The sequence below is a fragment of the Streptosporangium album genome (assembly GCF_014203795.1).
Classification (GTDB): Bacteria; Actinomycetota; Actinomycetes; order Streptosporangiales; family Streptosporangiaceae; genus Streptosporangium; species Streptosporangium album.
Window position 1 is genome coordinate 4602359 of record NZ_JACHJU010000001.1, and the last position, 114351, is coordinate 4716709.

At 70.3% G+C, this 114351-nt stretch carries 108 protein-coding genes and 1 pseudogene (2 of these 109 only partly in view); 74 read left to right on the plus strand and 35 right to left on the minus strand.

Annotation, left to right across the window (positions count from 1 at the left end):
- On the plus strand, window positions 1-119 hold the 3' end of the coding sequence (locus tag FHR32_RS21965) for a hypothetical protein (RefSeq protein WP_184756009.1). It extends 823 nt beyond the left edge of the window; 119 of the gene's 942 nt are visible here — the last part of the coding sequence; the start codon falls outside the window, past its left edge; the stop codon is at window positions 117-119.
- A gap of 89 nt (window positions 120-208) precedes the next feature.
- Window positions 209-610 carry a VOC family protein gene (locus FHR32_RS21970; protein WP_184756010.1) on the plus strand — a complete coding sequence of 134 codons (402 nt, stop codon included), beginning with the start codon at window positions 209-211 and terminating at the stop codon, window positions 608-610.
- Between the two features lie 2 nt (window positions 611-612).
- Here the strand turns inward: FHR32_RS21970 and FHR32_RS21975 are convergent, their stop codons facing one another.
- The 6 genes from FHR32_RS21975 to FHR32_RS22000 form a co-directional block, all read right to left on the minus strand.
- Window positions 613-966, minus strand: a complete 354-nt coding sequence (locus tag FHR32_RS21975; RefSeq protein ID WP_184756011.1) for a hypothetical protein — start codon at window positions 964-966, stop codon at window positions 613-615.
- Window positions 967-1003: 37 nt separating this feature from the next.
- Complete coding sequence (locus FHR32_RS21980; protein WP_184756012.1) at window positions 1004-1681, minus strand: uracil-DNA glycosylase; 678 nt, start codon at window positions 1679-1681, stop codon at window positions 1004-1006.
- A 78-nt stretch (window positions 1682-1759) separates the two neighbouring features.
- On the minus strand, window positions 1760-2635 hold the full coding sequence (locus tag FHR32_RS21985; protein WP_184756013.1) for a carbohydrate ABC transporter permease: 876 nt from the start codon (window positions 2633-2635) through the stop codon (window positions 1760-1762).
- Window positions 2632-3993, minus strand: a complete 1362-nt coding sequence (locus FHR32_RS21990; protein ID WP_376773378.1) for an ABC transporter permease subunit — start codon at window positions 3991-3993, stop codon at window positions 2632-2634. Before FHR32_RS21990 ends, FHR32_RS21985 begins: the two co-directional genes overlap by 4 nt.
- Window positions 3994-4152: 159 nt before the next feature.
- Window positions 4153-5484: an ABC transporter substrate-binding protein gene (locus tag FHR32_RS21995; protein WP_184756014.1), complete on the minus strand. Its 1332-nt coding sequence runs from the start codon at window positions 5482-5484 to the stop codon at window positions 4153-4155.
- 176 nt (window positions 5485-5660) lie between these two features.
- The gene (locus FHR32_RS22000) at window positions 5661-6917 is read right to left on the minus strand and encodes an ABC transporter substrate-binding protein (protein WP_184756015.1); all 1257 of its coding nucleotides are present in this window, start codon (window positions 6915-6917) and stop codon (window positions 5661-5663) included.
- 132 nt (window positions 6918-7049) lie between these two features.
- On the opposite strand from FHR32_RS22000, the gene FHR32_RS22005 reads away from it, so the two are divergent.
- The 3 genes from FHR32_RS22005 to FHR32_RS22015 are packed head-to-tail and all read left to right on the plus strand — an operon-like array spanning window position 7050 to window position 10582.
- A complete protein-coding gene (locus FHR32_RS22005) occupies window positions 7050-7556 on the plus strand; it encodes a PadR family transcriptional regulator (protein ID WP_184756016.1) in 507 nt (168 codons plus the stop codon).
- A complete protein-coding gene (locus FHR32_RS22010) occupies window positions 7553-8299 on the plus strand; it encodes an ABC transporter ATP-binding protein (RefSeq protein ID WP_184756017.1) in 747 nt (248 codons plus the stop codon). Before FHR32_RS22005 ends, FHR32_RS22010 begins: the two co-directional genes overlap by 4 nt.
- A gap of 3 nt (window positions 8300-8302) precedes the next feature.
- The gene (locus FHR32_RS22015; RefSeq protein ID WP_184756018.1) at window positions 8303-10582 is read left to right on the plus strand and encodes an ABC transporter permease; all 2280 of its coding nucleotides are present in this window, start codon (window positions 8303-8305) and stop codon (window positions 10580-10582) included.
- A 160-nt stretch (window positions 10583-10742) separates the two neighbouring features.
- On the opposite strand, the gene treS is transcribed toward FHR32_RS22015, so the two are convergent.
- The gene (gene treS / locus FHR32_RS22020) at window positions 10743-12431 is read right to left on the minus strand and encodes a maltose alpha-D-glucosyltransferase (protein WP_184756644.1); all 1689 of its coding nucleotides are present in this window, start codon (window positions 12429-12431) and stop codon (window positions 10743-10745) included.
- 524 nt (window positions 12432-12955) lie between these two features.
- Window positions 12956-14614: an asparagine synthetase B family protein gene (locus FHR32_RS22025; protein WP_184756019.1), complete on the minus strand. Its 1659-nt coding sequence runs from the start codon at window positions 14612-14614 to the stop codon at window positions 12956-12958.
- Window positions 14615-14685: 71 nt separating this feature from the next.
- Between FHR32_RS22025 and FHR32_RS22030 the strand changes: the two genes are divergently transcribed.
- The 5 genes from FHR32_RS22030 (at window position 14686) to FHR32_RS22050 (ending at window position 21293) form a co-directional block, all read left to right on the plus strand.
- Window positions 14686-16644 (plus strand): glycosyltransferase, encoded by a 1959-nt coding sequence (locus FHR32_RS22030; RefSeq protein ID WP_184756020.1) that lies wholly within the window; start codon window positions 14686-14688, stop codon window positions 16642-16644.
- A gap of 92 nt (window positions 16645-16736) precedes the next feature.
- Window positions 16737-17393, plus strand: coding sequence for a DALR anticodon-binding domain-containing protein (locus tag FHR32_RS22035; RefSeq protein ID WP_184756021.1), 657 nt, complete (start codon window positions 16737-16739; stop codon window positions 17391-17393).
- Between the two features lie 188 nt (window positions 17394-17581).
- The gene (gene lysA, locus FHR32_RS22040; RefSeq protein WP_184756022.1) at window positions 17582-18964 is read left to right on the plus strand and encodes a diaminopimelate decarboxylase; all 1383 of its coding nucleotides are present in this window, start codon (window positions 17582-17584) and stop codon (window positions 18962-18964) included.
- 61 nt (window positions 18965-19025) lie between these two features.
- The gene (locus FHR32_RS22045) at window positions 19026-20318 is read left to right on the plus strand and encodes a homoserine dehydrogenase (RefSeq protein ID WP_184756023.1); all 1293 of its coding nucleotides are present in this window, start codon (window positions 19026-19028) and stop codon (window positions 20316-20318) included.
- A 171-nt stretch (window positions 20319-20489) separates the two neighbouring features.
- Window positions 20490-21293, plus strand: a complete 804-nt coding sequence (locus tag FHR32_RS22050; protein ID WP_184756024.1) for a polysaccharide deacetylase family protein — start codon at window positions 20490-20492, stop codon at window positions 21291-21293.
- Window positions 21294-21330: 37 nt separating this feature from the next.
- Here FHR32_RS22050 and FHR32_RS22055 read toward each other — a convergent pair whose 3' ends face one another.
- Genes FHR32_RS22055 through FHR32_RS22070 form a run of 4 tightly spaced genes read right to left on the minus strand, consistent with a single transcriptional unit; the run spans window position 21331 to window position 27117 of the window.
- Entirely contained in the window at window positions 21331-23022 is a 1692-nt protein-coding gene (locus tag FHR32_RS22055) for a glycosyltransferase (protein WP_184756025.1), read from the minus strand.
- Window positions 23019-24941, minus strand: a complete 1923-nt coding sequence (locus FHR32_RS22060; RefSeq protein WP_184756026.1) for a glycosyltransferase family 2 protein — start codon at window positions 24939-24941, stop codon at window positions 23019-23021. The genes FHR32_RS22055 and FHR32_RS22060 overlap by 4 nt, the downstream gene beginning before the upstream one ends.
- Window positions 24941-26638, minus strand: a complete 1698-nt coding sequence (locus tag FHR32_RS22065) for a glycosyltransferase (protein WP_184756027.1) — start codon at window positions 26636-26638, stop codon at window positions 24941-24943. Before FHR32_RS22065 ends, FHR32_RS22060 begins: the two co-directional genes overlap by 1 nt.
- Window positions 26635-27117 carry a hypothetical protein gene (locus FHR32_RS22070; RefSeq protein WP_184756028.1) on the minus strand — a complete coding sequence of 161 codons (483 nt, stop codon included), beginning with the start codon at window positions 27115-27117 and terminating at the stop codon, window positions 26635-26637. The genes FHR32_RS22065 and FHR32_RS22070 overlap by 4 nt, the downstream gene beginning before the upstream one ends.
- Window positions 27118-27420: 303 nt before the next feature.
- Between FHR32_RS22070 and FHR32_RS22075 the strand changes: the two genes are divergently transcribed.
- Together FHR32_RS22075 and FHR32_RS22080 are read left to right on the plus strand one after the other, a co-directional pair.
- Entirely contained in the window at window positions 27421-28542 is a 1122-nt protein-coding gene (locus FHR32_RS22075; protein WP_184756029.1) for a glycosyltransferase family 2 protein, read from the plus strand.
- The gene (locus FHR32_RS22080; protein WP_184756030.1) at window positions 28539-30278 is read left to right on the plus strand and encodes a glycosyltransferase family 2 protein; all 1740 of its coding nucleotides are present in this window, start codon (window positions 28539-28541) and stop codon (window positions 30276-30278) included. Before FHR32_RS22075 ends, FHR32_RS22080 begins: the two co-directional genes overlap by 4 nt.
- 101 nt (window positions 30279-30379) lie before the next feature.
- On the opposite strand, the gene FHR32_RS22085 is transcribed toward FHR32_RS22080, so the two are convergent.
- Window positions 30380-31936, minus strand: coding sequence for a glycosyltransferase family 2 protein (locus FHR32_RS22085; protein ID WP_184756031.1), 1557 nt, complete (start codon window positions 31934-31936; stop codon window positions 30380-30382).
- Window positions 31937-32155: 219 nt separating this feature from the next.
- Here FHR32_RS22085 and thrC point away from each other — a divergent pair, with 219 nt between their 5' ends.
- The 5 genes from thrC to FHR32_RS22110 all read left to right on the plus strand — a co-directional run bounded on the left by thrC (window position 32156) and on the right by FHR32_RS22110 (window position 39036).
- Window positions 32156-33214, plus strand: coding sequence for a threonine synthase (thrC, locus tag FHR32_RS22090; RefSeq protein WP_184756032.1), 1059 nt, complete (start codon window positions 32156-32158; stop codon window positions 33212-33214).
- Between the two features lie 133 nt (window positions 33215-33347).
- Window positions 33348-34358, plus strand: a complete 1011-nt coding sequence (locus FHR32_RS22095; RefSeq protein WP_184756033.1) for a homoserine kinase — start codon at window positions 33348-33350, stop codon at window positions 34356-34358.
- Window positions 34359-34822: 464 nt separating this feature from the next.
- Window positions 34823-36847: a transcription termination factor Rho gene (rho, locus tag FHR32_RS22100; protein WP_184756034.1), complete on the plus strand. Its 2025-nt coding sequence runs from the start codon at window positions 34823-34825 to the stop codon at window positions 36845-36847.
- A gap of 212 nt (window positions 36848-37059) precedes the next feature.
- Complete coding sequence (locus tag FHR32_RS22105; protein ID WP_184756035.1) at window positions 37060-38379, plus strand: sensor histidine kinase; 1320 nt, start codon at window positions 37060-37062, stop codon at window positions 38377-38379.
- Between the two features lie 12 nt (window positions 38380-38391).
- A complete protein-coding gene (locus FHR32_RS22110) occupies window positions 38392-39036 on the plus strand; it encodes a response regulator transcription factor (RefSeq protein ID WP_184756036.1) in 645 nt (214 codons plus the stop codon).
- A gap of 97 nt (window positions 39037-39133) precedes the next feature.
- Here FHR32_RS22110 and FHR32_RS22115 read toward each other — a convergent pair whose 3' ends face one another.
- Entirely contained in the window at window positions 39134-40228 is a 1095-nt protein-coding gene (locus FHR32_RS22115) for a hypothetical protein (RefSeq protein WP_184756037.1), read from the minus strand.
- A 271-nt stretch (window positions 40229-40499) separates the two neighbouring features.
- Between FHR32_RS22115 and rpmE the strand changes: the two genes are divergently transcribed.
- From rpmE to FHR32_RS22215, 20 genes are all read left to right on the plus strand, one after another.
- Window positions 40500-40718, plus strand: coding sequence for a 50S ribosomal protein L31 (gene rpmE / locus FHR32_RS22120; protein WP_184756038.1), 219 nt, complete (start codon window positions 40500-40502; stop codon window positions 40716-40718).
- Between the two features lie 109 nt (window positions 40719-40827).
- Window positions 40828-41880 carry a peptide chain release factor 1 gene (prfA, locus tag FHR32_RS22125; protein ID WP_184756039.1) on the plus strand — a complete coding sequence of 351 codons (1053 nt, stop codon included), beginning with the start codon at window positions 40828-40830 and terminating at the stop codon, window positions 41878-41880.
- A gap of 9 nt (window positions 41881-41889) precedes the next feature.
- On the plus strand, window positions 41890-42744 hold the full coding sequence (gene prmC / locus FHR32_RS22130) for a peptide chain release factor N(5)-glutamine methyltransferase (protein ID WP_184756040.1): 855 nt from the start codon (window positions 41890-41892) through the stop codon (window positions 42742-42744).
- 1 nt (window position 42745) lies between these two features.
- Window positions 42746-43420 (plus strand): L-threonylcarbamoyladenylate synthase, encoded by a 675-nt coding sequence (locus FHR32_RS22135; protein WP_221465507.1) that lies wholly within the window; start codon window positions 42746-42748, stop codon window positions 43418-43420.
- Window positions 43421-43527: 107 nt separating this feature from the next.
- Window positions 43528-44898 (plus strand): MSCRAMM family adhesin, encoded by a 1371-nt coding sequence (locus tag FHR32_RS22140; protein ID WP_184756042.1) that lies wholly within the window; start codon window positions 43528-43530, stop codon window positions 44896-44898.
- Between the two features lie 15 nt (window positions 44899-44913).
- The gene (locus FHR32_RS22145; protein WP_184756043.1) at window positions 44914-45300 is read left to right on the plus strand and encodes a hypothetical protein; all 387 of its coding nucleotides are present in this window, start codon (window positions 44914-44916) and stop codon (window positions 45298-45300) included.
- A gap of 77 nt (window positions 45301-45377) precedes the next feature.
- The gene (gene glyA / locus FHR32_RS22150) at window positions 45378-46637 is read left to right on the plus strand and encodes a serine hydroxymethyltransferase (RefSeq protein ID WP_184756044.1); all 1260 of its coding nucleotides are present in this window, start codon (window positions 45378-45380) and stop codon (window positions 46635-46637) included.
- A 63-nt stretch (window positions 46638-46700) separates the two neighbouring features.
- A complete protein-coding gene (locus tag FHR32_RS22155) occupies window positions 46701-48029 on the plus strand; it encodes a glycosyltransferase family 4 protein (RefSeq protein WP_184756045.1) in 1329 nt (442 codons plus the stop codon).
- A gap of 151 nt (window positions 48030-48180) precedes the next feature.
- Complete coding sequence (locus tag FHR32_RS22160; protein WP_184756046.1) at window positions 48181-48597, plus strand: Cg1360 family ATP-synthase-associated protein; 417 nt, start codon at window positions 48181-48183, stop codon at window positions 48595-48597.
- An 85-nt stretch (window positions 48598-48682) separates the two neighbouring features.
- Window positions 48683-48898, plus strand: coding sequence for an AtpZ/AtpI family protein (locus FHR32_RS22165; protein ID WP_184756047.1), 216 nt, complete (start codon window positions 48683-48685; stop codon window positions 48896-48898).
- A 67-nt stretch (window positions 48899-48965) separates the two neighbouring features.
- On the plus strand, window positions 48966-49757 hold the full coding sequence (gene atpB, locus FHR32_RS22170; protein WP_184756048.1) for a F0F1 ATP synthase subunit A: 792 nt from the start codon (window positions 48966-48968) through the stop codon (window positions 49755-49757).
- Between the two features lie 62 nt (window positions 49758-49819).
- Window positions 49820-50056 (plus strand): ATP synthase F0 subunit C, encoded by a 237-nt coding sequence (gene atpE / locus FHR32_RS22175; RefSeq protein WP_184756049.1) that lies wholly within the window; start codon window positions 49820-49822, stop codon window positions 50054-50056.
- 32 nt (window positions 50057-50088) lie between these two features.
- Window positions 50089-50637, plus strand: coding sequence for a F0F1 ATP synthase subunit B (locus FHR32_RS22180; protein ID WP_184756050.1), 549 nt, complete (start codon window positions 50089-50091; stop codon window positions 50635-50637).
- On the plus strand, window positions 50637-51449 hold the full coding sequence (locus FHR32_RS22185) for a F0F1 ATP synthase subunit delta (protein WP_221465508.1): 813 nt from the start codon (window positions 50637-50639) through the stop codon (window positions 51447-51449). Before FHR32_RS22180 ends, FHR32_RS22185 begins: the two co-directional genes overlap by 1 nt.
- 23 nt (window positions 51450-51472) lie before the next feature.
- Complete coding sequence (gene atpA, locus FHR32_RS22190) at window positions 51473-53122, plus strand: F0F1 ATP synthase subunit alpha (protein WP_184756051.1); 1650 nt, start codon at window positions 51473-51475, stop codon at window positions 53120-53122.
- A 3-nt stretch (window positions 53123-53125) separates the two neighbouring features.
- Entirely contained in the window at window positions 53126-54025 is a 900-nt protein-coding gene (locus FHR32_RS22195) for a F0F1 ATP synthase subunit gamma (protein ID WP_184756052.1), read from the plus strand.
- Between the two features lies 1 nt (window position 54026).
- On the plus strand, window positions 54027-55454 hold the full coding sequence (atpD, locus tag FHR32_RS22200; protein ID WP_184756053.1) for a F0F1 ATP synthase subunit beta: 1428 nt from the start codon (window positions 54027-54029) through the stop codon (window positions 55452-55454).
- Window positions 55455-55519: 65 nt separating this feature from the next.
- Complete coding sequence (locus tag FHR32_RS22205) at window positions 55520-55927, plus strand: F0F1 ATP synthase subunit epsilon (RefSeq protein ID WP_184756054.1); 408 nt, start codon at window positions 55520-55522, stop codon at window positions 55925-55927.
- A gap of 41 nt (window positions 55928-55968) precedes the next feature.
- On the plus strand, window positions 55969-56379 hold the full coding sequence (locus FHR32_RS22210) for a DUF2550 domain-containing protein (RefSeq protein ID WP_184756055.1): 411 nt from the start codon (window positions 55969-55971) through the stop codon (window positions 56377-56379).
- 237 nt (window positions 56380-56616) lie between these two features.
- On the plus strand, window positions 56617-57285 hold the full coding sequence (locus FHR32_RS22215; RefSeq protein WP_184756056.1) for a choice-of-anchor C family protein: 669 nt from the start codon (window positions 56617-56619) through the stop codon (window positions 57283-57285).
- A gap of 323 nt (window positions 57286-57608) precedes the next feature.
- Here FHR32_RS22215 and FHR32_RS22220 read toward each other — a convergent pair whose 3' ends face one another.
- The gene (locus FHR32_RS22220) at window positions 57609-58199 is read right to left on the minus strand and encodes a cob(I)yrinic acid a,c-diamide adenosyltransferase (protein ID WP_184756057.1); all 591 of its coding nucleotides are present in this window, start codon (window positions 58197-58199) and stop codon (window positions 57609-57611) included.
- A gap of 65 nt (window positions 58200-58264) precedes the next feature.
- On the opposite strand from FHR32_RS22220, the gene FHR32_RS22225 reads away from it, so the two are divergent.
- The 4 genes and pseudogenes from FHR32_RS22225 to FHR32_RS22240 all read left to right on the plus strand — a co-directional run bounded on the left by FHR32_RS22225 (window position 58265) and on the right by FHR32_RS22240 (window position 62661).
- Window positions 58265-61417: a S41 family peptidase gene (locus FHR32_RS22225; protein ID WP_184756058.1), complete on the plus strand. Its 3153-nt coding sequence runs from the start codon at window positions 58265-58267 to the stop codon at window positions 61415-61417.
- Between the two features lie 95 nt (window positions 61418-61512).
- A complete protein-coding gene (locus FHR32_RS22230) occupies window positions 61513-61833 on the plus strand; it encodes a histidine kinase (protein ID WP_246466270.1) in 321 nt (106 codons plus the stop codon).
- Window positions 61803-62183 (plus strand): annotated as a pseudogene (locus FHR32_RS22235) (helix-turn-helix domain-containing protein); the annotation flags it as partial. The gene FHR32_RS22230 and the pseudogene FHR32_RS22235, both read left to right, overlap by 31 nt.
- Window positions 62184-62343: 160 nt before the next feature.
- Window positions 62344-62661, plus strand: a complete 318-nt coding sequence (locus tag FHR32_RS22240) for an STAS domain-containing protein (RefSeq protein WP_184756059.1) — start codon at window positions 62344-62346, stop codon at window positions 62659-62661.
- 100 nt (window positions 62662-62761) lie between these two features.
- Here FHR32_RS22240 and FHR32_RS22245 read toward each other — a convergent pair whose 3' ends face one another.
- The 7 genes from FHR32_RS22245 to nucS all read right to left on the minus strand — a co-directional run bounded on the left by FHR32_RS22245 (window position 62762) and on the right by nucS (window position 68763).
- Window positions 62762-63367, minus strand: a complete 606-nt coding sequence (locus FHR32_RS22245) for a TetR/AcrR family transcriptional regulator (RefSeq protein WP_184756060.1) — start codon at window positions 63365-63367, stop codon at window positions 62762-62764.
- A 219-nt stretch (window positions 63368-63586) separates the two neighbouring features.
- Window positions 63587-64210 (minus strand): response regulator, encoded by a 624-nt coding sequence (locus FHR32_RS22250; RefSeq protein WP_184756061.1) that lies wholly within the window; start codon window positions 64208-64210, stop codon window positions 63587-63589.
- A gap of 2 nt (window positions 64211-64212) precedes the next feature.
- Window positions 64213-65346, minus strand: coding sequence for a sensor histidine kinase (locus FHR32_RS22255; protein WP_184756062.1), 1134 nt, complete (start codon window positions 65344-65346; stop codon window positions 64213-64215).
- Between the two features lie 50 nt (window positions 65347-65396).
- Window positions 65397-66080, minus strand: a complete 684-nt coding sequence (locus FHR32_RS22260) for a sensor histidine kinase (RefSeq protein WP_184756063.1) — start codon at window positions 66078-66080, stop codon at window positions 65397-65399.
- Window positions 66081-66251: 171 nt separating this feature from the next.
- Window positions 66252-67091, minus strand: coding sequence for an ABC transporter permease (locus tag FHR32_RS22265; protein ID WP_184756064.1), 840 nt, complete (start codon window positions 67089-67091; stop codon window positions 66252-66254).
- A 47-nt stretch (window positions 67092-67138) separates the two neighbouring features.
- Complete coding sequence (locus tag FHR32_RS22270) at window positions 67139-67981, minus strand: ABC transporter ATP-binding protein (protein ID WP_184756065.1); 843 nt, start codon at window positions 67979-67981, stop codon at window positions 67139-67141.
- A gap of 122 nt (window positions 67982-68103) precedes the next feature.
- Window positions 68104-68763: an endonuclease NucS gene (nucS, locus tag FHR32_RS22275; RefSeq protein WP_184756066.1), complete on the minus strand. Its 660-nt coding sequence runs from the start codon at window positions 68761-68763 to the stop codon at window positions 68104-68106.
- A gap of 255 nt (window positions 68764-69018) precedes the next feature.
- Between nucS and FHR32_RS22280 the strand changes: the two genes are divergently transcribed.
- From FHR32_RS22280 to FHR32_RS22295, 4 genes are all read left to right on the plus strand, one after another.
- Window positions 69019-70488, plus strand: a complete 1470-nt coding sequence (locus tag FHR32_RS22280) for a 3-hydroxyacyl-CoA dehydrogenase family protein (protein WP_184756067.1) — start codon at window positions 69019-69021, stop codon at window positions 70486-70488.
- Window positions 70485-70823 carry an Rv1322 family protein gene (locus FHR32_RS22285; protein WP_184756068.1) on the plus strand — a complete coding sequence of 113 codons (339 nt, stop codon included), beginning with the start codon at window positions 70485-70487 and terminating at the stop codon, window positions 70821-70823. Before FHR32_RS22280 ends, FHR32_RS22285 begins: the two co-directional genes overlap by 4 nt.
- Before the next feature lie 128 nt (window positions 70824-70951).
- Entirely contained in the window at window positions 70952-71665 is a 714-nt protein-coding gene (locus FHR32_RS22290) for an alpha/beta hydrolase (RefSeq protein ID WP_184756069.1), read from the plus strand.
- Between the two features lie 74 nt (window positions 71666-71739).
- Window positions 71740-72531: an alpha/beta fold hydrolase gene (locus FHR32_RS22295; protein ID WP_184756070.1), complete on the plus strand. Its 792-nt coding sequence runs from the start codon at window positions 71740-71742 to the stop codon at window positions 72529-72531.
- Here the strand turns inward: FHR32_RS22295 and FHR32_RS22300 are convergent.
- The 3 genes from FHR32_RS22300 to mce form a co-directional block, all read right to left on the minus strand.
- On the minus strand, window positions 72491-73642 hold the full coding sequence (locus FHR32_RS22300) for an AI-2E family transporter (RefSeq protein ID WP_312882589.1): 1152 nt from the start codon (window positions 73640-73642) through the stop codon (window positions 72491-72493). The genes FHR32_RS22295 and FHR32_RS22300 overlap by 41 nt on opposite strands.
- A gap of 141 nt (window positions 73643-73783) precedes the next feature.
- Complete coding sequence (locus FHR32_RS22305; RefSeq protein ID WP_184756071.1) at window positions 73784-75079, minus strand: DivIVA domain-containing protein; 1296 nt, start codon at window positions 75077-75079, stop codon at window positions 73784-73786.
- Between the two features lie 197 nt (window positions 75080-75276).
- Window positions 75277-75699: a methylmalonyl-CoA epimerase gene (gene mce, locus FHR32_RS22310; protein WP_184756072.1), complete on the minus strand. Its 423-nt coding sequence runs from the start codon at window positions 75697-75699 to the stop codon at window positions 75277-75279.
- Window positions 75700-75783: 84 nt separating this feature from the next.
- Between mce and FHR32_RS22315 the strand changes: the two genes are divergently transcribed.
- Together FHR32_RS22315 and meaB are read left to right on the plus strand one after the other, a co-directional pair.
- Window positions 75784-76971 (plus strand): acetyl-CoA C-acetyltransferase, encoded by a 1188-nt coding sequence (locus FHR32_RS22315; protein WP_184756073.1) that lies wholly within the window; start codon window positions 75784-75786, stop codon window positions 76969-76971.
- An 80-nt stretch (window positions 76972-77051) separates the two neighbouring features.
- Complete coding sequence (gene meaB, locus FHR32_RS22320) at window positions 77052-77990, plus strand: methylmalonyl Co-A mutase-associated GTPase MeaB (RefSeq protein WP_184756646.1); 939 nt, start codon at window positions 77052-77054, stop codon at window positions 77988-77990.
- Here meaB and FHR32_RS22325 read toward each other — a convergent pair whose 3' ends face one another.
- Window positions 77991-78665, minus strand: coding sequence for a DUF4230 domain-containing protein (locus FHR32_RS22325; protein ID WP_184756074.1), 675 nt, complete (start codon window positions 78663-78665; stop codon window positions 77991-77993).
- A 55-nt stretch (window positions 78666-78720) separates the two neighbouring features.
- Window positions 78721-80142, minus strand: a complete 1422-nt coding sequence (locus FHR32_RS22330) for a hypothetical protein (RefSeq protein WP_312882590.1) — start codon at window positions 80140-80142, stop codon at window positions 78721-78723.
- 284 nt (window positions 80143-80426) lie between these two features.
- Here FHR32_RS22330 and FHR32_RS22335 point away from each other — a divergent pair, with 284 nt between their 5' ends.
- The 5 genes from FHR32_RS22335 to FHR32_RS22355 all read left to right on the plus strand — a co-directional run bounded on the left by FHR32_RS22335 (window position 80427) and on the right by FHR32_RS22355 (window position 85980).
- Complete coding sequence (locus tag FHR32_RS22335; protein ID WP_184756075.1) at window positions 80427-80960, plus strand: MarR family winged helix-turn-helix transcriptional regulator; 534 nt, start codon at window positions 80427-80429, stop codon at window positions 80958-80960.
- Window positions 80961-81089: 129 nt separating this feature from the next.
- Window positions 81090-82757: a coenzyme B12-dependent isobutyryl-CoA mutase large subunit gene (gene icmA, locus FHR32_RS22340; protein WP_184756076.1), complete on the plus strand. Its 1668-nt coding sequence runs from the start codon at window positions 81090-81092 to the stop codon at window positions 82755-82757.
- A gap of 127 nt (window positions 82758-82884) precedes the next feature.
- Entirely contained in the window at window positions 82885-83826 is a 942-nt protein-coding gene (locus FHR32_RS22345) for a tetratricopeptide repeat protein (RefSeq protein WP_184756077.1), read from the plus strand.
- Window positions 83827-83855: 29 nt separating this feature from the next.
- On the plus strand, window positions 83856-84485 hold the full coding sequence (locus tag FHR32_RS22350; protein ID WP_184756078.1) for a cytidylate kinase-like family protein: 630 nt from the start codon (window positions 83856-83858) through the stop codon (window positions 84483-84485).
- 82 nt (window positions 84486-84567) lie between these two features.
- Window positions 84568-85980, plus strand: coding sequence for an NAD-dependent malic enzyme (locus tag FHR32_RS22355; RefSeq protein WP_184756648.1), 1413 nt, complete (start codon window positions 84568-84570; stop codon window positions 85978-85980).
- 84 nt (window positions 85981-86064) lie between these two features.
- On the opposite strand, the gene FHR32_RS22360 is transcribed toward FHR32_RS22355, so the two are convergent.
- A complete protein-coding gene (locus FHR32_RS22360) occupies window positions 86065-86961 on the minus strand; it encodes a hypothetical protein (protein WP_184756079.1) in 897 nt (298 codons plus the stop codon).
- A gap of 241 nt (window positions 86962-87202) precedes the next feature.
- On the opposite strand from FHR32_RS22360, the gene FHR32_RS22365 reads away from it, so the two are divergent.
- On the plus strand, window positions 87203-87781 hold the full coding sequence (locus tag FHR32_RS22365) for a YqgE/AlgH family protein (protein ID WP_184756080.1): 579 nt from the start codon (window positions 87203-87205) through the stop codon (window positions 87779-87781).
- Here FHR32_RS22365 and FHR32_RS22370 read toward each other — a convergent pair.
- Window positions 87778-88401 (minus strand): TetR family transcriptional regulator, encoded by a 624-nt coding sequence (locus tag FHR32_RS22370; protein ID WP_184756081.1) that lies wholly within the window; start codon window positions 88399-88401, stop codon window positions 87778-87780. The genes FHR32_RS22365 and FHR32_RS22370 overlap by 4 nt on opposite strands.
- A 154-nt stretch (window positions 88402-88555) precedes the next feature.
- On the opposite strand from FHR32_RS22370, the gene FHR32_RS22375 reads away from it, so the two are divergent.
- From FHR32_RS22375 to FHR32_RS22400, 6 genes are all read left to right on the plus strand, one after another.
- Window positions 88556-90151 carry a DHA2 family efflux MFS transporter permease subunit gene (locus FHR32_RS22375; RefSeq protein ID WP_184756082.1) on the plus strand — a complete coding sequence of 532 codons (1596 nt, stop codon included), beginning with the start codon at window positions 88556-88558 and terminating at the stop codon, window positions 90149-90151.
- 149 nt (window positions 90152-90300) lie between these two features.
- Window positions 90301-90552, plus strand: a complete 252-nt coding sequence (locus tag FHR32_RS22380) for a DUF3039 domain-containing protein (RefSeq protein WP_184756083.1) — start codon at window positions 90301-90303, stop codon at window positions 90550-90552.
- 96 nt (window positions 90553-90648) lie between these two features.
- Complete coding sequence (locus tag FHR32_RS22385) at window positions 90649-91584, plus strand: zinc metalloprotease (RefSeq protein WP_184756084.1); 936 nt, start codon at window positions 90649-90651, stop codon at window positions 91582-91584.
- Window positions 91581-92969 carry an MFS transporter gene (locus tag FHR32_RS22390; RefSeq protein ID WP_184756085.1) on the plus strand — a complete coding sequence of 463 codons (1389 nt, stop codon included), beginning with the start codon at window positions 91581-91583 and terminating at the stop codon, window positions 92967-92969. Before FHR32_RS22385 ends, FHR32_RS22390 begins: the two co-directional genes overlap by 4 nt.
- A gap of 100 nt (window positions 92970-93069) precedes the next feature.
- Entirely contained in the window at window positions 93070-93861 is a 792-nt protein-coding gene (locus FHR32_RS22395) for a hypothetical protein (RefSeq protein ID WP_184756086.1), read from the plus strand.
- 184 nt (window positions 93862-94045) lie between these two features.
- A complete protein-coding gene (locus FHR32_RS22400) occupies window positions 94046-95794 on the plus strand; it encodes a DEAD/DEAH box helicase (RefSeq protein ID WP_184756087.1) in 1749 nt (582 codons plus the stop codon).
- Here FHR32_RS22400 and FHR32_RS22405 read toward each other — a convergent pair.
- A complete protein-coding gene (locus FHR32_RS22405; RefSeq protein ID WP_184756088.1) occupies window positions 95791-96372 on the minus strand; it encodes an isochorismatase family protein in 582 nt (193 codons plus the stop codon). The genes FHR32_RS22400 and FHR32_RS22405 overlap by 4 nt on opposite strands.
- A 5-nt stretch (window positions 96373-96377) precedes the next feature.
- Window positions 96378-97664 carry a nicotinate phosphoribosyltransferase gene (locus FHR32_RS22410; RefSeq protein ID WP_184756649.1) on the minus strand — a complete coding sequence of 429 codons (1287 nt, stop codon included), beginning with the start codon at window positions 97662-97664 and terminating at the stop codon, window positions 96378-96380.
- Between the two features lie 61 nt (window positions 97665-97725).
- Here FHR32_RS22410 and clpS point away from each other — a divergent pair, with 61 nt between their 5' ends.
- From clpS to FHR32_RS22440, 6 genes are all read left to right on the plus strand, one after another.
- Window positions 97726-97995: an ATP-dependent Clp protease adapter ClpS gene (gene clpS / locus FHR32_RS22415; RefSeq protein ID WP_221465510.1), complete on the plus strand. Its 270-nt coding sequence runs from the start codon at window positions 97726-97728 to the stop codon at window positions 97993-97995.
- 81 nt (window positions 97996-98076) lie between these two features.
- A complete protein-coding gene (locus FHR32_RS22420) occupies window positions 98077-98601 on the plus strand; it encodes a DUF2017 domain-containing protein (protein WP_184756090.1) in 525 nt (174 codons plus the stop codon).
- 9 nt (window positions 98602-98610) lie between these two features.
- The gene (locus FHR32_RS22425; protein WP_184756091.1) at window positions 98611-99024 is read left to right on the plus strand and encodes a M67 family metallopeptidase; all 414 of its coding nucleotides are present in this window, start codon (window positions 98611-98613) and stop codon (window positions 99022-99024) included.
- Between the two features lie 66 nt (window positions 99025-99090).
- Window positions 99091-99228 (plus strand): hypothetical protein, encoded by a 138-nt coding sequence (locus FHR32_RS22430; RefSeq protein WP_184756092.1) that lies wholly within the window; start codon window positions 99091-99093, stop codon window positions 99226-99228.
- Window positions 99229-99316: 88 nt separating this feature from the next.
- A complete protein-coding gene (locus FHR32_RS22435) occupies window positions 99317-99595 on the plus strand; it encodes a MoaD/ThiS family protein (RefSeq protein WP_184756093.1) in 279 nt (92 codons plus the stop codon).
- A 52-nt stretch (window positions 99596-99647) separates the two neighbouring features.
- Complete coding sequence (locus FHR32_RS22440) at window positions 99648-100595, plus strand: PLP-dependent cysteine synthase family protein (RefSeq protein WP_184756094.1); 948 nt, start codon at window positions 99648-99650, stop codon at window positions 100593-100595.
- A gap of 104 nt (window positions 100596-100699) precedes the next feature.
- Here FHR32_RS22440 and FHR32_RS22445 read toward each other — a convergent pair whose 3' ends face one another.
- Window positions 100700-102481, minus strand: coding sequence for a DUF3352 domain-containing protein (locus FHR32_RS22445; RefSeq protein WP_184756095.1), 1782 nt, complete (start codon window positions 102479-102481; stop codon window positions 100700-100702).
- A 271-nt stretch (window positions 102482-102752) separates the two neighbouring features.
- Between FHR32_RS22445 and FHR32_RS22450 the strand changes: the two genes are divergently transcribed.
- From FHR32_RS22450 to FHR32_RS22490, 9 genes are all read left to right on the plus strand, one after another.
- Window positions 102753-103544 (plus strand): thioesterase family protein, encoded by a 792-nt coding sequence (locus FHR32_RS22450; RefSeq protein WP_184756096.1) that lies wholly within the window; start codon window positions 102753-102755, stop codon window positions 103542-103544.
- 68 nt (window positions 103545-103612) lie between these two features.
- Window positions 103613-104434, plus strand: a complete 822-nt coding sequence (gene murI / locus FHR32_RS22455) for a glutamate racemase (RefSeq protein WP_184756097.1) — start codon at window positions 103613-103615, stop codon at window positions 104432-104434.
- Between the two features lie 61 nt (window positions 104435-104495).
- Window positions 104496-105248, plus strand: a complete 753-nt coding sequence (locus FHR32_RS22460) for an MBL fold metallo-hydrolase (protein WP_184756098.1) — start codon at window positions 104496-104498, stop codon at window positions 105246-105248.
- Window positions 105249-105253: 5 nt separating this feature from the next.
- Window positions 105254-105970, plus strand: coding sequence for a ribonuclease PH (rph, locus tag FHR32_RS22465; protein ID WP_184756099.1), 717 nt, complete (start codon window positions 105254-105256; stop codon window positions 105968-105970).
- Window positions 105967-106599: an XTP/dITP diphosphatase gene (locus FHR32_RS22470; protein ID WP_184756100.1), complete on the plus strand. Its 633-nt coding sequence runs from the start codon at window positions 105967-105969 to the stop codon at window positions 106597-106599. Before rph ends, FHR32_RS22470 begins: the two co-directional genes overlap by 4 nt.
- A 121-nt stretch (window positions 106600-106720) precedes the next feature.
- The gene (locus FHR32_RS22475; protein ID WP_184756101.1) at window positions 106721-107227 is read left to right on the plus strand and encodes a hypothetical protein; all 507 of its coding nucleotides are present in this window, start codon (window positions 106721-106723) and stop codon (window positions 107225-107227) included.
- 35 nt (window positions 107228-107262) lie between these two features.
- Window positions 107263-108930 carry a molybdopterin-dependent oxidoreductase gene (locus FHR32_RS22480; RefSeq protein WP_184756102.1) on the plus strand — a complete coding sequence of 556 codons (1668 nt, stop codon included), beginning with the start codon at window positions 107263-107265 and terminating at the stop codon, window positions 108928-108930.
- Window positions 108931-109232: 302 nt separating this feature from the next.
- Entirely contained in the window at window positions 109233-109979 is a 747-nt protein-coding gene (locus FHR32_RS22485; protein ID WP_184756103.1) for a toxin glutamine deamidase domain-containing protein, read from the plus strand.
- Window positions 109976-110245 (plus strand): SUKH-4 family immunity protein, encoded by a 270-nt coding sequence (locus FHR32_RS22490; protein ID WP_184756104.1) that lies wholly within the window; start codon window positions 109976-109978, stop codon window positions 110243-110245. Before FHR32_RS22485 ends, FHR32_RS22490 begins: the two co-directional genes overlap by 4 nt.
- A gap of 198 nt (window positions 110246-110443) precedes the next feature.
- Here FHR32_RS22490 and FHR32_RS22495 read toward each other — a convergent pair whose 3' ends face one another.
- The 3 genes from FHR32_RS22495 to FHR32_RS22505 all read right to left on the minus strand — a co-directional run.
- Window positions 110444-112957, minus strand: coding sequence for an ABC transporter permease (locus tag FHR32_RS22495; protein ID WP_184756105.1), 2514 nt, complete (start codon window positions 112955-112957; stop codon window positions 110444-110446).
- Window position 112958: 1 nt separating this feature from the next.
- Window positions 112959-113729: an ABC transporter ATP-binding protein gene (locus tag FHR32_RS22500; RefSeq protein WP_184756106.1), complete on the minus strand. Its 771-nt coding sequence runs from the start codon at window positions 113727-113729 to the stop codon at window positions 112959-112961.
- Window positions 113730-114120: 391 nt separating this feature from the next.
- Window positions 114121-114351 carry the 3' end of a response regulator gene (locus FHR32_RS22505; RefSeq protein WP_184756107.1) on the minus strand. It continues 435 nt past the right edge of the window, so 231 of the gene's 666 nt are visible here — the last part of the coding sequence; its start codon lies off the right edge, out of view; it ends in the stop codon at window positions 114121-114123.

Genomic DNA, 114351 nt, shown 5'->3' on the forward strand with positions numbered 1-114351 from the left:
TCGCGGAGGTGGCCCAGTGGGTGAACGCCACGGTGAACGGACTGGCCGCCCACTGCGGCGAGCTGGTACGCCGTCGTGACTCCCTCGTCGTCCGTCGTGAGGAAGTCCTCACCGGTTGAGAAGAAGGTCCGTCCGGTGGGCTGACGGGACCGGCCAACGGTGGCAAGCTCGGGGCTGAAGGCATCGCACCGTCTCGATGGAGGGCAGCATGTCGACGCCCCTTGTGGTCCCGTTCCTTCGTTATCAGGATGCTCCGGCCGCCATCGAGTGGCTGGGCAAGGTCTTCGGCTTCCAGGTGGCGCTCACGGTCCCCGGGCCGAGAGGCGGCATCGGATATGCCCGGCTCGCGCTGGGAGACGCTGTGATCATGCTCGCCTCGGTCCGTGACGGCGAGCCGTACCTGCGCAGTGCCCTGGATCTACCGGCGGTCAGCCAGGGAGTGTTCGTCGTGGTGGAGGACCTGGACGCCCACTACGAGCACGCCGGCGCCATGGGCGCGGAGATCGTGGTGGAGCCCGAGGCCACCCCCGAGGGCGCCAGGGCCTATCTGGCTTTCGACCTGGAGGGTCAACTCTGGGCCTTCGGGGACGGCTTCGCGGTCAACGCCTGATCTCAGTGACCATGGCCATGACCGTGGTCATGGCCATGGTCCTCGTCCTCATCCTCGTCCGAGGGCCCGTCGGAGGGCTCCACGCCCAGCACGGCCTCGCGGGGCTCGATCTGCTCGACGTGCTCGATCAGACCCAGGACGTGGTCCGGCTCGATGAGCCACTGCAGCGCCGTGGCGCCGGTGTCGTCGGCGGAGACCATCTCCGCCTGCTCCCGGCGCTCGTCGTCGTCCAGGTCGGCGTCCGGGTGGTTGATCTCCTTCAGTGCGGCAGCCTGGAGTCCGCCGATGTCCTGCACCTCGACGGTCAGCTCAACCGTCAGACGCAGATAGCGTTCAGTGCCCGATTCATCACTCATGGTGGAAATTCTAGTGCCCTCGAGAAGGGGGATCGCCCTACGGAAGCTTCCACTCCACCGGCGCCGTGCCCTGCTGCGTGAGGAGCTCGTTGGCACGGCTGAACGGGCGGGAGCCGAAGAAGCCGTTGCGGGCCGACAGGGGGCTCGGGTGGGCCGACTCGATGGCGGGGACGTCGCCGAGCATCGGACGCAGGTTGCGGGCGTCACGGCCCCACAGGATCGCCACCAGCGGCTGGTCGCGCGCGGCGAGTGCCTTGATGGCCTGCTCGGTGATCTCCTCCCACCCCTTGCCCCGGTGCGAGGCGGGCTTGCCCGGCATGACGGTGAGCACCCTGTTGAGCAGCAGCACACCGTGCTCGGCCCACGGGGTCAGGTCGCCGTTACTCGGCATCGGCAGCCCGAGGTCCTCGGTGAGCTCCTTGTATATGTTGCGCAGGCTCCCCGGGATGGGCCGCACGTCGGCGGCCACCGAGAAGCTCAGACCAATCGGATGACCCGGCGTGGGATAGGGGTCCTGGCCGACGATCAGCACCTTGACCTGGTCGAAGGGCTGTTGGAAGGCGCGGAGCACATTGGGGCCCGAAGGGAGGTACTGCCTGCCTTCGGCGACCTCCTTGCGGAGGAAGTCGCCCATCGCGGCGATCTGACCGGCGACGGGCTCCAGGGCCGTGGCCCACCCGGCTTCCACGACTTCGTTCAAAGGGCGTGCGGACATGCCGGAAACCCTATCGAGGTTTGAGGTTCGGTACGGCTTGCCCTTGAAATCAGGGCAAGCCGTACCGGGCCTGCCCCTTTACTTCACCGAGCCGGCCATCATGCCCTGCACGAAGTACCGCTGGAAGGCGAAGAACAACACCAGCGGGATGATCAGTGACAGGAAGGCGCCCGGCGCCAGGATGTCGATGTTGGTGCCGAACTGCCGCATCTGGGACTGCAGTGCCTTGGTCATCGGCTGGTTGTCGGTGTCGGCGAAGACCAGGGCGACGAGCAGGTCGTTCCAGACCCAGAGGAACTGGAAGATGCCGAGCGAGGCGACCGCGGGCTTGGCCAGCGGGAACACCACGGTCGAGAAGATCTTCCACTCACCCGCGCCGTCCATCCGCGCCGCTTCGAGCAGCGAGCTCGGGATGCCCGCGAAGAAGTTGCGGAGCAGGAAGATGGCGAAGGGGAGTCCGAACGCGACGTGGAAGAGCACCACGCTGGCGATGGAGCCGAAGATCCCGATGGAGCCGTAGAGCTTGGCGATCGGGATCAGCCCGATCTGGATCGGCACCACCAGCAGGCCGACCACCACCAGGAACAGCCCGTCCCTGCCGGGGAACTCCATCCAGGCGAACGCGTAGGCCGCCATGGCCGCGATGCCGATCACCAGGAGGGTCGTGGGCACCGTGATGGACACCGTGTTCCAGAACGACGCGGTGAACCCGGTGGCCAGCAGGTCGGAGTAGCTCTTGAGGGTCAGTTCGGCCGGCTTGGTGAGCGCCGTCCACCAGCCGGTGGAGTTGTTGGCCGCCTCCTCGCGGATCGAGACCACGAACAGCCCGAGGGTGGGGACCAGCCAGAACACGCCGATCAGCACCAGCGCCGCCTGGAGCACGCCACCGCCGATCCGGTCGACGACCCGGCCGAGGGCGCTGCGGGGCGGAGCGCCGAGAGTGGAGGTGGTCACTGGTTGTCCCTCCTGAACCGGCGGATGTTGAGAAACATGAAGGGCAGTACGAGGATCAGCAGGAAGATGGCCAGTGCGCTGCCCATCCCCTGGTTGCCGCCGCCGCCGAAGGAGACCCGCCACATCTCCAGCGCGATCACGTTGGCCTGCGGCTGCACCGATCCCGGTGCGATGACGTAGACCAGGTCGAAGACCTTCAGAGTGTTGATGATCATCGTGACGAACACCACGAGCAGCACCGGGGAGAGCAGCGGAATGGTGATCTTGCGGAACACCTGCCACTCGGTGGCGCCGTCGATGCGGGCCGCCTCCAGCGCGTCCCGCGGGATGGCCGCGAGGCCGGCCGCGATCAGCACCATGGAGAACCCGGCCCACACCCAGATGAACGCGCCGATGATCGCCGGTGTGATCAGCGTCGGGCCCAGCCAGGAGACCCCGCTGAAGGCGGCCTCGAAGTTCGACTGCGGCAGCCGTACCGTGTAGTCGCCCGGAGCGAGTCCGGCGAAGCGGAACGTCCCGTCGGCCTCGGTGGTGGCGGTGGCCTTGACGGCGCCGTTCTGCACCGCCTCGACCGTCACCCCGGTCAGGCCCTTCTCCGTGCCGTCCACCTGGTTGAGCGCGCCGCCGCCGCCCTGGGTGAAGTCCACCCACACGGTCCCGGCGAGCTCGCCCGGACCGGGCTGGGCCGCCTTCGCCGTCGAGGCCGAGGCGAGGGACTCGGGCTTCACGCCCACCAGCGGGATGAGCACGGCCTTCCCCGGCTGGGAGGGCTGCTTGGTCACCACCGCGCCCTGCTGGGCGGCGACCGGAGCCTGGTCGTTCTCCCGGGGGCGGGCGTCCGGGTAGCCCGTGTGGGAGCCGAAGAGGCCGTCCACCGAACTGATCACGGCGTTGGCCACGCCCCGGTCCGGGGCCTGCTCGTACACCAGGCGGAAGATGACGCCGGAGGCCATCAGCGAGACGGCCATCGGCATGAACACGATCAGCTTGAACGCGGTCGCCCAGCGGATCCGCTCGGTCAGCACCGCGAAGATCAGACCGACCGCGGTGACCAGGGCGGGAGCCACCACGACCCAGATCAGGTTGTTCCTGATCGTGGTCAGGGTGGAGGCGTCACTGAAGATCGCCGCGTAGTTGTCCACACCGACGAAGTTCTGGCCGTTGCCGTCGTAGAGGCTACGGAAGATCGAATAGATGATCGGGTAGATCACCATCGAGCCGAGCAGGACCGCGCCCGGGAGCAGGAACCAGATCGCCATGATCGGCGGCGGTCCCAGCTCGGAGACGCGCTTCCGCTTCCCCGCCGGCGCGGCTGCCGCGACGGTGTCGTCCTCCCTCCCGGAGGAGGTGCTCTCCACGGCGGGGGCGGGGTCCGCCTCGGCCGCGGTCAGGGGTCCCTCGCCCAGGCCCACGGAGGACCTGGGGGCATCGTTCGGTCCGGAGGAGGAGCCGCGGGCGGCGTCGCCGCCACGCGGATCCTGCGGGCCGTCTAACCGGTCGGTCACGGCCTCTCCCCTTTACTTCCAGGCCTTCTTGGCCTCGGCCTCGAGCTTCTCCTGGATGTCCTTGATCTTGGAGGGGTCGCGCACGAAGTCCTGCAGGAGCTTCCACTCGCCCTTGCCGTCGGTGCCACCGAAGGCGCTGGGCGCGAGGTCGGACATGTCGTAGCGGACGGCGTCACCGGCGGAGATGATCGTCTGGGCGAGCTTCTTGGTCAGCTCGCTCGGGTAGTTGTCAGGCGAGACGTTGCGGTTGGAGGAGAGGTAGCCGGGGAGCTTGGCCCAGATCTCGCCGCCCTCCTTGGAGGCGAGGAACTCCATCAGCGCCATCGCGCCCTTGGAGTCCTTCATCACCACCGCGACGTCACCGCCCAGCACGACCGGCTCGGTGTCACCGGCCTTCGGGAACGGGAAGTACTTGGCCTCCTCGCCGAGCTTCGCACCGGACTCCTCGGCCGTGGTGCCCACGAAGTCCGCCTCGATGACCATCGCCGACTTGTCCTGGCCGTAGACCTGGGTCACGCAGGTCGGGAAGTCGGTCTGCAGGGCGCCGGAGGAGCCGCCGAGCAGGAACTCCTTCTTGCCGACGAGCTGTCCGATCTTCTCCAGCGCGGTGGTCACGCTGGGGTCGGTCCACGGGATCTCGTGCTTGGAGAGCTTGGTGTAGTTGTCCGGGCCCGCGCTGGACAGGTAGACGTTCTCGAACAGGTCGGTCAGGGTCCAGCCGGAGGCGCCGCACAGGGAGAACGGCGGGGTGCCGGAGTCGGCGACCGCCTGGGCGGTCTTGACGAGCTCGTCCCAGGTGGTGGGCGGCTGTGTCCCGGCGTCCTGGAAGGCCTTGTCGCGATACCAGATGAGCGACTTGTGGGCCGCCTTCACCAGCACGCCGTAGGCCTGGCCGTCGGCGGAGCCGAGCTCCTTCCAGTACGGGGTGTAGTTGTCGTCGATCTGCTTCAGCACCTCGGCGGTGAGGGGCTTGAGCGCCTTCTGGTCGGAGTACTGCTTGACCAGGCCCGGCTGGGGCAGGATCGCGATGTCCGGCGGGTTCTTGCCCTCGAGGCGCGGGCCGAGGTAGGCGCCGGTGTCCTCGCCGGTGGAGGCGTAGGTGACCTTGGCGCCGGTCTTGTCCTCGAACGCCTTGAGCACCGTCTGGAAGTTGGTCTGCTCGGAGCCGGTCCACTTGGCGGCGACCTCGAGGGACACGCCCTCAAGGGTCTTGGCCGCGGGGGCGGCCGCGGAGGAGCTGCCGCCGGGAGCGGGGGAGGCGGCGGTGTCGGAAGCCTGGCCGCTACACGCGGCGAGTGCGAGCGCGAGACCGGCTGTGGTCACTGTCGCGACGGTTTTACGCATACTGAGCAAACCTCCTGTGCTGTCAGAGCTCTCGGGTTTCAGCTGGGGGATGGAGATGACAGCTCACTGTGGACGGGATGAGGGGATGACGCCTGGTCGGACCGAGGGTGGGGATGACCCTCGGTCCGGGCCGGGAGTGGGGATGACGGTCTCACCCCGGGGGGATCGCCCCCGGGTCACTGAGCCCGGATGATCTCGTTGAGCTGGCCTTTCATGGAGACGGCGACGTCGTCGTCGTCTTCCTTGAAAGGGGGGGTGAGCGCGTTGGAGACCGCACTGGCGATCACCAGGCTCACCTGGTTGTAGTTGGCACTCGCCGGTCTCGGCTGCGCGGAGAGGATGCTCTGCTTGAGAACCGGCAGGTAGGGGAAGCGTTTGATCAGGCCGGGGTCGTCGTACAGCTCGGCCCACACGGGAGGGAACGAGCCGTCGGCGAGCACCCGCCGCTGGTTCTCCAGGCCGGTGAAGTAGCGGATGAACTCCACCGCCGACTTCTGCCGCTTGGAGTACGCGCTGAGCGCGAGGTTGACCCCGCCCAGCGAGCTGGAACCCGGGCCGTTGAGCCCGGGAAGCCGGGTGACACCGAACTTGCCGGCGACCGCCGAGGCGGTGGCCGGGCCGTACGCGTGCGGCCAGTTGCGGGCGAAGGCGAGCCGGCCCTCCTGGAAGGCCAGCCGCGACTCCTCCTCCTTGAAGGAGAGTGACTCCGCGGGGATCCATCCCTCGCGGAACCCGCCGGTCAGGAAGTCCAGACCGGTCTTCGCCTTGGCCACGTCCATGGTCACCCGTGTGCCGTCCCGGCTGAGGATCTGCCCGCCCGCCGACTGCACGGCCTCGGCGAAGTTGACGGTCAGCCCCTCGTAGGCGAGGAACTGGCCGGCGTAACCGCCGATGCCGTACTTGTCGTGCAGGGTGCGCGCCTGCTCGCGCAGCTCCGCCCAGGTCTTGGGCGGCTTGAAGCCCTGCTTGGCGAGCAGGTCCTTGCGGTAGTAGAGCAGTCCGGCGTTGCTGGTGTAGGGCACCGCCCAGAGCTTGTCCTTGTAGATCGCGGTGTCCACCACCGGCTGCAGGAACCGGTCCAGTGGGAACATGCCACGGTCGAGCGGCAGGATCCAGCCGGCGTCGGCGAACTCCGCCGTCCAGACCACGTCGAGGCCGAGCACGTCGTAGCGGTCGCTTTTGGCCTGCAGGTTGGCGACCATCTGCGCGCGCTGCTCGTCGGCCGCCTCGGGGAGTTCGAGCAGGGTCGCCCGCTCCCCGGGGTGGGCCTGGTTCCACCGGTCGAGCAGCGGTTGCAGGTAACCGGTCGTGTCGCGTCCCGTCACGAGAGTGAACGGGCCGGTCCCGCCGGACCGCTCCGTCTTCTGGGCGACCGCGGCCGAGCATCCCGCCGTCACCAGTACGGCGAGCGCGACGGGGAACAGGCGGCGCATCGGTTGCCTCCAAGTTTCGGAGCGGTTACATACGTGTTAGGTAGATGCATGCATGTTATGCACAGCGCTAATGTGGGCGTCAACGGATAGCCACATAACGCTCACGTAACGAGCACTCCGAGGAGGTGGGGCGTGAGGCAGTCGCTGCTGGCGCTCCTCGCGAAGGAACCTGCCCACGGATACGAGCTAAAACAGGCGCTTGAGCAGATTTTCGGCAGTGCCTACCCGTCACCGAACATCGGGCAGATCTACGTCACGCTCGGCCGCCTGGAGAAAGACGGGCAGGTGCGGGCCGTGGACGTCGAACAGACCAACCGGCCGAACAAGAAGGTGTACTATCTGACCGCCAAGGGCCGGGAAGTCCTCGACGTGTGGGTGGACGAGCCCACCGAGGGGCCGCGGGTCCGGGACGAGTTCTTCATGAAGCTCGTGCTGGCTCCCATGACCGGCATCGCGGACCGGATGACGCTGATCAATCGCCAGCGTCGCCACTACCTCGCGCTCATGCGCGACCTCAACGAACTCGCTGAGCGGACCGACCAGGGGGATCGCGTCGCGCTCCTGCTGATAGAGGGGGCCATGCTCCACCTGCAGGCCGACCTCGACTGGCTCGAACGCTGTCAGGAGGACCTGTCATGAGCCCGCCCCCCACCGTCACCACGGTCAACCTCGTGAAGATCTACCAGAACGGCGGCGTCCCGGTGCCCGCCGTTCGGGGGGTGGACCTGACGGTGGAGGCCGGGCAGTTCGTCGCGGTCATGGGGCCCTCGGGTTCGGGCAAGTCCACCCTGGTGCACATGATCGGTGGCCTGGACGCCCGCACCAGCGGCGAGATCTGGCTGAACGGCAAGCGGGCCGACACCCTGAGCGAGAGCGCCTGGGCGCTGCTGCGCCGCAGGGAGATCGGTTTCGTCTTCCAGTTCTTCAACCTGGTCGCCAACATGACCGTGGCCGACAACGTCGAGCTCCCCGCGCTGCTGGCCGGAGCGCCCCCACGCGAGGCACGCGAGCGCCGGGAGTATCTCCTCGGAGAACTCGGCCTGACCGACCGTGCCGACGCCGCCCCCGCCCAGCTCGCCGGCGGTGAGCAGCAGCGGGTCGCGCTGGCCCGCGCGCTGGCCAACAAGCCGAGCCTGTTGCTCGCCGACGAACCCACCGGCAACCTCGACAGCCGCAACGCCCGCGACGTGCTCCGCCTCCTCGGCGAGGTCCACCGCGACGGCCAGACCATCGTCATGGTCACCCACGACGCCCGGGTCGCCAGCCTCGCCGACCGGGTGGTCTCCCTGCTCGACGGTGAGATCGTCGACGACGGCGCGGTCGGCACGGCCCGCCGTCGCCCCCGGGCCACCGCGGGCGACGTCGTCGAACTCAGGGGATGACCGGTGAGCACCGCCAGGGCCTCGGCCAGATGGATCCGGGCCGATCTGAGGGCCCGGCGAGGACAGGCGCTGCTGACGGTGCTCGCCGTGGCGGGGATCGTCACGGCGCTCATCACCTCGGCGACGCTGCTGGAGGACGGGACGAACCCGTGGCGGGGGCTGTTCGCGGAGTCCCGGGGCGCGCATGTGTGGATCCACACCAAGGACGCCCCGGACGTGGCCGCGCTCTCCCGCCTCGCGGGCGTGGAGGAGGTGGCCGGCCCGTACCGCACGGCACCCGTGATGCTCACGATGGACGGAAAGAAGTCGCCCGTGGCGCTGCGGGGGATGCAGGCGACGCTCCCGTCCGTGGCCGCGCCGCTGGTCCGTGAGGGGCGATGGCTACGCCCCGGCGACGTCGAGGGCGTGGTCGTCGAGCGCTCCTTCGCCGAGGCGCTCGACCTGCGGGTGGGCGGTCCCTTCACCGTCACCGCGCTCAACGGGGCCTCCCACCCGCTGATCGTGGTCGGCCTGGCGGACACCGCGGACCAGGGCTTCTACCCCGAGTCGACCCCGGGTCTGGCCTGGACCCTGACCACCACCCTCGCCAGGATCGAACCCGCGCTGGGGCGCAGCGAGTCGGTCACCGGGCTGCGGCTCACCGACGGTGAGGACACCCTGCCGGTCGTGCACGGCGCGGTCACCCTGCTGGCCGAGCAGATCCAGCGCATGTCCACCTGGCGCGAGGTCCGCGCCTCCATGGAGCTGGACAACAGGCTGCTCGGCCTGCTGCTGGCGCTGTTCGGCACCGCAGGACTGGTCGCCGCCGCACTGGCCATCGTCAACGTGGTGGGGGGCCGCGTGCTGACCCAGACACGCGACATCGCCACGCTCAAGTCCCTCGGCTACACCCGGAGCCAGATCTTCGGCCTGCTCATGGTGGAGCACGGCGCGCTCGGCCTGATCGGCATCGTCGCCGGGCTGGTCTGCGGCCAGATCGCCTCCTCGTTCGCGCTGGACGGCATGCCGATCCTGCCGCTCTCACCGATCCCGCTGCTGTCGATCGCCGGCGGCACCGCCGCGGTGGTCGGAGTCGCGGTGGCCCTGCCCGCCTGGCGCGGCAGCCGCACCCCGCCGATCCCCACGGCGTCCGCCGCGCCGCCGAGGGGCCACCTGTCACGGATGGCCAGGCTCGCCTTTCTCGTACGGCTGCCGCCCGCCCTCGTCCTGGGCACCCGCGACGCCTTCACCAGGCGCGTCCCCGCCCTCCTGAGCATCTTCGGCCTCGCCGTCCCGATGATGATGATCACGATCGGCCTCGGCTGCTGGGCCACCCTGGACGACTTCCTGCGCCACCCCGAACAGATCGGTCAGGCGGCGGCTCTCACCCTCCGCCCGGACAAGCTCTCCGCCGGAGAGGCCGTACGGATCGCCGGAGCCGACCCCGAGGTGCTGACCGCCTACCCGGGCACCGAGGTCTCCGCGCTGGAGCCGGAACAGACCAGGAGCGTGCTGGCCCGTGCCGTGGGCACCTCCGCCCACCCGTACCCCTTCTCGGTGGTCGAGGGGCGGATGTTCGCCGCCCGCGGTGAGGCCGTGGCCGGGCAGGGACTGCTCGACCTGCTGGAAGTGAAGATCGGAGACCGGGTGCGGATGACGGTCGGCGGCACGCCGCTGATCGTCCACATCGTCGGCAGGGTGGTGGAGCCCGACCAGGACGGTGAGGTGCTCTCCCTCGGACTGGACAGCCTCGCCGCCAAGGACGCGATGCCGCCGCAGTTCTACAGCCTCATCCTCCGGCCGGGCGCCGACCCCGCCGCGGTCCGGGCCCGGCTGCTGGCCGCCTCGGGCGAGGGGCTGGAGGTCCACCTGGTGGTCAACCCGGCCGAACGGCTCTCGGTCATCCGAGTGGTGATCGTGGCGCTGATCGGCGTGCTCTCCCTGCTCGGCCTGGCCAACCTGCTGACCGCCAGCGCCCTCGGCCTGCGCGACCACGCGCTGGACCTGGCGGTGCTCAAAGCCATGGGTCTCACCCCGCGGCAGGTGGCCGCGACCCTGGTCACCGGTACGGGGCTGCTCGTCGTGCTGGGCGTGGTCGCGGGCACCGCCGCCGGGGCCTCCCTGGTCGGCGGACTGATCGACCTGCAGGGCCACACCAGCGGTGTCGGCGCGGGCATCGGCCGTACGCCCTCGGCCCTGACGCTGGTCTCCGCGGTGCTGATCGCGGTGGGGGCATCCCTGCTGGTGACGCTGATACCGGCCCGCAGGGCCGTACGCGCCCAGGTGCCGGTGACCGCCAGGTAGACGGGCCGCGCCCCGGAACGGACGCCGGCGGCATGGAACGGCGCGGTACGGAGAACGCCGCGGGCCGACGCGGAACGGCCGCCGGGCGCCGCGGAGAACGGTCACCATACGGAACGGTGCGGTACGGCCAGGCCGCACCGCACCGTTCCGTATGGAGGGATCAGCGGGTGTTGATGGAGAACCAGAAGAAGCCGTGACCCGGCAGGGTCAGCAGGTAGGGCAGGGTCCCCACCTGTGGGAACGGCACCCCGCCACGGGCCTCGACCGGCGTCATGCCCTCGAAGCGGCGCAGGTCCAGCTCCACCGGCTGCGGATACTTCGACAGGTTGTTGACGCACAGCATCACGTCGTCGCCGTCCTCACGGATGAAGGACAGCACGGCAGGGTTGCCCGACCACAGCTCGCTGTAGACGCCGGTGCCGAAGACCGGGTGGTTACGGCGGATCTCCAGCATCTTCTTCGTGAAGTGCAGCAGTGACGCCGGGTTCTTCTGCTGGGCCTCCACGTTGACCGCCTGGAAGCCGTAGATCGGGTCCATGACGGCCGGGAGGTAGAGACGGCCCGGGTCGGCCTGGGAGAAGCCGGCGTTGCGGTCCGGGCTCCACTGCATCGGGGTGCGGACCGCGTCGCGGTCCTCCAGCCAGATATTGTCGCCCATGCCGATCTCGTCGCCGTAGTACATGACCGGCGAGCCGGGCAGCGACAGCAGCAGCGCGGTGAACAGCTCGATCTGGTCCCGGTCGTTCTCCAGCAGCGGGGCCAGGCGGCGCCGGATGCCCAGGTAGGCCCGCATGCGCGGGTCCTTGGCGTACTCGGCGTGCATGTAGTCGCGCTCTTCCTCGGTGACCGTCTCCAGGGTCAGCTCGTCGTGGTTGCGGAGGAAGATGCCCCACTGAGCGCTGTCGGGAAGCTTCGGCGTCCGCGACATGATCTCGGAGATCGGCTCGCGGCTGCCTCGCCGCACGGCCATGAAGATGCGCGGCATGAGCGGGAAGTGGAAGGCCATGTGGCACTCGTCGCCACCCACCGCCGGGTCGCCGAAGTACTCCACCACGTCCTCGGGCCAGCCGTTGGCCTCGGCCAGCAGCACCCGGTCGGGGTAGAGGCGGTCCACCTCGGCGCGGACCTTCTTCAGGTACGCGTGAGTCTCGGGCAGGCCGGAGCAGCCGGTGCCCTCGCGCTCGAAGAGGTAGGGCACGGCGTCCAGGCGGAAGCCGTCGATGCCCAGGTCCAGCCAGAAGCGCAGGACCTCCAGCATGGCCTCCTGGACCGCCGGGTTGTCGTAGTTCAGGTCGGGCTGGTGGTGGAAGAAACGGTGCCAGTAGTACTGCTTGCGGACCGGGTCGTAGGTCCAGTTGGACTCCTCGGCACCGATGAAGATGATCGGGGCGTCGGGGTATCCGGTGGGCTCGTCGGACCAGACGTAGAAGTCGCCGTAGGGGCCTTCGGGGTCGTGCCGCGAGGCCTGGAACCAGGGGTGCTTGTCACTGGTGTGGTTCATCACCAGGTCGGTGATGATGCGCAGGCCCCGCTCATGAGCCGACTCGATGAGCTCCACGAAGTCGCCGAGATCGCCGAAGTCGGGAAGGATCTTCATGTAGTCGGAGATGTCGTAGCCGCCGTCGCGCAGCGGCGACTCGTACAGGGGGAGCAGCCACAGGCAGTCGACGCCGAGCCACTTGGTGTAGTCGAGCTTCTCGATCAGGCCGCGCAGGTCTCCCGTGCCGTCTCCATTGGAGTCCTTGAATCCCCGGACCAGCACTTCATAGAAGACAGCCCGCTTGTACCACTGGGGGTCCGCCGAGACGAAGTCCTCGGAAACGGGCTCCACGTAGGGGGATGGGTTCATCGTGTTCTCGCTCACGGTGAGAAAGGGCAGGACGAAGTCACCGGATAGTCCGGCTGATGATGTTTGGTGACCGCGCTGGCGGGAGCCGTCATCCCCACGTGCTCCATGCCCTCGGTCAGACCGAATTTGTGATTTGGTCTGTCCGTTGTGGCGCTTTCTGGGCCGAACACTACCAGCCGTTCGCGCCTGCCGTAGCCCCTGAACATCTCGTCACGTCCCCACGCCACGGAAACTTCGCAGGCATCGCGCCGCCCGCCCGTAATCGCGCTGTCGCTTACTGTTCTCTTTCCCGAAACATGCCACACGCGGTGATGATGACCTCGGCTTATGGCTGGGGGCCGGCAGACACGCACACCCGGACCAGGTCGTCGCCGGAGCCCGGGTCCCCACCCGCCCGCCTGTGACGGGAGTCTCCCCCTCGGTTCAGCGGACCCCGCCAGTCGAGCCTACCCAGCCATGGGGTATGGGCCCCAACCGCGCTCCGCCGTACTCCCGGTCGCAGGAGGAGACGGCGCGGGGAGAGATCAGCTCCAGGGCGGGGCAGGGGTGGGCAGGCGGTCCTCGTAGTCGCCCAGCCAGGCTCCGAACAGGACCAGGCTCCGCACCCAGAACCGGTCGTTCCAGCCGTTGAACCGCGCCAGGGCGTCAGGGCCCTCGGCGACCACGCCGTGAAGCTGCTCCGACAGCAGGGAGGGAACCGCGCCCGCGACCCGGCTCAGCATCCGGTGTCCGTACTCGCGCGCGGGGGCGGCGGCCGAGCGGAGCGGGACCCGCTGGAGCGGCTGCTTGACCACGTTCGTGGAGGGGAGCGCGGCGACACGGGGGTTGGCGGTGTGCAGGAGCTCCCGGTAGAAGTGCCCCTTGTCCTTACGGGCCACGCCCACCGAGAGGGCGGCGTCGAAGAAGTCCGGGTGCATGAAGGGCGCCGCGAACGACACCTCGGGGCCGACCAGGTTGACCGGGGAGCGGGCGATGCCCCGGGCGGTCCGGGTGTGCAGGACCGACAGCGGGAGTTCGGCCCGGTGCCCGTTGAGCATCGAGGTCGACTGGGTGAAGGCCGCCTCGACCGAGGAGGTGATCCAGGCCGACGCCTCCTCCGACAGGAACGGCACCGACGGGGCGCCCAGCGCGAGGGAGCCGAGCAGCGCCGCCTTCCGTTCCGCCTCCGAGGAGGCCTCCAGCGCGGCCCCGCTGACCATGAAGTTCTTCAGCAGCGGCCCTCCGGCCAGGCCGTCCACCAGGGTCCGGCCGGCCCGGTGCACCTCACGGGCGAACGGGGTGTACCAGGCGTGGTGCGGGGTCAGGAATTCCAGCCGCCGGGCGACGGCGAGCGCGTCGTCGGGGTAGGCGGCGGCGTCCTGAGTGATCACGCGGTGCCGTACGCCCAGCTCGCGGGTTATCGCGCGGGCGAAGGCGATGTCGGTGTCGGTGCCGTCGTCGGGGCTCGTCGTCCACGATTCGACGTCGGCGCCCCGGGTCACCGCGACCGAGCAGAGCAGCCGCGAGTCGTAGCCGCCGCTGACCGGGACGAGCAGCGGACGGCCGTCGAACTCCTTGTAGACCTCGTGCAGGATCTCCAGGATCTCCCCGGCCGTCCGTCCCGCCTCGAACGGCTCCTCGCGCAGCCACCGGGGCAGCCTGCGCTCGGTCGAGATCCGGCCCGAGGCCCGGTCGAAGGCCAGTGCGCTGGACCCGGCCAGCCGCTTGACCTGGGCGTAAGGGGTGTCGTCGCGGAGCGGGAAGGTCAGTTGGATGATCGACGCCCAGGCGTCCCAGTTGATCTCGTACGGCGTGCGGGCCAGAGCCAGCAGCGGCTCCAGGAGCGAGGAGAAGTAGACGGCCCCGTCCCGGGACAGGTAGTAGACGTCCACCAGGCCGAGCCCGCCGGTGTGCAGCGTGACCCGGTCTCCGTCGTCGATCAGGCCGGGGGTCTCGAACTCCTCCGCCACGCTGATCCACGGCGCCGCCTCCGTCGGCCTGCGCTCCCCCCAGGCGAACGCCCAGGTCTGTGCGTCCCGCTGGTAGGGCGGCAGCGGTGAGGAGCTGAACAGTGCCGCCTGGGGGGTTCGCAGCGCGGGCCTCACCCGTGGTCCGGCCCCCCGCAGTGTCTCCAGGACGGCATCGTCGAGGTGGCCGATGCCGCCGCAGACGTAGGGCCTCACATTGAACGTCGGCCACTGCACCGTGCTGACTCCTCTGTGTCGCGATTGACCAAAGGGTATCCTTTCGCCCGGCTCAGAAATCGGAGGACGGCGTGGCGAGCGAGCAACTCGAGAGCACACGGTTGGCGTTGCGGGAGGCTGTGGCCGAGGCGGAACGGGCCGCCGAACTGGCCAGACTGCTCGACGCGGCACAGGCGAAGATCACCGAAGCGGAGCGCGCCACGGCCGAACTGCGTGGAGTCCAGGAACGGCTGAGCGAGACCGAGGAACGGCTCGAAGCGGCACAGGCGGCCGAAGAGCGACTCCGCAGGGACCTGGCCGAGCAGCGCTACCAGGCCGAGGTGGCGAAGTGGAAGCTGTCGTCGGTGCAGGTGGCGCGGTGGTCCCGGCTGGGCGACGCGATCAAGACGGGTAAGAGCAATCCCGTGCGGCTGGCGCGTGGCCTCCGCGGAGCCGCCAGGCCCGCCAAGCGACCGGCCGCCCCCAAGCGCCAGCCCGTCCCGGTCAAGAGCACCTCCAGGGCGGTCCCGGGTGCGTCCTTCCAGGCCACCACGTCCACCAGGACCGTTGGCGGGACGTCGGTCAAGCTCAAGCCGTTCCGCGTCCCGACCGGCCCGAACACCCGCCCGCACCTGACGGTGGCCGTCGTCGCGGAGCCGCACGCCGAGGCGCTGCTGCGCTACGAGTGGCGGCAGACCACCGGCTTCACGCCCAGGGACTTCGCCCGGGTGCTGTCCGCCGAGGTCCCGCACCTGCTGCTGGTCGAGTCGGTGACCCACGGGCCCTGGGCCGAGGAGTTGCGCGAGCCGGGCGAGGGCCTGACCGCGCTGCTGTCGTGGTGCGCGGAGCGGGGCATCCGCACGGTCTTCTGGCACACCCGGGGTGAGGTCGGCGACTTCGCCGCCGCCGCCGGGTTGTTCGAGCACATCGTCACCGCACTGCCCAGGTCCGTGGCGGCGTGGGGCGCCGCGCTGGCGTCCCGGGAGCCGGATTCCGGCCGCCGCTCGCCCTCGCTGGGGCTCCTGCCCTTCGCCGTCCAGCCCCGCGTGCACAATCCGCTGCCGCTGGCCGGGGACCGGTTCGACCGGGTGCTCACCCTGGAGGAGCTGCTCCCGGGCCACCTGTCGTATCCGGACGTGCTCACCTCCTACCGCTGGCCCAGGGCCGTCTACTGCCCGCCGGGCACGGAGGTCTGGCGGATGGCCGAGCTGGCCGCCTGCGGCACGCCGATCGCGGCGTCTCCGGCGGGCCCCGCACCGGACGCCGGGACCGTCCCGCCCGGTGTCCAGGACGGCGCCGACGCCCGCCGGGCCCATGCGGCGCTCCGCCGGGCCTATGCCTCCGGCACGATGACGGAGAAGGTGGACGACCTGCTCGACGCGGTCGGGCTGCCCAGCGCCCGTGCCACCCTGACCGTCTCGGTGATCATGATCGATCGAGGCGATCTCGACCACACCCTCGCCCAGGTCGCGCCGCAGAAGGGCGTCGTCCAGCTGGTGCTGCTGTCGGACGCGCACGACGCCGCGGGGCGGGCCCGCGCCGCGATGCCGGACAGGGTGGACGTCGTGGTCCGTCCCACCGACCCGGGGCTCACCACCGGCGGCATGCTCAACCGTGCCCTCGACCTGTGCCAGGGCGATCTGGTGGCGGTCATGGACGCCAGGGACATGTACGGCGAGCACTATCTGACCGATCTCGCCCGCGCCTTCCTGTTCACCACCGCCGACATCGTCGGTAAGGCGGCCTTCTACGCCCACCTGCGCGACGTCGCCGCCACGGTGCTGCGCCAGCCGGACGCCGAATACTCCTATCTCCCCGAGATCACCGGCGCCACCTTGCTGGCCCGCCGTGCCGTCCTGCGCGGCATCGGCTTCGCCGACGTCTCGGAGGGGTGGGACGAGGTGCTGATGCGCCAGTGCCGCACGGACGGGATCAAGGTCTTCTCCGCCGACCGCTTCGGCTACGTCTGCCTGCGCGATCGCGACCGCTGGCTCCTCGGCTCGGCCCAGCTCGTCGACTACGGCCCGGCCGCTCCGCACGCCCTGGCCTGAGGGCCGACCGGCGAGGTGGCGGACGCGCCGGGACGGGCACGTGCGGCCTCGATCATCTGGCTCCGCGCGTGGTCCGGGCTAGGCTGCCAGGCGTGACGCCCGGTCAGCTCGGCGAGGTCCTCGGCCTGCCGCCGATCCCGCAGGGGACGTGGGCCGAGGAGGCCGTCTACGTCTCGCCTGCCGCGTTGCGCCGGCGCCGGGCACCCGGGGAGCTGGCGGCGCGGCTGCGTGAGCTGCCGGGGATCGCGGGCGTCCGGGTGCGGGACGACGGTTTCCTGGAGATCGTGGTGGCCGTGCCGGGGGAGCTCGTCGCGGAGATCGGCCCGGTCGCCTCGCCGTCCCGCGGGGTGTCGCCGTGGGCCGACTCTCCCAGGACCTGGAGCAATCCCGGATTCGTCGTGCGATACGCGCATGTGCGGGCGGTCGCCGTACAGCGCTGGGCGGCGGAGCTGGGGGTCGGCGGGGAGTTCCGGCCCGAGCTGCTCACCGGCCACCTGGACCGGGCGGTCCTGAGGTCGCTGGCCGAGGTGCACGGCAGGCGGGTGAGCCGGGATCCGGGGTGGGCGGCCTATGCCGGGCAGCTCGCCCTGGCCTATCACGACGCGTTCGAGCGGGCCCCCGCGCTGCCCGTGGGGGATGAGGAGCCGTCCGCCCTCCACCTGGCGCGGGTACGGCTGGCCGGGGCGGTGCGGGACGTTCTGGCCGAGGGGCTGGCGGCGCTGGGCGAGGCGGCGCCCGACGTCCTGTGACCGATCCCCCGGCGGGGGCCGGGGGCGGCCGCGCGTCAGGTGTCTTGTCGGGCGGATCGCCACAAAACGTAAAAATATGGCGCTGAAGTTATTAATGACATGAAAAGTTTCTGTATTTCCGGTTGATCGTGTCTCGCCAATTGGGCACTCGTCCCACGGGGATCACCGCTTCCGATAGCCTCGATCGGGTGAGTCGATTCGCCCACCCCGCCGGTGACCGGCACGCCGAAGTGCGGCCAGAGGAGCGCCCTCCGCACGCACCTGCCGACCTGAACACACTCGACCCGACGATCTGGCCTCGGACGTCGGGCCGTGCCGGAGGCTCGATCACGGTCGGCGGCGCCGACGTCAGGGATCTGGTCGAAGAGCACGGCACGCCGCTCTACGTGGTGGACGAGGAAGACTTCCGCTCCCGGTGCCGCGACTACCGGGACGCGTTCGCCGGCGGTGAGGTCCACTACGCCGGTAAGGCGTTCCTCTGCCGTGAGGTGGCCCGCTGGATCATGCAGGAGGGTCTCGGCCTCGACGTGTGCAGCGCGGGCGAGCTCGCCGTCGCGCTGAGCGTCGGGTTCCCGCCCGAGCGGATCACGATGCACGGCAACAACAAGTCGCTCGCCGAGCTGGAGAGGGCGATCGAGGTCGGGGTCGGGCACATCGTGGCCGACTCGTTCGAGGAGATCGCCCGGCTGGGGTTCCTGGCGGCCAAGCACGGAAAGCGGCCCCGGATCATGATCCGGGTGACCGTGGGCGTGGAGGCGCACACCCACGAGTTCATCGCCACCGCCCACGACGACCAGAAGTTCGGCTTCTCGCTGAGCGCCGGCGCCGCGGCCGAGGCGGCCCGGCGCATCCTCGCACTGCCCCAGCTCGAACTCGTCGGCCTGCACTCCCACATCGGCTCCCAGATCACCGACACCGCCGGTTTCGAGGTGGCCGCCCGCCGCCTGGCCACGCTGCTGGTGCAGATCAAGGAGGAGCACGGCGTCGTCCTGCCGGAGCTCGACCTCGGCGGCGGCTACGGCATCCCCTACGTCGAGGGCGACACCGCGCCCGACGTGAAGGAGATCGCGGACGGGCTGCGGGAGATCGTCGCCAAGGTGGCCGAGGCCGCGGGCCTGCCGGTGCCCAAGCTCACCGTCGAGCCGGGCCGGGCCATCGCCGGGCTCGCGGGTGTGACGCTCTACGAGATCGGCACGATCAAGGACGTCGAGGGGCTGCGGACCTACGTCGGCGTCGACGGCGGCATGAGCGACAACATCCGCACCGCGCTCTACGGCGCCGAGTACACCGCGCGCCTGGCCTCGCGGGAGAGTTCCGCCGAGCCCATGCTCTCGCGCCTGGTGGGCAAGCACTGCGAGAGCGGCGACATGGTGGTCCGCGACCTGTGGCTGCCGCGGGACCTGGCCACCGGTGACCTGATCGCCGTCGCGGGGACCGGCGCCTACTGCCGCTCGCTCGCCAACAACTACAACTACCTTCCCAAGCCCGCCGTGGTCGCGGTCAAGGACGGGGTGTCCCGCGTGATCGTCCGCAGGGAGACCGAGGACGATCTGCTGAGAGGACAACTGTGAAACGACCCGAAATCGCAGGCCGCCGGGCGGGCGGAGCGGACGAGAAGGAGAGTGCGACCGGATGGCACTGAAAGTCGCTCTCCTCGGGTGCGGTGTCGTCGGTTCCCAGGTGATCCGGCTGATGCGCGAGCAGGCCGACGACCTCGCCGCGAGGGTCGGGGCCCCGCTGGAGCTCGCCGGCGTCGCCGTGCGGAGGCTGGGCCGTAAACGGGACACCGACGTGGACCCGGCCCTGCTCACCACCGACGCCGAGGCCCTGGTCACCCGTGACGACGTGGACATCGTCGTCGAGGTGATCGGCGGCATCGAGCCCGCCAGGTCGCTCATCCTGGCCGCGATGAACAGCGGCAAGTCGGTCGTCACGGCAAACAAGGCGCTGCTCGCCGAGGACGGCGCGACCGTCCACGGCGCGGCCAGGTCCAACAACGCGGACCTGTACTTCGAGGCGGCCGTCGCGGGCGCGATCCCGCTGATCCGGCCGCTGCGCGAGTCCCTGGCCGGCGACGACGTGCATCGCGTGCTCGGCATCGTCAACGGCACCACCAACTACATCCTCGACAAGATGGACGGAAGCGGCGCGTCCTTCTCCGACGCGCTGGAGGAGGCCCAGGCCCTGGGATACGCCGAGGCCGACCCCACGGCCGACGTGGAGGGCTTCGACGCCGCGGCCAAGGCCGCGATCCTCGCCGGGATCGCCTTCCACAGCCGCGTGACGGCCGCCGACGTGCACCGTGAGGGCATCACCGAGATCACCGCGACCGACGTGGCCAGCGCCAAGGCGATGGGATACGTCATCAAGCTGCTGGCGATCTGTGCCCGCTCCGACGACGGACGCTCCTTCGGCGTCCGGGTGCACCCGGCCATGATCCCCAGGACGCACCCGCTGGCGGGGGTCCGCGAGGCGTACAACGCGGTCTTCGTCGAGGCCCGGTCCGCCGGGCAGCTGATGTTCTACGGCGCGGGCGCGGGCGGCGCCCCGACGGCGAGCGCGGTGCTGGGCGACATCGTGGCGGTGGCCCGCAACCTGCTGGCCGGCACGCGGGGCCCCGAGGAGTCGACCTACGCCGACCTGGCCGTGCACCCGATGGGTGAGACCGTCACGCGCTACCACGTCTCCCTGGACGTCGCCGACAAGCCGGGCGTGCTCGCCCGGGTCGCCGACATGTTCGCCAAGCAGGACGTGTCCATCCAGACCGTCCGCCAGGAGGGGCACGGCGACGACGCCCAGCTCGTCCTGGTCACCCACCGGGCCAGTGACGCGGCGCTGTCGGCCACCATCGAGGGCCTGCGCGAGATGGACATCGTCCGTGACGTGGTGAGCGTCATGCGGGTCGAGGGCGAGGAGGCCTCGTAGGCCCGCTCGCCGGTTGCGGGCACCCTCGGCGGACGGAGGGTGCCCCGCTCCCGTGCCGACGCCGTACGGCGTCGCCTTCCTGACCCTTTGGTAACGACTGCATCGACAAGCCTTATGGGCTTATATGGTGCTTTTCTGCTCTTCTGATCCGCTGCCCGAAGGGACGTCCCCGTGAAGATCGCTCGTTGGGCCGCGGTGCTGCCGGCGGCGCTGGTCGTGCCGGCGTTCCTGCAACCGGTCTCCCTCGCCGAGAGCGCCAGGCCCCCGAAGGCCAGGACGGTCGTCTCGCTCACCTTCGACGACGGGGACGTGACCCACCTGGCCACGGCCCGCATGCTGGAGAAGCGGGGCGTGCGCGGGACCTTCTACGTCAACACCGACACCATCGGGCGCGACCTCAAGCTGAACCGCGAGCAGCTCGCCGCGATCGCCAAGGGCGGGCACGAGATCGGCGGCCACACGCTGACCCATGTCCGTCTCACCGAGCTGACCCGCAGCCAGCAGCGCGAGCAGATCTGCGACGACCGCAGGACACTGGTGGCGTGGGGGTACCGGCCCGCCACTCTCGCCTACCCGTTCGGGTCGGTCGACGCCGACGCCGAGGCGGTGGCCCGGCAGTGTGGCTACGACGCGGCTCGCGGGGTCGGCGGGCTCAAGGAGTGGGGATGCCCCACCTGTCCGGGTGCCGAGAAGCCGCGCCCGGCGGATCGCTACGACATCCGCACGCCGGGCTCGGTCCGCGAGGACACGCTGCTGCGGCAGATGAGGCAGCAGGTCCTCAACGCGGAGAAGACCGGCGGGCTCGTCACCATGGTGTTCCACCGGGTCTGCGACGGCTGCGGCGTCTACTCGGTGTCTCCCCGGACCCTGGACGGCTTCCTCGGCTGGCTGGTGAGCCGCAAGGCCCACGGCACGGTCGTCAAGACCCTCCAGGACGCGGTCGGCGCCCGCTACCGGCCCGTGCCCGGGCAGTAGGCGCCCGGCCGTCGCCCCCAAGGGCAGGCGGGGAGCCTCAGACGAGCCTGCGGAGACGGCCGACGGTGCGGTTGAGGAGCGAGCGTTTCCGCGCCTGGCGCAGGGCGACGGCCTCCAGGCGGCGCTGCTCGGCCTTCTCCTTCCACCGGACGGTGTCGCGACGGCCCTTGGCCGCCGAGGCGCGCATCTCCTTGAGCTCGGCCTTCAACGCCGCGACCTGCCGCTTGGCCCGCTCGGCCTCCCGCTTGGCCCGTTCGGCCTCCGCGCGCCAGCGCACGGCCTCACGGTTACGGTCGGAGGCCCAGTACGGGTAGGCCTGCGCCGCCGGCCGGAACCGCCACGACTCGGCGTCCAGCCAGGTCGCGCCGTGCAGATCGGCGATCACGTCGTCCAGGGACTCGCCGTCGCGGGCGACGCGCAGCGCCCGGGCGGCGGAGGCGGTCCGCTCCAGGCGGGCGGCCACGACACCCGACTCGTTCTCCTCCAGCGCCACGAGCAGCAGGCCCTCGTCGTCCTTCTCCGCCTGCTGGACCAGCAGGGCCAGCGACTCGGCGCCGGGCACCCATCCGGCGGGGCAGGTGAGACGGAACGGCGCGGGGATCGAGGTCGCCGGGGCCCGCTCCACGTAGGAGACGCGGCCGTCGTGGGCGTACTGCCCGCGGACCAGCCGCAGGTCGAGGAGCGGATCGTCCAGCGGTGCCCGGCGCTCGGCGGTCAGCGACGCCCACGGGCCGGTCAGGGTGACGTGCACGTCGGGCAGGGTGCTCGCCAGCGCCCCGTCCACGCTCGCCCGGACGTCCTCGAAGGAGGCGTCGCGGGCGTCCACCACGACGTCGACATAGGGGACCAGCCACTGGCGGCCCCCGTCGGTGCGCAGCCGGCGCCGGTAGGGCACGCGGTCGGCGATGAACGGCCCGTTGTACCGCCGGACCTCTTCCGGCCTCCGCATCGCCGTCGTCGTGCCCAGATGCCAGCTGAGCGCCTCGGCGTCCGGGACGAACACCGCGCCCGTCTGGGTGAGCCGGTAGCCCAGCTCGGTGTCCTCGCCGAGCACCAGGGAGGTGTCCATCCCTCCCGCGGCCTTCAGCAGGGCCGCGGGCAGCGAGACCGTCGCGCCCACGTGGACGCGGTGCAGCAGTGAGCTGGGCGCGTCCCGGAAGCCGCGGTGGGTGGTGACGAGCTCGTCGATCCAGTGGTGCCCGTGGTCGGGGTCGAGCTCGAAGAGGGAGTCGGCCCTGTCCTTGGCGACGGCGATCTGGACCTCGGCCGGGGTGGGCGGTGTGCCCGCCATGGCGGTGAAGCGCAGCGTTCCCAGCACCACCAGGTAGTCGGCCAGGTGATGCCAGCGCATGTGCGCCTCCACGTGGTCCGCGTAGCAGACGATGTCGGCGTCCAACCGGTGGATCACCTCGCCGTCGGCGGCCGCCGTACCGGCCTCCAGGGCGTGGGCGATGCCCCAGCGGCCGGGGTCGCGGCCGACGATCCGGGTCCGTTCCGGGGCGATCTCGGGGAGCCGCAGCGGGGGAGTGCTGCCATCGTCCACAACGATCACTTCGAGGAGGTGCGCGGGGTAGGTCTGGGCGGCGAGGGCGGCCAGCGTGAGGTCGAGTCTCTCCTGCCGCCCCCTGGCGGGGATCACCACGCTCACCGACAGGTGGGGCTCCCACGCCCCCAGGGCGGGCGGGCCGAGGACCCCGTAGTCGTTGCCCGGGATCCGCGGCGCGCTCACACCTCCTCCGCGGGGAGTTCCATGAGCGCGCTGGGCCGGAAGCCCCGCCACTGGCGCTTGTTGCGCCGCAGGAACGTGCCGATCGGCTCGCGCCAGGTGTGGTTGGCGGCGTTGCCGCGCCGCAGGATGTAGCCCAGACCCTGGGTGCGGTAGATCTGCCCGCCCGCGGCCTGTACGGCGTGCTGGAACTGGGCGTCGATCGTGCCCGGCAGCGGGCGGAAGCCGCCCACGGCCTCGAAGGCGGAGCGTGCGGCGAAGATGGTCCCTCCGGCGATGAAGTTGGTGATCTGCTCGGTGACCTGCTCGCGGTGGACGGTCACCCCGATCGACGCGAGGTAGACGAACTCGGGCACCATGCCCACGACCTCGGCCCCCGAGTAGGAGTGGGCCAGGAGCAGGTCGGAGATGAAGTCGGGCCCGTACCAGTCGTCGTCGTCCATTTTCAGCAGGAACGATCCCGACGCCCTGGTCGCGGCCTCGTTCAGCACGGCTCCGAACACGGTCTCCCGGGCCGCCTCGAACACGGTGATCGGCCCCTGGTAGGAGGCCACCGCCTCCGTCACGTCGGGATGCCCGACGGGGAGTCCGTGCAGGGCGAGGATCACCTCGAACTCGGCTCCGCGCTGCCTGGCCAGCTGTTCCAGCGCGAAGCGCACCATCTCCGGGCGGCGGGTGGCCAGCAGCACCGAGGTCGTCGGCACCGGCGTGGCGGGGGCGCCCAGCTGCTCCCAGCGGGCACGGACACCATGGGTGCGCAGCGCCTCGCGGCGGAGCCGGATGCTGTGCTCCTCCCGTTCCAGGTCGTCCTTGAGCTCGGGCCCGTCGACCGAGGTGATCAGCCTGGTCAGCTCGGGGCCGAGGGCCCCCGCCCAGCGGGGCACGGCGGCGGAGAACAGCGGTACCCCCGCCGCGGCCAGCCCGGTGACGACCCGCAGCGCGGCCACGGGGCCGCTGTGGCTGCGCCGCCAGTCCACGTTCACCCCTCTGACCTGCCTGATCCGGTTCACGTCCACATCGGTGACGCAGCCGGAGGAGCCGAAGACGGTGAGCGTCCGGCCCTCACAGACGACCGCCCAGCGGCCGGACTCCACGGACAGTTCGGCCATGCCGAGCGAGGGCACCGTGAGGAAGTTCATCGGGTTGACCGAACGGTCGTCCACCGGAGGGATGGTCCGGGGCTCCGACAGGTCCCCCAGGTCGTCTCTCAGGATCTCGGCCCCGCCGGGACGGCCGATCCGCTCCCAGCTCATCAGCTCGGCGACCGGACGATCCATCGGGATCTCGCCGCCGGACCAGGCAGGCGGGTCCTGGCCGACGGTACGCACGACCAGGTCGCCGCCGCGGGCGCCGAACCGGTCGGGGACGGGGCCCGTCACCCCGGCCGGTGCCGCGTTGGGGTCGCCGGGACGCCAGTGCGCCGCTCCGGGGCCCGCCAGGCCGGCCACCGGTGCCGCGACGGCGTCCATCCGGTGCCCGGCGAACGCCCTGACCGTCGCGGCGAGCGTACGGCCGGCCGGCGTGGGCTTGGAGAATCCCGCCTCCACCACCCACGCGGGCCGCTCCGGCTGGTGCACGCGCAGTTCGGTCAGCGACCGCCAGCGGTGGGCGGGCGTGGGCGACAGCACCGGCGCGGTGTACCAGTGAGGCGTCTCCTCCACGGCCACGACGACCCGCGTGGCCATGGGCAGGGTGGACTGCAGGGTCGCGGCCCGGCGGAGATCGGTCGGCGTCCGGGCGAGCACCAGCACCTCGGCGGCACCCTCCTCGGCCCGCGGGGCACCCCCGAGGTCGCCGTCGAGGTCGATCGCCCCGTACGGTTCCAGCCCGTCAAAGGTCTCGAAGCCCGCGTAGTAGACGAGGACGCGCCGCTTGCCGTTCCGTTCCCCCGCGGCACGGACGAGGTTGAGCAGCAGGGACATCAGGCGGTCTTCCCGTGCCGCATCGCCGTCGCGATGATCCCTCTCAGCGGGCCGCGCCGCTGAGCGTCCTCCACCTGTCCGGCCTCCGCCCGCAGACGTTCGTTCTCGGCGCGCAGGCTCTCCACCTCGCCTTTCAGCCGTTCCGCCTCGCGTTTCCACCGCGCCGAGCTGGCCCGCCACCTGGCGGGATCCCCGGCGACGGGCTCCGCCTCCCCGGCGGCCGTGACGCCGAGCTCGTCCGCGCTCACCCAGAACGAGCCGAACAGCTCGTGCACCACGCCGTCGAGGTCATCGGTGCCGTCGTCCACCAGCGCCGCCCTGGCGAAGGCGGCGGTGCGTTCGAGCCTGGCCGCCCGGATGCCGGTGCCCCCCTCCTCAAGCGCCGCACTCAGCAGGCCGTACTCCTCGTCCTCGGCGAGTTTCACCAGGCCGGCGAGGCTTTCGGCGCCGAACGCCCACCCCGCGGGGCAGGTGAGGCGGAACGGCGCGGGCGCGGAGCTGTGCGGCGTCTCCTCGGTGAAGGAGACGCGCGGCTCGTGGCCGTACAGGTTGCGCACGAGCCGCGCCTCGAGCAGCGGCTCGTCCAGGGAGGAGCGGCGTCCGCCGGTGAGGGCCGGCCACGGTCCGACCACGGTGACGGCGACGTCGACGAGGGTGCCCGCGAGCGCGCTGTCCACGGTCGCCCGGACGTCCTCGTAGGAGGCGCCGTGGGCGTCGACGACGACGTGCACGTACGGCACCAGCCAGTGCCTGCGCGGGTGGCTGCGCAGCCAGCGCAGGTCGGGAATGAGATCGGGGAGCACCGACCAGTTGTGCCGGTGCACCTCCTTCTCGCGGAGCATGACCGTGGACGGGCCGAGATGCCAGGCGCGGGCCTGCGGGTCGGGGATGAAGACCGCGCCCGCCTGGGCGAGCCGGAAGCCGAGGTCGGTGTCCTCGCCCATGTTCAGCGCGGTGTTGACCCCGCCGACGCCGCGCAGGAGCGCCAAGGGGACCGACGTGGTGGCCCCCGAGTGGAGCCGGTAGGCCCCGGCGCCGGCGTCCCGCAGCCACCGGGTCTCCTCCAGCACGTCCGCCCGCCAGGTGTGCGGGGCCGACCCGTCGAACAGCTTCTCCGTGTCCCCGGCCTGTACGGCCGCGGAGACCTCCTGGGCGCTGGGCCCGTCCTCGCCGGTGGTGAACCGGACGTCGCCGAGCACGACGGCGTAGGAGGTGAGATGGTGCCAGCGCATGTGCGCCTCGAGGTGTTCCCGGTCGAGGATCATGTCGGAGTCGACCCAGTGAAGGACGTCGCCGGCCGCCGACGCCGCGCCGGTCTGGCGGGCCCAGCCCCGCCCCCACCGGCCGTCGGGCACCCGGACGAGCCGGGTGTTCGCCGGGGCGAGCTCGGGGATCCGCAGAGGTGGGTCGCTGCCGTCGTCGGCGACGATCACCTCTGTCAGGTGTGCGGGGTAGCTCTGCGCGGCCAGCCCGGCGAGCGTGCGGTCCAGCGCCTGCTGGCAGTCGTGCGCCGGGATCACCACGCTCACCCTGAGGCGCGGTTCCCAGCCGCCCAGGTCGGGCGGGAGCAGCGATCCGTAGTCGTTGTGCCTGATCCGCACGCGGGGGACGGCGGTCCGGTCGTCCTCGGAGAGCGGGGTGCGGGCGTCGCGGGGGAGAGGGGAGCCGTTACGGGCGGCGAGGTCGGCCGCGGTCATGCCTCTCCCTCTCGTCCTTCTCGCTCGGCCCGTTCGGTTCTGGCCTCCACCGCGGCCAGGCGGGGCAGCACCTCGTGGACCATCTCCTCGATCTCCAGGCGCTGGGGCATGGCGGCCATCCGGTCTTCGCCGAGAGAGATCAGGATCGCCTGCAGATCCTCGTCGCGCCTGCGCCCGTCCTCCCTGAGCAGCTCGACGATCTCGTCCAGCCGGCGGTCCAGCCGCTCCGTGGCGGCCCTGACCTTGGCGAGCTCCGCCTCATAGCGCTTGGCCCTGTTGTCGATGCGCAGGGCTTTGCCGTCGACCCTGCGGACGGTCACGACGGCGAGAACCTGGGCGGCGAGCACCATCATGATCGCGCCGAGTATGACGGCCGCCGTCACGGAGATGGCGTCGGCACCCGCGAGCAGGACCAGCGCGATCAGGACCAGCGAGCCGACGATTACCGCCAGGAGCGTCAGTTTCCGGAGCGTGGGCATCCGCGCGTACCTTTCCTACCGCTCTGTCGTGAGCTGCCATTGGGGAAGGTAATTGAGGCTATCTGCTGTTTAAGAGTAAATATGGCGATAAACAGGAAATTTGGAGCTTCCTGTTACCTGTGTGACTGCTATCAGTGATCAGCGGTGGGCATCCATGTCAAGCCCGGAGAACGGTGGCCGCCGGGCCCGACGCCGCCCGTGGCCGCGGATCCCGCGGCGGCTCCAGCCCTGGATCCATACCGGATGCCCCCATATGTCGGCTCTTCCGGCCGGGGAGCGCCCGGCCCTCGCTATCCTTCGCTGGTGCCCGCGCAGTCGCCCCCCCTCTCTGCCGTCCTGCCCGCGACCCCCGCCGGCTTCCAGCGATCGGCGACCGGAGGGACGGCGGAGCTGTCCTGGGCCGGCCAGGGGTGGCTGGCGGACGGCGAGCCGCTCGGCGACCGGCCGGACGCCACCGAGGTCGCCCGCCTTCGACCGCTGCGCGGCCTGACCGTCCGATGGCCCTCCGCCGCCGTCCCCACCGGTGCGGTCACCGCCCTGGCCGCGGCAGGGGTGCCGCTGCACGCCGCCGCCTCGCCGGCCTGGGTGGAGCCCCGCCTGGCCCGCCTGCTCGCGGACTGGACGCCCGAGGAGGGCGTCGGCGGGCCCCGCTCGGTGACCGACCTGCGCAGGGAGGAGCAGAGCGTACGGCTGCGCCGCCACGGCCTCCGCGGTGCTGATGACACGGCCGCGCCCAAGGTCAGCGTCGTGATGGCCAGCATGCGCCCGCACCTGCTGGGCTCCGCGCTCACCCAGATCGCCCGGCAGCGGCGGGTCGAGGCCGAGGTCCTGCTGGCCCTGCACGGCGTCCCCGCCGGCCACGAGGCGGTACGGCGGGCGATACGGGGATGCGACCTGCCGATCACCGTGATCGAGGCGGACGCGGCCACCCCGTTCGGGGAGGCGCTCAACACGGCCGCCTCCCGGGCGGGCGGTGAGTACGTCGCGAAGTGGGACGACGACGACTGGTACGGCCCCGAGCATCTGGCCGACCTCCTTCTCGCGAGGTCGTACGCCGGCGCGGACATCGTGGGCGCGGCGGCCGAGTTCTTCTACCTGGAGCCCCTGAACGCCACGATCCGCCGCACCGACTACACCGGCGAGATCTGGTCGGACCACGTGGCCGGCGGCACGATCCTGCTCGGCAGAGCCGCCTTCGCCGAACTCGGCGGGTTCCCCGCGCTGCCCCGCGGGGTGGACGCCGGATTCCTCAAGGCGGCCCACGCGGCCGGGGCGCGCATCTACCGCACCCACGGTCTCGGCTACGTGCTGCGGCGCTCGGTGAGCGCCGAGCACACCTGGCGGCTCTCGCTCGCCCATTTCCTGCGCGTCGCGACGAATCAGTGGCGAGGCTTCCGTCCGAGCCTGATTCTGGAAACGCCATGACAGCACGGATCACCGGTAACGACTACCGGAGCCTCACCCCGCCCGAACTCGGCGCCTGGACCCCCTCACTGCGGGTCAGCGTGGTCGTGCCCGCCTACGGCGGCCAGGACAAGCTCGACCTGGTGCTCGCCGGACTGGCGGGGCAGTCCTACCCCGCCGGCCTGACCGAGGTCATCGTGGTGGACAACGGCAGCGAACCACCGCTGCGCCTGCCGGAGATCCGGCCCGAGGGCACCCGGCTCATTACCTGCCCCACCCCCGGCAGGGCCCACGCCCGCAACGCCGGCCTCCGGGCCGCCACCGGCGACGTGATCCACTGGCTCGACTCCGACGTGGTCCTGGACCGCCGGTCGGTCGAGGCGCACATGCGCTGGCACCACGCGGCGCCCTACCTCGTGGTCACCGGCTATCTGCGTTTCACCCCGGCCGGCCTGCCCACCCCCGAGACAGTGGCGGCCACCGACGACCTGGCCGGGCTCTTCGAGCCGGCCGAGCCGCACGCCTGGCTGGTGGACCTGATCGAGCGGACCGGCGGTCTCACCGACAACCCGCACCGCGCGTTCAGCCTGCACGTGGGCGGGGCCACCTCGGTCAACGCCGCGTTGTTCACCCAGGCGGGCCCGATGGACACCGAGCTCATCCTCGGCCAGGACACCGAGATGGGCTACCGGCTCGCCCAGGCGGGCGCGGTCTTCGTGCCCGAGCCGCTGGCCCGCGCCTTCCACCTGGGCCCCACCATGCGGATGCGTGACAAGGCGCCGATCGACCGGGTCAGCCACGCGTTCGTCGCCGACCGGATCCCGAGCTACCGCTGGCTCCGCTCCCACCCCGCCCGGCAGTGGAAGGTGCCCTACCTGGAGGTGGTGGTCGAGCCCGCCGGACGGCAGGGGCCGGCGGAGGCGGACGGGCGGAAGTACGGCTACGACGAGGTCCGCGCGACCGTGGACGCCGTCCTCGCGGGCACCCTGCCCGACGTCGTGGTCACCGTCCCCGGTCCCTGGGACCGCGTCCGGGCCGAGGGACGCGCGCCGCTGACGGACCCGGACCTGGACCTCGTGCTGATCCAGGGGCACTACGCCCACGAGGGCCGGGTACGTTTCGTCTCCGGCCCCTCCGGTGAGGCGCCGGCCCTCCCGCCCCACCCGCCGGAGGCCGGGGCGGCTCCGCGGGGCGGCGATCCGCCGGAAACCGGGGTGGCCGCGCCGTACCGGCTGAGACTGCCCGCAGGGTGGGTGCCCGGGGAGGACAGCCTCGCGCGCCTGCTCGACCTGGCCAGGGACGGCGGGTACGGCCTGGTGGCGGTGCTGCTGGCCGAGGACTCCAGTGAGGCGGTCGTCGCGGCCAGGCTGGAGCGGACCGCCGCCTTCGCCCGGGCCGCGATCGTCGTGCGGGAGGGCGAGGACCTCGACGACGCCGTCGAGGACACCTTCGGGATGCTCTGGGTGGACGGCCAGACCTACGGGTTCCTGCCCGAGGCTCGGCAGCTCACCGGACGTCGCGGCGCCTACCGCGCCAGGACGGAGGCGCAGGCCGAGATCGCCCGCCTCACCAAGGAGACCGAGCGGCTCCGTGCGCAGGTGACCAGATGGCGCGACGAGGCGGGTCGCTGGCGCAAGAGCGCGGTCGAGATGCGGCGTGAGATCGGCGGGCTGCGCAAGGAGCTGGCCGCGGCCAGGAAGATCGTCCAGTACGGCCTGCTCTCGTCCGTCAAGCGGGCGATCATCCGCCGCCGATGACGCTTCCGGGCCCGGCGAGGGGGTCGTCGTGCCCGCCGCCGCGCACCGGCCCCGGCCGTGCCGGAACCGGCGGCGCCACGGAACGGGGCGGTTGACCCGCCTCAGTTCCTCCGGATCGCGGAGCGGAGCCGGGCGAGCTTGGACCTCCGCTTCTTCCTCGCGGGCGGTTTCTTCGCGGGAGCCGGTTCCTGCGCGGCCTTGTCCGCCTTGTCTGCCCGGTCCTGTGCAGGCTTGTCCGCCTTGCCCGCGGACCCGCCGGCCGGGGACGGAGGCCGAGCCGGCCAGAACTCCGTCCGGTGGCCGTGCCGTACGCCATGGGTCGCCGTGATCGAGCCGAGGGCGTCGTCGGCACCCAGCAGCCGTGCCCGGCCCAGGGCCTCGGTCCGTTCCAGCGTCGCCGAACCGTCGTCACCGAGGTCGACGACGAGCATGCCGGAGCGGTCGTTCTGGACCGCCGCGATCATCCGTTCCAGGGAGTCGTGTCCCAGCGGGACCGCGACCGGGCCCGTGAACCGGAACGGGGTCGGCGCGGGCGTGGGGGAGACCTCGTCGGCCAGCCGTACGCGCTCGTCGTGGGCGAAGTGCTCACGCAGCAGCCGCAGTTCGAAGGAGGGATCGCCGAGCACGGGGCGGCGGCCCGAGGACAGCCGTGACCAGGGGGCGACCAGGGTGACACGTACGTCGGTCACCGATCCCTCGAGCGCCGCGCTCACCGCCTCGCGCACCTGCCCGCCGGCGCCGTCGACATGGAGCACCACCTCCACGTACGGCACCAGCCACCGCCGGCCCTTGTCCTTGCGCAGGTCGCGGCGGAGCGGTACGCGGTGGGCCAGATAGGGGCCGACCGCGCGGACCGCGCGGTCGCGGTCGCGACGCTGCGCCGGAAGCCCCAGATGCACGGCCTCGGCCGCCATCTCCGGGATGAAGACCACACCGTGCGTGGCCAGCCGGTAGGCGAACTCGGTGTCCTCACCCCTGAGTACGGCGGGGTCGAGGCCGCCGACGGCGTGGAAGATCTCCCGCCGCATCGACACCGTCGGCCCGGTGCACACGTGGTAGGGGTTACGGCTGGTCCGCAGGCCGTCGGTGCGGGAGATCGTCTGCTCGGTGGAGCTGGGCAGCGCGTCCGACAGGTCGAAGACGGCCTTCAGCGAGCCCGCGCGCACGCCGTCGTACAGCCGGTCAGGGGCCAGCTCCGGCTCCTCGACGAACTTCTTCGCGCCGATGACGACCAGGTAGTCGGCCAGGTGGTGCCAGCGGGCCATCGCCTCGATGTGCTCGCGGCAGACGACCATGTCGGCGTCCAGACGATGGATGATCCGCCCCTGCGCGTCGGCGGCCCCGGTGTTGACCGCGTGGGCGATGCCCCAGTCTCCGGGGTCGGCGGTGACGAGCCTGGTGCCCGTCGGGACGATCTCCGGCAGCCGCAGGGGCGGGTCGCTGCCGTCGTCCACCACGATCACTTCCATGAGATGGCCGGGGTAGGTCTGCGCGGCCAGGGCGGCGAGGGTCAGGTCGAGTCTGCGCTGGCCACCGTGCGCGGGGATGATCACGCTCACCGGGAGCGCCGGATCCCATTCGCCGAGTGCGGGCGGAACCAGCGGGGAGTAGTCGTTGTGCCGGATCGAGGGCAGGTCGAGCCCCGCTCCATCCGTCATGTCTTCATGCCCCTTGTCTGCGTTCCCGCTTGTCAAGTCCTGTCAACCTTATCTTCGGTTGCTTAGGGTTTCCTGTGTAAAGGTGGGAAAGCCCTATGCGTTGTCCAATGGATGGACAACGCATCCCGTCATGGAGCCCATTGCCCGTAGACTCGTTGCTCAACACCGCAGGTAGCAGGTAGGACGCGCATGGTGTAGCCCTGCGCGGGAGGAGCAATCATGACCAGGGCGTGGCGTGGCCTCATCGAGGAGTACCGTGATCGACTTCCGGTGACCACGGCGACGCCCGTCGTCACGCTCCTGGAGGGAGGCACGCCTCTCGTTCCCGCGCACCGGGTCTCGGCCCTGACCGGCTGCGACGTCTATCTCAAGGTCGAGGGCGCGAACCCGACCGGCAGTTTCAAAGACCGTGGCATGACCATGGCCATCAGCAAGGCGGTCGAGGAGGGCGCGAAGGCGGTCATCTGCGCCTCCACCGGTAACACCAGTGCCTCCGCGGCCGCCTACGCGGTCCGCGCGGGCCTGACCTGCGCCGTGCTGGTGCCCCGCGGCAAGATCGCGATGGGCAAGCTGGCCCAGGCGCTGGTTCACGGCGCCACGCTGCTCCAGGTCGAGGGCTCCTTCGACGACTGCCTGGAGATGACCAGGAAGCTGTCGGCGGACTACCCCATCGCCCTGGTCAACTCGGTGAACCCGTTCCGGCTCCAGGGCCAGAAGACCGCGGCCTTCGAGATCGTGGACGCGCTCGGCGACGCGCCCGACATCCACTGCATCCCGGTGGGCAACGCGGGCAACATCTCCGCCTACTGGATGGGCTACACCGAGTACGCCCGAGACGGCCTCGCCACCCGGACGCCCCGCATGTTCGGCTTCCAGGCCAGCGGCGCCGCACCGATCGTCAACGGCGCGCCGGTTCCCCGCCCCCAGACGATCGCCACCGCGATCCGCATCGGCAACCCTGCCTCCTGGCAGCTCGCCGAGGCCGCCCGCGACGAGTCCGGCGGCGTCATCCAGGCCGTCACCGACCGCCAGATCGCCGCCGCCTACAAGCTGCTGGCCCAGGAGGAGGGCGTGTTCGTCGAGCTCGCCTCCGCCGCCGGCGTGGCCGGCCTCCTCCAGGCCCACGGACAGGGCCTCGTCGAGCCCGGCCGGCGCATCGTCTGCACAGTGACCGGCAACGGCCTCAAGGACCCCGACTGGGCCATCTCCGGCGCCCCCACCCCGGTGACGATCCCCGTCGACGCCCGCGCCGCCGCCACGGCCCTCGGGCTCGCCTAGCCTCCGCGCACACCATGACGACATCGGCCGGGCGGCGGGACGTCCCGCCGCCCGGCCGCGCACCGAACACGGCAGATAGGAGGAGGGGCTCCCTCCCTATGGCTAAGCCAGGGGCCTTTGCCCCGCAATCTCGATGACCCACACCAGCACGGTCGTCGTCCGGGTCCCGGCGACGTCGGCCAACCTCGGCCCCGGGTTCGACACGCTGGGACTGGCCCTCGCCCTCTACGACGAGGTCGAGGTCAGCCTTGTCGATCCCGGTGGCGGTCCCCGTTCCCGTAGCGTCGAAATCGAGGTCACGGGGGAGGGCGCGGGCGAGCTCGACCTCGACGAGGGCCACCTCATCGTGAGGACGATGCGGCTGACCTTCGGGCGGATGGGAGTCCCGCAGCCGCGAGGCATCCGGCTGAGCTGCCTCAACCGCATCCCGCACGCGCGGGGTCTCGGTTCCTCCTCCGCGGCGATCTGCGCCGGGATCCTCGCCGCACGGGCGCTGGCCGGCACCCCGTATCCGGCAGCGGACGGCGCGGGTGGCCGGAACGGCCCGGACGCCGCCGTCTCCGGCCATCCGCGGCCCCGGCCCGCCTTCACCGACGACGACGCCTTCGCGCTGGCCACCGAGATCGAGGGACACCCTGACAACGTGGCCCCCTGTCTCGCGGGCGGGCTGACCATCGCATGGACGGACCAGTCAAACGCGCCACATATGGTGAAACTGATCCCACATGCCGATATTCGGCCCGTGGCCATCATCCCCAGACAACGGCTCGCCACCGAGGTCGCACGGGGACTGCTCCCCAAGGACGTGCCGCACGCCGACGCGTCCGCGAACGCCGGCCGGGCCGCGCTGCTCGTCGCAGCACTGACCGGACGGCCGGAGCGGGAGCTGCTGCTGGCCGCCACCGAAGATCGGTTGCATCAGAGCTACCGCGCGCCTGCGATGCCGCAGAGCGCGGATCTGGTACAACGTCTGCGCGGGATCGGCGTCCCTACGGTTGTCTCGGGAGCGGGCCCCACAATTCTTGCGTTTTCGACAGTGGATACGCAGGATTTGATCGCACCGGAAGTGGGTACTGATTGGCACATCCAGCCACTGGATGTCGAAACCCGCGGTGCGTGCGTTGTCTCTTCCGAGACACGCTGATGCCTCTTCGACCTTCAGGGAATAGCTGTGTGCGCTGGTGATGTTAGGCTGATAGCCGCACCAGGTGCCCCCTTGTTGGGTGCGTGCTTGTCAGCCACACATCGCTGCATCGTGTCTCACTCCGTGAGGCATGAGCGTCGCAGTGGCCTCCCCGAATCCGACCCCTCTGAATGCTCCACATTCGGTTGGGGCAACGAGAGGCGGCGTTTGAGGGGACATGCGCGTTCGAATTACCTCGACACCTGGTTGCCGGTAGCAATCCGGGGGGTGTCTTCCCGGCCCCACCATCGACGAACCTCGATGGTGACGGCAGGGATGTGCCCTTCTCCGACAGTGGCGGCAGTCCGTGAGGACCGCCGAGGATCGCAACGTGCAACCCGGCCCGGTCTGTCCCACCGGGCCGACGCACCACCGGGACGATTGGCTGATCGTGGCCACGCCCGACCCCTGGGAAGGACCCATTAGTGAGCGACACCACCGAACTCCTCTCCGACGCCGCCGGCGCGCCGCCGACGGCCGGCGACACCCCCACCCGAGCCGCGGCCAAGCCGCGCCGTCGCTCCGGCACCGGCCTGTCCGCCATGGTGCTGCCCGAGCTGCAGGCCATCGCCTCCGGGCTTGGCATCAGCGGGACCGGGCGGATGCGCAAGAGCCAGCTCATCGCGGCCATCCAGGAGAAGCAGGGCGTATCAAGCGAGAACACCCCTGCTCCCGCCGCCGTCAAGGAGGCACCGCCGGCGGCTCAGACGGCTCCGGCCCCCGTGGCCGAGCCGGTCGCCGAGCGCCCGGCCCGCAGCCGCAGGGAACGTTCCCGTCCCGCGGCCGTCGAGCCCGTGGCCGAGCAGACGCCCTCCGCGCCCGAGCCCGTGGCCGCTCCCGTCGTGGAGCAGCAGCCCGAGACCGGTCAGTCCGAGGGCCGCGCCGAGCGCGGCGAGAGCCGCCGTGAGCGCGGCGACCGCCGTAGCCGCAACAGCGACCGCGGCGAGCGGACGGGCGACCGTCGCGAGCGTGCCGAGCGCGGCGACAGCCGTACCGACCAGCGCGCCGCCGACGCGGGCCAGAGCCGCGGCGAGCGTGCAGGCGACCGCAACGACCGTGGCGACCGCACAGGTGACCGCAACGACCGCGGTGACCGTGGCGACCGCGGCGACCGCGGTGAGCGTGGCGACCGCGGCCCGCAGAACCGCGGCTCGCAGGACCGGGGCCCGCAGGACCGGGGCCCGCAGGACCGGGGCGACCAGCACGGCATGGGCGAGGACGATGACCGCCGTGGCCGCCGTGGCCGGTTCCGGGAGCGCAACCGCCGCGGCCGTGACCGCTTCGACAGCAACGAGCCCGTGGTCGCCGACGACGACGTCCTGATCCCGATCGCCGGCATCCTGGACATCCTCGACAACTACGCCTTCGTGCGGACCAGCGGCTACCTTCCGGGTTCCAACGACGTCTACGTCTCGCTGGCCCAGATCCGCCGCAACGGCCTGCGCAAGGGCGACGTCGTCACCGGTGCCGTCCGGCAGCCCCGCGACGGCGAGCGCCGCGAGAAGTTCAACGCGCTCGTCCGCCTCGACACGGTCAACGGCATGGACCCCGAGCAGGCCCGGCAGCGGCCGGACTTCAACAAGCTCGTCCCGCTCTACCCACAGGAGCGGCTCCGCCTGGAGACCGAGCCGAACGTCCTGACCACCCGGATCATCGATCTGGTGGCGCCCATCGGCAAGGGCCAGCGTGGCCTCATCGTCTCTCCGCCCAAGGCCGGCAAGACGATGGTGCTCCAGTCGATCGCCAACGCGATCACCCGCAACAACCCCGAGTGCCACCTGATGGTCGTCCTGGTCGACGAGCGTCCGGAAGAGGTCACCGACATGCAGCGGTCGGTGAAGGGCGAGGTCATTCACTCGACCTTCGACCGTCCGGCCGAGGACCACACCACGGTGGCCGAGCTCGCCATCGAGCGGGCCAAGCGGCTGGTGGAGCTGGGCCACGACGTCGTCGTGCTGCTCGACTCGATCACCCGTCTGGGCCGGGCCTACAACCTGGCGGCTCCGGCCTCCGGCCGGATCCTGTCCGGCGGTGTCGACTCGACCGCGCTCTACCCGCCGAAGCGCTTCTTCGGCGCCGCCCGCAACATCGAGAACGGCGGCTCGCTGACGATCCTCGCCACGGCGCTGGTGGAGACCGGCTCCAAGATGGACGAGGTCATCTTCGAGGAGTTCAAGGGCACGGGAAACCTGGAGCTCAAGCTCAACCGTTCGCTCGCCGACAAGCGAATCTTCCCCGCGGTGGACGTCGACGCGTCCGGCACCCGTAAGGAAGAGATCCTCATGTCGAAGGACGAGCTGCAGATCACCTGGAAGCTGCGGCGCGTGCTGCACGCCCTGGACATGCAGCAGGCCCTGGAGCTTCTCCTGGAGAAGATGAGGGAGACCAAGTCCAACGCGGAGTTCCTCCTCCAGGTCCAGAAGACGACGGTCAGCTCCGACCGCGACTGACACCACCTGGTTGCACGGCTCGCGCCCCGGCCTCCCGGCCGGGGCGCTCGTCGTCTCCGGGCTCTTGTGCGGACGCCCTCCTCGGGATATTCATACGTCAGGACGCCTGGCTGTCTCGTTCACCGCGTCCTGGGTTCCGGCACGCCCGAACGGCCCGGGACGAGTCCCGGGCGCGCGCCGTGATCACAGCGTGTGGAGCCAGAGGGGGGCGCATGACGGCCGAGACGGCAGTTGGCCGGCCGGTGGCGCGCACGCCACTGCGCCGGCGTGTGCCGCTGGGGCCCAACGGGCCGCTGGGCATGCTCGTCGACCCGATGACCTGGCGTGCCGTGCCGTACATGCTGGCGAGCATGTTCTACGGCATCGCGTGCTTCGCCTTTCTGGCGTCCGCGATCCCGGTCGCGCTCGCCCTGGTGATCGTCTGGGTGGGAGTGCCCCTGCTCGCGCTGACCATGTTCGTCTGGCGCGGTGCGGCGATGCTGGAGCGCAGGCTGCTCCGGCTGGCCTTCGGCGTCAGGATCCGTGATCCCTACCGGCCATCCCAGCGCAAGAACCTGTTCTTGCGCTGGAAGGACGTGCTCGTCGATCCGGCGACCTGGAAAGACCTCCTTTACGTGCTGCTGTTGCTGCCGATCGGGATCGTGGAGTTCGTCGTCTCCATGGTCCTGTGGTGTCTGGCGTTCGGCCTGATCGTCGCGCCCCTGGCCCTGCTGCTCGGCGGCGATCCACTGACGATCACCGATGGTCTGCTGATCGACTCCGTTCCGAAGGCGCTGCTCTGCCTGCCCGTCGGGGTGGGGGTCTTCTTCGTCGCGCTCTACGCGACGCGGGGGATGGCCTGGCTGCACATGCTGCTCGGCGTCGCGCTGCTGAGCACGGGGGAGAAGAGCCTGCTGGCGGCGCGGGCGGCGCACCTGCGGGCCAGTCGCGCGCGCGGGGTCGACGCGGCCGAGGCGGAACGGCGCAGGATCGAGCGCGACCTGCACGACGGCGCCCAGCAGCGGCTGCTCGCCGTCGCCATGGACCTGGGGCGGGCCCAGGCCAAGATGGACTCCGATCCCCAGGCCGCCCGGGAACTCCTCGCCCAGGCCCATGCCGGCACCAAGGCGGCCATCGCCGAACTACGCGATCTCGCGAGAGGCATCCACCCGGCGATCCTCACCGACCGGGGACTGGACGCGGCGCTCTCCTCGCTCGCGGCCAGGGCGCCGATGCGGGTGGATCTGTCGGTGAAGATCACCCACCGTCCTCCGGCCGCCGTGGAGAGCATCGCCTACTTCATCGTGGCCGAGTCCCTGACGAACATGGTCAAGCACTCCGAGGCGAGCGAGGCGTTCATCCGGGTCAGCCGTCAGGGCCAGCGGGTCGTCGTCGAGGTGTACGACAACGGGGTCGGCGCCGCGGTGCCGAGCGCCGGAGGCGGCCTGGCGGGACTGGCGGACCGGGCCGCGACCATCGACGGCACCCTGAGCGTGGACAGCCCGCCCGGCGGTCCCACGCTGATCCGCGCCGAACTCCCCTGCGAGTGGTGAACACTTGGGCCCATGCGGGTGGTGATCGCCGAAGACTCGGTGCTGTTGCGTGAGGGGCTGGCCCGGCTGCTGGCCGACGGCGGGATCGAGACGGTCGGGGTGGCGGGAGACGGCCCCGGGCTGGTGACCGCGGTGGCCGAGCACGACCCCGACCTGGCCATCGTGGACGTGCGGATGCCGCCGAGCCACACCGACGAGGGGTTGCGTGCCGCGCTGGATGTCAGGTCACGGCGGCCGGGTCTGCCGATCCTGGTGCTGTCGCAGTACGTCGAGCAGCAGTACGCCACCGAGCTGATCGGCGGGGGAGTGTCGGCGGTCGGTTACCTGCTCAAGGAGCGGATCGCCGACGTGGCGGAGTTTCTCGACGCGGTACGCCGGGTGGCGTCCGGAAGGACGGTCATCGATCCCGAGGTGATCGCGCAGCTACTGAGCCGCCACCGCCGGGACGACCCCCTGGACTCCCTGACCGCCAGGGAACGGGAGGTCCTGGCGCTGATGGCCGAAGGCCGTTCCAACACGGCGGTCGCCGCGCGCATGGTCGTCACCGACGGCGCCGTGGAGAAGCACATCTCCAGCATCTTCGCCAAGCTCGGCCTCGAACCGGCCTCCGACGACCACCGCCGGGTCCTGGCCGTGCTCGCCTATCTGGGGAGATGACAGAGCGCCCGGAGCCGGCCGCCTCCGGGCGCTCCCGGCCGTCCCCGTACGGCCGCGCCCGGAGGGGACCGGGAACGGCCCGGCCTCCGTGTGCCTCCTAGCGGACGTCGACGAACTCGTAACCGGACCTGGCCTTGGAGGTCTTGCCGGTCCCGGCGGTCTGAGCGCGCCAGTAGGCGTCGGACTTCGGCGTGACGGTCTTACTGAACCGGCCGCTGCCGTCCGCCTTCACGGAGTAGGCGAGCTTCCAACCGGAAGATCCCGTCTTCTTGCAGTAGAGCCCGACCTTCTTGCCGGAGTAGGCCGAGCCGTTCCGGTAGGCCTTGCCGTACAGGCGGACCTTCCCGCCCTTCTTGATCTTGTGCGCGCTCACGTCGAAGGTGACCTTCGCCCTGGCTCTGGTGCCGGCCCGGACCCAGAAGCTGCCGGCGTTGCCGAACTTGACGCTCTCCTTTCCTCGCGTGACGGTCAGCTCCAGGCTCCAGGGCCCCTTGGCGTAGTCGTCGTCGAACCAGGTCTTCCGCTCCCACCGGCCTGCGGTGGCGCCTTCGGAGAGCTTGACGTCGACGGAATCGTCGGTGTCGTCGCTGAGGAGACGGGCGGTGACCGAGGAGGCGCCGATGACGTTCGCACGGATGTCCACCCCGGTCTCCTCGCCGGGGACGAGGACGACCGGATCCGTCACGGAGGCGCTGATGTACTTGAGCCGCGGGGCGACCGTGACCTCCGCGCAGCTCTCACGGGTCTGGTGACCCCGGGTGATCAGCAGGCGGACCCGCCACCTGCCGTCCCTGTCGGCCTTCGTGACTTTGAAGCGGCCCTTGACCTTGATGTCGGCCGGAGCGGCAGCGGCCCCGTCCGGCGGCTCGGGGATCTGCTCGACGAGGGCTCGGTCCCAGGTGGTCTCGCCGGCCCTCTGGAACTGGGCGCTCAGCCCGGTCACATTCCTGCCGAGCTTCCCGTCGTAGCCCTTCACGTACGGGTTCTCGACGGTGGCCTCGAAGTCGAACGTGGCGTCGTCCTTGAGGGGGACGTAGGCGTCGTCGGCAGTGATGCCGGTGACGTCCGTGGTGGTGAGCGCGCAGGCCGTCGCGGTGTCCCCGGTCGGTGCGGCGAGAGCGGTCGCCGTACCGGCGGTGAAGACGGCAGCCCCCGTCGCGGTCGCCAGAAGCAACCGCGTCCTTTTCCTCATCTGGTCCCCTTACTGAGGCGAAAGGTAGCTAAAGTTGCGTTTTGGACACCGGAGCCTAGTGGGACCACCGTGACCCGTCTATCGACTCAGGTCAGACGGGTGGGGAATGACTTGTGGCCTGGGATGGTTGGAGGATCTGGCACACTGGTAGCGAACCGCAGCGGTTCCGGTTCCCGCCCGCGCGCACCACAGTGTGCACACCGCGCGCAAGCCTGACAGGCGAGAGACAGTGGCGACCCGGCGACCGCGCTCTGGAGAGGAACGCAGAATCATGAAGCCCGACATTCACCCGGAGTACGTCACCACCGAGGTGACCTGCACCTGTGGTAACACGTTCACCACGCGCAGCACCGCCACGAGCGGCGCGATCCACGCCGACGTGTGCTCCGCCTGCCACCCGTTCTACACGGGCAAGCAGAAGATCCTGGACACCGGTGGCCGGGTGGCGCGCTTCGAGAAGCGCTTCGGCAAGAAGACCACGGGCCAGTAGCCCGCACTCGACGCCGACCCGGAACCACCCCCTGTTTCCGCCGGGGGTGCGCCCGGGTCGGCGTTCGTGGTGATGAGGCAGGCTCCGTAGGTTTCAGGAAGGACGCACGGTGAATCTCGACGAGCTGCTCAGTGAGTATGCCGAGCTGGAACTCAAGCTCGCCGACCCCGCCGTGCACGCCAACCAGACGCAGGCGCGTAACTTCGGCAGGCGTTACGCCGAGCTGACCCCGATCATCACCACCTACCGGGAGCTCGAAGGCGTCCAGAACGACCTGGGCACCGCCAGAGAGCTGGCCGCCGAGGACGAGGCCTTCGCCGAGGAGGCCAGAGAGCTCGAGGGCCGCATCCCCGAACTGGAGGACCGGCTCAGGCACCTGCTCATCCCGCGTGATCCCAATGATGACAAGGACATCATCATGGAGATCAAGGCGGGCGAGGGCGGTGAGGAGTCGGCGCTGTTCGCCGGAGACCTCCTGCGGATGTATCTGCGGTATGCCGAGCGGGTCGGCTGGAAGACCGAGCTCATCGACGCCACCCACTCCGATCTGGGCGGCTACAAGGACGTCACGGTCGCGCTGAAGGCCAGGGGCGACGACGGCGTCTGGTCGAGGCTGAAGTTCGAGGGCGGCGTGCACCGCGTCCAGCGGGTGCCGGTCACCGAGTCGCAGGGCCGCATCCACACCAGCGCGGCGGGTGTCCTGGTCTATCCGGAGGCCGAGGACGTCGACGTCCAGATCGACCCGAACGACCTCCGCGTCGACGTCTACCGTTCCAGCGGTCCCGGAGGCCAGAGTGTCAACACCACCGACTCGGCCGTGCGGATCACGCACATCCCGACCGGGGTGGTCGCCTCCTGCCAGAACGAGAAGAGCCAGCTCCAGAACAAGGAGTCGGCCATGCGCATCCTGCGGGCCCGCCTGCAGGCCATAGCCGAGGAAGAGGCCAACGCCGCCGCGATGGCCGAGCGTAAGTCTCAGATCCGGACGGTCGACCGCTCCGAGCGCATCCGCACCTACAACTTCCCCGAGAACCGCATCTCCGACCACCGTGTCGGCTTCAAGGCCTACAACCTTGACCAGGTGCTGGACGGTGACCTGACGGCCGTCATCCAGTCCCTGCTCGACGCCGAGATGGCGGAGAAGCTCGCCGCCCACTCATAGAACGCGCTCATGACCTTTCTGCTGGACGAGATCGCCCTCGCCACCGCCCGGCTCGCCGAGGCAGGTGTGCCGTCGCCGCGCACCGACGCCGAGGAGATCGCCGCATTTGTCCACGGTGTACGGCGCAGCGAGCTGCACAATGTGACGGACTCCGACTTCGACGCGCTGTTCTGGGAGGGCGTCGCCCGGCGTGAGGCCCGCGAACCACTCCAGCACATCACCGGGCGCGCGTACTTCCGCTATCTGTCCCTGGAGGTCGGGCCGGGGGTGTTCGTGCCGCGCCCGGAGACCGAGGTCGTGGCCGGATGGGCCATCGAGCGGCTGCGGGAGATGGACGTCGCCTCCCCGGTGGTCGTGGACCTCGGCACCGGCTCGGGCGCCATCGCGCTGTCCATCGCCCAGGAGATCGCGCTGGCCACGGTCCACGCGGTCGAGGTCGACCCGGACGCCTACCACTGGGCCAAGCGCAACATCCTTGAGCACGGCCAGGGCCGGGTCCACCTGCACCCGGAGGACCTGTCCGACGCCCTGTCCGAGCTGGACGGCCAGGTGGACCTGGTCATCTCCAATCCGCCCTACATCCCGCCCGGCGCGATCCCCCGCGACCCCGAGGTGCGCGACTACGACCCGCACCGGGCGCTGTACGGCTCCGGCAGCGACGGCCTCGACGAGGTCAGGGCGGTGGAACGGACCGCCAGGCGGCTGCTGCGCGCCGGAGGGTTCGTCGCGGTGGAACACGCCGACGAGCAGGGCACCCCGGTCTATCTCATCTTCTCCGAGGACAACGGCTGGCGCGATGTCCGCAGCCGCCAGGACCTCACCCGCAGGGACCGCTTCGTCACCGCCCGATTCGGCCAGGAATAGGATGGCACGCGTGAGTCGACGTTATGACTGCACGGACGCTGAGCAGCGAGCCGCCGGGTTGACCGACGCCGCGTCAACCGTACGGCGGGGCGAGCTCGTGGTGCTCCCGACCGACACCGTCTACGGCATAGGCGCCGACGCCTTCACGCCGGCCGCCGTCACCTCTCTGATCGAGGCCAAGGGGCGGGGCCGGGACATGCCGGTGCCCGTGCTGGTCGGCACCGTGCGCGCCGCCACCGCCCTCGTGGAGAACCTCGGCCCCTACGGCCAGGACCTCGTCGACTCCTTCTGGCCCGGCCCGCTCACGCTGATCTGCCGGGCGAACCGGTCGTTGTCGTGGGATCTCGGAGACACCAAGGGCACCGTCGCCATCCGGATGCCGCTGCACGCGGTCACTCTTGAGCTGCTCAAGGAGACCGGCCCGATGGCCGTGTCCAGCGCCAACCGCTCCGGAGCCCCCGCCGCCACCACGGCGGCCGACGCCGAGAAGCAGCTCGGCGAGTCGGTCGCGGTCTACCTCGACGGCGGCCCGTGCGTCGACAACGTCCCATCCACGATCCTCGATCTGACCACGGCGGTGCCCAGGCTGCTGCGCCGTGGCGCCATCTCGGTGGAGAAGCTGCGCGGTGTGATCGGTTACGTGGCGACGGACGCGGGCCCGGAGTCCGACGACTGAACGGCGGATCACGGTCCAGACCGTGATCCATGCCGTCTGATTATCCTCGTGACGCGGGGCTGTCTCCCCGGTACCGTGAAGTCCGCCGACACTTCCGGGAGACCTCCATGGGCAAGTTCGACGGAATGGACCCCAAGCTGGTCCGTGATCTGCTGCATGAGGTCCGGCGGGCGGCCACGGAGATGCGGGAGACCGAGGCCCAGATCCTCCAGCTGATGAACAGGGCGGATCTCTCTTCGACCTCCTCCCACCGTCCGGCGCGGATCGCCGACGCCGGTGACGCGATGGTCCGCGACGTCACCGCCCGCGTGACGCTGCTGGAGAAGAAGATCAAGCACGATGTGTCGCCGCCGACCGAACCGAAGGCGGGAGAGCCGAAGGCCGAGAACCCGGAGCCGGACGCCGGCTCGCAGACCAGAGCGGATGCGAAGCCGGACACGCCGAAGGTCGAGGATCTGAAACCCGCTGTCCCCAAGGGTGACGAGGGTCCGCCGCGGGATCAGCCGCAGTCTCAGGGTCAGCCGGCGGACGATCAGCCCAGGGACGGCGCGAAGCCTGATCCGAAGCCGGACACCGGTTCGGAGAGCACGCCCGACAGCGGTGCGGACTCCAAGCCGGACACCGGTTCCAAGGGGGATGAGACATCTCCCCGTGACGGGGGCTCCCTCCCCGACACGTCCCGGAACGCGCCCGAGTCTCAGAACGAGAGCGTCTCCGACGGTGGTGCGGATTCCAAGCCGGATGCCGGTTCCAAGGGTGATGAGCGCTCTCCCCGGGACGGTGGCGCCACCACCGGTATCGAGGTTCTGGACACCGCCCGGCAGGACCACCCCGACGACGTCGACCAGCGCGGAGACATGAAGCCAAGGGTGGTGGCGGTGGACGGGGTGCAGGTGTTGCAGATCCCGCTCGACTCGCCCACAGCGGCGGAGGTCACCGAGCTGCTGAAGAACATCGAGGACATCCCGCCGCTGGACATGCCCGCGGCCGACGGCGTCCCCGACGCGACCGGAGTGCCGTCCGACCGGATCGACTTCGATCAGACGCAGACATGGGATGACTCCGCGGCCTCCATCCCCGACACGGTCGAGCCCGTCCCCGACCAGACGATCCAGCCGCCGGGCACCGGCGGGGAGACGGACGCTCCCTCCACCGGCACTCTTCCCGAGAGCGGGAGGACACCGTCCTCCGAGACCACGGTCGGGGAGTCGGCCGCGTGGTGGGCGGACGACGGCAGCGACGTGGTCTCCGTCCAGACGGCCCCGCCGGACGTCGACGCGGTCAAGACACTCGCCGACAACGCGCGCGGCATCGAGCCGATGGACATGCCGAGCGTGCGGGTGCCCGATGGGGAGACCTGGGGCGAGGGCGGGTGGACGCCCATGGACATCGGGCCCGACGGCCGGTCGGGCGACGTGGACCCGGGAGACCCGCCCCGGCCGATTCCGCCACCCGGCGGCCGGTCGGGCGGGCAGTAGCGTGAGGAGCCTGTGATGTCCGTGGACCCGCCCGCCCCGCAGCCGCTACGGCCGGGGGAGACCCCGCCTGCCCCGGCGAGCACCGGCCTGCCGTCTTCGGACAGGGCCACGGCATGGGAGTTCAACCCCAAGTACCAACGGCTGGTCACCACCTGGCAGCAGGTGCTCCCTCTGCTCGACGCCCTGGCCCTCCGCCTGGACGAGGTTCACCGGCAGGCCATGCGCACGGAGGTGTGGGACGCTCCTGTGTCGAAGCGCTATGTGGAGGAGATGGCCCAGTGGCGCGCGGGTCTCCGCCTCTACCGGCAGGCGATCCTGACCTCGATCAGTGATGAGGCCCAAGAGGACCGCACCCCGAGATGGGTGCCGGTGAACGCCGGCGCTCCGCACGCATTCTCGTGACGACGCGCCCCTGACGTCGGAAAACCGGGGTGGGCGGGCTTACAGTGGGGTGAGTCGTCGTCCCCGGGATGTGAGCCATGGGCGCAGAACCGTACTACGGGCCCGACTTCGGGCTGCTGCAGAGACAGGACCCAGAGGTCGCGCGGATGCTTCTCGACGAGCTCGATCGGCTCCGTGGCGGTCTCCAACTCATCGCGAGCGAGAACTTCGCCTCACCGGCCGTGCTCGCCGCGCTCGGATCGACGCTCACCAACAAATACGCCGAGGGCTATCCGGGCAGGCGCTACTACGCCGGGTGCGAGGTCGTCGACCGGGCCGAACAGCTCGCGATCGACCGCGCCAGACGGCTGTTCGGCGCCGACCACGTCAACGTTCAGCCCCACTCGGGTGCCTCGGCCAACCTGGCGGCCTACGCCGCGCTGCTTCAGCCGGGTGACACGGTTCTGGCCATGGCGCTGTCCCACGGCGGCCACCTCACACACGGCTCCAAGGTCAACTTCTCCGGCCGGTGGTTCGACGTCGTCGCGTACGGCGTGCGCAGGGACACCGAGCTGATCGACTACGACGAGGTCAGGGAGCTGGCGCTCCGGCACCAGCCCAAAATGATCATCTGCGGTGCCACGGCCTACCCCCGTGAGATCGACTTCGCCGCGTTCCGGGGGATCGCCGACGAGGTCGGTGCCTGGCTGCTGGCCGACGTCGCCCACACCGTCGGCCTGATGGCGGGGAAGGCCCTGCCGTCGGCCGTGCCGTACGCCGACGTGGTCACCTTCACCACGCACAAGGCGCTGCGCGGACCGAGAGGCGGCGCCATCATGTGCACGCAGGAGCTGGCGGCCAGGATCGACCGGGCGGTCTTCCCGTTCACCCAGGGAGGCCCCCTCATGCACGCGGTGGCGGCCAAGGCGGTGGCGTTCGGCGAGGCGCTCCAGCCCGAGTTCGCCGACTACGCGCGACAGGTGGTGGCCAACGCCCAGGTGCTGGCCGACGCGCTGGCCGCGGAGGGCATGCGCCCCGTGTCGGGCGGGACCGACAGCCATCTGGCCCTGATCGACCTGCGGGACATCGGGGTCTCCGGGGCGGTGGCCGAGCAGCGGTGCACCGCCGCCGGGATCACACTGAACCGCAACGCGATCCCCTACGACCCCGAGCCGCCCACGGTGACGTCGGGCATCCGGGTGGGCACCCCCTGCGTCACGACGCAGGGGATGGGGCCCGAGCAGATGAAGGAGATCGCCTCGATGGTGGCGCAGGTCATCCGCAACCCTGACGCGATGGGAGAAATCAGGGAGCGGGTGTCGGCGCTGACAGAGCTCCATCAGATTTATCCCAGCTAACTATGAGCTGTTCTGTGTCGTTTTCCGGTCACAGTCGGCCGGACTATCAGCGAAACTAGGTCCGTGCGCGAATATCTACTGATGGCGCTGGTGGCGGCGACGGTGACCTATCTCCTGGTGCCGCTCGTCCGTGTGTTCGCCATCCGCATCGGTGCGATGCCAGAGGTCCGTGACCGCGATGTGCACACCATCCCGACGCCCAGACTGGGCGGCCTGGCCATGTACGGCGGGCTCGTAGCGGGTCTGCTGATCGCCGGCCAGCTGCCCTACGCCGGGAGCAAGTTGGCCGAGGACGGGGGCAGGACCGTGATCGCGCTGATAGTGGCGGGCGGCCTGATCACCCTGACCGGTTTCCTGGACGACTGGTGGGGGATGGACGCCCTCATCAAGCTCGCCGGGCAGATCGGTGCCGCGGGTGTGCTCGTGGCGTTCGGCATCAGCCTGCCGTGGCTTCCGCTGCCCACCTCCCTGGGCGGCCAGGTCATCCTCGATGACACGCTGAGCCCACTGATCACGATCCTGATCGTGGTCGTCATGATCAACGCGGTGAATTTCGTCGACGGGCTGGACGGCCTGGCGGGCGGGATCGTCGGCATCGCCGCCATGGCCACCTGGACCTACTCCATCATCTTGTCCAAGGACTACTCCGACACCAGCATCAACGCCACGGCGGCGATTGCCGCGGTGCTCATCGGCATGTGCCTGGGATTCCTGCCGCACAACTTCCACCCCGCCAAGATCTTCATGGGTGACACCGGGGCGATGTTGCTGGGCCTGGTCCTCGCATCCACGATGATCACCATCACTCCGCTCGACTCGACCAGCATCAACCGCTTCCCGGTGATCCTCCCGTTGCTGGTGCCGATCGCCATCCTGGTCCTGCCGCTGCTCGACCTGATCATGGCGGTGGTCCGGCGCACCTCCAACGGCCTGTCGCCGTTCGCACCCGATCGCGGGCACCTGCACCACCGGCTGCTGGACATCGGTCACTCGCACCGGAGCAGCGTGCTGATCATGTACATCTGGACCTTCCTGTTCGCCTTCGCGGTCGTGGCGATGTCCATGGAGGGCGTCCCGCTCATCCTGTTCGCGCTCACCGTGCTGCTGGCCGTCGGGGTGCTGGTGATGATGGCACTGCCGCGCTGGCGGGCACGGAAGGGCGGTGGCGGGGGTGGGGCCCATGTCGGCGGGCGCCACATCCGTCCTGATGACGGTCCGACCCAGGACCAGGCCCGCCGGCTCCCCCCGGAGCCTGTCCACCTGCTTTCCCCTGAGCCGGCAGGCCCTCGCTCGGCCCCCGCGGGCGACGACACCGCGGCGCTGTCCGTGCTCCCCGACCTGTCACTCACCGCTCCTCGTCCGGGGTTTCCGACCTCCGAGACACCGCGCTGACGCATCCTGGAAACCTATTGATCCTTTACTTGAAACGGCAGGTAAAGGTGCTCTTCCATGAGCTTGTGATAGCTTTCACTAGCAGCCGCTCACCAGGATGAGCCCTGCGAGGTAGCAATCGCTCGCTTGATAACAGTTACTTGGAGTGCCGATGCAGGCCAACGACATACGCCTCCTGAAAGGGGCCGCGATCCCCACGGTCCTGGTGGGCCTGGTCGTGGTCGTCGTCGCCGCTCTGCTGGCCGGTGCCAAGGGGGCGCTCGGCGCGACGATCGGGGCCCTGGTCGTCTGCGTCTTCTTCACCCTCGGCATAGTCGCGATCTCCTACGCCAGCCGGGTCTCGCCCATGGCGATGATGACCGCCGCCGTCGTGGGTTACGCGGTGAAAATCCTCATGGTCATGGCTCTGCTCAAGGCTTTCGAGGACGTCACCGCGTTCGAGCCCAGGGCGTTCGGATGGGGGGCCGTCGCATGCACCGTCGCCTGGACCGTCGGCGAGATGCGCGGCTTCATGAAACTCAAGATGCTCTACGTCGACCCCGACGGCAGAACCCCCGGACCCAGGTGATCCTGGATGAGGTATAGGATCTCGCCCGGCATGACGGGGCTCGATATGACTAGTCCTCACTATGCCTGCTATCCTCGGGGCCGCGATGAGCGAGAAGAAAATACGGCCCGAGGACGATGGCCGCGACTTCGCCAACGCCGCCTGGTCGATCCCCAGCTATCTCCTCTCCGGGATGATTCTGTACGGCGGTGCAGGCTGGTTGCTGTCCCAATGGACAGGCGTGGTCGCTTTCATGCCGATCGGGTTGATCCTCGGGGTCGCTCTCGCCGTCTACCTGGTCTACCGGAAGTACGGTCGCTAGCCTTCGGCGGCGGTCGCTTCGCTGACGAAGCCATTTCGATCCACTACCACGCTGAAGGGAACGCTGCGTGAGCACGCTGACGCTCCTCGCTTCCGGGGACGAGTTCACGCCTCCGGGCCTCGAACTCTTCAACTCCCAGCCGATCATTCCAGGCGTCGACTGGTTCACGAAGCCCGTGCTGCTGGCGCTTCTGAGCTCGCTCATCGTCGTGGCCTTCTGCTGGTCCGCGTTCGCCAACCCGAAGATCGTGCCCCGGGGCGTCCAGAACGTCGCCGAGATGGGCTACATGTTCGTCCGCGACCAGGTCGCCCGGCCGTTCCTCGGCAAGGACGCAGACCGGTGGATGGGCCTGCTGCTCAGCATCTTCTTCATGGTCTGGATCTGGAACCTGATGGGCGTCGTCCCCATCCTGCAGTTCCCGGTCGCCTCGCACATCGCCTTCCCCGTCGTGCTGGCGCTCAGCATCTACGTCCTCAAGATCTACCTGGGCGTCAAGCACCAGGGCGCGATCGGCTTCTTCAAGAACATGATGTTCCCGCCGGGTCTGCCCAAGCCGATCTATCTGCTGCTGGCCCCGATCGAGTTCCTCTCGAACATGATCATCGCGCCCTTCACGCACGCGGTGCGACTGTTCGCCAACATGTTCGCCGGCCACATCATCCTCGCGTTCTTCAGCCTGGTCGGCTTCTGGTTCCTCTTCGAGAAGCTCACGCCGCTGGGCGCCCCGCTCGGCGTGGTCGGTGTCGTCATGACGATCGCCATGACCGGCTTCGAGATGTTCATCCAGTTCCTGCAGGCGTTCCTCTTTGCGATGCTCGCCGCGATGTACATCGGCAACTCGCTCCACGCCGAGCACTAAGACCAACCTCGAATAGTCCAGACCGGTGGACGACCCACCGGCCGACCGTAAAGGAACACACAATGAGCGTCCTCGCTGAGGTCACCGGCTCCCTCTCCAACCTCGGCTCGATCGGTTACGGCCTCGCCGCGATCGGCCCCGGCATCGGCGTCGGCATCATCTTCGGTCAGGGTGTGCAGGCCATCGCCCGCCAGCCTGAGGCCTACGGCCTGATCCGCCAGAACATGCTGCTCGGCTTCGTTCTGACCGAGGCGCTGGCCCTGATCGGCCTTGTCGCGCCGTTCATGTTCCGCGGCTAGACGCACAATAATCCTGACGGAAGGCTGCACACATGATTCAGGCAGCTTCGCTCCTGGCAGCGGAGGAGGGGGGCAACCCCCTCATCCCACACACCTACGAGCTGGTCGTCGGCATCTTCGCGTTCCTCGTCGTCCTCGTCGTCGTCGGTAAGATCCTCACCCCGCGCATCCAGAAGACGCTGGTCGAGCGGACCGAGGCCATCGAAGGCGGAATCCAGAAGGCGCAGGACGCTCAGGCCGAGGCCCAGGCACTGCTCAAGCAGTACAAGGACCAGCTTGCCGAGGCTCGTCACGAGGCTTCCCGCCTGCGTGAAGAGGCTCGTGAGCAGGGTGCGCAGATCAAGGCCGAGCTCCGTGAGGAGGCGCAGGCCGAGGCCCGTCGTCTCGTCGAGGCCGCGCACACCCAGATCGAGGCCGACCGCCAGCAGGCGTTCGCCCAGCTGCGTTCCGAGATCGGCCGGCTCTCGACCGAGCTCGCCGGCCGCATCGTCGGTGAGTCCCTCGAGGACGAGGCGCGCCAGCGCCGCACCGTCGACCGGTTCCTTGAGGAGCTCGAGTCGAGCAGCGCGGCGGTCCGCTGATGCTGAGAGGTCTGAGCAGGGCTTCGCTGGCCGAGGTCGAAGAGCGCTTCAACGCCGTGGCGGGAAGCGCGGACCTCGGCTCGCTGGCCGACGAGCTCTTCGCGGTCGCCGACCTGTTCGACCGTGAGCACGGGCTCCGCCGCAACCTGTCCGACCCCGCCCGTCCGGCGGCCCAGAAGGCGCAAGCCGTACGGGTCCTGCTGGAGGGCAAGGTCAGCAACGCCGCGCTGGAGACGGTCGTCGCGGCCGTGTCCGCGAAGTGGGCGCGCCCGGGTGACCTGGCCGACGTGATCGAGCGTCTCGGCGTCATCGCCGCCGCGGCCGAGGCCGAGGCGCAGGGCAAGCTCGACGACGTCGAGGACGAGCTGTTCAGGTTCGGGCGGATCGTCGCCTCGAACCTGGAGCTGCACCGGACTCTGACCAATGTCGGCGTCCCCGCGCAGGCCAAGCGGGAGCTGCTCGGCTCTCTGCTCGACGGCAAGGTCGCCCCCACCACCCTCCGCCTGGTCACGCAGCTCGTGGTGCATCCGCGAGGACGTAGCCTGGAAAGAGGGCTGGAGGAGTTCGGCAGCCTGGTCGCCGCCCAGAGGCAGCGCCTCGTCGCCGTGGTGCGTAGTGCCGTCGAGCTCTCCGAGGAGCAGAAACGGCGTCTCGCCACGTGGCTGCGCACCTCGTATGGCCGAGACGTTCATCTGAACGTCGAGGTGGATCCGCGAGTGCTCGGAGGGTTCTCGGTCCAGATCGGGGACGACCTCATCGACACCACCATCGCGGGACGAATCGAAGAAGTCCGCCGCCGGTTGGCCGGCTAGGCGAATAGGGAGACTGAAGAGAGATGGCGGAGCTTACGATCCGGCCGGACGAGATCCGGGACGCGCTTGAGCGCTTCGTCCAGGCGTACGAGCCGGAAGGCGCCGCGCGCGAGGAGATCGGGACCGTCGTCGACTGCGGCGACGGTATCGCCCATGTCTCCGGCCTTCCCTCGGCGATGGCGAACGAGCTGCTTGAGTTCGAGGACGGCACGCGTGGCCTGGCACTGAACCTGGACGTCCGGGAGATCGGCGTCGTTGTTCTGGGTGACTTCAGCAAGATCGAGGAGGGCCAGTCGGTCCGCCGGACGGGCGAGGTTCTGTCCGTGCCGGTCGGCGACGCCTTCCTCGGCCGCGTGGTCGACCCCCTGGGTGTTCCGATGGACGGCAAGGGCGCAATCGAGTCCGAAAGCCTGCGCGCCCTCGAGCTCCAGGCCCCCTCGGTGGTCCAGCGCCAGCCGGTGAAGGAGCCCCTCGCCACCGGCATCAAGGCGATCGACGCCATGACCGCGATCGGCCGTGGCCAGCGTCAGCTGATCATCGGTGACCGTGGCACCGGCAAGACCGCGATCGCCGTGGACACGATCCTCAACCAGCGGGAGAACTGGCTCTCGGGCGACCCGGCCAAGCAGGTCCGCTGCGTCTACGTCGCGGTCGGCCAGAAGGGGTCCACGATCGCCCAGGTCAAGGGCCGCCTCGAGGAGGCGGGCGCGATGGAGTACACCACCATCGTCGCCGCTCCGGCGTCCGACCCTGCCGGTTACAAATACCTCGCCCCCTACACCGGTTCGGCCATCGGCCAGCACTGGATGTACCAGGGCAAGCACGTTCTCATCGTCTTCGACGACCTGACCAAGCAGGCCGACGCCTACCGCGCCGTCTCGCTGCTGCTCCGCCGCCCGCCGGGCCGTGAGGCCTACCCCGGCGACGTCTTCTACCTCCACTCCCGTCTGCTGGAGCGCTGCGCCAAGCTCTCCAACGAGATGGGCGGGGGCTCGATGACGGCCCTGCCGGTCATCGAGACCAAGGGCAACGACGTCTCGGCGTTCATTCCCACCAACGTCATCTCCATCACCGACGGCCAGGTCTTCCTTGAGACCGACCTGTTCAACGCCGGTGTCCGTCCCGCCATCAACGTCGGTGTGTCGGTCTCCCGAGTCGGTGGCTCGGCGCAGACCAAGGCGATGAGGAAGGTCGCCGGCACGCTGCGTCTGTCGCTGTCGCAGTACCGCGACCTGGAGGCCTTCGCCTCCTTCGCCTCCGACCTGGACGCGGCGTCCAAGGCACAGCTTGAGCGCGGCCAGCGCCTGGTCGAGCTGCTCAAGCAGCCGCAGTACAGCCCCTTCCCGGTGGAGAAGGAGGTCGTCTCGATCTGGGCCGGCACGACCGGCGAGCTCGACGACGTCCCGGTCGAGGACATCCGCCGCTTCGAGACGGACTTCCTGGACTACCTCTCCCGGGAGAACAAGGGCATCTTCGACAGCATCCGTGAGACCAAGGATCTGTCGGACGACACGGTGACCGCCCTCAAGGACGCCATCACCGAGTTCAAGAAGACCTTCGAGACCGCCTCGGGCGAGCTGCTGGTCAACGAGGAGCCGGTCGCGGCGCTCGACGCAGGCGAGGTCGGCCAAGAGAAGATCACCAAGCACGTCCGCACGGCTGAGAAGAAGTAGCCGATGGGTGCCCAGCTAAGACTGCTGCGGCGGCGGATCAAGTCGGTCAAGTCCACGGCGAAGATCACGCGTGCCCAGGAGCTCATCGCTTCGTCGCGCATCGTGAAGGCCCAGCTGCGGATGCAGGCGGCCGTGCCGTACGAGCGCGAGATCACTCGTGCCGTCACGGGCGTCGTCAGCAACACCAGCAGTGTCGACCACCCGCTGACCGTGGCGAAGGAGCGGCCGACCAAGGCGGCCGTCCTCATCGTCACCAGCGACAGCGGCTTCTGCGGCGGCTTCAACGCGAACATCCTGCGTGAGGCCGAGGCGCTCGGCTCCCTGCTGAAGGGCAAGGGCGTCGAGCCCGTGCCCTTCGTGACGGGACGCAAGGGTGTCGCCTGGCACAGCTTCCGCAACCGTGAGATGGGGGGGCAGTGGACGGGATTCTCCCGTAAGCCCGCCTACTCCGACGCGAAGGGCATCGCCGACGCGCTGATCGAGTCGTTCTCCGCGGAGGACGGGGTGGATGAGATCCACATCGTCTCCACCCAGTTCGTCTCGATGCTCACGCAGGAGGTCGTGGTCCGGCGGATCCTTCCGCTGGAGATCGAGGAGAGCACCGAGAAGCCCGACACGCCACTGCCGTACTTCGAGTTCGAGCCCAGCGCGAGCGCCGTGCTCGACTCGTTGCTGCCGCGCTACGTGGAATCGCGCATCTTCACCGCGCTGCTCCAGTCGGCGGCCTCCGAGGAAGCCTCGCGTCGCCGGGCCATGAAGTCGGCGACCGACAACGCCAACGAGCTCATCCGAGTGTTCACCCAGCAGATGAACCAGGCTCGCCAGGCCGAGATCACCCAGGAAATCAGCGAGATCGTCGGTGGCGCGAACGCGCTGGCTGACGCCGCAGCGGGGAAAGAGTGAAATGACTGCACAGACTGTTGAGACCGGCGTGGGCCGCGTCGCGCGGGTCACCGGTCCCGTCGTCGACGTGGAGTTCCCCGTCGAGGCGATGCCCGAAATCTACAACGCGTTGAAGGTCGAGGTCACCCTCGGTGAGGAGACCAGGACCCTGACCCTGGAGGTCGCCCTGCACCTGGGCGACAACCTGGTCCGCGCCATCTCCATGCAGCCCACCGACGGCGTGGTCCGTGGTGCGCCGGTGTCCGACACCGGCGCGGCCATCTCCGTGCCGGTCGGCGACGTCGTCAAGGGTCACGTGTGGAACACGCTCGGCGAGTCCCTGGACGTGCCGACCGCGTCGCTCAAGGTCGAGGAGCGCTGGGGCATCCACCGCCCGTCGCCCGCCTTCGACACCCTTGAGTCGCGCACCGAGATGCTGACCACCGGCATCAAGGTCATCGACCTGCTCACCCCGTACGTGCAGGGCGGCAAGATCGGCCTGTTCGGCGGCGCGGGCGTCGGCAAGACCGTTCTGATCCAGGAGATGATCCGCCGGGTCGCCCGTAACTTCGGTGGCACCTCGGTGTTCGCCGGCGTCGGCGAGCGCACCCGTGAGGGCAACGACCTCTGGCTGGAGATGGAAGAGGCCGACGTCCTCAAGGACACCGCGCTCGTCTTCGGCCAGATGGACGAGCCGCCGGGCACGCGTCTGCGCGTCGCGCTCTCCGCCCTCACCATGGCGGAATACTTCCGTGACGTGCAGAAGCAGGACGTGCTTCTGTTCATCGACAACATCTTCCGTTTCACCCAGGCCGGTTCCGAGGTCTCCACCCTGCTCGGCCGCATGCCGTCCGCGGTGGGTTACCAGCCGACCCTGGCCGACGAGATGGGTGTTCTGCAGGAGCGCATCACCTCGACCCGCGGCCACTCGATCACCTCGATGCAGGCGATCTACGTCCCCGCGGACGACATCACCGACCCGGCCCCGCACAACGCGTTCGCGCACCTCGACGCGCAGACCGTGCTGTCCCGGCCGATCTCGGAGAAGGGCATCTACCCTGCGGTGGACCCGCTCGACTCCACCTCGCGGATCCTCGACCCGCTGATCGTCGGCGAGGAGCACTACCGCGTGGCCCAGGAGACCAAGCGGATCCTGCAGAAGTACAAGGAACTGCAGGACATCATCGCGATCCTCGGTATCGACGAGCTCTCCGAAGAGGACAGGGTCACCGTCAACCGGGCCCGCCGCATCGAGCGTTTCCTCTCCCACCCGATGTACGCCGCCGAGGCGTTCACGGGTCAGCCCGGAGAGAACGTCCCGCTGGACGAGACCATCGCCTCGTTCAAGGGCCTGTGCGCCGGCGAGTACGACCACCTGCCCGAGCAGGCGTTCTTCATGGTCGGTGGCATCGAGCAGGCCGTCGCCAAGGCCAAGGAACTCGCCCGCTAGTCGCCTTCGGCACCGGTACGGCGTGAGCCGTACCGGTGCCTGGTTCGAAAGGAACTGGAGAGAACGTGGCGAAGCTGCGAGTAGGCGTCGTCTCGCCGGAGCGTGAGATCTGGTCCGGCGAGGCCGACATGGTGATTGCCAAGACCATCGACGGCGAGATCGGTATCATGCCTAAGCATGCGCCCGTGCTCGGTGTTCTCGTCGAGGGCGGCGTGCTGACGGTCAAGCGTGGAGGTGGCGAGACCGATCTCGTCGCCGCGGTTCACGGCGGGTTCCTCTCGGTGGCCGATGACGAGGTGTCGATCCTGGCCGAGCTGGCCGAGCTCGGCTCCGAGGTGGACGTCGCCGCGGCCAAGGACGCGCTCGCGCGTGCGCAGGCCTCGATCGAGGCCAACCAGGAGGACGCGGACGCCGCAGTCGAGGCCAAGCGTGCCAGGGCCCGGTTGCGCGCGGCCGGCGAAGAAGTCGGATAAATTCGGCTTCTGAGCGGTACGGCTTTTTGGGGGCGGCAGACATGGTGCTGGACGTACTCATCGTGGTGGCGCTGCTTGTCGCCCTCCTGGCCTCCCGCGTGCTGATCCTGACCCGATCTCGTGGCTCGGTGCTGTGTTGCCTGCGCCTGATGTCGGGGGAGCGAGGCTGGCGTGTGGGGGTAGCCCGTTACGCCGACGGCCAGCTCAACTGGATTCCACTTGTAGGTCTGCTTCCAAGGCCGCGCCACGTGATCGTGAGGCGCGGCCTTGTGGTTTCCGGGCGCCGCACGGTCGGGTCCGGTGAGTTCTACGGTTTCATCGAGGGCGTGACGGCGCTGGAGTGCAAGAACGGGCAACACGCGTTCGAGCTCGCCATGGGATACCGCGCCCTCACCGGCTTCGTCGCCTGGCTGGAGTCCGCTCCGCCCGGTGCCTACCTCGACGTCGCCTGACCGTCCCCCACGCCACGCCTCTGCCGTGGCTCTCTCTTTTTCTGCAGGCTTCCGCCCCTGCGGGCGTGCCAGAGTGGCAGATCGACTACTCCCCGTTACCGTAAGCCCTTTGGTCGCAACCCAGCGTGACGGCTTGCCTGCGGTGACGTGTGCGGTACGTCTTCCCTCGCCGTGCGAGCCGGCCATCCTGCCGCGGCCGTAGATCATGCACAACAGGGGGAAAATATGATCGTTTCGATGGCGCGAGGCCGGTGCGCCGTCCGGCTGGCCGTCGCGCTCCCGGTGGCCTGTGTCCTTGGCCTTCCCGTTTCCGCCGCCGCCCACGTCTCGGTCGAGGCGCCTTCGGTGGTCGCCAACGGTGGCTTCGAGGGCCCGGTCTCGTTGGGTTCCGGGAGCGTCCAGATCAAAGCGGGAAGCACCGTCGGGGCATGGCATGTCGCAATGGGATCGATCGACCTGGTCAGCCGCGCAGGCCCCTGGCAGGCCTTCAGCGGGCGGCAGTCCGTTGATCTGTCGGGCCGTAGTCCCGGATCGATCGAGCAGTCCTTCCCGACGGTGCCGGATCGCTGCTACACGGTCGGCTACGCCCTGGCGGGCAACCCCTACGGCGGCCCGAAGGTGAAGACGGGATACGCGCGGGTGACCCAGGGCTCTCTGACCGTCCAGCAGAGGTTCTCCTTCGACACCGCAGGAAAGACCTCGCGGAACATGGGATACGTGCGAGAGGGGTTCTCCTTCTGCGCTCAGGGTTCGAGGGCGACCCTGAGCTTCGTCTCCGCCACCGCGGGGGCGTACGGACCCGTGCTCGACGACGTGACCGTCACTCCGCGACGCCTCTATCCCCTCCCCGCTACGGGAGACGCCGGTGTCGGGGGCGTGAACGAGCCCTCGGGGAACGACGGCTGACCCTCGGCCACCCGGGCTCCGGCGGATCGCCGGAGCCCGGACGTCCCGGAGTCGCCTCCGGTCTCTCGTCGTCCCCGTACCCGGCGTCGTCGGGTGAGTCCGTACGGGAGGGAGCGCCGGGCCGCCGGGTAGCCGTTCGGGACGGGAGGTCGGGCCGTCGAGTGGCTCTCGACCTCGGTTAAGGCGATGCCTTTCACGCCTTCCGCCGGCCGCCGTCCGGTGGTGATCAGCGGGACGCCCGGCTTCTCTGCGAGAGCGACATGAGACGCGTCGCAGGCGGAGGCGTCGTTATGCCACTCCCAGCCACGATGGAACAAGCACGCCTAGCGGGTGCCGCCGGGCTTCCAGAGGATCTCGTCGCCATGGGCGGCGACCCGGCAGAGGATGAACATCAGGTCGCTCAGCCGGTTGAGATACTTCGCGGTCAGCGGGTTGACGTCGTCGTGGGCCTCCAGAGCCGACCAGGTGGTCCGCTCGGCCCGCCGGGTCACCGTCCTGGCCACGTGGAGCTGGGCGACGGCCGGGGTGCCACCGGGGAGAATGAAGCTGCGCAGGGGCTTGAGCCGTTCGTTGAACTCGTCGCACCGCGCCTCCAGCCACTCGATGTAGGAGGGCTCGACCCGCAGGGGCGGGAACTCGGGATTCTCCGCGATCGGGGTGCACAGGTCGGCGCCGACGTCGAACAGTTCGTTCTGGATCCGGACGAGGACGGCGGCGATGTCCTCGTCGAGGGCGCCCGTGGCCAGGGCCACGCCTATCGCCGCGTTGGCCTCCTCCACGTCCGCGTAGGCGGCCAGGCGGGGGTCGGTCTTGCGGGTGCGGCTCATGTCGCCGAGCGCGGTCGTGCCGTCGTCGCCGGCGCGGGTGTAGATCTTGGAGAGCACCACCGGCTTGTTCCTGTCGGATCGCGTCATGAGGTTCAGCGTATCGGTCGGAAAATCCTTAAGTTTGTCGTGGTAACGGACAATATGATCTGTCGATGGTTTCTGGTTCTTACCTGCGTTTTCCCCACATCTCCCGCGAGACGCTCATCTTCGTCGCCGACGACGACGTCTGGGTGGCCCCCTCCGCGGGAGGCCGGGCCTGGCGTCTCTCCTCGGACCGGGCGCCCGCCGGCTATCCCCATCTCTCTCCCGATGCCACGAAGGTCGCCTGGACCAGCGTCCGCGACGGCGCGCCCGAGGTGTTCCTGGCCGACCTGGAGTCCGGTTCCGCCGAGAGGCTGACCTACTGGGGCGACCGGCGGACCCGCACGCGTGGCTGGACGCCGGACGGCAAGGTCCTCGCGATCAGCGCGACCGGCCAGCCGTTCGCCACGCGCACCTGGGCCTACGCGCTCGCCGACGGCCAGGTCGAGAGGCTGCCCTACGGCCCGGCCACCGATCTGTCGGTCACCGGAGAGGCCGTGGCGTTGCTCACCGCCTCCCTCGCCCGTGACCCGGCGACCTGGAAGCGTTATCGGGGCGGTACGGCGGGGCGGCTCTGGGTCCAGCGGGCCGGCGGCGACTTCACCCGGCTCCTGGCGGAGGTGAAGGGCCACTTCGCCAACCCGATGCTCGTCGGCGGACGCCTGGTCTTCCTCTCCGACCATGAGGGTGTCGGCAACCTCTATTCCTGCGCCCTGGACGGCACCGGCCTGCGCCGGCACACCGACCACGACGTCTTCTACGCCCGGCACGCCACCACCGACGGGACCCGGATCGTCTACCAGAACGCCGGTGACCTCTACCTGCTGGACGGGCTCGACACCGAGACGCGCAAGCTCGACGTCACGCTCGGCGCTCCGCTGCGGGGGCGGCAGCCGTACCAGGTCAACGCGGGGCGCAGGCTGCACGACCTGGCCGTGGACGCGACCGGACGGGCCAGCGTGGTGGAGGTTCAGGGCTCGGTGCACTGGATCACCCACCGGGACGGCCCGGCGCGGCAGCTCAGCACCGGCCTGTCGGCGGGGAAGCCGCGCATCCTGGGTACGGACCGGGTGGTGTGGGTCTTCGACGACGGGGAGCGGCAGGGGCTGGAGATCGGGCCGGCCGGTGGCGGGGAGAGCCGCAGGATCGCCGTGGGCAAGCTCGGCGAGGTCGGTGATCTGGCCGCCGCGCCCGACGGGAGCACGGTCGCGGTGGCCGCCAGGGACGGGCGGCTGCTCCTGGTGGACGTGGCCTCCGGTGAGGTCGCCGAACTGGCCACCGCCAACGGGGAGATCGACGGGCTGGCCTGGTCGCCCGACTCCGCCTGGCTGGCGTGGTCGCACCCGGAGGCCGCGCCGCTGCGCCGGATCCGGCTGGCCCGGGCGGCGGACCGGGTCGTCACCGACGTCACCGACGGCCGGTTCGTGGACGTCTCGCCCGCGTTCGCCGGGGACTACCTGGCGTTCCTGTCCCGGCGCGGCTTCGACCCGGTCTACGACGCGCACTCCTTCGACATGTCCTTCCCGTTCGGCTACCGCCCCTACCTGGTGCCGCTGGGCGCGGCGACCCCGTCGCCGTTCGCGCCCAGCTCCGAGGGGCGGCCCGTCGGCGAGCCCGACGATGACAAGAAGAGGCGCAAGGACGATGACGCGATCACCGTCGACCTGGACGGCATCGCCGCCAGGGTCGTGCAGGTGCCGGTGCCCGAAGGGCGCTACTCGGCGCTCCGCGCGGTCAAGGGCGGATTCGTCTGGCTGCGCGAGCCGCTGGCCGGGGAACTCGGTGAGGACCGCGACAAGGCGGGGGCGGAACGGCCCCGCCCGGCGCTGGACCGTTACGACCTGGTCAAGCGCACCTGCGAGGAGGTGGTCGACAAGCTCGACTCCTACTGGGTGAGCGGCGACGGCACCCAGCTCGTCGTCCGTGACAAGGGCGCGCTCACCGTCCGCCCGGTAGCCGGCAAGAGCGGCGGCGAGGACGCGGCAGTCGACCTGTCGCGGATCCGGGTCACCGCCGACCCGCAGGCCTACCGGCGGCACGCCTACGCCCAGATGGGCCGCCGGATACGGGCCGACTTCTGGGTCGAGGACATGGCGGACGTCGAATGGGACGCCGTGCTGGAGGAGTACCGGCCGCTGGTGGAGCGCGTCGCCACCGCCGACGACTTCGCCGACCTGCTCTGGGAGGTCGTCGGAGAGCTCGGCAGCTCCCACGCCTACGTCGACGCCGCCCCGTGGGGGCATCCCGTGTCCGACGCGGTCGGCCTGCTCGGCGCCGATCTGTCCCGGGACGGCGATGGTCGCTGGCGGGTGGACCGGGTGCTGCCCGGCGAGTCCTCCGACGTGCATGCCCGCTCGCCGTTGGCCGCGCCCGGCGCGGTCATCCAGCCGGGAGAGACACTGCTGGCGATCGACGGCCGTCCGGTGCCGCCGCAGGGGCCGGCACCGCTGCTGGTCGGCTCGGCGGACAAGCCGGTCGAGCTGACCCTGGGCGGTGGGCGCAGGGCCGTGGTCACGCCGCTCGGCGACGATCGGCGGCTGCGTTACCAGGACTGGGTGGCCGGGCGCCGGGCGCACGTCCGCCTGCTGGGCGGCGGTCGCCTGGGCTACCTGCACATCCCGGACATGGTCGCCGAAGGGTGGGCGCAGTTCCACCGTGACCTGCGGAAGGAGATGACATTCGAGGGGCTCGTCGTGGACGTCCGGGGCAACCGGGGCGGTCACACCTCCCAGCTCGTCGTGGAGAAGCTGCTCCGCCGGGTCATCGGCTGGGCCCCGCCCAGAGGTCTGGAGCCGATCACCTATCCCGAGGAGGCTCCGCGGGGCCCGCTGGTCGCGGTCACCGACCAGGACGCCGGATCCGACGGCGACATCGTCACCGCCGCCTTCAAGATCTACAAGCTGGGACCGGTGGTGGGCACCCGTACCTGGGGCGGTGTCATCGGCATCGACGGCGACCACCGCCTGGCGGACGGGTCGCACATCACCGTGCCCCGGTACGGGTTCTGGTTCGAGGGGCTCGGCTGGGGAGTGGAGAACTACGGCGTCGACCCCGACGTCGAGGTGGACATCACCCCCGATGACTGGGCCGCCGGCCGGGACCCGCAGATCGAGGAGGCCGTACGGCTCGCACTGGCGGCGCTCGCCGAACGGCCCGCGGCGACCCCGCCCGACACCGCGACCCGTCCGTCCCGCCGCCGCCCGGCGCTGCCGCCCCGCCCGTAGATGACATTTGTCATCCGATGCGGCTGAGAGATCCATAGCACGTTGGTGATATCGGCGACTACCTGTGAAAACGCAGGAAAGCGACGATTGTCGGTATGACGACACCACAGCTTGCGGATGCGACCGGCGTCACGGCCGCCGGCCTCGACAACGTGATCGAGGTCGGCGGTCTCCGGCAGAGATACGGCGGCTTCGAAGCCGTGCGCGGTATCTCCTTGGAGGGCAAGGAGGCCCGGGCCCGGCCGGCTGTCACCGAGGAGCGGCTCCGCTTCTCCCGCGACCTGCACGACCTGGTCGGCCACAGCCTGTCCGCGATCGCGGTCAAGAGCGAGGTGGCGGTCAAGCTGTCGAAGGCGGATCCCGGGCGGGCGGCCGGTGAGATGGAGGAGGTGCGGGGCCGGCGCGGGAGGCGCTGAAGGAGATCCGTACGGCGGTGCGCGGCTTCATCCCCAAGGACGCCTCCGCCGACGAGTTGGCGACTGCCATACGTCGGGTAAGCTCCGGCAGACGCTATCTCGACTCGGCGATGATGGCCGGGGAGAGTCCGCTCACTGAGCGTGAGCGCGATGCTCTGGCCCTGGCCTCGCGGGGCGCGTCGGTCGGAGAGATCTCCGCCTCCCTGCACCTGACCGAGGGCACTGTCCGTAACTACCTGTCCAGCGCCATCACCAAGCTGGGTGCGGCCAACCGGATCACCGCCATCCATGTCGCCCAGCAAAAGGTTGGCGGTAAACCGTATTTTTCTCTTGAGGCGGGGCACGGGTAGGTCATGGTGGAAGAAGGCGTGAGCAGGGAGATGGGTAGAGCTCGCCGCTTTTTTCGCTTTGAGAAACTATGTGAATGCTCTGCGTGAGCATCTGGCCGCAGTGGCGGACCAGGATCGCACGCGGCCGCTTCTGCCCCGCGGCCCGGCCCAAGGAGGAGGAATGCGCGTCACAGAGAACCCCGGAGCCCAGGTGGTCAGTGTCGGCAACCGGCTCGACGTGGGTACCGTCGCCGGCGTCCGTCCGCGGCTGCACGGGGCGGTCGACTCCGGCGACGGCGATCTGATCGTGGACCTGTCCGGACTGGAGATGATCGACGCCACCGGCCTCGGGGTGCTGGTGGGAACGCACCGCCGCGCACTGGGCGCGGAACGCCGTCTCATCCTGCGCGGAGTGCCGCCGCGGGTCATGCGGGTGCTGGCCGTGACCAGGCTCAACAGGGTGCTCACCGTCGAGCTTCCCATGGCCGCGGTCGCCTGACGCCGGACGGAGACCGCCTGCCCCGGGTCGTGTGCGGCCGGCGGTCCACCGTGCCGCACGGTCGCGGCGGTTCCGCGGCGTCCTCCTCGCCCCGTGACGCTCACGTCGCGAAAGACCGGTGGAAGATGTGTATGGCGGTGTCGATCAGATGATCGACGTCGGGCGGATCGTCGGCCAGCACCCACTCGGTGAGCAGTTCCTGCATCGCGCCGATCACGCCCAGCGCCAGCAGGTGCTGATTGGCCTTGGTGGCCTCCGGCAGGTCGAAGATGTTCGTCTCGATGATCTGGGTGAACACCGCCACGGAATGCTGCCGTGACCTGGTGAGATAGTCACCCGCCCGCCGTACCTCCAGGTGCAGGATCTTGGCACGGCGCCTGTCCTCGGTGACGAAGCTGATATATGCGGCGATGCCCACCTCGACCCGGCCGGTCGGCGTTTCCGGCGCCTGTTCCATGGATTTCAGCACCGCCAGCACCGTCTCCTGCACGCACCTGTCGTGTACCGCCTGCAGCAGCTCGTTACGGCCGGAGAAGCACTCGTAGAAGGCGCGGTTGGAGATGCGGGCCAAGGTGCACAGCTTCTCGATCGTGGTCTCGGGGAAACCGAGGTCGGCATAGAGCGTGTACGCCGCGCTGACCAGACGCTCCCGACGTTCCGCCAGCCGCTCCTCCGCTGACATTCCTCTGTATGATCGCTGACTCATGTCAAGCCTCCATCGTCGGTATGGGCTTGACAAACGCTTGTTTTATCACTTCCACCTCATGATCTTGGTCCCCAAGAATCCACCATTATGGGTGCAAGATCCTTTTTGTGGAAGAGTAAGCTTGCCGATGTTTCTGTCATCCATGAAAGAAAGTGACAAGTCTGACTGCTCAGTCAAGTTCCCCGCCGTGCCGATGAACGAGATGGGGCCGTCTCTCGCCTACCGGGTGATGAAACCCCGGTCCAGGGCCGTGGTCACGGCGGCGGTGCGGTCGGAGACGCCGAGCTTGCCGAAGACACGCAGCAGATGGGTCTTGACCGTGGTCTCGCTGATGAACAGCGCCTTACCGATCTCCGCGTTCGTCAGCCCCACGGCCACCAGGGAGAGCACCTGGGCCTCGCGGGGTGACAGGGAGTCGCTCACCGGCGCCCGCATCCGGGTGACCAGCCGGGTCGCCACCGACGGCGACAGCACGGTCTCGCCCCGCGCCGCCGAGGCGATCGCGGCCAGCAGATCGGCCCTGGAGGTGTCCTTCAACAGGTATCCGGCGGCCCCCGCCTCGACCGCCCGCACGATGTCCTGGTCGGTCTCGTAGGTGGTCAGCACGATCACCCTGCTCTCCGGCCGCACGGCCAGAATGCGCGAGGTGGCGCTCACCCCGTCCCCGTCCGGCATGCGCAGGTCCATCAGGATCACGTCGGGCCGCAGCTCCCCGGCCCGCACGACCGCCTCGTCCCCCGACGCGGCCTCCCCCACCACGGTGATCTCGGGATCGGCCTCCAGCATCCCTCGCAGACCCTCGCGGACCACCGGGTGGTCATCGACGATCAACAGACGCAGCACTGTCACGCTCCATGGTCGGGCTGGTCGGCGGGGACGACGGCCACCAGGTCGGTGCCTCCGCCCGGAGGGCCGGTCACCGTGAGGGTGCCGCCCATCTGTTCGACCCGGGTGCGCATGCCGCGCAGGCCGTATCCCTCGGCGGCGGACGGGGCGAAGCCCGTGCCGTCGTCGTGGACGGTCAGCCGGGTCGCCTCGGGGGTGTACTCCAGCGTCACCGCGACGGCGTCCGCGCCGGCGTGCTTGCGCACGTTGGCCAGCGCCTCCTGCGCCGCGCGGAGCAGGACGACCTCGACCTTGGTCGGAGCCGCCCTGGAACCGCCCCGGATCTCGAAGGTGGCGGACACCGAGAGCTCCTCACCGAACTGTGAGGTGATCCGCTCAAGCGCCTCCTCCAGGGTGGCCCCCGACAACGGCGCCGGACTCAGTTCGGTGATCAGCGTCCGCGCCTCGGCCAGGTTCTCGCGCGCGGTCTGTACGGCCAGCTCGATCCGCCGTGCATCGGGCTGCTGGAGCAGCATGATGATGCTGGTGAAGCCCTGGGCCAGGGTGTCGTGGATCTCCCCGGCGAGGCGCTCGCGCTCGGCCAGGGCCCCGCGCTCGGCCGACAGCCTGGCCACCTCGGCCCGGCGGGCCTCCAACTCCTCGATGAGTGATGCCCGCTCCCTGCTCTGGCCGACGATGTCGACGATCCAGGGGCCGAAGGTCAGCGCGAAGGTGAGGACGAGGCCCGTCACCCCCAGGAAGACGACCAGCTCCTCCAGCGTCGGTGGGACGGCGAGGAACTCCAGCGCGGGGGCCACGTTGAAGACGATCACAGCGATCCGCGCCTGGTTCTTGGGGATCATCATGAAGCACTGCGCGCACAGGGCGAAGAGGACGAACCTGGTGGGCGGGCAGAGGGCGGCCACCGGAGTGAACAGCACGATCAGCAGGACGACGTACGCCCTTCCCCTCCATGAGCGGTACCCCACGCCGACGGCCCGGCGCCCCAGACGCGCGTACGCCACCAGGCAGCCGCAGAGCAGCACCACCCCGGTCACCCGCTCGGCTGTCCCCAGCGCTTTGTCGGAGAGCACGAAGAAAAGGGCGGTCAGGAAGGCGACGAGGTAGAGCAGCTCCCAGCCGCTCAGACGCATGAAGGCGTGTTGCCTCGTAGGTAGGGGATTGTCCAGAAACGTCACGACGGTCACTCTGCCACCTCGACGGTGAGCACCGTCCCACCCTCCCGCGAACTCCGCACCCGCATCGAGCCGCCCGCCTGCTCCACCCGGCTCCGCATGCCGCGCAGGCCGTACCCGTCGGCGGCGACGGACGGGTCGAACCCGTGCCCGTCGTCACGGACCTCCAGCGTGACCGTCCGCGGGCCATAGGCCGCGGAGACGTCCACCCGGCCCGCCGCCGCGTGTTCACGCACGTTCGCCAGGGCCTCCTGGGCGGCGCGGATGAGCACCACCTCGGCGGAGGGCGGTAGCGGTCGCGACTCGCCGTGGACCGTGAAGGTCACGGCGATCCCCGCCTCCTCCCCGAGCCGGTCGGCCAGCCGTACCAGCGCCTCGTCCAGGGTGGAGCCGTCCAGCGGTGCCGGGCTGAGCGCGGCCATCAGCGCGCGGGCCTCGGCCAGGTTCTCGCGCGCCGTCTGTACGGCCAGCGCCAGGTGGCGGGCCGGGTCGGGCTGGGCGTCGGCGGCCTGGAGCAGCATGATGATGCTGGTGAAGCCCTGGGCCAGGGTGTCGTGGATCTCCCCGGCGAGGCGCTCGCGCTCGGTCAGCGCCCCGTGCTCGGCCGACAGCCTGGCCACCTCGGCCCGCTGGGCCTCCAGCTCCTCGATGAGGGCCGATCGATCCTCGCTCTGCTCCATGACCCGTTCCATCCATATCCCTGACACGGTCGAGAACAAGATCAAGGTTGTGCTGATGGCCAGGTAGTCGAGCGCCCCCTCCTTGCCGACGGCGAGGTGGACCGCGCCCCGCCGCCGGTCCCCGGCCAGGACCGCCGGGCGGCCCGGACGGACCGGTGGCGCGCCCGGGCCGGATCGGCTAGATCACCCGTCGCGGCGGCTCTTCCAGCGGAACGTCGTCAGGCACAGCAGCATCCCTCCGACGACCCATGCTCCCAGGACCAGGGCGACCCGGCCGAGCTCGTAGGACTTCGTGAGCTCCAGCGTGGCCCCGACGTCACCCAGGAAGACCGAGCGGAAACCCTGGCACATCCACTTGAGCGGGAAGACCGACGAGATGTTCACCAGCCAGGACGGGAGCTGGGTGACGGGGATGAACACCCCCGAGATGAACTGCAGCACCACGAACGGCATGGCGATCACCGCACTGGCGCTCTTGCCGGACCTGGGCAGGCTGCTGACGGCGATACCGAGCAGGGACGCGCCGAGCACACCGAGCACGAACACCCAGACGAAGGTCAGCCAGGTGGAGATCTCGGAGGGCAGCTTCAGACCGAACAGCACCACCCCGATGACCAGCAGGATCACCACCTGGCAGAAGGAGATGAACAGGGTGTTGAGCGCCTTGCCGATGAAGTAGGAGCTGCGCGGCAGCGGCGTGCCCAGTATCCGCTTGAGCGTGCCGTCGTCGCGGTCCATCGCGATGCCGATGCCGAGATTCTGGAAGCCCGTCATCGTCGCCGAACCGATCAGCCCGGCCACGTAGAGCTGGGAGACGTTGAGCCCCGTCCCCTCCAGATCGTCCGCGAAGATCGAACCGAAGATCACCAGCAGGACGATCGGGAAGGAGAAGGTGAAGATCACCGCGTCCTTCTCCCGGAAGAACAGCCTGATCTCGAGAGCCGCCCGCGACAGCCCCAGCCGTATCGCGGAGGGCGGCGGACCGAGAGGCGGCGCGGAGGCTCGGGTAACGGTCTGGCTCATCGGGTGATCACCTCGGGGGGTCGGGCGCGGCTGGACGGGGGGCGTGCTCACGCGGGGGCCTCGATGAGCTGGAGGTAGATGTCCTCCAGCGAGGGACGGGTCACGGTCAGCTCAGGGACCTCGCCGTCGAAACGACGGGTCAGCTCCAGCACCGTCCTGGTCGGGGTGCCGGTCTCCAGAGAGCGGCGCTCCCCCTCGTCGGACCAGCTCACCCTGGCCTTGGCGGTCGCCCGGCCCCCCAGGGTCGCCGGGTCGCCCTCGGCCACGATGCGGCCCCCGGCGACCACGGCCACCCGGTCGGCCAGCGCCTCGGCCTCGTCCAGGTAGTGCGTGGTCAGCACGATCGTGGTTCCCTGGTGGGCCAGGCTCTCGATCAGGTCCCAGAAATGCCGGCGCGCCTCGGGGTCGAACCCGGTGGTCGGCTCGTCGAGGAAGAGCAGCTCCGGACCGCCGATCACCCCCAGGGCCACGTCCACCCTGCGCCGCTGGCCACCGGAGAGCTGGCGGATCCGCTGACCGGCCTTGTCCGTCAGGCCGACCTGCTCGATCACCTCGTCCGGGTCCTTGGGATGGGGGTAGTACCTCGCGAAGTGCCGTACGGTCTCCCGCACGGTCGCCTCGGCCACGTCGTTGGCCGTCTGCAGCACCACGCCGATCCGCGAGCGCCACTCCCGCGTCGGTCTCCCCGGGTCGACGCCCAGGACGCTGACCTCCCCGGCGTCCCGGGTCCGGTATCCCTCCATGATCTCCACCGTGGTGGACTTCCCGGCACCGTTGGGCCCGAGGATCGCGAACACCTCGCCCGCGTTGATGTCGAGGTCGACGCCCCCGACCGCCTGCACGTCGCCGTAGCGCTTGGTCAGGCCCCGCACCGTCACCGCTGTCGTCATGCCCCAAGCGTCGTCCCCGTACGGCTCCCGCGGCACCAACGACCGGTGGACCGGAATGTCCTCCTTTCGGAGGACACGGTCAGGTCGGTGGAGACGTGGCCGGGTCTGGCACGCCGTACGCGTCAGAACAGGGTGTCGTTGCGCTCGATGCCCCGCAGCTTGTCGTAGTCGAGGACGACACAGTCGATGCCGCGGTCGCCGGCGAGCACCCGGGCCTGCGGTTTGATCTCCTGAGCGGCGAAGATGCCCTTCACCGGGGCGAGGAGCGGGTCGCGGTTGAGGAGCTCCAGATAACGGGTGAGCTGCTCGACGCCGTCGATGTCACCGCGGCGCTTGAGCTCCACCGCCACGGTCGCCCCCGTGTGGTCACGGCAGAGGATGTCCACCGGCCCGATCGCCGTCATGTATTCGCGGCGGACCAGCGTCCAGCCCGCGCCCAGCGTGGTGATGTGCTCGGCCAGCAGCTCCTGCAGATGCGCCTCGACACCGTCCTTGATCAGGCCGGGGTCGACCCCCAGCTCATGGCGGGAGTCGTGGAGGATCTCCTCCATGGTGAGCACCAGCTTCTCGCCGGTCTTGCCGTGGGTCACCGTCCAGGTGCCCTCCTCCTCGCGGAGCCTGCACGGCGGGTTCATCCAGTTCAGTGGCTTGAACGCCCGGTCGTCAGCATGGATGGAGACGCTGCTGTCGGCTTTTATGAGGATGAGCCGGGGCGCCATCGGAAGGTGGGCGGTGAGCTTTCCGACGTAATCCACGCTGCACCGCGCTATGACCAGACGCATGCCCGAACCCTACCGGCCGGACGGGGCCCGTATCCCTCGGATCCGTCCGGCCGGGTCTCCTGTCGCGCGCCGGGGTCCTCGGATCAGCCGAGGAGAACGGCGGCACCAGAGACAGCACGCGTCCCACCACGGTCACGGTAGCCTCCCCTTTTCGGGTAGCCGGTCCCCCTCTGGGAGACTGTGGCTGTGCCGGACCGGGCGGTCGCCGGGCCGGACGGGATCTCGCAGGGCGATGCCGGTGTGGTGGGGAGAGCGATGACAGGCGCTTTTGAGACGGTCGGAGTGGTCGGGCTCGGCACGATGGGCGCGGGGATCGCCGAGGTGTTCGCCCTGGCGGGTCTCGCGGTGATCGGCGTGGAGGCCGACCTGGCGGCGCTGGAGCGGGGACGCGGCCATCTGGAGGGGTCCACGGCCAAGGCCGTGGCCAAGGGCAGGCTGGGCGAGGCCGAAAGGGCGGAGATCCTCGCCAGGGTGAGCTTCACCACATCCCTTGAGGACCTTGCCGGCGCCGATCTGGTGATCGAGGCCATCCCCGAGGTCATGGAGTTCAAGCGCGCCCTCTTCACCGATCTGGACCGGATCTGCAAGCCGTCCACGGTGCTCGCGACCAACACCTCCTCGCTCTCGGTCACCGAGATCGCGGTCACCACGACCAGGCCCGGCCGGGTCGTGGGCATGCACTTCTTCAACCCCGCGCCGGTCATGAAGCTGGTCGAGGTGGTCCGCACGGTGATCACCGAGGACGGCCTGGCCGAAGAGGTGGCCGACCTCGCACGGAGGCTCGGCAAGACCCCGGTGACCGTCGGCGACCGCGCCGGGTTCGTGGTCAACCGGCTGCTGCTGACCTACCTCAACCACGCCGCCGTCCTGCTGGAGAACGGCCTGGCCGACCGGGACGGCATCGACGCCGCGATGCGGCTCGGCGTGGGGCTGCCGATGGGGCCCTTCGCCCTGCTCGACCTGATCGGCCTGGACACCTCCTACGAGGTCATGTGCGTGCTGTTCCAGGAGAGCCGTGACCGACGCCACGCCCCCGCGCCGATCCTGCGCGAGCTGGTCACCGCGGGGCTGCTCGGGCGTAAGTCCGGCGGCGGCTTCTACCGGGGCGAACAGCCCGCTGGGCCGCTGTCCACGAGCAAACCGTCGGTGGGCTCGGTGGCGGTGCTGGGGGAGGACGGGGACGGGTTCGCCGACAAGCTCTCGGCCGCGGGCTTCAAGTCCGCGGCCGCCGCTGACGCGGATGTGGTCGTCGCGCTGTCCCGCACCCCTGTGATCGAGCTGGCCGCCGGGCTCGCCCACCCCGAGCGCCTGGTCGGCCTCCACCTGGTCGGGGACAGGATCGCCGAGGTCGCGTCCACGGTGCTCACCTCGCCCGAGGCGGCACGTGCCGCGGAGGGCCTGGTGCGGATCGCGGGCCGGACACCGGTGCTGTGCAGGGACCGGGCCGAGTTCGTGGTGGACGCGCTCCTCTATCCGTATCTGAACGACGCCGTGCGGATGTACGACTCCGGATACGCGGCCATCGAGGACATCGACGCGGCCATGAAGCTGGGCTGCGGCTACCCCTCGGGGCCGTTCGAGATGCTCGACGAGCTGGGGCTGGAGACGGTCCGCGACGGCCTGCGCGCCCTCTACGCCGAGTATCGCGAGCCCTCCCTGGCCCCCGCGCCGCTGCTCGACCAGCTCGTCACGGCCGGGGTGCGAAGCATCCGCGACCTGCCATGAGCCCCCGTAGAGCCCGCCGGACGGATCCCTTCGCCCGCGGCGGCCGAGGCGCGGCCGGCCGTGGGTCGGCCTCCTCCCGCCCCGTGGGACAGTTCGTTCCCGGCGTCGACCAGGTCGAGGAGTGGCCCGACGGCGACTGGCACGTGCGCCGGGTCACCGGGGCCGGGGCGGACAAGGTCTACCGGTGTCCAGGGTGCGACCAGGAGATCAGACCGGGCCTGCCGCACCTGGTGAGCTGGCCCGCGTGGGCGGGCGGGGAGGACGAGCGCCGGCACTGGCACACGGCGTGCTGGCGCAACCGGGTCAAACGTGGTCCCGGCCGGACCCGATACTGAGGACGGTCGCCCCGCGCCGGTGGACCGGAGGTCCGCCGGCGCGGGGCCACGGATGGGAACGATCGTACGGCGCCTGCCCCCGGACCTCCGGTCCACCGGCGCCCGGTCACGAGACGGAGTGGGAATTCATGGAGATCCGGGCCTCTACGGTGCTGCCCGCGCGCAGGGAACCGATCGAGCTGCACACCGGTGACGGGCTGACCCTCGTCGGTGAGCTGGCCCTTCCGGCGGACAGGCCTCCGGTGGCCACACTGATCTGCCTGCACCCGCTGCCCACGCACGGCGGCATGATGGACAGCCACCTCTACAAGAAGGCCGCCAACCGGCTGCCCGCGCTGGCGGATCTGGCCGTGCTGCGCTTCAACACCCGAGGGACCGCCTCCGACCGGGGCACCTCCCAGGGGGCCTTCGGCGAGGGGCAGGCGGAACGCCTCGACGTCGCCGCCGCACTGGAGTACGCCGACTTCCACGACCTGCCCCGGTCCTGGCTGGTCGGCTGGTCCTTCGGCACCGAGCTCGCGCTCAAGTGGGGTCGCGATCCGCTCGTCGAGGGCGCCGTCCTCCTGTCCCCGCCGCTGCACCGGGCCACCGACGCCGACCTCGAGTCGTGGGCGGAGTTCGGGCGGCCGCTGACCGCGCTGGTCCCGGAGCTCGACGACTACCTCCAGCCGGAGGAGGCCCGCAAGCGTTTCGCCCGGGTTCCCCAGGCCGAGGTCATCGGGGTGGACGGCGCCAAGCACCTGTGGGTCGGCGAGCCGTACGTGCGGATCGTCCTGAACGAGATCGTCCGGCGGGTCAACCCGGCCGCCTACCCCCTTCCCACGGAGATCATCGGTCCATAGGGCTCAGGGCGCCATCACGGATCGGTGTGGGGCAAGGGGTGTCAGATCATGAGTCCGCGATTACGGTGGACTGCGTGCACCTGTACACACGATCGGCGGGCGAGGGGCTTCCCGTCGTCCTCCTCCACGCGTTCCCGCTGTCCTCGGCCATGTGGCTGGCCCAACGTGAGAGCCTGGGCGCCGTCTGCAAGGTCATCACTCCCGACCTGCGTGGCTTCGGCGGCTCGGTGCTCGCCGAGGACGAGCCCTCCCTCGACGTGATGGCCGACGACGTCGTGCGCCTGCTCGATCACGAGGGCGTCGACCGCGCCGTCGTCGGCGGCCTGTCCATGGGCGGCTACGTGACGATGGCCCTGTGCCGCCGCCACCCCGACCGGGTGCTGGGAGTGATCCTCGCCGACACCAAGGCGAGCGCCGACCCCGAGGCGGCCAGGGCGAGCCGTGAGCGCATCGCCGTCGCCGTGCTCGACGGGGGCACGTCGATCCTGGTGGAGGAGGTGCTTCCGACGCTGGTGGGAACGACCACCGTGCAGCGCAGGGCGATGGTGTTCGGCCGGGTGCGCGGACTGGTCCAGTCGGCCCCGCCCAAGGCCGTGGCCTGGGCCCAGCGGGCCATGGCGGGCCGCCCCGACTCCTTCGACACCCTGCGCGGGCTCAAGGTGCCCGCCCTGGTGATCGTGGGGGAGGAGGACGGGCTCACCCCGCTCGCCGACGCGGAGACGATGGTCGAAGCCGTGCCGGACGGCAGGCTGACCGTGATCGGGAAGGCGGGGCACCTGAGCGCGGTGGAACAGCCCGAGGCGTTCAACCGCGCGGTGGCCGGCTTCATAGCCGAGCTTGCCGGGGGATCACCACCTCGCGGATGATCAGCGCGATCGCGGCGGCCACCGGGATGGCCAGCAGCGCTCCGACGATGCCGAGCAGCGCGCCGCCGAACAGCGCGGCGATCACGGTGACCGCCGGGGCCACGTCCACCGAGCGCTTCATCACGCGCGGATAGATCAGGTAGTTCTCGACCTGCTGGTAGACCAGGAAGAAGATCGCGCAGGCGATGCCGAGCGTTCCCGACTGGAGCAGGGCCACCCCGCTCACCAGCACCGCGCCGATCGTCGCGCCGACCAGCGGGATCAGATCGGTGACCGCCACCACCAGGGCGAGCGCCAGTGCGTACTCGACGCCCAGGACCCCGAGGACCACCCAGGTGACGATGCCGGCGATCACCGAGATCAGCAGGTTCCCGGCCACGTAGCCGCCGATGCCGCTGATGATCTCATCGCCGAGCGCCCGGGTCCGCTCCCTGCGGCTGTTGGGAACGAGCTTGAAGAGGTAGTCCTTGATCGAGGGCAGCGAGCCGAGGAAGTACAGCGTCAGGACCAGCAGGGTGACGCCGGAGAAGAACGCGTTGAACACCACCGCCCCCGCGCCGACCAGGCCTCCCGCCACGGTCTGGGCGAGGCCGCCGCTGGTGATGTAGTCGCCGAGCTTGGTCAGGATCTGGTAGTCGCTGTCCAGCTCCTTCAGGGTGGGGTTGGCGAGCAGTTCCTGGATGTAGCCGGGGACCGCGCCGACGAACGAGGCCGCCTCCTGCGTCACCGGCGGGACGATCGCCAGCCCGAAGAGGACGAAGAACAGGATCACCCCACCGAAGACGATCGAGATCGCCCCGCGGCGGGCCAGCCGGCGCCTCTGCAACGACTCGACGGCGGGGTTGAGCCCCAGAGCGAGGAACATCGCCACCACGACCAGCACGATCACGCTGTACGAGGTGACCAGGGCCAGGGCCAGGGCCAACGACGTCAGCAGGCCCATCCCTGCGGTCAGGCCGAGCAGGAAGGGGTTCTTGGCCAGTGGCTTGCCCGGCCGGCCGTACGGCGCCGCGGGCTCTCTGGGCGCCTCGGCGGCGAGAACGTTCGACGGGGGGCGAGGGGCCGGGGCGGACGTCGCGGGGGCGTCGGTGGTCTGTGGGGCTTCAGGCACGGCTGATCCTAGCTCTGGTGCGCGCGGAGCCGCGCTGCGGGGTGCGTGGGGCGGGACGGTGGAAGACAAGAGAGAGCCTGGCGACCTCCGTGGTCACCAGGCTCTCCCGTAGCCGTTGTCAACGCCTCGAGGCAACGGTGCCTACTCCTGCCACCACTCCGCGTCGTCGTCCTTCGTCTCGGCCTTGACGGGGGCCGGCACCGGCGCGGGGGCCGGCTTCTCGCTGTCGTTGGTGGCGGCGGGAATGGCCGGCTTGACCGGAGCGGCGGAGATGGCCGGCTCCGGCTCGGAGGCCGGGAGCGGCGCGCCGCCGAGCAGCTGGCGCAGCTGCGCGAGGTGGCTGGTGATGCTGTCGCGCTGGCGGGTCAGCTCGTCGACCTGGCGCTGGGCGATGGAGCGACTCCGCTCGGACTCGGTCTTGGCGTCGGAGACGATCGACTCGGCGCTCGCCTTCGCCTCGGCGACGAGCTGGTCGGCGTTCTTGCGCGCGTTGGCGAGCAGCTGCTTGGCGTGCGTGTCGGCCTCGCGGCGGGTCTGCTCGGCCTGCTGGGTGGCCTTGGTGGCGCGCTGCTCGGCCGTGGCCGCGCGCTGCTCGGCCTCGGAGACCAGCTTCTGCGTGTTGGCCTGCGCGGTGGCGTGGCGCTCGGCCTCCTGGCGCTCGGCCTCCTCACGGCGGGCGGCGAGCTGGATCTCGAACTCGGCCTCGTCCTGGGCGCGCTTGGCCTCGGACTCCTCCATGACCCGCTGGGCCTGGGCGCGCATCTCGTCGGCCTGGCGCTTGGCGGTGGTGAGGATCTCGTCACGCTCGCGCTTGGTCGAGGCCCGCAGCTGGGCGACCTCGCGCTCGGTGGTGGTGCGCAGCTTGGCGATCTCGCGCTCGGCGTCGGCGCGCTTCTCGGCCACCTCGTGGTCGGCGGTGGCGCGCAGCTTGGCCACCTCGCGCTCGGTGGTGGCGGTCAGCTCATCGGCCTCGCGGCGGGCGGTCGAGCGGATCTCCTCGGCGTCACGCTCGGCGCTGGTGCGCATCTCGTCGGCCTCGCGGGTGGCGAGGGCGCGCTTCTCGGCCGCCTCGTTCTCGGCCGCGGCGCGCAGATCGGCGGCGTCGACCTTGGACGCGGCCTTGATCTCGTTCGCCTCGGAACGCGCGGCCTGGACCAGCTCGGTGGCCTGCTCCTCGGCGAGGCGGAGCAGCTGCTCGATCCGTGCGCCCAGACCCGAGTAGGTCGGACGCTCCTGCTCCTGCAACTGGCGCTGGGAGTCGGCCAGGTCCCGTTGCAGGCCCTGAACCTGATCCCGGGCCTGGTGGAGCTCGTTGTTGACCTGCTTCAGATGGTCAAGGACCTGGTGCCGGTCATAGCCACGGAGCACCACGTCGAATTCCCGAGCGGGGGCGTCTTCAAAGAAGTTGTTGAGCTGGGCGTCGATGTCGGACTGCATGGAGGCTCGATCCTGGGTTGTCGAGACGGCTACACGGGCCGGACGGGGGATTTCGGACATCCGAGGCGGGAGCCGTGGCGGGATCCACGTCCGGTGGTAGGCCAGCGTACTCTGGTGTCGCCGTGTTGGAGGTCCCCTCGGACTTTCTGCGCGACTTGTTACGTATGAACCTTTCTTGCATTTGGCGGCTGATGTGATCAGTGCGTCTGAGCCTGCACGAGTTCGGTCAGCATCCCCCCCACATCCTTGGGGTGCAGGAAGGCGATCGAGGAGCCCATCGAGCCGTGCCGGGGCTTCTCGTCCAGCAGCCTGACGCCCTTGCCCTCAATCTCCCGCATCGCCTCGGTGACGTCGGTCACGCCGAACGCGACATGGTGAACCCCCTCCCCGCGCTTGGCGAGAAACTTTCCCACCGGCGTGTCGGGGCCGAGCGGTTCGAGGAGCTGGATGTAGGAGCCGCCGCCGTCGCCGTCGGCGATGTGCAGCATGGCCTCCTTGACGCCCTGCGCCTCGTTGATCTCGCGCGCCACCACCGTGAGCTCGAAGGTCTGCTCGAAGAGCGCGATCTTCTCTTCAAGGTTGTGGCAGGCGATTCCCACATGGTCGATACGGGTGAACATGGCGTCGGCCTCCATAGCGGTCGCTGAGGTAGTCATAGGTATGGTGGCAAAGTCATCCCAAGTCCCGCCAGGGAGGCTCTCTCTATGTCTGGTTCCGTCATTGTCGCCGGAGCTCGCACCCCCATCGGCCGCCTGCTCGGTTCGCTGTCCGGCCTGTCGGCCGTCGAGCTCGGTGGCATCGCCATCAAGGCCGCGCTGGAGCGCTCCGGCGTCGCCCCCGAGGCCGTGCAGTACGTGATCATGGGCCAGGTGCTCCAGGCCGGAGCGGGTCAGATCCCCTCCCGCCAGGCCGCCGTCAAGGCCGGCGTCCCGATGACCGTGCCGTCATTGACGATCAACAAGGTCTGCCTGTCCGGGCTGGACGCCATCGCCCTGGCCGACCAGCTCATCAGGGCGGGCGAGTTCGACATCGTGGTCGCGGGTGGCATGGAGTCCATGTCGAACGCCCCGCACCTGCTGCCCGGCCTGCGCAGGGGGGTGAAGTACGGCGGCGCCGACGTCGTGGACTCGATGGCCTTCGACGGCCTGACCGATGTCTACGATCAGGTGTCCATGGGCGAGTCCACCGAGCGGCACAACGCGCGCCTCGGTCTGACCCGCGAGGAGCAGGACGTCTTCTCCGCCCGCTCCCACGAGCTCGCCGCCGCCGCGATCAAGAACGGCGTGTTCGACGACGAGATCGTTCCGGTGCCGATCCCGCAGCGCAAGGGGGATCCGGTGGTCTTCTCCGCGGACGAGGGCGTGCGCGCGGACACCACCGTCGAGACCCTGGGACGGCTGCGGCCGGCTTTCAGCAAGGACGGCACCATCACCGCCGGCTCCGCCTCGCAGATCTCCGACGGCGCCTGCGCGGTGGTCGTGATGTCCAAGGCGAAGGCCGAGGAGCTGGGCCTTGAATGGCTGGCCGAGATCGGGGCGCACGGCAACGTGGCCGGGCCCGACAACTCGCTCCAGTCCCAGCCCGCCAACGCCATCAAGCACGCCCTCGGCAAGCAGGGGCTCCAGGTCGACGACCTCGACCTGCTGGAGATCAACGAGGCCTTCGCCCAGGTCGTCCTCCAGTCGGCCAAGGAGCTCGGCGTTCCGCTCGACAAGGTCAACGTCAACGGCGGCGGCATCGCCGTCGGCCATCCGATCGGCGCCTCAGGCGCCCGCATCGTGCTCGCCCTCGCCCACGAGCTCAGGCGCCGGGGCGGCGGGCTCGGCGCCGCGGGTCTGTGCGGCGGCGGCGGCCAGGGCGACGCTCTGATCATCCGCGTCCCCTCGGCCTGACCGTGGGAGACTCCGGCGTCGCCGACCGGCAAGGGCGGCCTCCCGTCGAGGATCCCGCGCCGGGCGGCCGGTCCGTGGCCGTGGAGGTCTCCGACCTGGTGGCGCGGGCGCGAGGCGGGCAGCCCCGTGCCGTGGCCAGGCTGATCTCCATGGTGGAGAACGGCTCCCCCCTGCTCAGGGAGATCACGGCACGGCTCTGCGCGGACCGGCCGTACCGGGCCCGCGTCATCGGGCTGACCGGCTCCCCCGGAGTGGGCAAGTCCACCTCCACCGGGATGCTGGTCGGTGCGTTCCGCCGGCGGGGCAAGAAGGTCGGCGTGCTCGCGGTGGACCCGTCCTCGCCGTTCACCGGCGGGGCGCTGCTCGGAGACCGGGTGCGCATGCAGGACCACGCCACCGACCCGGAGGTGTTCATCCGGTCGATGGCCAGCCGCGGTCACCTGGGCGGCCTGTCCTGGGCCACGCCCCAGGCACTGCGCGTCCTGGACGCGGCCGGGTGCGAGGTCATCCTCATCGAGACCGTCGGGGTCGGCCAGGCGGAGGTGGACATCGCCTCGCTGGCCGACACCACCGTCGTGCTGCTCGCCCCGGGCATGGGTGACGGCATCCAGGCGGCGAAGGCGGGCATCCTTGAGATCGCCGACGTGTTCGTGGTGAACAAGGCCGACCGCGACGGCGCCCAGGCGACCGTCCGTGAGCTCCGCAACATGGTCGCCCTGGTCGAGCGGGCCTGGAAGCCGCCGATCGTGCCGACCGTCGCCTACCGGGGGGAGGGGGCCGAGGACGTGGCCGACGCCCTCGACGCCCACCTGGCCTACCTGGAGAAGTCCGGCGAGCTCGACCGCCGGCGTCACGTCAGGGCCCGCGACGAGATCGAGGCCATCGCCCTGGCGGCCCTGCGCTCGCGCTTCGCCGACCTCCACGGCGACCAGCGCCTCGACGCTCTCGCCACCCGCGTCCTGGACGCCGACCTCGACCCCTACCGGGCCGCCGACGAGCTTCTGGCGGCCATCGGGTGATCAGGGCCCGTCGGCGAAGGTGACGGTGACCTTCTCGAAACCCAGGGTGCCCAGCATGCCCTGCAGCATGGCCTTGGTGTTCTGGTCGGCCCGGTTGCGCAGGTCACTGGCCTGCGCGGCCTCGGCGATCTTCTTCTCGGCCAGCACGTAGAGCTCCTGCTGGTCGGCGGGGGAGGAGGACAGGAAGTCCTCGACCCGGTCGAACAACCCGCGCTGCTGGGCGTAGACGTAGGAGCGCTTGTTGTCGAGGTTGGGCTTTTCGAGCTGGGCGCGCGGCAGCTTCACCGTGACCTCCTTGCGGTCCGGCGAGATGGCCAGCGCGCCGGTGGCGAGGCCGCCGAAGTCGACGTAGGCGTCGACGCCGCCCGCGCCGACGAACAGCGTCCGGCTGCCCTTGACCGCGTCGGGCAGGAAGGCGGCGTCCTTCTCCAGGTCCACGACGACCTGGAAGTTGCCGGTGGCCGCCTCGAAACGGCTGAGGTTGTGGATGGACTGCAGCAGCACGGGCTGGCTGCGGTCGACCGTGGTCTCGCCGAACGGGTCCAGCCACGACCAGGTCAGGCGGACGCCCACGATGAGAAGGATCACGACGACGAGCAGCCCGGCGAGGAAGCGCCAGCGGCGCCGGCGAGGCGCCGAGGGGGCCTCGGGCGGTGCTTCTTGGGGGGCTTTCACAGCGGTCTCCTTCCCTTGGCGGCCGCTTTCTCACGCCGAGCCTATGCCGATCTTGTCAGTCCCGGCGCTGTGCGTGCGTGCCCGGTTCCCCGGCGGGGACGTCCCCGGGGGCGGACGGCGGGACCGAGGTGACGGAGGGCGCGGGGGCGGGTGCCTGGTAGGAGGGGTAGACCTGCGGATACAGCGTGTTCTGACCGGCCGGCTGCTTCTGTCCGTGTTGCACTGTCTGTCCGGGCTGTTCCACCTGACCGCCGAAGTGACTGCTCTGTAGCCGGCAGGTGGCGAAATCGGAGTAGTACAGCCGGAGCCAGTCCCGCCGCTGGGCGTCGGTGAGGCCGGAGAACCACGCGGCGGCGTACTGGTGCTCGGGGAGCGGGCCGCCGGGCAGCGGCTTGCCGAGTAGCCATGCGACCACGATGTCCCGGTATCCGCCCGCCGGGGTGCCGTCGCACCGCTGGGCCAGGCTCTCGACGAACTCGTCGGCCGCCTCGTCGGCGAAGCCGGCGGCCAGGTCGTCCACGTGGATCAGGGCCGCGCCGGCGGGAAGGCTGACCTCCCCGCTCCGGGGGTGCTGTTCCAGGCGGGAGAACTCGCCGGGCGTCCCGGCCAGCCGCGAAGCGATCTTGACGAACGCGGAGCCGAGCTCGGGCAGCCCGGGGCGCATCCCCGGGTGCACGCAGACCATGATCGGCCACTCCTGGCAGCTGTAGACCACCCGCTGGGCGGAGATCGTCTGCGGCTCGCCGAGCAGCCGGGCCACCCCGGTCCCGGCGGCCAGTACGGCGAGCAGCGCGGCGGCGAGCACGAGTGCCTGCCGCGTCACCATCGCGGCCCAGCCGAGCAGCAGTGCGGCGCTGAGGCCCAGCAGCCACAGCGTCTGGTCGGTCAGGGCCGTGGCGCTGAGCCCCCGGAACGGGTCGTACGGCTCCCGCGTGGCGGGGGCCAGCCGGTCGGCCCAGGTCGTCCCCTGGACCAGCCAGGTGAACAGGCCGTAGCAGCCGAGGCCGGCGAGCATCGGCGTGATCGTCCAGGGCAGCAACCAGCCGGTCACCCAGCCGATGGCGACGTACAGCGCCAGACCGGCCATGCCCATCACCAGCCCGCTGGGCAGCAGCCGGCCGGCCTGCTCGGTGAGCATGGTCCTGATCGCCAGGACCAGCAGCGTCGCGACGAACGAGCCCCCGACCACCACCAGGATGGCCAGGGGCGCCCGTACCGCCTGCCAGGTGGTCAGTGACTGCCCGCCGGTCCCGCGTCGCCTGCGCACCGCCACCCAGGCCGCGAACGCCGCGGCCACCGGGCCGGTGAGCCGCAGCGAGCCGATCACCGCGACGATGACGTTCTCCCACGCGCTGACCCCGGGAATCAGGACGCTCCACGCGGCGAACACTCCGAGCACGAGCAGGATGGCGACCGCCACCAACGCGCTCTGCTGGAGCTCCTCGCGCGAAACGCCCCTGCGCTCACGCACCGGCACGCGTGGAACGGATCCACGCCGTGTCGGCCGGACAGCAGTCCGTGCGGCGTCTGAACGCCATTGAGTTGTCGGTCATCAAGCACCCCCCGTGCCGTGAATGCGGTAGCCGGTCCCCTCGGCGACCGATCCGGCCTGCATCCCCCGCAGGCCGGACTGAGTCCGCGTGGCCATTTGGCAACGCCCTCACCATTCGATGTGGGAACCATAACTGAGCGTGATGTTTGGTGCCCGGGTTCTTGGTGAAACCGTCAGTCCGGTGACTCTACGTATATGGGCGAACCGGGATGAGGCCGCGCTACCGTAGCCCTGTGGCTACAGGTCAGCTGAATTTGCCGTTCGACCCCATCGAGCGCGCCGCGGAGACGTGGCGCGTTCACTTCGGGCCGTCCTCGGCCATGGCCGCCGTCACGTCGATCATGAGAGCGCACCAGATCCTGCTCTCGCAACTGGACACGCTACTTAAACCACATGACTTGACCTTTGCCCGGTACGAGGCGCTGGTTTTGCTGACCTTCAGCAAGTCGGGGGCATTGCCGCTGTCCAGGATCGGGGAGCGCCTGATGGTGCACCCCACGAGCGTGACGAACACCGTCGACCGGCTGGAGCGGGCCGGGCTGGTCCGCCGCATGCGCAACCCCCGGGACGGGCGCGGGGTGCTGGCGGAGATCACCGAGGAGGGCCGCGGGGTCGTGGACCGCGCGACCGCCGACCTGATGGGCGCCGATTTCGCCATGACCATGTACGGCGAGGCCGAGCGGGAGCAGATGTTCGGCCTGCTCCGCACCCTGCGTGTGGCGGCGGGGGACTTCGAGGGCTGATCCCGGGGCTCCCTCGATCCGGCCAGAACGGTCCGGGATGGCGCTGGCCAAAAATTACTAGGACGTCCTAGTATTTTCCTGAGGCCACAAGCCATGTTGAAAGCCGCATGCCGTACAAGGGAGTTGGCTATGAACGCCGAGGAGATCGAGGCGGGGCGAGCGCGCTGGCAGGCGCGGTTCGACGGAGCGGCCAAGAGGGAGTCCGAGTTCCGGACGCTCTCCGGCCTCGACGTGGAGCCGGTCTACGGGCCGAGCGGGGACGACCCGCGTATGGAGGGCATCGGCTGGCCGGGGGAGTATCCCTTCACCCGGGGCCTGCACCCCACCGGCTACCGGGGCAAGGCGTGGACCATCCGGCAGTTCGCCGGTTTCGGCAACGCCCGGCAGACCAACGAGCGCTACAAGATGATCCTCGGCGCGGGCGGCGGCGGGCTGAGCGTGGCTTTCGACATGCCCACGCTGATGGGCCGCGACTCCGACGACCCGCGCTCGCTCGGCGAGGTGGGCCACTGCGGCGTGGCGATCGACTCCGCGCTGGACATGGACCTGCTCTTCGACGGCATCCCGCTCGGCGACATCACCACCTCGATGACGATCAGCGGCCCGGCCGTCCCGATCTTCTGCATGTACGTCGTCGCCGCCGAGCGCCAGGGGGTGCCGGTCGGCAAGCTCAACGGGACGCTCCAGACCGACATCTTCAAGGAGTACATCGCGCAGAAGGAGTGGCTGTTCGCCCCCGAGCCGCACCTGCGGCTGATCGGTGACCTGATGGAGTTCTGCGCCGCCGACGTCCCGGCCTACAAGCCGCTCAGCGTCTCCGGCTACCACATCCGCGAAGCCGGCTCCACGGCCGCCCAGGAGCTGGCCTTCACCCTGGCCGACGGGTTCGGCTACGTGGAGCTCGGCCTGTCGCGTGGGCTGGACATCGACGTCTTCGCCCCCGGCCTGTCGTTCTTCTTCGACGCCCACATCGACTTCTTCGAGGAGATCGCCAAGTTCCGGGCCGCACGCCGGATCTGGGCGCGATGGCTGCGCGACGTCTACGGGGCCAGAACCGACAAGGCCCAGTGGCTGCGTTTCCACACCCAGACGGCGGGCGTCTCGCTGACCGCGCAGCAGCCGTACAACAACGTGGTGCGCACCGCGGTCGAGGCGCTCGCGGCCGTGCTGGGCGGCACCAACTCACTGCACACCAACGCCCTGGACGAGGTCCTGGCCCTGCCCTCGGAGAAGGCCGCCGAGATCGCGCTGCGCACCCAGCAGGTGATCATGGAGGAGACCGAGGTGGTCAACGTGGCCGACCCGCTCGGCGGATCCTGGTACGTCGAGGCGCTGACCGACCGGCTCGAGGCGGAGGCGGAGGCGATCTTCGCGAAGATCCGGGACATGGGCCATGACGGGTCGATGACCTCGGGGATCCTGCGCGGCATCGAGGACGGCTGGTTCATGTCCGAGATCGCCGAGGCCGCCTTCGACTACCAGCGCAAGCTGGAGAAGGGGGACAAGCGGATCGTCGGGGTCAACTGCCACACGGCCTCCATCGACGAGCCGCTGGAGATCCTGCGCGTCAGTCACGAGGTCGAGCGCGAGCAGAACCGCGTCCTCGCCGCCCGCCGGGCCGATCGCGACCAGGGGGCCGTGGACGCCGCACTGGCCGCGATGAGGCAGATCGCCAGGGGCGAGGGCAACCTGATCCCGCCCATGCTCGACGCGGCGCGCGCCGAGGCGACGCTGGGCGAGATCTGCGACGCGCTCCGCGACGAATGGGGCGTCTACACCGAGCCCGCCCGCTTCTAGCCGGACTCCTTCCCGTCAGCCGGCGGGCATGGGACGTGTCGGAGACCGATCATCCCTTGGGGGCGGTGGGACACGATCTGGCGGTGGCGAGTCGGCGCAGCAATCGGGATACGGCAGGATTGGGGGTATGAGCCCAGCGGACTTCAATCGACCCGGATCGCTCTATGGTGCCGTGGACCTCGGCGCGCGCAAGCAGGCGCTGGAGGCGCAGGCGCGGCGGGAGACCGCGGCACACGAGAGCGGCGGCACCCCGGTGCAGGTCGTCTATGTCGATGACGCCAATTTCGCGACGGAAGTCGTCGAACGATCCATGAACAGCCTCGTGCTGCTGGAACTCACGGTGACCCGCGCCGAGCAGGCCAAGGAGTACAGCCTGCTGCTGGAGAAACTCTCCGCCGAGAACGTCGGCAGGTGGGTTCTGGCCCGGGTGGACGTCGAGGCCAGCCCGCAGATCGCGCAGGCGCTCCGGGTGCAGAACGTGCCAGCCCTGTACGCCATCTTCCAGGGACAGCCGGTGGCGGTCGTCCCCGGGATCGCCACCGAGCCGCAGCTGCGCGACTGGCTGTCGCAGCTCATGGAGGCGTTGGCGCAGTACCTCCCGCCGGACGCCGGGGACGCCGGGGACGCCGTGACCGAGGGAGAGCCGCAGGAGGCGCCGGTCGATCCGGACGTGCTCGCCGCCGAGCAGGCCATCGACGCCGGTGACCTCGACGGCGCCGTGGCCGCCTACGAGCGGCTGCTGGCGCGCTCTCCGAACAACGAGGACGCGAAGCTGGGCCTGGCCGGGCTCGGCCTGATCCGGCGGACCCAGGACGTCGACCCCGCCGAGGTCGAGGGCCGCCTGGCCGACCCCGCCGACATCGACGCCCAGCTGCTGGCAGCCGACTTCGAGATGCTCGCCGGCGATGTGGACAGTGCCTTCGACCGGATCATCGGGGTGGTCCGCCGGACCTCGGGCGACGATCGTGACCGGGCCAGGATGCACCTGCTCGGCCTGTTCGACACCCTTCCCGCCGACGACCCCTCCATCGTGCGCGCCCGCAGGAACCTGGCCAACGCACTGTTCTAATTGCCCTGCTTTAAGGGCATAAAAGAGGTATGCGGGTTGTCACCATCTCCGCGACGTACGGCACCGCCGGCAGCGTGATCGGGCCGGCGGTGGCCGGGTGCCTGGGCGTGCCCTTCATGGACCGGGCGATCCCCTGCGCGGTGGCCGACGAGCTCGGCTGCACCCTGGAGGAGGCCCTCGCCCACGACGACCGGGCCCAGCGCGGGCTCGGCCGGTTCCTGGCGGAGGCCATGCGGCTCCCCACGGTCACTTTCGGCGGGATGGACATGTATCTGCCGGGAAACATGCCGTTACCCGCCGAGGACTTCGTCACCCACACCGAAAGAGTGATCAGGCAGACCGCACGGGGCCAGGGCGGGGTGATCCTCGGCAGGGCGGGGGCGCTGGTCCTGGCCGACCATCCCGGCGCGCTGCACGTGCGGCTGGACGGGTCCCCGAAACGCCGGATGATCCAGACGGCGACCCTGACCGGGGTGACCGAGCGTCAGGCGCGCAGGCTCGTGGAGGACAACGACCGGGCACGGGCCGCCTACGTCCGTCATTTCTACCGCGCCGACCCGGCCTCTCCACTTCTTTACCATCTGGTAATCGACAGTACGAGCATCCCGATCGACACGTGTGTGGAGCTGATTGTGACCGCATCGACAGCGTTGAGCTGAACGAGCGCGGTACGGACACCTGTCTGATGGTGGCACCATGGAGGCATCCCAACCAAGTCAGTCGCAAAGGAGCGGATTGACTGTGGCCACCGTGCCGAGTGTGTCGTACTCCATCACCGTGCGCCTGGAGGTGCCGGCGGGTGGCAAGGCCGTCAGCCAGCTCACCCACGCCGTCGAATCAGCGGGGGGCGTGGTCACCGCGCTCGACGTGACCACCGCCGGACACGAGACCCTGCGCATCGACGTGACCTGCGCCGCGCGTGACACCGACCACGCCCAGGCGATCGTCGACAAGCTCGACGCCGTCGAGGGCGTCGTCATCCACAAGGTCTCCGACCGCACCTTCCTCATGCATCTCGGCGGGAAGATCGAGATGCGGTCGAAGGTCCCGCTACGCAACCGTGACGAGCTCTCCATGGCCTACACGCCCGGCGTCGCCCGGGTCTCCATGGCCATCGCCCGCAACCCCGAGGACGCCCGGCGCCTGACCATCAAGCGCAACAGCGTCGCCGTGGTCACCGACGGTTCGGCCGTGCTGGGCCTGGGCAACATCGGACCGGCCGCCGCGCTACCCGTGATGGAGGGCAAGGCCGCGCTGTTCAAGCGGTTCGCCGACATCGACGCCTGGCCGATCTGCCTGGACACCCAGGACGTCGACGAGATCGTCCGCACCGTCCAGATCATCGCCCCCGGTTTCGGCGGCATCAACCTTGAGGACATCTCGGCGCCGCGCTGCTTCGAGGTGGAGCGACGGCTGCGCGAGCTGCTGGACATCCCGGTCTTCCACGACGACCAGCACGGCACCGCGATCTGCGTGCTCGCCGCGCTCACCAACGCGCTGCGTGTGGTCGGCAAGGAGCTGGGCGAGGTCCGCATCACCCTCGCGGGCGCGGGTGCCGCCGGCACGGCGGTGCTGCGCCTGCTGCTCGCGGCCGGTGCGCGCAACGTCATCGTCTGCGACTACCTGGGCGCGGTGCACGGTGGGCGTGAGGACCTGGACGACTCGCTCCGGTGGATCGCCGACCACACCAACGCCGACGGCTACGCAGGCGACCTGCGCGGTGCGGTCAAGGACGCCGACGTGTTCATCGGTGTCTCCGCCCCGGGCATCCTCAACGGTGACGACATCGCCACGATGGCCGACAAGGCGGTGGTCTTCGCGCTGGCCAACCCCGAGCCCGAGGTCTCCCCGGACGACGCCCGTGAGCACGCCGCCGTGGTCGCCACCGGCCGTTCGGACTACCCGAACCAGATCAACAACGTGCTCGCCTTCCCCGGCGTCTTCCGCGGCCTGCTCGACGCCCAGGCCAACGTGGTCAGCCAGGAGATGCTGCTGGCGGCGGCCAGAGCACTGGCCGCCGTGGTCACCGACGAGGAGCTCGGCCCCAACTACATCATCCCGAGCGTCTTCCACGCCGACGTCGCGGGCGCCGTCGCGGCGGCCGTGCGCGAGTCGGCCGGCGGCCGGGTCCGCAGCGGTATGACCGAGGCCTGACGGCAGGGCCGGCCGGAGGCTCCGGCAGGGTGAGGGCCCGGGCGCGGCGATGCCGCGCCCGGGCCCTCACATGTCGCCGCCGGGCTAACGGCCGCAGCCCGTGCACGGTGGGCGGGTGATCCGGTGGTAGGAGACCGAGGCGACCGCCAGGCCGATCCCCCACACGGTGTACGCGGGCACGGCCACCCACATGAAGGCGGCCTCCTCCAGCGTTCCGTCGATGGTCTCGGCGACGATCTGCGTGAGGCCCACGCCGAAGTAGGCGATCAGCGCCCCGGCGATGCCGAAACCCGGGCCCGCGACCAGCCACCTGGGCACCTTGCGACCGGCCAGCGGCAGCACCCAGCGCGGCCACACCCGGCCCCAGGAGTGCACGAGGGCGAGCGGCAGCAGCACTCCCGCCAGCACGAACCCGGTCTCGAAGATCATCAGATCCGCGCCTCCCCGATAGGGGATGTCCACTCCCATGGTGAACTGGGCCAGGAGGCGGAGCAGGCAGCCCGCCACCGCGGCGTATCCCGCGGCGTACGCCCAGACCGGCGTGCTCGCCGGTGGGCGCCGGTCCGTCCTGCTGCAGCGCAGGCAGTCGCCGCGTGTACGGCGCTGGTAGGACAGGGCCGTGGCGCCGACGAGTACGGCCACGCCCGCACAGGCCAGGCGGCTCAGAAAGCCGATCCCGTCGCGGGGGATGCCGAGACCGGGCAGGATGCCGCCCACCACGTCGAGCAGGATCATCGCCGAGGCGGACATCAGCGCCACGCTCAGCGCCCAGGCCGCCACCACCAGCGGCAACCGGCCTCCGCTCAGACGCAGTCCGATCACGACCGCCGCACCCGCACCGCACAGGGCGGAGACGAGCCCGCCGGGCAGGGTCAGGTCGCTGCCGAACACCCAGGCAGGCGCGTGTCCCACCGCCCAGTAGACCTTCAGCGTGCCGTACCCGAGGGCTCCCGCCAGGGCGGCCCACGGTGTCCACGTCATCCATCGCGGTGTCGTCTGCGTCACGGTCCAACCCTGCCGGTGTCGCGCCGCCGCGTGCCTCACCCCGGGGCGGGAAACGCCTCCCCCGCGCGGGGGAGACGCAACACGGTGGCCGCGGCACCCGGGCCGTCACTCCGCAGAGTCCTCCTCCGGGCGCCTCGGGTGAGGGGACATGAGAACTTAAAGATCCGGAGCCGAGGTGGAGCAGCGCAACAGGGGCTCCACCCCTCATGATGGAGGTATGGCGGAGGCGATCCACGTCGGTGGGCTGCTGGTGGCGACACCGCAGCTCGACGATCCCAACTTCCGGCGCAGCGTGGTCCTGATCCTGGAATACGATCTCGACGGCGGCACTCTGGGCGTGGTGCTCAACCGGCCCAGCGACATCTCGGTGACGCAGGTGCTGCCCACCTGGGACTCCATGGTGACCGGCCCGTCCGTGCTGTTCCAGGGCGGCCCCGTGCAGACCGACAGCGCCCTGGCCCTGGCCGCGGTCCCGAGCGGTCAGGAGCCCCTCGGCTGGCGGAGGCTGCACGCGGGCACCGCTGCGGTGTCGCGGCTCGGCACCGTCGACCTCGACGCCCCACCGGAGATCCTCGCGGGGGAGATCGCCCAGATGCGGATCTTCGCCGGGTATGCCGGGTGGACCGCCGGCCAGCTGGAAACCGAGATCGGCGAAGGCGCCTGGTACGTCGTGGACTCCGAGCCCGGTGACACCTTCCACCATGACCCCGGCTCGCTGTGGCGCGCGGTGCTCCGCCGGCAGCGGGGCGAGCTCGCCTACGTGGCGACCTGTCCCGACGATCCCTCGATGAACTAGGGCCTGTCCCAGCCGGGGCGCAACGAGCGCTGGGCCAGTTCGAGCGCCGCCTCCAGGTGCCGGGCCAGGGCGGTCAGGTCGGGGACGCCGTCCGGTTCGCAGAGCTCGAAGCCGACCCGGGTCACGGCGGTGAAGAGCGCGACGACGAAGTGGGCGAGGAGGTCGTCGCAGTGGGTGCCCTCGCGCCGGGCGACTTCGGCGATCAGCCGCCGCTCGTTCTCCACCATCCGCCGCACGTGCCCGGCGAAGAGCGCGGGGGTGGAGTCGATCAGCTCGTGCGCTCTGAGGAACCTGGTGCGGTCGGCGAGATCCCCCTCCTCTAACATGGTGACCACCGAGCGCAGGGCGTGGCTGAGCGCGGTGAACGGCGGTTCCTCCGCCGGCCTGGCGGCCAGTTCGGCGAGCACGACCTCAAGGCCGTCGAGGGGCAGGCAGAGGGCGACGTCCTCCTTGGTCGCGAAGTAGCGGAAGAACGTGCGGGGCGAGACGTCCGCGGCGGCCGCGATCTGGTCGACGGTCGTGGTCTCGTAGCCCTGCTCGGCGAACATGGCGAGGGCGGCGTCGACCAGCGCCAGTCGTGTCTTCTGCTTCTTGCGCTCGCGCAGGCCGGTCCCGCCCATGCCTGTCACCCCTTCGAAACGTGATGTTCACATACTGCCATAAGTCATTCTCTGCCTTATAAAAGGATTTGTCACTTGTCAGTGGCTGACATAAATTACCTTGGGTTGACATGCCCCATGGGGGGGCTGGTCGAATTCACGAGGGGACCCTTCCATGGCAGAGGCCAAGACGGTGGCCGCCGCGCCACCGCCAGAACCTGACACGTCGCCGAGGCAGGGGCACCCGTGGCTCACGCTTCTCTCTGTGTCGCTTGGCGTGATCATGGTGATGCTCGACGGCACGGTCGTCGGCATCGCCAACCCGGTGATCGCCCAAGACCTCAAGGCGTCTCTGGCCGACCTCCAGTGGGTGACCAGCGGCTACCTGCTCGCGCTCGCCGTCTTCCTGATCACCGCGGGCAAGCTCGGTGACCTGTTCGGACACAAGAAGATCTTCTTGATCGGGGTCGCCGGTTTCGCGCTCACCTCGCTCGCGATCGGCCTCAGCTCCTCGATCGGCATGCTGATCGGCCTGCGCGTGCTCCAGGGCCTGTTCGGCGCGCTGCTCCAGCCCGCCGCCCTCGCACTGCTGCGGGTGGCCTTCCCCGGTGAGCGGCTGAAGATGGCGATGGGCGCCTGGGGTGGGATCATCGGCCTGTCCAGCGCCGCCGGTCCGATCGTCGGCGGCCTGCTCGTGGAGCACGTGAGCTGGCAGTCGGTCTTCTTCATCAACGTCCCCGTGGGCATCGTGGCCATGGCCATGGGCCTGTGGGTGCTCACCGAGAGCAGGGCGCGGGCCCTGTCGAAGGTCGACTGGCTGGGCGTCGTGCTGCTGTCGGGGGCGATGTTCTCCCTGGTCTGGGCGATCATCAAGGCTCCCGAGTGGGGCTGGGGCGACTCGGCGACCATCGGCTTCCTGATCGCGACCGTGGTGCTGGGGGCCGTGTTCGTGTGGTGGCAGGGCCGTGCGGCCGAGCCGCTCCTGCCGCTCAGCCTCTTCAGCAACCCCTCGGTCTCCATCGGCACCGGCCTCATGATGCTCGTCGCGTTCTCCATGTTCGGCGCGATGTTCTTCCTGACGTTCTTCTTCCAGGGCGTCCACGGGCTCTCGCCCCTGGAGTCCGGCCTCCGGATGCTGCCGATGAGCGCGGGCATGATCGTCGCCTCCCCGCTGGCCGCCGTGCTCCTCGGGAAGTTCGGCACCAAGATCACGATCACGGGCGGCATGCTGGTCACCGCCGTGGCGATGTTCCTGATGTCCCAGCTCAGCATCGACGCCGCGTTCATCGACAGTGCGATCCCCTTCGTCCTGCTCGCCTTCGGACTCTCGCCGGTCTTCGTCGGCGCCACCGAGATCATCGTCGGCAACGCGCCCGAGGACCTGAGCGGCGTCGCGGGCGGCGTCCAGCAGTCGGCCATGCAGGTCGGCGGCGCGCTCGGCACGGCGATCCTCGGCGCGATCGTGTCGGCGAGGGTGGCGGACGTCTACGCCGGCCACTGGACGCAGGCCAAGCTCCCGCCGCTGCCGCCGGAGCAGGTCGCCGGGCTGAAGGAGCTGGCGACCTTCGGCGGGGCGCCCAACGCCCAGATGATGCCCGGCGTGCCCGAGCAGGTCGTCCAGGCCATCGCCGGCGTGTCGCACCTGTCGTTCCTCGACGGCATGCACCTCGGCTTCACGGTGAGCACCGGGGTCGCGATCCTCGCGGCCGTGCTCGCGCTGTTCGTCAAGGCGGGCCGCAAGTCCGAGGACGCCCCCATCCACATGGGCTGATCCCGCGCTTCCGCCGTACGGCTCCCGTCCTCATAGGGCGGGAGCCGTACGCGTTCACCGGGACGCGGACGCGGGCCCGGGACGGCCGGATCGCGACACGGTGAGCGCCGGCGCGGTGACCGCGCCGTCGCGGGCATAAAATCTGCAGGGTGAGCACGAAGATTCTCCCTGAGAGTGACATCCGGCCGGACCTGTCGCACGGCGACGGCGACCACGAGCGGTTCGCCCACTACGTCGAGAAGAACAAGATCATGGAGAGCGCGTTCAGCGGCACCCCCGTGCGCGCGCTCTGCGGCAAGGTCTGGGTGCCGAACCGGGATCCGCAGAAGTTCCCGGTCTGTCCTGAATGCAAGGAAATCTACGAAGGGCTACCCAAGGGCGAAGACAACAACAACGAATGAGTGTTGTTCATGGGTGATCGCCACCGATGAGGCTACGGTCGGGGTGCCGCAGGGGAGCGGCAGTCGATCAGCAGATGTGACCTGTCGGGGGAGTGCATGGCTTGGCGTGCGATCGCCGCTGTTTCGGTGTGCCTGTTCACAGCGGGCGCCGCTCCTGCCGTCCCCGCCCTGGCATCCGCTGTGACCGGGCCATCGGCCCCGCCCCGCTCCCCGGGATGTGACGCCGTCGCGCGGCAGACGGCCTCCGGACGCGGGCCCGAGCCGCACGCTCCGGCCCCGCCGCAGGTCGCGGAGATGCTCGCCGACCTGAGGCGGCGCCAGTCGGGGATGCGCCGCGGGCCATGGGCCCCGATCACGGTCCCCACCTGGGTGCACGTCTTCACCGCCGGCCCCCTGGGGGCACGGGACGGTGCGGTGCGCGACCAGATCGCCACCCTCAACGCCGCCTACGGCGGCCGGTTCGGCGGGGCGGACACCGGGATCCAGTTCCGGCTCGACGGTCTCACCCGGACCGACAACGCCGCCTGGTTCCGGGCGCCCCTCGCCTACGAGACGGCGGTGAAGGGGGAGCGCAAGGGTGGCGCCGGGACCCTCAACCTCTACATCGCCCAGCTCAGTCAGCTGGTCCTCGGTTACTCGACCTACCCCTACCTGTACCGGAGCGAGCCCGCGCTCGACGGTGTGGTCATCGACTGGCGCACCCTGCCCGGAGGGTCGCTGCGCAACTTCGACCGCGGGTTCACCGGGGTCCACGAGATCGGCCACTGGCTCGGGCTCCTGCACACCTTCGAGAACGGCTGCGTCCCCCCGGGTGACCAGGTGGCCGACACCCCGGCGGAGGGCAGGCCCACCGAGGGCTGTCCGGCACGCAAGGACACCTGCAAGGACGATGGCGACGACCCCGTCCGTAATTTCATGGACTACACCCACGATCACTGCATGTCGGAGTTCACCGCCGGCCAGGCCGCCAGGATGCACGAGATGTGGGCCGCATACCGTGGCGCGGAGCCGGACATTACCCTTAACAGGTGACAGTACCGAAGACAATTGACGCTCCATACACATCCCCTCGGATCTTCGGTCCCGCCTACCGCACGGCCACCCTGGGCATCCTGCTCGTCGTCACGCTGATCGCCTTCGAGGGCATGTCGGTCGGTGCGGTCATGCCCGCGGTGTCCGATGACCTCGACGCGCTCGACCTGTACGGCATGAGCATCTCGGCCTTCCTCATCGCCGGCCTGTTCGCCAACGTCGTCGCCGGGCTCTGGTCCGACCGGCGGGGGCACGCCCTGCCCTTCCTGCTCGGCGTGGGCCTGTTCGTGACCGGCATGGCCATGGCGGGCGCGGCATCCTCGAAGGAACTGTTCATCATGGGCCGCGTCGTCCAGGGACTGGGCGGCGGCGCGGTCATCGTGGCGATCTACGTGATGATCGTGCGGGTCTACGTCCCCGAGGCCCGGCCCAAGGTGTTCGCCGCCCTGTCGGCCGCCTGGGTGCTCCCCGCGGTGGTCGGGCCCGGCGTCGGCGGGATCGTCGCCCAGACGGTCGGCTGGCGCTGGGTCTTCTTCGGGATCGTGCCGCTGGTGATCCCGGCCATGCTGATGCTCCTGCCCGCGCTGCGCACCGGCGAGGGCCCGGCGCCCACACCGTCGACGGGCCCCCGCTCCCGGCCGCTGGCGATGACCCTGGCGGCCGCGGCCACGGCGGCGGGCGCCGGGACGCTGCTGTACGGCGCGGACCGGCTGCACACCACCCCGCTGCCCGGGGGGATCGCCGCCGCCGCCGGGCTCGTCGCGCTGGCCGTGGGCCTGCCCAGGCTGCTGCCCCCCGGGGCCCTGCGGTTCGGCCGGGGCCTGCCCACCACGGTCATGATGCGCGGCGTGCTCGCTTCGGCGTTCTTCGGGATCAACGCGTTCATCCCGCTGCTCCTCACCAAGGTGTCCGGTCTGTCGGTCGCCCAGGCCGGTGTCGCGCTGACCGCCGGGGCCCTGGGCTGGACCCTCGGCTCCTACCTGCAGAGCCGCCGCGAGTACGACCGGGCCCGGCTGGTGCGGCTCGCCGCGGCCACCGTCACCGTCGGCATCGCGCTGACCACGCTCGCGCTCGTCCCCGGCGTCACCGGCTGGGTCACCGCGCCCGCCTGGGTCGTCGCCGGATTCGGCATGGGCATCGGCGTCGCCAGCGTCAGCGTCACCGCGATGCGCCAGTCGCCCGACGCGGAGCAGGGCGCGAACTCCGCCGCCCTCCAGGTCGTCGACACCCTGGGCAGCGCGCTCACGGTCGGCTTCGGCGGCGTGCTGATCAACCTGATCGGCCACGACGACATCGCCACCGGCTACGCCACGATCGCCGTCCTCATGGTGGCCGTAGGGCTGCTCGGGGTGGCCGTCGCCGGACGCATGCGGGACGTCTCCTGATCCGTCGGCCCCCGCCATAACGACGGTCACCTATGGCCGGACCGCGTCCCGGGAGGCATGGTAGGACGGGTACGACCGTGACCACCGGGGAGGAGGCGTTGTGGACGAACGTCCTCACCGGGCATGGCCGCCGGAGGAGTCCGGGCGCAGAGGGCTGCATCGGGCGCGACCGCCGCAGGAGAGCGGGGGCGACGGCAGGCCGGGGGCATGGCCCTCCGAAGGGGCCGGGCGCCGCGGGCGGCGATCCGCGGGGGAGGTGCCGCAGGACGACCTTCCGCCGTCGGCCCGCTGGTACGGCGCACCGGCCGCCCCGCCCCGCCGCCGGGTCCAGGACCGTCTGCGCCGCCGCCTGCTCGGACTGGTCGCCCTGCTGGCCGGTGCCGGAGCCCTCATCGCCGTGGGCGTCGTCCTGGTCCCCCGGATCCTGCCCTCCTCCTCGCCCGCGGCCTCCTCGCCCGCCGGGGTGAGCGACCCCCTCGCGGGGGTGGGATACCCGCTGCCCGCGGGGTGGCGCGTGGGCGCGGTCCCCCCGGTCACCGGGTTCACCTCGGTGGCGGGCCGCGAGGGCGCGGCGACGGTGATGGCCATGCCGGCGGAGCCGGTGAACGACACGCGCGAGGCCACGGTGGAACTCGCCGACCTGTACGCACGGCTGCTGCTCCACGGCGACGAGGTGAAGGTCGTGGACGACCGGGCGGTGACGGTGGGCGGGCGGAGCGGCCACAGCCGCTCCCTCCGGGCGGAGTACCAGGACGTCAACCGGCCCAGCTATCTCCGTGTGGTGTTTCTCTCCGGCGCGGGGACGCGGCCGGTCGTCGTGCTGGGCATGGCCCAGCCGGACGACCCCCGGCTCCGGGCCGAGATCGACACCGTGATCGCCGGAGTGCGTTAGGCGTGACGGCGACCGGTGTCACCCCTGTGGCGGACCCGCGGCGGGGTGCTCGTCCGGCGGCCGGAGGCGCCGGTTGGCAGGGCCGTACGGGGCCGGAGAATCACTAGCACGTGGAGGTGATCTTGGCGAGGATCTCGCCGGATCGGCACGTCTTGTCGGCGATGCCGATTACGCTGGGGACACTGTGAGCACTTCCGCCGCATCCCACCTGTCACCCTCGTATCCGGACCGTGCCGCCTGGGGCACCGCGCCGAAGCTCCGCGCATGGCAGCAGGAGGCGTTTGACCTGTACTCCAGGGGTGAACCACGCGACTTCCTCGCGGTCGCCACACCCGGCGCGGGTAAGACGACCTTCGCGCTGCGCATCGCCAGCGACCTCCTGTCGCGAGGGATCATCCGAGCTGTGACGATCGTCACACCCACCGAGCACCTCAAGCAGCAGTGGGCCGACGCCGCCTCCAGAGTCGGCATCGCCATCGACCCCGAGTTCAAGAACAGCCAGGGCGCGACCTCGCGTGACTACGCCGGGGTGGCCATCACCTACGCCCAGGTCGCGATGCACCCGGCGCTGCACCGCGCCCGGACCGAGGCCCGCAAGACGCTCGTCATCTTCGACGAGATCCACCACGCGGGCGACGCCAAGTCCTGGGGTGACGGTGTGCGGGAGGCGTTCGAGCCCGCCGCCCGCCGCCTGGCGCTGACCGGCACGCCGTTCCGGTCCGACGTCAACCCCATCCCGTTCGTCGCCTACGCCGAAGACGGCGACGGCGTCCGGCGCAGCGTCTCCGACTACTCCTACGGGTACGGCCCGGCGCTCGCCGACGGCGTCGTCCGGCCGGTCATCTTCCTCGCCTACTCGGGTGAGATGCGCTGGCGGACCCGCGCGGGCGACGAGATCGCCGCGACCCTCGGCACCCCGCTCACCAAGGACCAGCTCGGCCAGGCGTGGAAGGCCGCCCTCGACCCCAAGGGCGACTGGATCCGGCAGGTGCTCCGCGCGGCCGACCGGCGGCTGGCCGAGGTGCGCCGGGGCGTGCCCGACGCGGGTGCGCTGGTCATCGCCACCGACCACGAGACGGCGCGCGCCTACGCCAAGCACATCCGGGCGATCACCGGTGAGGGTGCCACGGTCGTGCTCTCCGACGACCCCGAGGCGTCAAAGAAGATCAAGCAGTTCTCCGCGTCCCAGGAGCGCTGGATGGTCGCGGTCCGGATGGTCTCCGAGGGCGTCGACATCCCCCGTCTGGCCGTCGGGGTCTACGCCACGAGCATCTCGACCCCGCTGTTCTTCGCCCAGGCCGTCGGCCGCTTCGTCCGGGCGCGCAAGCGCGGCGAGATCGCCTCGGTGTTCCTGCCCTCGGTGCCCACCCTGATGGGGCTGGCCGGGGAGATGGAGGCCGAGCGCGATCACGTGCTCGACCGGAACCTGCCCGAGGAGGGGCTGGACGACTTCCTTCTCGACGACGCCCAGCGCAAGAAGGACAACCCCGACGTCCTGGGTGACGAGCTGCCCTTCGAGACGCTGGAGGCGGTCGCCACCTTCGACCGGGTGCTCTTCGACGGCGGCGAGTTCGGCACCTCCGCCGAGGCCGGCTCACCCGAGGAGGAAGACTTCCTGGGCCTGCCCGGCCTGCTGGAGCCCGACCAGGTGCGGACCCTGCTGAGCAAACGCCAGTCCGACCAGCTACGGGCCAAGCAGCGGCCCGAGCCCAAGGAGCCCCAGCTGGCTCCGCACGAGCTCATCGCCAACCTCCGCAAGGAGCTCAACGGGCTGGTCGGCGCATGGAACCACCGCACCGGCCAGCCGCACGGCGTCATCCACGCCGAGCTCCGCCGGGCCTGCGGCGGCCCGGCCATCGCGCAGGCCACCGCCGAGCAGGTCCAGGAGCGGATCGACAAGATCCGTCACTGGGCTACCCAGCGGTCGCGTTAGCCGCCGGGGCTCCGGACCACCGGGTCGCCGCTGAGCTGGACTCCGGCGGCGTCGAGCTCGGCCAGCGCGGCCTCCGTGGTGGCCCTGGCCACCCCGGCGGTCAGGTTCAGCAGCACCCGCACGGCCAGGCCGTTGCCGACGGCGTCCAGGGCGGTGGCGCGCACGCAGTGGTCGGTGGCGATGCCGACGACGTCCACCGCGCTCACCCGGCGCCGGGCGAGCCAGTCGGCCAGGCCCGTGCCGTCGGGGGCGCTGCCCTCGAAGCCGCTGTAGGCGGCGGCGTGGGCGCCCTTGCTGAACACCTCCTCGACGTGTCCGGTGTCGAAGGCGGGGTGGAAGTCGGCGCCCGTGGTCCCGGCCACGCAGTGGGCGGGCCAGGAGCTCACGTAGTCGGGGTCGGCGGCGAAGTGCCCGCCGGGGTCCACGTGGAAGTCGCGGGTCGCCACGACGTGGTCGTAGCCGTGTGAGGCGGTGTGCCGGGAGATGGCCGTGGCGACCTCCGCGCCGCCGCCCACCGGCAGACTGCCGCCCTCACAGAAGTCGTTCTGGACATCAACGATGATCAGCGCGGTTGCCATGGAACTCAGTCAAACACGGTCGGAATGGCGGCGTAGCCCCGGGACAGCTGGTGGGCCGTGGCCGGGAGTTCGGCGACGGCCTGGCGGTGCCGGTGGCGGGCCGCCTCCAGCTCCTCCCCGCCGACCACCTCGCCGCCGCGGACCAGCTCGGCCTGGAGCGGGCGGGCGTCGGCCGGTCGGTCGCCGGAGACGGTGACCAGCTCGGCGACCGCCGTCCCCGTGGGGTCGAGCTGCCGGAAGGCCTCCTTGCGCCCGCCCCGGCTGGGCTTGCCCACCGATCTCTTGGCCACCGGCTGCATGACCCCCTCGGCGTCCTCCCGGACCACGAGCTTGTAGACCAGCGCGGCCGTCGGCACACCGGAGCCGGTGACCAGCGAGGTGCCGACGCCGTAGGCGTCCACGGGGGCCGACGACAGCGCCGCGATCGTGTACTCGTCCAGGTCGCTGGTGACGAGGATGCGGGTCTTCTCGGCGCCCAGCGAGTCGAGCTGCCCGCGGACGGCATGGGCGACCTCGGCCAGGTCACCGGAGTCGAGGCGGACGGACCCCAGGTCGGGGCCCGCCAGTTCCACGCCGGTCCGTACGGCCTCCGCCACGTCGTAGGTGTCGACCAGCAGAGTGGTGCCGGTGCCGAGCGAGTCGATCTGGGCCTGGAAGGCCTGCTTCTCCGAATCGTGCAGCAGCGTGAACGCGTGGGCCGCGGTCCCGGCGGTCGGCACGCCGTACCGGTGGCCGGCCATCAGGTTGGAGGTGGAGGAGAACCCGCCCAGGTAGGCGGCCCGCGCGGCGGCCACGGCCGCCATCTCGTGGGTGCGCCGCGAGCCCATCTCGACGAGTGGCCTGGATCCGGCGGCGTGAACCATGCGGGAGGCCGCGGTGGCGATCGCGCAGTCGTGGTTGAGGATCGACAGGATGACCGTCTCCAGCAGCACGGCCTCGGCGAAGGTGCCCGCCACGGTCAGGATGGGGGAGCCGGGGAAGTAGCACTCGCCCTCGCGGTAGCCGTACAGGTCGCCGGAGAACCGGTAGCCGGCGAGGAATTCGATGGTGGGGGCGTCGACGATCTGGTTGTCGTGGAGGAACGCGAGCTCCTCCTCGCCGAACCGGAAGCTCTCCAGAGCCTCCAGCACCCGGCCGGTCCCGGCGACCACGCCGTAGCGCCGCCCGCCGGGCAGCTGGCGCGCGAACACCTCGAACACCGTACGTCGCGACGCGGCTCCACTGTGCAACGACGCCTGTACCATTGTCAGCTCATAGTGATCTGTCAGCAACGCCCTGCTCATGCTCGTCATCACGAGTCGAAGACTAGGCCAGCCGTAGGGCAGACTGGTCTGCGTGGGTAGTACGGCTCCAATGGAGGTCGAACGTCCGGCAGTCGACGTCCGGCCCGATCTGCCATGGCTGACGATCGTCTGGAACGACCCGGTCAACCTGATGTCCTACGTCACGTACGTCTTTCAGTCCGTCTTCGGCTACTCGAAGGAGAAGGCGGAGAAACTGATGCTCGACGTGCACCAGAAGGGCAGGGCCGTGGTGTCCAGCGGCACCCGTGAGGAGATGGAGCGCGACGCGCAGATCATGCACTCCTACGGGCTCTGGGCCACCGTGCAGCGGGATTCATGAGCGGTGGGCCCGGCGGGGCTCCTTCCGCGGCGCCCTGCGGGCGGGCCCGCGGGAAAACGAGCGAGGAGCGGTGAGCGAGCGGTGAGTTCAGGGTTCAAGCGGGGGCGCAAGGGCAGCGTGATCACTGTCTTCGACGCCGCCGAGGTCTCGATCCTGCGTTCGCTGGTCTCGCAGATCCTCGGCCTGATCGAGCCCGGGGAGACCGGGAGCGATCCCCTGGAGCGCGCGCTCGGCATCGGCCCGTCCGAGCAGTCCGCCGATCCGGTGCTCGCCCGGCTGTTCCCCTCGGCCTACGAGGACGCCGAGCAGTCCGCCGAGTTCCGCCGCTACACCGAGGCGACGCTGCGCGACGGCAAGCGGGCCGACGCGCAGACCATGCTCGACAGCGCCGAGCCGGGACGGGTCGAGCTCTCCCCCGAGCAGGCGCAGGCGTGGATGCGCGCGCTGAACGACGTACGGCTCGCGCTCGGCACCCGGCTCGAGGTGACCGAGGAGGTCCACGACGAGCTCGCCGAGATGGCCGAGGACGATCCGCGCTATCCGGCCTACGTCACCTACGACTGGCTGACCTACCTCCAGGACACCCTGGTCCGTGCCCTTTGGTAACTTCCTGACATGCTCACGATCTCCCGGGAACTGGTTGACAAGATCATCGCGCATGCCCGGGCCGACCATCCGGACGAGGCCTGCGGCGTGATCGCCGGACCGTACGGCTCCGACTCCCCCGAGCGGTTCGTCGCGATGGAGAACGCCGAGCGGTCGCCCACCTTCTACCGCTTCGACTCGCTGGAGCAGTTGCGGGTCTGGCGCGAGATGGACGACCGCGACGAGGAGCCGGTGGTCATCTACCACTCCCACACCGCGACCGAGGCCTACCCCTCGCGCACCGACATCTCCTACGCCTCCGAGCCCGGTGCCCACTACGTGCTGGTCTCCACCCGAGAGGAGCTGGGCGAGGAGGCGGAGTTCCGCTCCTACCGGATCATCGACGACGTGGTGGAGGAGGAAGAGGTCACGATCATCTCGTAGATGACCGGCATCCCGAGAGTCGATCCGGCCGTGAGGGGAATCGCCCCTTTGGGTAAGCTCATGACCATGTCGACCGTTGACCCGAGCCTGGAGGACGCCGTGCTGTCACGCGCCGGCGCGCGGGCCCGGTACGCGGGGCTGGTGGCCGTACAGAACTTCCTGTTCGCCCACACCCCCTCCGTCGTCGTCTACGACTGTCGCTGACCGGCAGTTTCCGGAATCCTCCCGTGCCCGCCGGTGTTCTGATCCGGTGGGCGCCACTCCCATGACGACACAAGGAGATTGACCCGCGATGGCCATCGAGGTCCGTATTCCGACCATCCTGCGCACCTACACCGACGGCGCCAAGGCCGTCGACGCCAAGGGCGCGACGCTTGAAGAGCTGATCGGCGACCTGGAATCCCGGCACCCCGGCCTCCGGGACCGCCTGGTGGACAAGGGCGCGCTGCGCCGCTTCGTGAACGTGTACCTGAACGACGAGGACGTCCGTTTCCTGGGTGGCCTGGAGACCCCGCTCTCCGACGGAGACACGGTCACCGTCCTCCCGGCCGTGGCCGGCGGCTCCCGCTAGCGGCGCACGCCGATGTCCCTTGTCCGGCACGACGAGGCGGAAGCCGTACATCATGCGTTTTGAATCACTGATCGACTCGGTGGGCCGCACGCCGCTGGTCGGCCTGCCCCGGCTGTCCCCGTCGGCGGACGTGCGGGTCTGGGCCAAGCTTGAGGACCGCAACCCGACCGGCTCCATCAAGGACCGGCCGGCGCTGTGGATGATCGAGCAGGCGGAGAAGGACGGCCTGCTCCGGCCCGGCTGCACGATCCTCGAACCCACGAGTGGCAACACGGGCATCTCGCTGGCGATGTCCGCGCGCCTCAAGGGCTACAAGCTGATCTGCGTCATGCCGGAGAACACCTCCGAGGAGCGCCGCCAGCTCCTGCGGATGTGGGGAGCGGAGATCATCTCCTCTCCGGCGGCCGGCGGTTCCAACGAGGCCGTCCGGGTCGCCAAGGGCCTGGCCGAGCAGCATCCTGACTGGGTGATGCTCTACCAGTACGGCAATCCCGCCAACTGGCTCTCCCACTACGAGACGACGGGTCCGGAGATCCTCGCGGACCTGCCGACCGTCACCCATTTCGTGGCGGGCCTCGGGACGACCGGCACCCTGATGGGCGTCGGCCGGTTCCTGCGCGAGCACGTCCCCGACGTGAAGATCGTGGCCGCGGAGCCCCGTTACGGCGAGCTGGTGTACGGCCTGCGCAACGTGGACGAGGGCTTCATCCCCGAGCTCTACGACCCGGAGGTCCTGACCACCCGGTTCTCCGTCTCCTCCGCCGACGCGCTCCGGCGCACAAGGGAGCTGCTGGCCACCGAGGGCATCTTCGCGGGGGTCTCCACCGGGGCCGCCCTGCACGGCGCGCTCGGGATGGCGGCCAAGGCGGTCAAGGCGGGGGAGCGGGCCGACATCGTGTTCGTGGTGGCCGACGGCGGCTGGAAATACCTCTCCACCGGTGCCTATGACGGCACCCTGGACGAGGCCGAGGAGCGTCTGGAAGGCCAGCTCTGGGCCTGAGGCCTCGGATCCTCCCCACGAAAAGGGGGGCGGGCGTCCCACCGGGACGCCCGCCCCCCTTTTCTTTCCTGCCCGTCAAGCGTCCCCACCCGGCGGGACAGGGTTCAGTCGAACAGGACCCGCAGGGAGAACGAGGCGTCGCCGCCCGACTGCGTGCCGCTGATGCCGACGGCACGCAGCTGCTGGAGGTTGGTCCTGGCCTCGCCCCGCACGTTCTGCAGGTAGAGCTTCTCGATCTTGTTGAGGTCGACGTAGGCGGCGGCGGTCACGTTGCCGGCGTCGGGGATCGCGAGCTGGAAGCTCTCGTCGTCGGCCAGGCCGCCGTCGTCCTTGGCGAGCGCGGCGGCGTACTCCTGGGAGCTGGCCAGCACGAGGGTGCCGTCACCGGGCACCTTGGCGATCGGCGGAATGCCGGTGCCGGTGCCGTCTCCGGCGAGGAGCTTCTCGATCTTGCCGACGACCTCCTGCGCCTTGGCGGGATCGGTGACGATACGGGCGCCGATCTTGGGCTGGCCGCTGTCGAGGCCGGTTCCGTCCACCGCCAGGGTGAGGTTCTTGCCGAGCAGCGTCACCAGGTCGGCGGGGAGCGCCAGCCCGGCCTGCTGCTGGGCCTGGTCGGCGAACTGCTGCAGGCCGCCGCCGGCGGCCTGGTCGGCCGACTTCAGGATCTGGGCCCACTGCTTGCCGACCACGTCACCGAGGCCGGAGAACGAGACCGCGCCCACGGTGGAGGCCGGGAGCTTGCCGATCCCGGTGGCCTCGGGCTCGCCCATGCCCTCCAGAGCCTTTGCGCCGCGGCTGATGCCGGCCAATTCGACGTAGCCCTCGTCGAAGCGGAGCGCACCGGCCACCCGGACGTTCTTGATCTGCGCGAGGGCGGCGGGATCCTGTGCGGCCATCTGGGGGGCGAGCTGGGCGACTCTGCCCGCGTCCATCCAGAAGGAGAGCACGCCGGTCTCGCCGAGGGCGCTCAGGTCGTCCGAGAAGGTGGGGAGGTCGGCCAGCGGCGCCGCCTGGGCGGCCTGGTCGACCTCCGCCTGGGTCGCGGCGATCAGCGCGTAGTCCTCGCGGAAGGCGATGCCGTACTTGTCGCCGTCCGCGATCTTGGCGATGCCGGCCTTCGCCTTGTCCGCGTCGGTCACCTGGATGGCCCCGACGAACCCGGGCTCCTCGCTGCCCTTGGCGGGTGGGAGCACGGCCACGCCGATACGGCTGCCGAGCCAGGGCTCGACGTCGGTGGCATAGTTGATCTTGGTGTCGGCGTTCTTGTTCAGCAGGTCGAACAGGGCCGTACGCGGATCTTCGCCTCTGAAGGAGTCCTTGGTGGCCGTGAACTTCCGGGCGATGCCGAACAGGGCCAGCTTCTGGTTGGCGGCCGGGTCGAGATCGAGGCGTACGTATCCGATGGCGCTGCCGGGCAGCACGTCGTGGGGCTGGGTGCCGCCGCCGCTGAGCAGGCTGACCGCGTAGGCGCCGCCGCCGCCCACGAGGGCGACGACCACGGCGGCGATCACCGCGATCAGCCAGCCCTTGCCGCCCTTGCGGGTGGGCGGGGCCGGCGGCTGTCCCGAGCCCAGGAAGTCCGGGCCCTGCTGCTGCCAGCCGGGCTGCTGGCCGTAGGACTGCTGGCCGTAGGCGGGCTGCTGACCATAGGCGGGCTGCTGGCCGTAGGGCTGCTGCTGCTGGTATCCCTGCTGCGGCTGGCCGGGCTGGCCCTGCTGGCCGTAGGGCTGCTGCTGGTATCCCCCGGGCGGTTGCTGCGGGTAACCGCCCTGCTGAGGATGGCCCTGGGGGTGTGACGGACCGTTCTGCGGCCGGTAGGCGATCGTTCGGTCGGGCTCCTGGTCCGGTGGAGGCGACTGGCCGGGGGGATAGTTGGCAGGCATGCTCACTCACAATGTGGATTTATGGAATAAAGAGAATTTAGTGCACTTCGCTAGCGGGCGGCTTGCATTGAACTAACTGGTCGATTGTTCTGTCCAAGGAGGGATCGCCGCCGTTCCGGCGTTCCGGCTGGTCGTCCGGCCCGCCTGTCGCCCGAGATCTCCCGCGGGCGCCACGGAGTTTTCTGGTGGCGGCGGGTGTCGCGGGCCGGGGAGGCGCGGCCCGCGAGGACTGGGTAAGGTAAGCGCTCTAGAACAAGGTTCGGGAGTGTGGATGACGAAGTTCGACGAGGCGACGCAGGCCATCAGGGTGGACGAGACCACCTATGACGTGTGCCTGGACCCCGGCTACTCGATCGGCGGGCCGCTCAACGGCGGCTATCTGATGGCGGTGCTCCTGCGTGCCGTCGTGGACGCCTCCCCGCACGGGCATCCGGTGACCACCAGTGCCCAGTTCCTGCGCGCGCCCCGGCCCGGCCCCGCCCGGGTGCGGCTGGAGCAGATCAAGGCCGGCCGCACCGCCGCGATGACCCGCGCGACCCTGGTCCAGGACGACACATCCTTCATCGAGACCCTCGTCACGACGGCGACCCTGGGCGAGGCCGTCCCCGACTGGACGGACGGCCCCTCGGCGGTCATGCCGCCCATCGAGCAGTGCGTCAGGCTGCCCGAGCCCAGGCCGGAGTCGAACATGACGCTCAACGCGCAGATGGAGATGGCGTTCGACCCGCCCACCGTCGGCTGGCTCGACGGCAACCCCACCGGCCGCCCCGAGGCCCGCGCCTACTTCCGGATGGCCGAACCGCAGGATCCCGACCCCTACGTGCTGGCCCTGGCCGTGGACGCCCTCCCCCCGGTGGTCTTCTCCGCCGGTGCCCGGGGCTGGGCGCCGACCGTGGACCTCACCTGGCACCTGCGCGCCCTGCCGGCCCCCGGCTGGCTCACCCTGCTCGGCAGCGGCCGGATGATCAGCGACGGCTGGTTCGACGAGGAGGTCGAGGTCTGGGACGCGGCCGGACGCCTGGTGGCCCAGTCCCGCCAACTCGCCCGGGTGGGGCGAGGCTGAGCCATAAATCAGCGTTGTGAGGATTCTTACCGTGAGTGTCCGTCCCGGGTCGCCTAATCTTGGGAACCGTGTCGCAAGCGAGTATCGGAATCTTTGACAGCGGTGTGGGCGGCCTCACGGTGGCCAGGGCGATCATCGATCAGCTGCCCAGTGAATCGATCTTCTATGTGGCCGACACGGCGCGGCAGCCGTACGGTCCCAAGTCCATCGCGCAGGTCCGCGCCTACGCGCTGGAGGTGATGGACCACCTCGTCGAGCACGACGTCAAGATTCTGGTGATCGCGTGCAACAGTGCCAGCGCGGCGGTGCTGAGGGACGCGCGCGAGCGCTATGACGTGCCCGTCGTCGAGGTGATCCAGCCGGCGACGCGCCGGGCGGTGCGCGCCACCCGCAACGGCCGGGTCGGGGTGATAGGGACCAGGGCCACGATCGAGTCGATGGCCTACCACGACGCGTTCGCCGCCGCCCCCGACGTCCTGCTGACCGGGGTGGCGGCACCCCGGCTGGTGGAGTTCGTGGAGCGCGGGGAGACGATGAGCGAGGAGCTCATCGAGGTCATCCGCGACTACCTGCGGCCGGTGCTGGCGGACGGGTGCGACACCCTGATCCTTGGATGCACGCACTATCCGCTGCTCACCGCACCCATCTCCTACGTCGCGGGAGACGGCGTCACGCTGGTCTCCAGCGCCGACGAGACGGCCAAGGACGTCTACCGCATCCTGCACGACCGGGGCCTGGCGGCGGAGGACGGCGCTCCCCGTCACCGGTTCGGCGCCACCGGCGACACCGTCCTGTTCGAACGGCTCGGACAGCGCTTCCTGGGGCCGGAGATCCAGGCCGTCGAACTCGCGCCGGTGGGGGACGTCTCCGGGAACGGGCACCACCCGTGAGGACCGCGGCCACCGGCATCAAGCCGTGACGTGACAAGGCAGAGTGAAAAGGGAGGCCGCCGTGAAATTGACGATCATCGGGTGCTCTGGGAGCTTCCCCGGCCCGGACAGCCCCTCCTCCTGCTACCTGCTGGAGGCCGAGGGGTTCCGCATGCTGCTGGACTTCGGCAACGGCGCCCTGGGGGCGCTCCAGCGACACATCGGTCTCTACGACGTGGACGCGATCTGCCTGTCCCATCTGCACGCCGACCACTGTCTCGACATGTGCCCCTACCACGTGGTGCGCACCTACTCCCCGCACGGCCCGCTTCCCCGGGTGCCGGTGTACGCCCCCGCCGGCGCCCCCCGCCGCCTGGCCGCCGCCTACGGCATGCCCGACGAGCCGGGCCTGGAGACGGCCTTCGACTTCGTACGGCTGACGCCGGGCGTCTTCGAGGTGGGCCCCTTCACGGTGACGGCCGCGCCGGTGAACCACCCGGTCGAGACCTACGGGTTCCGGGTCTCCCACGGCGGGCGCTCGGTCGCCTACTCCGGCGACACCGGCGAGTCGGCCGAGCTGGTCAAGCTCGCCTCGGGGGCGGACGTGCTCCTGTGCGAGGCGTCCTTCCTGGAGCGGCCCGGCCTGCCCGCCGGCCTGCACCTGACCGGCCGTCAGGCCGCCGAGCACGCGGCCAGGGCGGACGTGGACACCCTGGTGCTGACCCACCTCGTGCCCTGGTACGACCAGGAGCGGATTCTCCAGGAAGCCTCCCTGGGAGGCTTCGGCGGACGGACCGAACTCGCACGGAGTGGGGCCCTATATGACCTAGGGTGAGGTTCATGGCCCGTGCAGATGGACGTTCTCCCGATCAGCTCCGCCCCGTCACGATCACCCGCGGCTGGCTCGCGCACGCCGAGGGCTCGGTGCTCGTCGAGTTCGGCGGCACCAAGGTGCTCTGCGCCGCCTCCGTGCAGGACAGCGTGCCCCGCTGGCGCCGGGGGAGCGGCCAGGGCTGGGTCACCGCCGAATACGCCATGCTGCCCCGCGCCACCAACACCCGTAACGACCGCGAGTCGGTGCGCGGCAAGATCGGCGGCCGGACCCACGAGATCTCCCGCCTGATCGGCCGGTCCCTGCGGGCCTGCGTCGACTACAAGACCCTCGGGGAAAACTCGATCGTCATCGACTGCGACGTGCTCCAGGCCGACGGCGGCACCCGCACGGCCGCCATCACCGGCGCCTACGTCGCGCTGGCCGACGCGGTGACGTGGATGCGCGAGCGGAAGATGTGCAAGGCCGACCCCCTGATCGACTCGGTCGCGGCCGTTTCGGTCGGCGTCGTCGGCTCCACCCCCCTGCTGGACCTCTGCTACACCGAGGACGTCGCCGCCGAGACGGACATGAACGTGGTGATGACCGGGGCCGGCGAGTTCGTCGAGGTCCAGGGCACGGCCGAGGGCAAGCCGTTCAACCGGGGCGCCCTCGACGAGCTGCTCGACCTGGGGGTGGCCGGGTGCGCCGAGCTCACCCGACTGCAGCGGGAGACGCTGGCGTGAGCGCGGAGCGAGCCGGGGGCACGGGCCCGAACCGGGTGGTCCTCGCCACCCGCAACACCGGAAAGATCGCCGAGCTCCGCCGGATCCTGGCCGACGCCTCGGTGCCGGTGGAGATCGTCGGCCTGGAGGAGTTTCCCCAGATCGACGACATCGCCGAGACCGGCCTGACCTTCGCCGAGAACGCCCTGCTCAAGGCGCACGCCGTCGCCAGGGGATCCGGCCTGCCCGCGATCGCCGACGACTCGGGACTGTGCGTCGACGTGCTGAACGGCATGCCGGGCATCTTCTCGGCCCGCTGGTCCGGCAGGCACGGCGACGACACGGCGAACCTGGAGCTCCTGCTCGGGCAGGTGTCCGACGTGCCCCGAGAACACCGGGGCGCCCATTTCGCGTGCGCCGCCGCGCTGGCCCTGCCATCGGGGGAGGAGCGGGTCGCCGAAGGCGCGATGCGCGGCCTCATCATCGACGCGCCGCGCGGGACCAACGGCTTCGGCTACGACCCGATCTTCGTGCCCGAAGGGGAGAGCCGGACCACCGCCGAGCTGTCGGCGCAGGAGAAGGACGCCATCAGCCATCGAGGCCGTGCCTTCCGTGCGCTGGCCCCCATCCTCGCCGAAGTGATCTTCTAGTACTCCAGTGGGACTTTGTGATCTATGTGCTGAATGCGGCGGCGAGTCGACGTGGGTAGTGGCTTCCGTCGACGGAAACTCATCCGGCCGTCTCTCTGACGGCCCGCCGCAGTGCCCCACGTTGACGCACCGCCCGGTCGAGACCTCCCAGACCTGCGCGGTGCCGCTGTCGCCTTCACCCCAGTCGCCGGTGGCCAGATGGTTGCCGGAAGGGCTGAGCGCCAACGCGGTGATCTTCGAACGGTGCCCGTACGGGCGGCTCAGCATCGTGCCCCGCATGCGGATCCTGTCCGTGGCGAGCCGGTGCGCCGGGGTAACGCCGTGGTCGCGTTCGAGCGCGGTCAGCCGGGCCCGCAACGGGGGAAGGTCGCGTGCGGGAGCGAAGGACGTCCAGTCCGCGTCCGTCATCAGGTTCTCCAGCTCGGCTGGGTCGGCCGCGGCGAGGGTGGCGGGGTCCGCGAAGCGGCCCGGTACGGGGAGGGGGCCGGGAACCTTCCCCGCTCTCCGGGCACTCAAGCTCCGCGAGCGCCGCGAGGAGTGCCGCCTCGTCGTACCTCGGTATGCCCTGGAGAAGACCGGCTTCCGGCGTGTCCGGAGCGGGATGGGGCGACCTGTAATCGGTGCGTAAGATCCTGTGTCCGGCGACTGGCGTAGCGTCGGAGGATGGAGAGTAACAGGCGCGCGCCCGTGTGGGCGGCGACGCTGATCGGCCTGGTGTCCGGCGCGGTGGCGGTCGGGGTGTCCCTGCTGGCAGCGGGCCTGGTGAAGGCCTCGGCCTTCCCGGTCGTCGCGGTCGGCAACGCCGCCGTCGACCTCACCCCGGCCGCGCTGAAGGATTTCGCGATCCGCACCTTCGGGGAGAACGACAAGACCGTCCTGCTGGCGGGCATCTTTCTCGTGCTCGCCGCGATAGCCGCCGCCATCGGACTCCTGGCCGTCCGTGACCTCCGGTACGGCCTGGCCGGCCTGGCCGCCTTCGGCCTCGTCGGCATCGCGGCCGTACTGACCCGCCCCGGTGCGGGTGCCGTGGACGTCGTCCCCACCGTGGCCGGCGTCGCCGCCGCCATGCTCGCCCTGCGTCACCTCGTCAGGCGCGCCCTCGTCCCCGTGAGCGGCTCCCCCGGGGCGGACCTGCCGGACGGCTCACGTGACCACTCCACCGACGCCGACGCCGACGCCGACGCCGACGCCGACGCCGAGGAGCGGGACCGGCGCGGCGCGCCGGTCCCGCCGGTCATGCGGGCGGGCGACGGCCTCTTCTCGCTCGACCGGCGAGGGCTGCTGATCGGGACGGCCGGAGGCATCGTCCTGGCCGGAGTGACGGGAGTGATCGGGCGGACGCTGTCGGGCCGCGCGCAGGTGGCCGCGGCCCGGGTCGACCTGCGGCTGCCCCGCCCCTCCACCCCGGCCACGCCGCTCCCCGCCGGAGTCGACCTGAGGATCAGGGGACTGTCGCCGTTCGTCACGCCCAACCACGACTTCTACCGGGTGGACACCGCCCTGGTGGTGCCGCAGGTCGACCCGCGGAGCTGGACCCTGAAGATCAGCGGCATGGTCGACAGGCCCGTCGAGCTGACCTTCGCCGACCTGATGAAACGTCCCCTGCAGGAGGCCGACATCACGCTGTGCTGCGTCTCCAACGAGGTCGGTGGCCCCTACATCGGCAACGCCCGCTGGCTGGGCACCAGCCTGGCCGCCGTCCTGCGGGACGCGGGAGTGCGGAAGGGGGCCGACATGCTGCTCAGCACCTCCGCCGACGGCTGGACCTCCGGCACTCCGGTCGACGTCGTCCTCGACGGCCGCGACGCGCTGCTGGCCTTCGGCATGAACGGCGAGGCACTCCCCGTCGACCACGGCTTCCCGGTCCGCCAGGTCGTCCCCGGCCTCTACGGCTACGTCTCGGCCACCAAGTGGGTGACGGAGATCAAGGTCACCCGGTTCGACGAGGACGAGGCCTACTGGACGTCCAGGGGGTGGTCGCCGAAGGGGCCGATCAAGACGGAGTCGCGCATCGACCTGCCGAGGGACGGCGCCCGCCTCGCGCCGGGCCGTACCGTGATCGCGGGTGTCGCCTGGGCGCAGCACAAGGGAGTGGACGCCGTCGAGGTGCGGGTCGACCGCGGGCAGTGGCGTCAGGCGCGCCTGGCCGAGGCGCCGACCGCCGACACCTGGCGCCAGTGGGTGATCGACGACTGGGACGCCACCCCGGGCGACCACACCATCGAGGTGCGGGCCACCGACGCCACCGGCTACACCCAGACCGCCGACCGCGTCGGGGTGATCCCCGACGGAGCCACCGGCTGGCACAGCGTCAGCGTCCAGGTCGCCTGAGCCTCCTCGATCGTCGCCCGGTGGCGCGGGACACCGGGCGACGAGGCCGCCCGGCCGGGTGGCCCGCCGATCCCGCGCCACCGGGCCCGAAACGCCCGGCAACCCGCCTCCCGGCGTCGACCGGCGCTCGGGAAGGTCCCGCGCCGGGCCGTCAGACCGCGCTGCGCATCGTGGACACCGTCCTCGCGCATCTCGCCGAAACCCGAGGCGACGCCGGCCCTTGATTCGGTCAACTCGCTCACACGCCGCGCGTACCCGTTCTAGCCTCGGGCGGACACGGGGCGGACGGGCGAGGGGGCCGGGTGACTCAGGTGGTTCTGCCCGCGGAGGGCTACAACCCCATCGTGACCGCGGACGGGCAGCGGTGGCGCGACTTCGAACTGGAGACTCCGGAGCCCGTCGCGGCGGCGCCGCGAGAGGCCGGCCGGGCGCCGTGGGGGCCGCCCTGGCTGGAGCGGTGCCGGCCGTACGGCGTGGCCGGGGGGCTGGCCAGGCCCGACCCGCAGACCCAGGACGACATCGTGCGCGCCGTACCGGTGACGGAGCAGGGGACGCCCCGGCGCTTCCCCGACCCGCGGGGCATGTGGATCAGGTTGATCAACGGAGCCGGCGCCGCGGAGGACCCGTTCCGGGCGACCAACGCGGTGGACTGCGCGCTGGCGGTGCTCTCCACCTGGTACGGCGCGCCCATGGTGGCTGCGCCCCGGCGGCCGGAGTACGACCGGGTCGGCAAGCCGCTGCTCACCGGTGAGGCGGGGGGAGTGGCCAGAGCCGAACGGTGGCTCAACCAGCGCTTCCAGTACGTGGGACAGGGACGTCATGCCTACGTCCCGATCGGCCACGCGCTCCTGGCCGGGGGACACGGCGCCGCCGCGATCATCATCAACCGCTGGCCCGGCGGGGGCAGCCACGCCTGGAACGCCGTCAACTCCGGTGGCGAGGTGATCTGGATCGACGCGCAGCGAGGGCACATGGCCGTCGGCCCGCCCTACGGATCGGTGACCGGCGTCTTCTGCGTGGTGATCGACGGGGAGGGGCGGCGGCTGTGAACCCCGACCAGGCCAGGGCCGTCGCCGAGGAGTACTTCAACGGTGCCCGTAGCCCTGGCTCCGCAGCCGAGATTCGGATATATGCCTTCAAGGAAGGCTATGTGGCCTGGCCGAAGGAGCCCGAGCCCGACGACCCCGCCGCGCTGCCCGACACCATCGGCGGCGGCTGCGTGGTGATCGACACGGCCACCGGAGAGGTCGTCATCCGCCCCCTGCTCAACCCCGAGACCGTGGCCGAACAGTGGCCGGGACACCGCCCCCGATAGCTCCGCCTTTCCCGGAGGCGAGGCTGTCGAAGGCGGTGGGGCCACCCATCGCGGACGATGCCGCCCGCGCAAGATGATCTTAATCATAGGGGTGCGGCCGACGGGCCGGTCACCAACCGGCGGCGGGCCCACGGAAGCAGAGCAGACCGGGGCGCCGCCCCCGGCAGAAGGCGCCCCGGCCACCGGCGAATGCCCCGATCAGCCCGCGGCGAGCGATCCCACGATGGAGGCACGCGCCGCCCTGCGCGCCGGCAGCACGGCCGCCAGCACCCCCGCCAGGCCCGACAGCGCCATGAACGCCAGGATCTGCAGGACCGGAAGCTGGAAGACGGCGTCCGCCATCATCGCCCGCGCCGCGGCCCAGCCGAACGTGACACCGAGCACCACACCGACCAACGCCCCGATGAGTCCCAGGATCAACGCCTCCACCGAGAGCATCCGCCGCAACTGAGGCCGCGTCAGGCCGAGCGCCCGCAGCAACGCCGACTCACGGGTCCGTTCGTGGACCGACAGCGACAGCGTGTTGGCGATACCCAGCAACGAGATGAGCACCGCCAGCCCCAGCAGACCAGTAATGATCATCAGCATCATGTCCAGCGCCTCGTCGAACTCGCCCCGGACATCCGTCGAACTGGCGACCTTCGCCGTCGGATACGGCTGCGCCGCCGCCTCGACCACCTTGCGCGCCTGCTCCGGACTGACGCCGTCCCTGGCGTTGATCATCACCCGGCTGTCGTCGACCGTGCCGAAATAACGCTCGAAATCCTGCTCCGGCACGGTGATGCCGGCCAGGCTCACGTTCTGCGAGTTGAAGGTGGACACGACCGTGAGATCCACGGTGCCCGCCCTGGCCGTCCGCACCGGCAACCGGTCACCGACCTTGAGCCCACGCTGCTTGACGACGTAGTCGGCGACGACCGCCGTCCCGGGCCGTAGAAGGTCGATCGAGCCCGTGTCGAGCTCCGGACTGAAGCCCGAAGCCGCAGTGAACGTCCCGACCTCGTACTCATCGCCCCTGTCGCCCTTGGCGGCGGTCTCGCGGAACGCGACGACCGAGGTCAGCTCCGGCCTGGTCCTCAGCTCCTCGGCCAGCGCCCGGGGCAGACCGGAGTCACGGTCCTGGGCCTGCACCATGTAGTCGACAGGGAACTGCTCGTCGAGCTTCTGGCTGTAGGTCACCCGCATGGTGCCGGTGAGGACGGCGATCAACGTCATCAGCGTCACGCCCACCGTCAGCGCGACAGTGGTGGTGGCCGACCGCTTCGGATTGCGTCCCGAGTTGTCCACCGCGAGCCTGCCGGGCACCCCGAAGAGCCTGGCGGGCAGCCATCCCACGAAGGCGCCGAGCGGCTTGACGATCACCGGGCCGAAGGTCAGCACCGCCAGGAAGACCAGCGCCCCACCGGCGACCACCACCATGAGAGCCGACTCGCCGCTCTTCATGGTCAGCGCGGTCACCGTCGCGCCCACACCCGCAACCAGGAACAGCGCCGCCACGACCACCCGGACCAGGCCGGCCCGGAACGTACGCTCCTCCACCTGGGTGCGCAGCGCCGCGATCGGCGCCACCCTCGTCGCCGACCGCGCCGGCAACAGAGCCGCCCCCACCGTGACGACGAGGCCGATGACCAGGCCGAGAACCACCGTGCGCGGCGCCAGCGAAGCCGTCGCCGAGGGCAACGGCGCCCCGACCGACGTCAGCACGGCCAGCGCCCCCGCGCCCAGGCCGTATCCCAGCAGCAGACCCAGCACCGACGAGACCAGACCGACGACGGCCGACTCCAGCACGACGGAGCCGAACACCTGCCCCCGCGTCGCACCGATGCAGCGCAACAGCGCCATCTCCCGGGTCCGCTGAGCGATGAGGATGTTGAAGGTGTTGTAGATGACCAGCGCGGCCACGAACATCGCCACCAGGCCGAACAACAGCAGACCAAGCTTGATCATCGTGGTGTCGGCGCCGTTCTGCTCGGCCGTGACCTCGGCGAACCGCTCACCGGTCATGACCCGGTAGTCCGACCCCACGGCGGCGGCGACCGCGCCACGCACCCTCTCCTGCGTCACCCCCTCGGCCGCCGCGACGTCGATCTCCCGGAACCCCTTCTCCCCGGTCATCGCCCTGGCCGTGCCGGCGGTGAAACCCACCGCGCCGGTGTAGCCGAGCTCCTGGTTCAGCCCCACATCGAACAGGCCCACCAGCGTGAACTCATGCCGGACATTCTTAAAGTCCAGCACCCCGATGCCGTCACCCACCGCGAACCCACGCGTCCTCGCGGTGTTCTCATCCAGCACCGCCTCCGTCGCCGACCTCGGAGCCGCACCACTGGTGATCAGCGTGCGGTTCAGCGACCCCTCCGCGATGGAGACACCGGCCGTGGGATAGTCACCGGCGGCCTTGCCGTCCTTGCCGATCAGCGCGGACGTGCCCTGCACGAGTCCCTGCGCGTCGGCGACACCCGCGACGGCGCGGACCCTCTCCAGCACCTCGCCGGAGATGGACGGTGTCTTGGCCGACCCCTCACCCGGCCCCGGCAACACGGCGGCGTCGATCCTGTCGGCCGCCGCCGAGAACTTCTGTGTGAAACCCGCGTCGATGGTGTCGGTCAGCACGAACGTGCCCGTGATGAACCCCACCCCCAGCGCGATCGCCAGCGAGGTGAGCAGCAGACGCAGCTTGTGCGCCCGCAGCCCGGCCAGGGTCGTCCTCAGCACCTCAGGCCTCCAGCTTCATCAGCGTGTCCAGCACACTCTGCGGCGTCGGCCCCACCAGCTCACTGACCAGCGACCCGTCACGCAGGAAGACCACCCGGTCGGCGTAAGAGGCCGCCACCGGATCATGCGTGACCATCACGATCGTCTGACCCAGCTCATGCACCGACGTCCGCAGGAACGACAGCACCTCGGCCCCGCTACGCGAGTCCAGGTTGCCGGTCGGCTCGTCGGCGAAGATGACCTGCGGCTTACTGATCAGAGCACGCGCCACCGCGACCCGCTGCTGCTGACCACCCGACAGCTCGGTCGGCCGGTGGCCGAGCCGGTCACCCAGGCCCACGGTCTCCACCACCCGGTCGAACAGATCGGTGTCCGCCTGCCGCCCGGCGATCTCCAGCGGCAACCGGATGTTCTGCTCAGCCGTCAACGTCGGCAGCAGGTTGAACGCCTGGAAGATGAACCCGATCCGCTCCCGGCGCAGCAGGGTGAGCTGCTTGTCGCCCAGCCCGGTCAGCTCCACGTCACCGATGTGCACCTGCCCGCCGCTGACCGTGTCCAGCCCGGCCAGACAGTGCATCAGCGTGGACTTGCCGGACCCGGAGGGCCCCATGATCGCGGTGAAGGCACCCGTCGCGAAGGAGACATCCACCCCCCGGAGAGCATGCACGGCCGCATCCCCCCTGCCGTACACCTTCGTCAGCCCCCTGGCCACTACGGCGGCCGTCCCGCTCTCCCGCGCGCTCCGCACGCCGACCCCTCCGGTAACAGTCACGTCAGCTCTCCTCGGCAAAATCCACACCATGACGAGGTAAACGCTATTACCGGAGAAACCGCAGGCCATCGGCCTGCAGGACGGACCTGGCCTCAACCGGAGGGCTCTCCCGGAGGGGCCGCCGCCACCTCCGGCGTAGCCCCGCCTCGGCCATTCGGCCGAGGCGGACCCCGGCCAATACTCCAGCTGTAGTTCGTGATCTTTGCTGCTCGTACGCGGATGTCCTTGGTGCGGCGGTGGATGGTCCGGCGGAGCTCGAGGAAAAGGCCACCGAGATCAGCCCAGGCGACTATGCCGCACGGGTCCGTTCGGCAAGAGGATCCCCGGCGATGACGGAAGAGACACCTTTCAGGCGCCCCCACCGACAAGATCACAATCTACGGCTGGAGTACTAACCCGCCGAGTAAGGGGTCACAAGTCCCGACTCGTAGGCATACACCACCACCTGGGCCCGATCCCGCAGGCCCAGCTTCGCCAGCACCCGGCCCAGATGCGTCTTGACCGTCGCCTCCGCCAGATCCAGCCGACCGGCGATCTCCATGTTCGACAGGCCCCGCGCCACCAGCACCAGCACCTCCCGCTCCCGCGCCGTCAACCCACCCAACGCCGCCGGCTCCACCGC

What these genes read in the sequence shown, in the direction of transcription:
- FHR32_RS21970 (WP_184756010.1), top strand. Translation starts at nt 209, where the DNA reads ATGTCGACGCCCCTTGTGGTCCCGTTCCTTCGTTATCAGGATGCTCCG.
- FHR32_RS22365 (WP_184756080.1), top strand. Translation starts at nt 87,203, where the DNA reads ATGGCGGAGGCGATCCACGTCGGTGGGCTGCTGGTGGCGACACCGCAG.
- FHR32_RS22280 (WP_184756067.1), top strand. Translation starts at nt 69,019, where the DNA reads ATGACAGGCGCTTTTGAGACGGTCGGAGTGGTCGGGCTCGGCACGATG.
- FHR32_RS22000 (WP_184756015.1), bottom strand. Translation starts at nt 6,917, where the DNA reads ATGCGCCGCCTGTTCCCCGTCGCGCTCGCCGTACTGGTGACGGCGGGA.
- FHR32_RS22425 (WP_184756091.1), top strand. Translation starts at nt 98,611, where the DNA reads ATGCTCACGATCTCCCGGGAACTGGTTGACAAGATCATCGCGCATGCC.
- FHR32_RS22220 (WP_184756057.1), bottom strand. Translation starts at nt 58,199, where the DNA reads ATGACGCGATCCGACAGGAACAAGCCGGTGGTGCTCTCCAAGATCTAC.
- FHR32_RS22210 (WP_184756055.1), top strand. Translation starts at nt 55,969, where the DNA reads ATGGTGCTGGACGTACTCATCGTGGTGGCGCTGCTTGTCGCCCTCCTG.
- FHR32_RS22255 (WP_184756062.1), bottom strand. Translation starts at nt 65,346, where the DNA reads ATGCGTCTGAGCGGCTGGGAGCTGCTCTACCTCGTCGCCTTCCTGACC.
- FHR32_RS22225 (WP_184756058.1), top strand. Translation starts at nt 58,265, where the DNA reads ATGGTTTCTGGTTCTTACCTGCGTTTTCCCCACATCTCCCGCGAGACG.
- FHR32_RS22135 (WP_221465507.1), top strand. Translation starts at nt 42,746, where the DNA reads ATGGCACGCGTGAGTCGACGTTATGACTGCACGGACGCTGAGCAGCGA.
- FHR32_RS22305 (WP_184756071.1), bottom strand. Translation starts at nt 75,079, where the DNA reads ATGCAGTCCGACATCGACGCCCAGCTCAACAACTTCTTTGAAGACGCC.
- FHR32_RS22240 (WP_184756059.1), top strand. Translation starts at nt 62,344, where the DNA reads ATGCGCGTCACAGAGAACCCCGGAGCCCAGGTGGTCAGTGTCGGCAAC.
- FHR32_RS22180 (WP_184756050.1), top strand. Translation starts at nt 50,089, where the DNA reads ATGATTCAGGCAGCTTCGCTCCTGGCAGCGGAGGAGGGGGGCAACCCC.
- clpS (WP_221465510.1), top strand. Translation starts at nt 97,726, where the DNA reads ATGGAGGTCGAACGTCCGGCAGTCGACGTCCGGCCCGATCTGCCATGG.
- FHR32_RS22085 (WP_184756031.1), bottom strand. Translation starts at nt 31,936, where the DNA reads ATGACGGATGGAGCGGGGCTCGACCTGCCCTCGATCCGGCACAACGAC.
- FHR32_RS21975 (WP_184756011.1), bottom strand. Translation starts at nt 966, where the DNA reads ATGAGTGATGAATCGGGCACTGAACGCTATCTGCGTCTGACGGTTGAG.
- FHR32_RS22315 (WP_184756073.1), top strand. Translation starts at nt 75,784, where the DNA reads ATGTCTGGTTCCGTCATTGTCGCCGGAGCTCGCACCCCCATCGGCCGC.
- FHR32_RS22445 (WP_184756095.1), bottom strand. Translation starts at nt 102,481, where the DNA reads ATGCCTGCCAACTATCCCCCCGGCCAGTCGCCTCCACCGGACCAGGAG.
- FHR32_RS22045 (WP_184756023.1), top strand. Translation starts at nt 19,026, where the DNA reads ATGGCACTGAAAGTCGCTCTCCTCGGGTGCGGTGTCGTCGGTTCCCAG.
- FHR32_RS22185 (WP_221465508.1), top strand. Translation starts at nt 50,637, where the DNA reads ATGCTGAGAGGTCTGAGCAGGGCTTCGCTGGCCGAGGTCGAAGAGCGC.
- FHR32_RS22410 (WP_184756649.1), bottom strand. Translation starts at nt 97,664, where the DNA reads ATGACGAGCATGAGCAGGGCGTTGCTGACAGATCACTATGAGCTGACA.
- FHR32_RS22080 (WP_184756030.1), top strand. Translation starts at nt 28,539, where the DNA reads ATGACAGCACGGATCACCGGTAACGACTACCGGAGCCTCACCCCGCCC.
- FHR32_RS22115 (WP_184756037.1), bottom strand. Translation starts at nt 40,228, where the DNA reads ATGAGGAAAAGGACGCGGTTGCTTCTGGCGACCGCGACGGGGGCTGCC.
- FHR32_RS22145 (WP_184756043.1), top strand. Translation starts at nt 44,914, where the DNA reads ATGTCCGTGGACCCGCCCGCCCCGCAGCCGCTACGGCCGGGGGAGACC.
- FHR32_RS22360 (WP_184756079.1), bottom strand. Translation starts at nt 86,961, where the DNA reads ATGACGTGGACACCGTGGGCCGCCCTGGCGGGAGCCCTCGGGTACGGC.
- FHR32_RS22060 (WP_184756026.1), bottom strand. Translation starts at nt 24,941, where the DNA reads ATGTCCCTGCTGCTCAACCTCGTCCGTGCCGCGGGGGAACGGAACGGC.
- rph (WP_184756099.1), top strand. Translation starts at nt 105,254, where the DNA reads ATGGCCCGTGCAGATGGACGTTCTCCCGATCAGCTCCGCCCCGTCACG.
- FHR32_RS22160 (WP_184756046.1), top strand. Translation starts at nt 48,181, where the DNA reads ATGCAGGCCAACGACATACGCCTCCTGAAAGGGGCCGCGATCCCCACG.
- atpA (WP_184756051.1), top strand. Translation starts at nt 51,473, where the DNA reads ATGGCGGAGCTTACGATCCGGCCGGACGAGATCCGGGACGCGCTTGAG.
- FHR32_RS22140 (WP_184756042.1), top strand. Translation starts at nt 43,528, where the DNA reads ATGGGCAAGTTCGACGGAATGGACCCCAAGCTGGTCCGTGATCTGCTG.
- FHR32_RS22110 (WP_184756036.1), top strand. Translation starts at nt 38,392, where the DNA reads ATGCGGGTGGTGATCGCCGAAGACTCGGTGCTGTTGCGTGAGGGGCTG.
- FHR32_RS22350 (WP_184756078.1), top strand. Translation starts at nt 83,856, where the DNA reads ATGCGGGTTGTCACCATCTCCGCGACGTACGGCACCGCCGGCAGCGTG.
- mce (WP_184756072.1), bottom strand. Translation starts at nt 75,699, where the DNA reads ATGTTCACCCGTATCGACCATGTGGGAATCGCCTGCCACAACCTTGAA.
- FHR32_RS22405 (WP_184756088.1), bottom strand. Translation starts at nt 96,372, where the DNA reads ATGGCAACCGCGCTGATCATCGTTGATGTCCAGAACGACTTCTGTGAG.
- FHR32_RS22285 (WP_184756068.1), top strand. Translation starts at nt 70,485, where the DNA reads ATGAGCCCCCGTAGAGCCCGCCGGACGGATCCCTTCGCCCGCGGCGGC.
- FHR32_RS22435 (WP_184756093.1), top strand. Translation starts at nt 99,317, where the DNA reads ATGGCCATCGAGGTCCGTATTCCGACCATCCTGCGCACCTACACCGAC.
- prmC (WP_184756040.1), top strand. Translation starts at nt 41,890, where the DNA reads ATGACCTTTCTGCTGGACGAGATCGCCCTCGCCACCGCCCGGCTCGCC.
- nucS (WP_184756066.1), bottom strand. Translation starts at nt 68,763, where the DNA reads ATGCGTCTGGTCATAGCGCGGTGCAGCGTGGATTACGTCGGAAAGCTC.
- FHR32_RS22165 (WP_184756047.1), top strand. Translation starts at nt 48,683, where the DNA reads ATGAGCGAGAAGAAAATACGGCCCGAGGACGATGGCCGCGACTTCGCC.
- glyA (WP_184756044.1), top strand. Translation starts at nt 45,378, where the DNA reads ATGGGCGCAGAACCGTACTACGGGCCCGACTTCGGGCTGCTGCAGAGA.
- FHR32_RS21995 (WP_184756014.1), bottom strand. Translation starts at nt 5,484, where the DNA reads ATGCGTAAAACCGTCGCGACAGTGACCACAGCCGGTCTCGCGCTCGCA.
- FHR32_RS22450 (WP_184756096.1), top strand. Translation starts at nt 102,753, where the DNA reads ATGACGAAGTTCGACGAGGCGACGCAGGCCATCAGGGTGGACGAGACC.
- icmA (WP_184756076.1), top strand. Translation starts at nt 81,090, where the DNA reads ATGAACGCCGAGGAGATCGAGGCGGGGCGAGCGCGCTGGCAGGCGCGG.
- FHR32_RS22290 (WP_184756069.1), top strand. Translation starts at nt 70,952, where the DNA reads ATGGAGATCCGGGCCTCTACGGTGCTGCCCGCGCGCAGGGAACCGATC.
- FHR32_RS22230 (WP_246466270.1), top strand. Translation starts at nt 61,513, where the DNA reads ATGACGACACCACAGCTTGCGGATGCGACCGGCGTCACGGCCGCCGGC.
- FHR32_RS22070 (WP_184756028.1), bottom strand. Translation starts at nt 27,117, where the DNA reads ATGCCCACGCTCCGGAAACTGACGCTCCTGGCGGTAATCGTCGGCTCG.
- FHR32_RS22440 (WP_184756094.1), top strand. Translation starts at nt 99,648, where the DNA reads ATGCGTTTTGAATCACTGATCGACTCGGTGGGCCGCACGCCGCTGGTC.
- FHR32_RS22385 (WP_184756084.1), top strand. Translation starts at nt 90,649, where the DNA reads ATGGCTTGGCGTGCGATCGCCGCTGTTTCGGTGTGCCTGTTCACAGCG.
- FHR32_RS22065 (WP_184756027.1), bottom strand. Translation starts at nt 26,638, where the DNA reads ATGACCGCGGCCGACCTCGCCGCCCGTAACGGCTCCCCTCTCCCCCGC.
- FHR32_RS22375 (WP_184756082.1), top strand. Translation starts at nt 88,556, where the DNA reads ATGGCAGAGGCCAAGACGGTGGCCGCCGCGCCACCGCCAGAACCTGAC.
- FHR32_RS22345 (WP_184756077.1), top strand. Translation starts at nt 82,885, where the DNA reads ATGAGCCCAGCGGACTTCAATCGACCCGGATCGCTCTATGGTGCCGTG.
- atpE (WP_184756049.1), top strand. Translation starts at nt 49,820, where the DNA reads ATGAGCGTCCTCGCTGAGGTCACCGGCTCCCTCTCCAACCTCGGCTCG.
- FHR32_RS22245 (WP_184756060.1), bottom strand. Translation starts at nt 63,367, where the DNA reads ATGAGTCAGCGATCATACAGAGGAATGTCAGCGGAGGAGCGGCTGGCG.
- FHR32_RS22265 (WP_184756064.1), bottom strand. Translation starts at nt 67,091, where the DNA reads ATGAGCCAGACCGTTACCCGAGCCTCCGCGCCGCCTCTCGGTCCGCCG.
- FHR32_RS22010 (WP_184756017.1), top strand. Translation starts at nt 7,553, where the DNA reads ATGAGCCCGCCCCCCACCGTCACCACGGTCAACCTCGTGAAGATCTAC.
- FHR32_RS22095 (WP_184756033.1), top strand. Translation starts at nt 33,348, where the DNA reads ATGACCCACACCAGCACGGTCGTCGTCCGGGTCCCGGCGACGTCGGCC.
- FHR32_RS22195 (WP_184756052.1), top strand. Translation starts at nt 53,126, where the DNA reads ATGGGTGCCCAGCTAAGACTGCTGCGGCGGCGGATCAAGTCGGTCAAG.
- FHR32_RS22215 (WP_184756056.1), top strand. Translation starts at nt 56,617, where the DNA reads ATGGCGCGAGGCCGGTGCGCCGTCCGGCTGGCCGTCGCGCTCCCGGTG.
- FHR32_RS22260 (WP_184756063.1), bottom strand. Translation starts at nt 66,080, where the DNA reads ATGGAACGGGTCATGGAGCAGAGCGAGGATCGATCGGCCCTCATCGAG.
- FHR32_RS22370 (WP_184756081.1), bottom strand. Translation starts at nt 88,401, where the DNA reads ATGGGCGGGACCGGCCTGCGCGAGCGCAAGAAGCAGAAGACACGACTG.
- FHR32_RS22105 (WP_184756035.1), top strand. Translation starts at nt 37,060, where the DNA reads ATGACGGCCGAGACGGCAGTTGGCCGGCCGGTGGCGCGCACGCCACTG.
- atpD (WP_184756053.1), top strand. Translation starts at nt 54,027, where the DNA reads ATGACTGCACAGACTGTTGAGACCGGCGTGGGCCGCGTCGCGCGGGTC.
- thrC (WP_184756032.1), top strand. Translation starts at nt 32,156, where the DNA reads ATGACCAGGGCGTGGCGTGGCCTCATCGAGGAGTACCGTGATCGACTT.
- FHR32_RS21980 (WP_184756012.1), bottom strand. Translation starts at nt 1,681, where the DNA reads ATGTCCGCACGCCCTTTGAACGAAGTCGTGGAAGCCGGGTGGGCCACG.
- FHR32_RS22480 (WP_184756102.1), top strand. Translation starts at nt 107,263, where the DNA reads ATGGAGAGTAACAGGCGCGCGCCCGTGTGGGCGGCGACGCTGATCGGC.
- rpmE (WP_184756038.1), top strand. Translation starts at nt 40,500, where the DNA reads ATGAAGCCCGACATTCACCCGGAGTACGTCACCACCGAGGTGACCTGC.
- FHR32_RS22430 (WP_184756092.1), top strand. Translation starts at nt 99,091, where the DNA reads ATGTCGACCGTTGACCCGAGCCTGGAGGACGCCGTGCTGTCACGCGCC.
- FHR32_RS22335 (WP_184756075.1), top strand. Translation starts at nt 80,427, where the DNA reads ATGAGGCCGCGCTACCGTAGCCCTGTGGCTACAGGTCAGCTGAATTTG.
- FHR32_RS22270 (WP_184756065.1), bottom strand. Translation starts at nt 67,981, where the DNA reads ATGACGACAGCGGTGACGGTGCGGGGCCTGACCAAGCGCTACGGCGAC.
- treS (WP_184756644.1), bottom strand. Translation starts at nt 12,431, where the DNA reads ATGAACCCATCCCCCTACGTGGAGCCCGTTTCCGAGGACTTCGTCTCG.